This is a genomic window from Paenibacillus rhizosphaerae, assembly GCF_014192015.1.
GTDB classification, from domain to species: domain Bacteria; phylum Bacillota; class Bacilli; order Paenibacillales; family Paenibacillaceae; genus Paenibacillus_AQ; species Paenibacillus_AQ rhizosphaerae.
Window position 1 is genome coordinate 633,322 of sequence record NZ_JACHXJ010000001.1, and the last position, 115,343, is coordinate 748,664.

At 54.2% G+C, this 115,343-nt stretch carries 105 protein-coding genes and 1 other annotated feature (2 of these 106 only partly in view); of the genes, 89 read left to right on the forward strand and 16 right to left on the reverse strand.

Going from position 1 to position 115,343, the window contains the following annotated elements; translation table 11 throughout:
* The 44 genes from infB to FHS19_RS02990 all read left to right on the forward strand — a co-directional run.
* Positions 1–2,012, forward strand: partial view of a translation initiation factor IF-2 gene (infB, locus tag FHS19_RS02775; RefSeq protein ID WP_183578283.1) — the 3' portion only. It extends 592 nt beyond the left edge of the window; only the last 2,012 of its 2,604 coding nucleotides appear in the window; its start codon lies beyond the left edge, outside the window; the stop codon is at positions 2,010–2,012.
* Positions 2,013–2,026: 14 nt separating this feature from the next.
* A complete protein-coding gene (gene rbfA / locus FHS19_RS02780) occupies positions 2,027–2,380 on the forward strand; it encodes a 30S ribosome-binding factor RbfA (protein WP_076168050.1) in 354 nt (117 codons plus the stop codon).
* Between the two features lie 25 nt (positions 2,381–2,405).
* Positions 2,406–3,383: a DHH family phosphoesterase gene (locus tag FHS19_RS02785; RefSeq protein ID WP_183578286.1), complete on the forward strand. Its 978-nt coding sequence runs from the start codon at positions 2,406–2,408 to the stop codon at positions 3,381–3,383.
* Positions 3,380–4,300: a tRNA pseudouridine(55) synthase TruB gene (gene truB, locus FHS19_RS02790; protein WP_183578289.1), complete on the forward strand. Its 921-nt coding sequence runs from the start codon at positions 3,380–3,382 to the stop codon at positions 4,298–4,300. Before FHS19_RS02785 ends, truB begins: the two co-directional genes overlap by 4 nt.
* Positions 4,300–5,280 (forward strand): bifunctional riboflavin kinase/FAD synthetase, encoded by a 981-nt coding sequence (locus FHS19_RS02795; RefSeq protein WP_221223821.1) that lies wholly within the window; start codon positions 4,300–4,302, stop codon positions 5,278–5,280. The genes truB and FHS19_RS02795 overlap by 1 nt, the downstream gene beginning before the upstream one ends.
* A 162-nt stretch (positions 5,281–5,442) precedes the next feature.
* On the forward strand, positions 5,443–5,712 hold the full coding sequence (rpsO, locus tag FHS19_RS02800; protein ID WP_076168040.1) for a 30S ribosomal protein S15: 270 nt from the start codon (positions 5,443–5,445) through the stop codon (positions 5,710–5,712).
* A 149-nt stretch (positions 5,713–5,861) separates the two neighbouring features.
* On the forward strand, positions 5,862–7,958 hold the full coding sequence (gene pnp / locus FHS19_RS02805) for a polyribonucleotide nucleotidyltransferase (RefSeq protein ID WP_183578295.1): 2,097 nt from the start codon (positions 5,862–5,864) through the stop codon (positions 7,956–7,958).
* A 212-nt stretch (positions 7,959–8,170) separates the two neighbouring features.
* Entirely contained in the window at positions 8,171–9,160 is a 990-nt protein-coding gene (locus FHS19_RS02810) for a polysaccharide deacetylase family protein (RefSeq protein WP_183578298.1), read from the forward strand.
* Positions 9,161–9,351: 191 nt separating this feature from the next.
* Positions 9,352–10,581 (forward strand): M16 family metallopeptidase, encoded by a 1,230-nt coding sequence (locus FHS19_RS02815; protein WP_221223857.1) that lies wholly within the window; start codon positions 9,352–9,354, stop codon positions 10,579–10,581.
* Positions 10,556–11,002: a dUTP diphosphatase gene (dut, locus tag FHS19_RS02820; protein WP_183578304.1), complete on the forward strand. Its 447-nt coding sequence runs from the start codon at positions 10,556–10,558 to the stop codon at positions 11,000–11,002. The genes FHS19_RS02815 and dut overlap by 26 nt, the downstream gene beginning before the upstream one ends.
* A 246-nt stretch (positions 11,003–11,248) precedes the next feature.
* The gene (gene dpsA / locus FHS19_RS02825) at positions 11,249–12,148 is read left to right on the forward strand and encodes a dipicolinate synthase subunit DpsA (RefSeq protein ID WP_076168027.1); all 900 of its coding nucleotides are present in this window, start codon (positions 11,249–11,251) and stop codon (positions 12,146–12,148) included.
* Entirely contained in the window at positions 12,145–12,741 is a 597-nt protein-coding gene (locus FHS19_RS02830) for a dipicolinate synthase subunit B (RefSeq protein WP_183578307.1), read from the forward strand. Before dpsA ends, FHS19_RS02830 begins: the two co-directional genes overlap by 4 nt.
* 462 nt (positions 12,742–13,203) lie before the next feature.
* Entirely contained in the window at positions 13,204–14,421 is a 1,218-nt protein-coding gene (gene dapG / locus FHS19_RS02835; RefSeq protein WP_183578310.1) for an aspartate kinase, read from the forward strand.
* A 50-nt stretch (positions 14,422–14,471) separates the two neighbouring features.
* Positions 14,472–15,359: a 4-hydroxy-tetrahydrodipicolinate synthase gene (gene dapA, locus FHS19_RS02840; RefSeq protein WP_183578313.1), complete on the forward strand. Its 888-nt coding sequence runs from the start codon at positions 14,472–14,474 to the stop codon at positions 15,357–15,359.
* Between the two features lie 300 nt (positions 15,360–15,659).
* Positions 15,660–17,339: a ribonuclease J gene (locus FHS19_RS02845; RefSeq protein ID WP_183578316.1), complete on the forward strand. Its 1,680-nt coding sequence runs from the start codon at positions 15,660–15,662 to the stop codon at positions 17,337–17,339.
* 251 nt (positions 17,340–17,590) lie between these two features.
* Positions 17,591–18,349 carry a ClpP family protease gene (locus tag FHS19_RS02850; protein WP_281382297.1) on the forward strand — a complete coding sequence of 253 codons (759 nt, stop codon included), beginning with the start codon at positions 17,591–17,593 and terminating at the stop codon, positions 18,347–18,349.
* On the forward strand, positions 18,346–18,564 hold the full coding sequence (locus tag FHS19_RS02855) for a YlzJ-like family protein (protein ID WP_116231218.1): 219 nt from the start codon (positions 18,346–18,348) through the stop codon (positions 18,562–18,564). Before FHS19_RS02850 ends, FHS19_RS02855 begins: the two co-directional genes overlap by 4 nt.
* Positions 18,565–18,642: 78 nt before the next feature.
* Entirely contained in the window at positions 18,643–21,321 is a 2,679-nt protein-coding gene (locus FHS19_RS02860; RefSeq protein WP_246426403.1) for an FtsK/SpoIIIE family DNA translocase, read from the forward strand.
* 219 nt (positions 21,322–21,540) lie between these two features.
* A complete protein-coding gene (sleB, locus tag FHS19_RS02865; RefSeq protein ID WP_183578319.1) occupies positions 21,541–22,365 on the forward strand; it encodes a spore cortex-lytic enzyme in 825 nt (274 codons plus the stop codon).
* Between the two features lie 181 nt (positions 22,366–22,546).
* Positions 22,547–23,827 (forward strand): EF-P 5-aminopentanol modification-associated protein YfmF, encoded by a 1,281-nt coding sequence (gene yfmF, locus FHS19_RS02870; protein WP_183578322.1) that lies wholly within the window; start codon positions 22,547–22,549, stop codon positions 23,825–23,827.
* Positions 23,828–23,830: 3 nt separating this feature from the next.
* Positions 23,831–25,111, forward strand: coding sequence for an EF-P 5-aminopentanol modification-associated protein YfmH (gene yfmH, locus FHS19_RS02875; protein WP_183578325.1), 1,281 nt, complete (start codon positions 23,831–23,833; stop codon positions 25,109–25,111).
* Complete coding sequence (gene ymfI, locus FHS19_RS02880) at positions 25,111–25,884, forward strand: elongation factor P 5-aminopentanone reductase (RefSeq protein ID WP_183578328.1); 774 nt, start codon at positions 25,111–25,113, stop codon at positions 25,882–25,884. The genes yfmH and ymfI overlap by 1 nt, the downstream gene beginning before the upstream one ends.
* Positions 25,885–25,987: 103 nt before the next feature.
* Positions 25,988–26,242, forward strand: coding sequence for a DUF3243 domain-containing protein (locus tag FHS19_RS02885; RefSeq protein ID WP_183578331.1), 255 nt, complete (start codon positions 25,988–25,990; stop codon positions 26,240–26,242).
* 189 nt (positions 26,243–26,431) lie between these two features.
* A complete protein-coding gene (locus FHS19_RS02890) occupies positions 26,432–27,199 on the forward strand; it encodes a DUF3388 domain-containing protein (protein WP_312887139.1) in 768 nt (255 codons plus the stop codon).
* A 25-nt stretch (positions 27,200–27,224) separates the two neighbouring features.
* Entirely contained in the window at positions 27,225–28,337 is a 1,113-nt protein-coding gene (locus FHS19_RS02895) for a RodZ domain-containing protein (protein ID WP_183578333.1), read from the forward strand.
* 100 nt (positions 28,338–28,437) lie between these two features.
* Positions 28,438–28,608 (forward strand): hypothetical protein, encoded by a 171-nt coding sequence (locus FHS19_RS02900; RefSeq protein ID WP_163872676.1) that lies wholly within the window; start codon positions 28,438–28,440, stop codon positions 28,606–28,608.
* Positions 28,609–28,838: 230 nt separating this feature from the next.
* On the forward strand, positions 28,839–29,330 hold the full coding sequence (locus FHS19_RS02905; RefSeq protein ID WP_076169539.1) for a YajQ family cyclic di-GMP-binding protein: 492 nt from the start codon (positions 28,839–28,841) through the stop codon (positions 29,328–29,330).
* Positions 29,331–29,573: 243 nt separating this feature from the next.
* Positions 29,574–30,161, forward strand: a complete 588-nt coding sequence (gene pgsA / locus FHS19_RS02910) for a CDP-diacylglycerol--glycerol-3-phosphate 3-phosphatidyltransferase (RefSeq protein ID WP_076167990.1) — start codon at positions 29,574–29,576, stop codon at positions 30,159–30,161.
* A 128-nt stretch (positions 30,162–30,289) separates the two neighbouring features.
* The gene (locus FHS19_RS02915) at positions 30,290–31,576 is read left to right on the forward strand and encodes a competence/damage-inducible protein A (protein ID WP_183578336.1); all 1,287 of its coding nucleotides are present in this window, start codon (positions 30,290–30,292) and stop codon (positions 31,574–31,576) included.
* A gap of 333 nt (positions 31,577–31,909) precedes the next feature.
* The gene (recA, locus tag FHS19_RS02920; protein ID WP_183578339.1) at positions 31,910–32,971 is read left to right on the forward strand and encodes a recombinase RecA; all 1,062 of its coding nucleotides are present in this window, start codon (positions 31,910–31,912) and stop codon (positions 32,969–32,971) included.
* 141 nt (positions 32,972–33,112) lie between these two features.
* Positions 33,113–33,871 carry a regulatory protein RecX gene (locus tag FHS19_RS02925; RefSeq protein WP_183578340.1) on the forward strand — a complete coding sequence of 253 codons (759 nt, stop codon included), beginning with the start codon at positions 33,113–33,115 and terminating at the stop codon, positions 33,869–33,871.
* A 325-nt stretch (positions 33,872–34,196) separates the two neighbouring features.
* Positions 34,197–35,738, forward strand: a complete 1,542-nt coding sequence (rny, locus tag FHS19_RS02930) for a ribonuclease Y (protein ID WP_076167981.1) — start codon at positions 34,197–34,199, stop codon at positions 35,736–35,738.
* Positions 35,739–35,808: 70 nt separating this feature from the next.
* Positions 35,809–36,603, forward strand: a complete 795-nt coding sequence (locus FHS19_RS02935; protein ID WP_183581365.1) for a TIGR00282 family metallophosphoesterase — start codon at positions 35,809–35,811, stop codon at positions 36,601–36,603.
* A 131-nt stretch (positions 36,604–36,734) separates the two neighbouring features.
* The gene (locus FHS19_RS02940) at positions 36,735–36,995 is read left to right on the forward strand and encodes a stage V sporulation protein S (protein ID WP_006286829.1); all 261 of its coding nucleotides are present in this window, start codon (positions 36,735–36,737) and stop codon (positions 36,993–36,995) included.
* 162 nt (positions 36,996–37,157) lie between these two features.
* A complete protein-coding gene (locus FHS19_RS02945; RefSeq protein WP_183578343.1) occupies positions 37,158–38,153 on the forward strand; it encodes a dipeptidase in 996 nt (331 codons plus the stop codon).
* 185 nt (positions 38,154–38,338) lie between these two features.
* Positions 38,339–38,911: a phosphate propanoyltransferase gene (gene pduL / locus FHS19_RS02950; protein ID WP_183578346.1), complete on the forward strand. Its 573-nt coding sequence runs from the start codon at positions 38,339–38,341 to the stop codon at positions 38,909–38,911.
* 229 nt (positions 38,912–39,140) lie between these two features.
* On the forward strand, positions 39,141–40,703 hold the full coding sequence (gene miaB, locus FHS19_RS02955; protein WP_183578348.1) for a tRNA (N6-isopentenyl adenosine(37)-C2)-methylthiotransferase MiaB: 1,563 nt from the start codon (positions 39,141–39,143) through the stop codon (positions 40,701–40,703).
* Positions 40,704–40,735: 32 nt separating this feature from the next.
* Positions 40,736–41,179, forward strand: a complete 444-nt coding sequence (locus FHS19_RS02960) for a YlbF/YmcA family competence regulator (protein WP_183578351.1) — start codon at positions 40,736–40,738, stop codon at positions 41,177–41,179.
* A 313-nt stretch (positions 41,180–41,492) separates the two neighbouring features.
* On the forward strand, positions 41,493–41,894 hold the full coding sequence (locus FHS19_RS02965; RefSeq protein WP_183578354.1) for a PaaI family thioesterase: 402 nt from the start codon (positions 41,493–41,495) through the stop codon (positions 41,892–41,894).
* A 193-nt stretch (positions 41,895–42,087) separates the two neighbouring features.
* On the forward strand, positions 42,088–42,840 hold the full coding sequence (locus FHS19_RS02970; RefSeq protein WP_076169533.1) for an NUDIX hydrolase: 753 nt from the start codon (positions 42,088–42,090) through the stop codon (positions 42,838–42,840).
* Between the two features lie 14 nt (positions 42,841–42,854).
* The gene (locus FHS19_RS02975) at positions 42,855–43,403 is read left to right on the forward strand and encodes a cysteine hydrolase family protein (protein WP_183578357.1); all 549 of its coding nucleotides are present in this window, start codon (positions 42,855–42,857) and stop codon (positions 43,401–43,403) included.
* Positions 43,404–43,468: 65 nt separating this feature from the next.
* Entirely contained in the window at positions 43,469–44,920 is a 1,452-nt protein-coding gene (locus FHS19_RS02980) for a nicotinate phosphoribosyltransferase (RefSeq protein ID WP_183578360.1), read from the forward strand.
* Between the two features lie 394 nt (positions 44,921–45,314).
* On the forward strand, positions 45,315–46,325 hold the full coding sequence (locus FHS19_RS02985; RefSeq protein WP_183578363.1) for an acrylyl-CoA reductase family protein: 1,011 nt from the start codon (positions 45,315–45,317) through the stop codon (positions 46,323–46,325).
* A 99-nt stretch (positions 46,326–46,424) separates the two neighbouring features.
* Complete coding sequence (locus FHS19_RS02990; RefSeq protein WP_183578366.1) at positions 46,425–46,934, forward strand: hypothetical protein; 510 nt, start codon at positions 46,425–46,427, stop codon at positions 46,932–46,934.
* A gap of 69 nt (positions 46,935–47,003) precedes the next feature.
* Here the strand turns inward: FHS19_RS02990 and FHS19_RS02995 are convergent, their stop codons facing one another.
* Positions 47,004–47,525 (reverse strand): MogA/MoaB family molybdenum cofactor biosynthesis protein, encoded by a 522-nt coding sequence (locus tag FHS19_RS02995; RefSeq protein ID WP_183578369.1) that lies wholly within the window; start codon positions 47,523–47,525, stop codon positions 47,004–47,006.
* 209 nt (positions 47,526–47,734) lie between these two features.
* Between FHS19_RS02995 and FHS19_RS03000 the strand changes: the two genes are divergently transcribed.
* From FHS19_RS03000 to FHS19_RS03035, 8 genes are all read left to right on the forward strand, one after another.
* Complete coding sequence (locus FHS19_RS03000) at positions 47,735–48,859, forward strand: CobW family GTP-binding protein (RefSeq protein ID WP_183578372.1); 1,125 nt, start codon at positions 47,735–47,737, stop codon at positions 48,857–48,859.
* A 75-nt stretch (positions 48,860–48,934) separates the two neighbouring features.
* Positions 48,935–49,276, forward strand: coding sequence for a four-helix bundle copper-binding protein (locus FHS19_RS03005; protein ID WP_183578375.1), 342 nt, complete (start codon positions 48,935–48,937; stop codon positions 49,274–49,276).
* Positions 49,277–49,443: 167 nt separating this feature from the next.
* A complete protein-coding gene (locus FHS19_RS03010) occupies positions 49,444–51,357 on the forward strand; it encodes an OPT family oligopeptide transporter (protein ID WP_183578378.1) in 1,914 nt (637 codons plus the stop codon).
* 4 nt (positions 51,358–51,361) lie between these two features.
* Complete coding sequence (locus FHS19_RS03015; protein ID WP_183578381.1) at positions 51,362–51,751, forward strand: PqqD family protein; 390 nt, start codon at positions 51,362–51,364, stop codon at positions 51,749–51,751.
* 91 nt (positions 51,752–51,842) lie between these two features.
* Positions 51,843–52,097 (forward strand) — a binding site (T-box leader).
* Between the two features lie 60 nt (positions 52,098–52,157).
* Complete coding sequence (gene argS / locus FHS19_RS03020) at positions 52,158–53,858, forward strand: arginine--tRNA ligase (protein WP_183578383.1); 1,701 nt, start codon at positions 52,158–52,160, stop codon at positions 53,856–53,858.
* Positions 53,859–54,076: 218 nt separating this feature from the next.
* A complete protein-coding gene (locus FHS19_RS03025; RefSeq protein ID WP_183578386.1) occupies positions 54,077–54,559 on the forward strand; it encodes a hypothetical protein in 483 nt (160 codons plus the stop codon).
* Between the two features lie 88 nt (positions 54,560–54,647).
* Positions 54,648–55,604, forward strand: coding sequence for a protease complex subunit PrcB family protein (locus FHS19_RS03030; protein ID WP_183578389.1), 957 nt, complete (start codon positions 54,648–54,650; stop codon positions 55,602–55,604).
* 186 nt (positions 55,605–55,790) lie between these two features.
* Complete coding sequence (locus FHS19_RS03035; RefSeq protein WP_183578392.1) at positions 55,791–56,081, forward strand: hypothetical protein; 291 nt, start codon at positions 55,791–55,793, stop codon at positions 56,079–56,081.
* Here FHS19_RS03035 and FHS19_RS03040 read toward each other — a convergent pair.
* Both FHS19_RS03040 and FHS19_RS03045 read right to left on the reverse strand, forming a co-directional pair.
* A complete protein-coding gene (locus tag FHS19_RS03040) occupies positions 56,060–58,144 on the reverse strand; it encodes an ABC transporter ATP-binding protein (RefSeq protein ID WP_183578395.1) in 2,085 nt (694 codons plus the stop codon). The genes FHS19_RS03035 and FHS19_RS03040 overlap by 22 nt on opposite strands.
* A gap of 17 nt (positions 58,145–58,161) precedes the next feature.
* Positions 58,162–59,907 carry an ABC transporter ATP-binding protein gene (locus FHS19_RS03045; protein WP_183578398.1) on the reverse strand — a complete coding sequence of 582 codons (1,746 nt, stop codon included), beginning with the start codon at positions 59,905–59,907 and terminating at the stop codon, positions 58,162–58,164.
* A 524-nt stretch (positions 59,908–60,431) separates the two neighbouring features.
* Here FHS19_RS03045 and FHS19_RS03050 point away from each other — a divergent pair.
* Positions 60,432–60,752, forward strand: a complete 321-nt coding sequence (locus FHS19_RS03050; RefSeq protein WP_089546594.1) for a HesB/YadR/YfhF family protein — start codon at positions 60,432–60,434, stop codon at positions 60,750–60,752.
* 80 nt (positions 60,753–60,832) lie between these two features.
* Here the strand turns inward: FHS19_RS03050 and FHS19_RS03055 are convergent, their stop codons facing one another.
* Positions 60,833–62,833, reverse strand: coding sequence for a beta-galactosidase YesZ (locus FHS19_RS03055; RefSeq protein WP_183581367.1), 2,001 nt, complete (start codon positions 62,831–62,833; stop codon positions 60,833–60,835).
* A gap of 265 nt (positions 62,834–63,098) precedes the next feature.
* Between FHS19_RS03055 and FHS19_RS03060 the strand changes: the two genes are divergently transcribed.
* The 6 genes from FHS19_RS03060 (at position 63,099) to FHS19_RS03085 (ending at position 73,128) form a co-directional block, all read left to right on the forward strand.
* On the forward strand, positions 63,099–64,061 hold the full coding sequence (locus FHS19_RS03060) for an ABC transporter permease (protein ID WP_183578401.1): 963 nt from the start codon (positions 63,099–63,101) through the stop codon (positions 64,059–64,061).
* A gap of 131 nt (positions 64,062–64,192) precedes the next feature.
* Positions 64,193–65,077: a carbohydrate ABC transporter permease gene (locus FHS19_RS03065; RefSeq protein WP_183578404.1), complete on the forward strand. Its 885-nt coding sequence runs from the start codon at positions 64,193–64,195 to the stop codon at positions 65,075–65,077.
* A gap of 122 nt (positions 65,078–65,199) precedes the next feature.
* Positions 65,200–66,792 carry an extracellular solute-binding protein gene (locus FHS19_RS03070; RefSeq protein ID WP_183578407.1) on the forward strand — a complete coding sequence of 531 codons (1,593 nt, stop codon included), beginning with the start codon at positions 65,200–65,202 and terminating at the stop codon, positions 66,790–66,792.
* Positions 66,793–67,122: 330 nt separating this feature from the next.
* Positions 67,123–69,450, forward strand: coding sequence for an AraC family transcriptional regulator (locus FHS19_RS03075; RefSeq protein ID WP_183578410.1), 2,328 nt, complete (start codon positions 67,123–67,125; stop codon positions 69,448–69,450).
* 288 nt (positions 69,451–69,738) lie between these two features.
* Positions 69,739–72,342: an exo-rhamnogalacturonan lyase family protein gene (locus FHS19_RS03080; RefSeq protein WP_183578412.1), complete on the forward strand. Its 2,604-nt coding sequence runs from the start codon at positions 69,739–69,741 to the stop codon at positions 72,340–72,342.
* A 51-nt stretch (positions 72,343–72,393) separates the two neighbouring features.
* On the forward strand, positions 72,394–73,128 hold the full coding sequence (locus tag FHS19_RS03085) for a DUF1961 family protein (RefSeq protein WP_183578415.1): 735 nt from the start codon (positions 72,394–72,396) through the stop codon (positions 73,126–73,128).
* Positions 73,129–73,272: 144 nt separating this feature from the next.
* Here FHS19_RS03085 and FHS19_RS03090 read toward each other — a convergent pair whose 3' ends face one another.
* Entirely contained in the window at positions 73,273–73,788 is a 516-nt protein-coding gene (locus tag FHS19_RS03090; protein WP_076167894.1) for an ADP-heptose synthase, read from the reverse strand.
* A gap of 381 nt (positions 73,789–74,169) precedes the next feature.
* Here FHS19_RS03090 and FHS19_RS03095 point away from each other — a divergent pair, with 381 nt between their 5' ends.
* Positions 74,170–75,918: an ABC transporter ATP-binding protein gene (locus tag FHS19_RS03095; protein WP_183578418.1), complete on the forward strand. Its 1,749-nt coding sequence runs from the start codon at positions 74,170–74,172 to the stop codon at positions 75,916–75,918.
* A gap of 99 nt (positions 75,919–76,017) precedes the next feature.
* On the opposite strand, the gene FHS19_RS03100 is transcribed toward FHS19_RS03095, so the two are convergent.
* Together FHS19_RS03100 and FHS19_RS03105 are read right to left on the reverse strand one after the other, a co-directional pair.
* On the reverse strand, positions 76,018–76,470 hold the full coding sequence (locus FHS19_RS03100; RefSeq protein ID WP_183578421.1) for a DUF441 domain-containing protein: 453 nt from the start codon (positions 76,468–76,470) through the stop codon (positions 76,018–76,020).
* A 101-nt stretch (positions 76,471–76,571) separates the two neighbouring features.
* A complete protein-coding gene (locus tag FHS19_RS03105) occupies positions 76,572–77,561 on the reverse strand; it encodes a YpdA family putative bacillithiol disulfide reductase (protein ID WP_183578424.1) in 990 nt (329 codons plus the stop codon).
* Between the two features lie 383 nt (positions 77,562–77,944).
* Between FHS19_RS03105 and FHS19_RS03110 the strand changes: the two genes are divergently transcribed.
* The gene (locus FHS19_RS03110; RefSeq protein WP_246426404.1) at positions 77,945–78,280 is read left to right on the forward strand and encodes a DUF2087 domain-containing protein; all 336 of its coding nucleotides are present in this window, start codon (positions 77,945–77,947) and stop codon (positions 78,278–78,280) included.
* Between the two features lie 436 nt (positions 78,281–78,716).
* Positions 78,717–79,805, forward strand: a complete 1,089-nt coding sequence (gene rsgA, locus FHS19_RS03115) for a ribosome small subunit-dependent GTPase A (protein WP_246426405.1) — start codon at positions 78,717–78,719, stop codon at positions 79,803–79,805.
* A 94-nt stretch (positions 79,806–79,899) separates the two neighbouring features.
* Here the strand turns inward: rsgA and FHS19_RS03120 are convergent, their stop codons facing one another.
* Positions 79,900–80,526, reverse strand: a complete 627-nt coding sequence (locus tag FHS19_RS03120; RefSeq protein WP_183578430.1) for an FMN-dependent NADH-azoreductase — start codon at positions 80,524–80,526, stop codon at positions 79,900–79,902.
* A 212-nt stretch (positions 80,527–80,738) separates the two neighbouring features.
* Between FHS19_RS03120 and FHS19_RS03125 the strand changes: the two genes are divergently transcribed.
* From FHS19_RS03125 to FHS19_RS03135, 3 genes are all read left to right on the forward strand, one after another.
* Positions 80,739–81,266, forward strand: a complete 528-nt coding sequence (locus FHS19_RS03125) for a hypothetical protein (RefSeq protein ID WP_183578434.1) — start codon at positions 80,739–80,741, stop codon at positions 81,264–81,266.
* A gap of 97 nt (positions 81,267–81,363) precedes the next feature.
* Positions 81,364–81,501, forward strand: a complete 138-nt coding sequence (locus FHS19_RS03130) for a hypothetical protein (RefSeq protein WP_163872756.1) — start codon at positions 81,364–81,366, stop codon at positions 81,499–81,501.
* A 271-nt stretch (positions 81,502–81,772) separates the two neighbouring features.
* Positions 81,773–81,931 carry a hypothetical protein gene (locus FHS19_RS03135; protein ID WP_183578437.1) on the forward strand — a complete coding sequence of 53 codons (159 nt, stop codon included), beginning with the start codon at positions 81,773–81,775 and terminating at the stop codon, positions 81,929–81,931.
* 80 nt (positions 81,932–82,011) lie between these two features.
* Here FHS19_RS03135 and FHS19_RS03140 read toward each other — a convergent pair whose 3' ends face one another.
* On the reverse strand, positions 82,012–82,251 hold the full coding sequence (locus FHS19_RS03140) for a hypothetical protein (protein ID WP_183578440.1): 240 nt from the start codon (positions 82,249–82,251) through the stop codon (positions 82,012–82,014).
* A 524-nt stretch (positions 82,252–82,775) separates the two neighbouring features.
* On the opposite strand from FHS19_RS03140, the gene FHS19_RS03145 reads away from it, so the two are divergent.
* From FHS19_RS03145 to FHS19_RS03190, 10 genes are all read left to right on the forward strand, one after another.
* The gene (locus FHS19_RS03145) at positions 82,776–83,108 is read left to right on the forward strand and encodes a hypothetical protein (protein WP_183578443.1); all 333 of its coding nucleotides are present in this window, start codon (positions 82,776–82,778) and stop codon (positions 83,106–83,108) included.
* 88 nt (positions 83,109–83,196) lie between these two features.
* Positions 83,197–87,186 carry a type VII secretion protein EssC gene (essC, locus tag FHS19_RS03150; protein ID WP_183578446.1) on the forward strand — a complete coding sequence of 1,330 codons (3,990 nt, stop codon included), beginning with the start codon at positions 83,197–83,199 and terminating at the stop codon, positions 87,184–87,186.
* Between the two features lie 16 nt (positions 87,187–87,202).
* Positions 87,203–88,030 carry a hypothetical protein gene (locus tag FHS19_RS03155; RefSeq protein ID WP_183578449.1) on the forward strand — a complete coding sequence of 276 codons (828 nt, stop codon included), beginning with the start codon at positions 87,203–87,205 and terminating at the stop codon, positions 88,028–88,030.
* A gap of 6 nt (positions 88,031–88,036) precedes the next feature.
* Positions 88,037–89,092, forward strand: coding sequence for a WXG100 family type VII secretion target (locus tag FHS19_RS03160; protein ID WP_183578452.1), 1,056 nt, complete (start codon positions 88,037–88,039; stop codon positions 89,090–89,092).
* 129 nt (positions 89,093–89,221) lie between these two features.
* Positions 89,222–89,506: a DUF4176 domain-containing protein gene (locus tag FHS19_RS03165; RefSeq protein ID WP_183578455.1), complete on the forward strand. Its 285-nt coding sequence runs from the start codon at positions 89,222–89,224 to the stop codon at positions 89,504–89,506.
* 82 nt (positions 89,507–89,588) lie between these two features.
* Positions 89,589–89,864 carry a WXG100 family type VII secretion target gene (locus FHS19_RS03170; protein WP_076167864.1) on the forward strand — a complete coding sequence of 92 codons (276 nt, stop codon included), beginning with the start codon at positions 89,589–89,591 and terminating at the stop codon, positions 89,862–89,864.
* A gap of 120 nt (positions 89,865–89,984) precedes the next feature.
* Positions 89,985–92,114, forward strand: a complete 2,130-nt coding sequence (locus tag FHS19_RS03175; protein WP_183578458.1) for a hypothetical protein — start codon at positions 89,985–89,987, stop codon at positions 92,112–92,114.
* Positions 92,115–92,160: 46 nt separating this feature from the next.
* Positions 92,161–92,916, forward strand: coding sequence for a vWA domain-containing protein (locus FHS19_RS03180; RefSeq protein ID WP_183578463.1), 756 nt, complete (start codon positions 92,161–92,163; stop codon positions 92,914–92,916).
* A gap of 13 nt (positions 92,917–92,929) precedes the next feature.
* Complete coding sequence (locus tag FHS19_RS03185; protein WP_312887140.1) at positions 92,930–93,739, forward strand: hypothetical protein; 810 nt, start codon at positions 92,930–92,932, stop codon at positions 93,737–93,739.
* A gap of 134 nt (positions 93,740–93,873) precedes the next feature.
* On the forward strand, positions 93,874–94,680 hold the full coding sequence (locus FHS19_RS03190) for an SDR family oxidoreductase (RefSeq protein WP_183578466.1): 807 nt from the start codon (positions 93,874–93,876) through the stop codon (positions 94,678–94,680).
* A 147-nt stretch (positions 94,681–94,827) separates the two neighbouring features.
* Here the strand turns inward: FHS19_RS03190 and gluQRS are convergent, their stop codons facing one another.
* The gene (gluQRS, locus tag FHS19_RS03195) at positions 94,828–95,808 is read right to left on the reverse strand and encodes a tRNA glutamyl-Q(34) synthetase GluQRS (protein WP_183578470.1); all 981 of its coding nucleotides are present in this window, start codon (positions 95,806–95,808) and stop codon (positions 94,828–94,830) included.
* Positions 95,809–95,983: 175 nt separating this feature from the next.
* Here gluQRS and hrpB point away from each other — a divergent pair, with 175 nt between their 5' ends.
* Positions 95,984–98,491, forward strand: coding sequence for an ATP-dependent helicase HrpB (gene hrpB / locus FHS19_RS03200; protein WP_183578473.1), 2,508 nt, complete (start codon positions 95,984–95,986; stop codon positions 98,489–98,491).
* Between the two features lie 89 nt (positions 98,492–98,580).
* Positions 98,581–99,150, forward strand: a complete 570-nt coding sequence (locus FHS19_RS03205) for a general stress protein (RefSeq protein WP_376771808.1) — start codon at positions 98,581–98,583, stop codon at positions 99,148–99,150.
* A 44-nt stretch (positions 99,151–99,194) separates the two neighbouring features.
* Here the strand turns inward: FHS19_RS03205 and FHS19_RS03210 are convergent, their stop codons facing one another.
* Both FHS19_RS03210 and FHS19_RS03215 read right to left on the reverse strand, forming a co-directional pair.
* A complete protein-coding gene (locus FHS19_RS03210; RefSeq protein WP_183578476.1) occupies positions 99,195–99,482 on the reverse strand; it encodes a hypothetical protein in 288 nt (95 codons plus the stop codon).
* Positions 99,436–99,708: a hypothetical protein gene (locus FHS19_RS03215; protein ID WP_183578478.1), complete on the reverse strand. Its 273-nt coding sequence runs from the start codon at positions 99,706–99,708 to the stop codon at positions 99,436–99,438. Before FHS19_RS03215 ends, FHS19_RS03210 begins: the two co-directional genes overlap by 47 nt.
* A gap of 351 nt (positions 99,709–100,059) precedes the next feature.
* On the opposite strand from FHS19_RS03215, the gene FHS19_RS03220 reads away from it, so the two are divergent.
* The 5 genes from FHS19_RS03220 to FHS19_RS03240 all read left to right on the forward strand — a co-directional run bounded on the left by FHS19_RS03220 (position 100,060) and on the right by FHS19_RS03240 (position 104,483).
* Entirely contained in the window at positions 100,060–100,449 is a 390-nt protein-coding gene (locus FHS19_RS03220; RefSeq protein WP_152402393.1) for a DoxX family protein, read from the forward strand.
* Between the two features lie 94 nt (positions 100,450–100,543).
* Positions 100,544–101,320: a pirin family protein gene (locus FHS19_RS03225; RefSeq protein WP_183578481.1), complete on the forward strand. Its 777-nt coding sequence runs from the start codon at positions 100,544–100,546 to the stop codon at positions 101,318–101,320.
* 165 nt (positions 101,321–101,485) lie between these two features.
* Positions 101,486–102,649, forward strand: coding sequence for an acyltransferase (locus FHS19_RS03230; protein WP_183578484.1), 1,164 nt, complete (start codon positions 101,486–101,488; stop codon positions 102,647–102,649).
* A 439-nt stretch (positions 102,650–103,088) separates the two neighbouring features.
* Entirely contained in the window at positions 103,089–103,451 is a 363-nt protein-coding gene (locus tag FHS19_RS03235; protein ID WP_183578488.1) for a replication termination protein, read from the forward strand.
* A 27-nt stretch (positions 103,452–103,478) separates the two neighbouring features.
* Complete coding sequence (locus tag FHS19_RS03240) at positions 103,479–104,483, forward strand: Gfo/Idh/MocA family protein (protein ID WP_183578491.1); 1,005 nt, start codon at positions 103,479–103,481, stop codon at positions 104,481–104,483.
* Between the two features lie 111 nt (positions 104,484–104,594).
* On the opposite strand, the gene FHS19_RS03245 is transcribed toward FHS19_RS03240, so the two are convergent.
* Both FHS19_RS03245 and FHS19_RS03250 read right to left on the reverse strand, forming a co-directional pair.
* On the reverse strand, positions 104,595–105,164 hold the full coding sequence (locus tag FHS19_RS03245) for a TraR/DksA C4-type zinc finger protein (protein ID WP_183578494.1): 570 nt from the start codon (positions 105,162–105,164) through the stop codon (positions 104,595–104,597).
* Positions 105,165–105,275: 111 nt separating this feature from the next.
* Positions 105,276–106,244 carry a cation diffusion facilitator family transporter gene (locus FHS19_RS03250; RefSeq protein WP_183578497.1) on the reverse strand — a complete coding sequence of 323 codons (969 nt, stop codon included), beginning with the start codon at positions 106,242–106,244 and terminating at the stop codon, positions 105,276–105,278.
* A 271-nt stretch (positions 106,245–106,515) separates the two neighbouring features.
* Here FHS19_RS03250 and FHS19_RS03255 point away from each other — a divergent pair, with 271 nt between their 5' ends.
* From FHS19_RS03255 to FHS19_RS03285, 7 genes are all read left to right on the forward strand, one after another.
* Entirely contained in the window at positions 106,516–106,893 is a 378-nt protein-coding gene (locus tag FHS19_RS03255; protein WP_183578500.1) for a DivIVA domain-containing protein, read from the forward strand.
* A gap of 171 nt (positions 106,894–107,064) precedes the next feature.
* Entirely contained in the window at positions 107,065–107,625 is a 561-nt protein-coding gene (locus tag FHS19_RS03260) for an ATP-binding protein (RefSeq protein ID WP_183578504.1), read from the forward strand.
* Positions 107,626–107,820: 195 nt separating this feature from the next.
* A complete protein-coding gene (locus tag FHS19_RS03265) occupies positions 107,821–108,222 on the forward strand; it encodes an RDD family protein (RefSeq protein ID WP_183578507.1) in 402 nt (133 codons plus the stop codon).
* 274 nt (positions 108,223–108,496) lie between these two features.
* Entirely contained in the window at positions 108,497–111,676 is a 3,180-nt protein-coding gene (locus FHS19_RS03270) for a bifunctional cytochrome P450/NADPH--P450 reductase (protein ID WP_183578510.1), read from the forward strand.
* Positions 111,677–111,787: 111 nt separating this feature from the next.
* Entirely contained in the window at positions 111,788–112,273 is a 486-nt protein-coding gene (locus tag FHS19_RS03275; protein WP_183578513.1) for a GNAT family N-acetyltransferase, read from the forward strand.
* 55 nt (positions 112,274–112,328) lie between these two features.
* Positions 112,329–112,787: a GNAT family N-acetyltransferase gene (locus FHS19_RS03280; protein WP_376771831.1), complete on the forward strand. Its 459-nt coding sequence runs from the start codon at positions 112,329–112,331 to the stop codon at positions 112,785–112,787.
* Positions 112,788–112,814: 27 nt separating this feature from the next.
* The gene (locus FHS19_RS03285) at positions 112,815–113,588 is read left to right on the forward strand and encodes a class I SAM-dependent methyltransferase (RefSeq protein ID WP_183578519.1); all 774 of its coding nucleotides are present in this window, start codon (positions 112,815–112,817) and stop codon (positions 113,586–113,588) included.
* Positions 113,589–113,604: 16 nt separating this feature from the next.
* On the opposite strand, the gene FHS19_RS03290 is transcribed toward FHS19_RS03285, so the two are convergent.
* Both FHS19_RS03290 and FHS19_RS03295 read right to left on the reverse strand, forming a co-directional pair.
* Entirely contained in the window at positions 113,605–114,690 is a 1,086-nt protein-coding gene (locus tag FHS19_RS03290) for a GerAB/ArcD/ProY family transporter (protein WP_183578522.1), read from the reverse strand.
* Between the two features lie 42 nt (positions 114,691–114,732).
* Positions 114,733–115,343 carry the 3' portion of a Ger(x)C family spore germination protein gene (locus tag FHS19_RS03295; RefSeq protein WP_183578525.1) on the reverse strand. It continues 526 nt past the right edge of the window, so only the last 611 of its 1,137 coding nucleotides appear in the window; the start codon falls outside the window, past its right edge — the gene reads right to left on this strand; its stop codon occupies positions 114,733–114,735.

The window sequence follows — 115,343 nt, forward strand, 5'->3', positions numbered from 1 at the left end:
AGGGTGGCAGCCGTCCGCAAGGTTCCCAGCAAGGCGGAGGACAGCGCACAGGCAACCGGCCTGCGCAAGGCAGTGACAACAGACAGAACGATAATCGCGGCGGAGGCAATAACCGCAACCAGAACCGCGGCAACAATGGTTCGAAGCGCTTTGACGATAACCGCCAGGGCGGAGGATTTAACCGAAACAACCGTGGAGGCAAGAATAATAGAGGCAGACAGCAATCACAGCAGCCACCGCGCGAAAAAATCGACAACACGCCGAAGAAAATCATCGTACGCGGTTCGATGACCGTCGGTGAAACAGCGAAGCTGCTTCATAAGGATGCTTCCGAAGTGATTAAGAAGCTGATCCTTATGGGCGTCATGGCAACGATCAACCAGGAACTCGACATCGATACGATTCTGCTGCTTGCCGGCGAATTCGGCGTCGAAGTTGAAGTGAAGATCGTGGTTGAAGACGACCGCTTCGAGACCGTTGAGGAGAATGACGAACCCGCTGATCTGAAGACGCGTCCGCCGGTTGTTACCATCATGGGTCACGTCGACCACGGTAAAACGACACTGCTGGATGCGATCCGTTCCACGAACGTGACCGGCGGCGAAGCCGGAGGCATTACGCAGCATATCGGTGCTTACCAGGTTGAAATCAACGGTAAAAAAATTACTTTCCTAGATACACCAGGTCACGAAGCGTTTACGGCGATGCGCGCACGTGGTGCCCAAATTACGGACCTTACCATTATCGTCGTTGCAGCTGATGACGGCGTTATGCCGCAGACGGTGGAAGCCATCAACCACGCAAAGGCGGCCGAGCTGCCGATCATCGTGGCTGTGAACAAAATCGACAAGCCGGATGCCAATCCGGATAAAGTGAAGCAGGAGCTGACCGAATACGGTCTCGTTCCGGAAGAGTGGGGCGGAGACACCATTTTCGTCAACGTATCCGCGAAGCAAAGAATGGGACTTGAGGATCTGCTCGAGATGATCCTTCTGGTCGCTGAAGTGAACGAATACAAAGCGAATCCGGACAAACGCGCCCGCGGTGCGGTCATCGAGGCCGAGCTGGATAAAGGCCGCGGACCGGTAGCCCGTGTATTAGTACAGCACGGTACGCTGAAAGTCGGGGATGCGTTCGTGGCAGGCAACTGCTTTGGTCGTGTCCGCGCCATGGTTAATGACAAGGGCCGTCGCCTGAAGGAAGCGGGTCCGTCTACCCCGGTTGAAATCACCGGTTTGACAGAAGTACCTCAAGCAGGCGATCCGTTCATGGTTTTCGAAGACGAGCGCAAAGCCCGTTCGATTGCCGAAAAACGTGCGATTACCCAGCGTCAATCGGATCTGGGCAGTAACGTCCGTGTAACGCTGGATGATTTGTTCCAGCACATTAAAGATGGGGAAATCAAAGATCTGAACGTGATCATTAAAGGTGACGTGCAGGGTTCGGTCGAAGCGCTGAAGGGTTCCCTTTCCAAGATCGAAGTGGAGGGCGTACGCGTCAAAATCATCCACAGCGGCGCAGGTGCAATTACCGAGTCCGATATCATTCTGGCGGCGGCGTCCAATGCGATCGTCATCGGTTTTAACGTCCGTCCAGATCCGCAGGCCGGCGCAACCGCCGAGCAGGAGAAAGTGGATATCCGCCTGCACCGCGTTATTTACAACGTCATTGAAGAGATCGAGCAGGCCATGAAGGGCATGCTGGATCCGGAATATAAAGAAGTGGTTATCGGCCACGCGGAAGTGCGCAACCTCTTCAAAATCAGCAAAGTGGGTACGATTGCCGGATGTATGGTTACGTCAGGCAAGATCGCGCGTAACGCCGAAGTCCGCCTGATCCGCGACGGCATCGTCATCCATGAAGGTAAGATCGATACGCTTAAACGTTTCAAGGACGACGCCAAAGAAGTGGCACAGGGTTATGAATGTGGCATTACTTTGGAAAGCTATAATGACGTCAAGGAAGGCGACGTTATTGAAGCGTTCATCATGGAAACGGTGGAGCGCAAGTAGAGAGGTGAACAGGCATGGCTAAAATTCGGGCTGGACGGGTTGGAGAGCAGATCAAGAAAGAGCTGAGCCAGCTTATCCAAAGCGAACTGAAGGACCCGCGCATCGGTTTCGTTACCGTAACCGGTGTGGATGTGACGAACGATTTGTCGCAGGCGAAAGTTTATTTAAGCGTTCTGGGCGATAACGAGCAGAAGAACAACACGCTGAAGGCTCTGGAGAAGGCGAACGGCTTTCTCCGCTCGGAGCTCGGCAAACGAGTCCGGCTGCGCCATACCCCGGAGCTGATTTTTAAGTTTGACGAATCCATCGCGTATGGCAGTCACATCGAGAAGCTCCTCGGTGAAATCGGAAAAAACGAAGATAACTAAATAAAAGATTTAAAGGAGACGGCCAATGCAGACCTATGAACAATCGCTTGAGCAGGCAAAGGAGTTTTTGCTGACGCATGATGATTATCTTGTAGTGTCTCATATTCAGCCGGACGGAGATGCAGTCAGTTCCACCGTTGCCGTGGGCTGGCTTCTCTCATGTCTGGGCAAAAAATTTACTCTGATCAATGAAGGGCCGATTCCTGAACGGATGAAATTTTTATGCCTGTCAGAGCAGATCGTGAATATGGAGCTTCATCCACCGGAACGTTCATTCAAGCATGTCATATGTGTGGATTGCGCCGATTTTGGAAGAGTGGGATTGACGCAGCAATGCTTCGCTCCGGATGCCTTGATCCTGAACATCGATCACCATCCGACCAACAACGGCTATGGTAGTGCGACGCTGATCAAGCCGGACGCTGCGGCGACGGCCGAAATTTTGTATGATCTGATCCATGCTTTCGGATTTCAATGGACAAAGGAGATTGCGACCGCAATCTACACCGGGCTGCTGACGGACACCGGCGGTTTCCGCTATTCCAATACGTCCCCTAAAGTGATGGCGGCGGCTTCCGAGCTGCTCGGCTATGGAGTCAACGGGCCGGTGCTGTCGGAGAATCTGCTCGAGGCGATGACCCTGCCCCAGATGAAAGTGCTGGTCAAAGCGTTGAACACACTCGAGATGACGCCGGACGGCAAAATCAGCTGGGTATACGTTACTCCCGAGCACATGGTGGAGGCCGGTGCGGCCAACGAAGACCTGGAGGGCATCGTGAACTATCCGCGGAACATCCAGGGCGTCGAGGTCGGTATTTTATTCAAAGTGATCCATGACCAAGCGGTTAAAGTTAGCCTACGGTCTGCCGGCAAGGTTGACGTAGCCGCCCTGGCACAGACGTTCGGAGGAGGCGGGCATGTCCGCGCAGCGGGCTGCCGGATCGAAGGAACGCTGGATACGATTATTCCTCAGGTTATAGAACGGGTGAGACAATTTTTATGAGCAGCTTAGAAGGTGTATTGGCCATCGATAAGCCGGCGGGGATGACCTCGCACGATGTCGTTGCCAAGGCGCGCCGTATATTGAAAATGAAGCGGATTGGGCATACCGGAACACTGGATCCCGAGGTTACCGGTGTTTTGCCGCTCTGCCTCGGCCGGGCGACCCGGGTGGTGGAGTATATGCAGGAGCTTCCGAAGGAATATGCGGCGACCCTGCGGCTGGGCATTGCCACCGACACGGAGGATTTGACCGGTACGGTCACGGAATCTGTGGACGAGGTCCATGTCATGCCGGAAGATGTGGAGAAGGTGCTCCGCTCATTTGAGGGGACGATTTCCCAGGTGCCCCCCATGTACTCTGCGGTCAAGGTCGGAGGCAAACGGCTCTACGAGCTGGCACGGGAAGGCAAGACGGTTGAGCGCAAAAGCCGCGAGGTGACGATTCACGAAATTGAAATGACCGGATCGGCCTGGCAAGAGCCTTATCTGGACATTTCCTTTCGGGTTCTGTGCTCCAAGGGGACATATATTCGGACGTTATGCGTGGATATCGGGCGGGCTCTGCATCTGCCGTCTACGATGGTGAAGCTGGAACGCACGATGTCGGCAGGAATTCCGGCTTCGAAGTGCCTCACGCTCGAAGATATCGAGCGCCTGACTGAGACGGGGGAGCTGGACGAGCATTTGATTCCGATCGATGAAGCGGTCCGGCATCTTCCGGCACATACCGTGTCCGAGGAAAAGGCGGCTGCCGCCATGCAGGGTCAGAGGCTCTCGGGCAGAGCGGTTACGCCGGAGGTTATGCTGCCCGGATGCATACGTCTGTATGATCCACAAGGAACGTTTCTCGGTATTTTCGAAAAACAGGCAGAGACGGGGGCCATCGCTCCGGTCAAGGTATTTCTGCCGGAGTCATAATGATTATCTATGGAATTGCAGGTGAAAGAACAGTGAAAACCGTATATTTATCGTACCCGCTGCCTGCGGAGGTCATCCGGGAGCATACCCGGCCGCAGGTCGCAGCCATCGGACAGTTCGACGGAGTGCACCTTGGCCATGCCAGCGTCATCTCTTCTGCGGTGAATCTGGCAAAGGACAAGCAAATCCCTTCGGCCGTCATGACATTCCATCCGCATCCGAAGGACGTGATGAAGAAGGGGGACTACGAGGGAAGCCTGACGCCCCTGCAGGAGAAGCAGGAGCTGCTGGCCGGCCTGGGGGTCGATATCGTATACGTCGTTGAGTTTAACGATTCCTTTTCCCATGTAAGTCCGCAGGAATTTGTGGAAGGGGTGCTGTTTCCCTTAGGCATCGAGGCCGCCGTGGTCGGCTTCGATTTCCGCTTTGGGCACAAGGGGGAAGGCAATGCCGAAATGCTCCGCCTGTTGGGGAACGGCCGGCTGAACGTTGAAGTCATCCCGCCGTTTGAGTTGGAAGGCGGGAAGGTCAGCAGTTCGGAAATCCGCAAAGCGCTGCAAAGGGGAGACCTGGAGCGGACCGGCCGTCTGCTCGGCCGCAGTTACCGGCTGCGCGGAACCGTAGTCGGCGGAGAAAAACGCGGCCGCACCATCGGTTTTCCGACGGCCAACTTGAAACTGGACGATAATTTCGTCTTTCCGGTTAAGGGCGTTTACGCGGTACGAGCCTTTTTGAATGGAAGGATTTTTCCCGGCGTCATGAATGTGGGGGTCAAACCGACGTTTCATGAGAACGAAACGGTGCCAAGCTTTGAGGTTCACTTGTTTGACTTTGACCGGGAAATTTACGGTGAGCATGTCACGGTGGAGCTGATCCATTTTATCCGGCACGAGCGGAAGTTCCCTTCCGTTCCGGAACTCATCGCCCAGATTCAGGCGGACGCGGATCGTGCCAGAGAACTGTTGAAGTCGGGCCGCTAAAGCTTACATGCTGGCGAACATTTACTTTTGCCGGTGAAGTATGCTATACTGATAAACGTTGCTGGATGCCCATGGGCTGAAGGAAAACCTTAGCTTGGATACACGATCTCACCGACGGTTTCTAGGCTAACGGCGATTATTTATGTTAAGGAGGTGAACAGGATGGCATTGACTCAAGAACGCAAACAACAACTGATCGAAGAGCACAAAACTCACGAGTCCGATACAGGATCTCCTGAAGTGCAAATTGCTATCCTTACGGAGAACATCGTTAATTTGACAGACCACCTGCGTACGCACAAGAAGGATCATCATTCCCGTCGCGGTCTTTTGAAAATGGTCGGTCAACGCCGTAAGCTGTTGGCATACTTGAAAAACAAGGATGTTAAACGCTATAGCGCTCTGATTGAAAAACTTGGATTGCGTCGTTAATAATCCATTTGTTCTACGGAAAGCAGCCTGGTTGTTCACCGTTTGTCCTTCTAGGAGTGACAGCGGGGCAACCGGGTTGCTTTTTATGCAGGACTATATGAATTATCCCCATCTGGGGAATACTGATTGAGTAATAAAGGAGGGATTTCATGGAAAGTCGTGTTGAAATGCAGTTAGGCGGCAGAACCCTGGTCATGGAGACCGGACGCCTCGCGAAGCAGGCTAACGCCGCCGTGATGGTCCGCTACGGGGAAACGGCCGTACTTTGTACAGTGACCGCCTCCAGCGAACCGAAAGATCTGGACTTTTTTCCGCTGACTGTAAACTATGAAGAAAGATTGTATGCCGTAGGTAAAATCCCGGGCGGCTTTATCAAACGGGAAGGCAGACCGAGCGAGAAGGCCATTCTGGCCAGCCGGTTGACCGACCGTCCGATTCGTCCGCTGTTCCCGGAAGGCTTCCGTAACGATGTGCAGGTGCTGAACCTCGTTATGAGCGTGGATCAGGACTGCTCGCCGGATATTGCGGCCATGATCGGTACTTCCGCAGCGCTGAGCATTTCGGACGTGCCGTTTGACGGACCGATCGGCGGTGTCATCGTAGGACGCGTGGACGGACAATTTATTATTAATCCGGACATCGCGCAGCAGGAGAAAAGTGACATTTACCTGGTTGTCGCAGGCACCAGAGACGCCATCATGATGGTCGAAGCTGAGGCGAACGAGATTCCTGAGGAAACGATGCTGGAAGCGATTATGTTCGGTCACGAGGAAATCAAAAAAATCGTGTCTGTCATTGATGAACTAACGCAAAAAGCCGGCAAACCGAAAATGGAAGTGAAGCTCCATGCGGTTGACGCGCAGGTCAATGCCGAAGTACGTGAATTCGCTGCACAGCGCCTCGTAGAAGCGGTACGCATCGCTGAGAAGCATGCCCGTCAGGACGCCATCGATGCGATCAACGAAGAAACGGTGACTTTCTTTGAACAAAAATACATAGAGACGCCAGAGCTCTTGAAAGATGTCAAAGAAGTGCTGCATGATATTGTCAAAGAAGAAGTTAGACGCCTGATTACCCACGATAAAGTCCGTCCCGACGGCCGGGGTCTGGACGAGATCCGTCCGATCGAATGCGATACGAGCATTCTGCCGCGCACACATGGTACAGGCTTGTTTACTCGTGGTCAAACCCAGGCTCTCAGCGTATGTACATTGGGTGCGCTCGGTGACGTGCAAATTCTGGACGGTATCGATTTGCAGGAAACCAAACGCTTTATGCACCACTATAACTTCCCGCCGTTCAGCGTAGGCGAAGCCCGTCCGCTTCGTGCACCGGGACGCCGCGAAATCGGCCACGGCGCGCTGGGTGAACGCGCCCTGTCGAAAGTTATTCCATCGGAAACCGAGTTTCCTTACACAATTCGTCTCGTTTCCGAGGTGCTGGAGTCGAACGGTTCCACATCCCAGGCAAGTATTTGCGCAAGCACGCTGGCCATGATGGATGCAGGCGTACCGATCAAGGCGCCGGTTGCCGGTGTAGCCATGGGTCTTATTAAAGACGGAGAGCATGTATCCATCCTGACGGATATTCAGGGGATGGAAGACCATCTGGGCGATATGGACTTCAAAGTGGCCGGTACAGCTGAAGGGGTAACCGCCATTCAGATGGACATCAAAATTGCCGGCATTGACCGTCAGATTTTGAATGACGCTCTGAAGCAGGCCAAAGAAGGCCGGATGTTTATCCTGAGCAAAATGATGGAAGCGATCCAGAAGCCAAGAGAGACTTTGTCTCCTTATGCTCCGAAGATCATCGTCATGAACATCAATCCGGATAAGATCCGCGACGTGATCGGCGCAGGCGGCAAGATCATCAACAAGATCATCGAGGAAACCGGTGTGAAGATCGACATCGAGCAGGATGGACGCGTCTTCATCGCATCGGCCAATGAGGAAATGAACCAGAAAGCCCGCTCTATTATTGAAGGAATCGTCCGTGAAGTCGAAGTCGGCGAAATTTATGTCGGCACCGTCAAACGGGTCGAGAAATTCGGCGCTTTTGTCGAAGTGCTTCCGAATAAAGAGGGACTTGTGCACATTTCCCAGCTCTCGACCGAGCGTGTCGGCAAAGTTGAGGACGTCGTGAATGTCGGGGATACGATCACCGTCAAAGTGACCGAGATCGACCAGCAGGGACGGATTAACCTGTCGCGCAAAGCGGTATTGGTTGCAGAATCCAAGGCTTAATTCAAGCGGAGCGGCTTCGTCAGAAGCCACGCTTGCTACCATATGCAGTCAAAGAGACAGAAAGTACTCACTTCTGGCTCTTTTTTTATGAGATCCGAAAGTATAAACTTCCAAGCCTAAACCTCTGGATGCTCTCTCGCGGCCTTCATTCATATTCCCGCCCGTCCTTTCATATGATGGGACAAAGTATGTTAAGGGAGATGAGCGGAAAAATGAACGGGAGACGGACAGCCATCGTGCTTGCCTGTTTTGCCACCATCGTCGGGCTCGCGCAGACCGGTGCGGTCGGGGACTATTTTCGGGACGTACGGCATCACCTGACTGCTCAAACCGCATTTGAGCCCCAGGCGGACGAGAAGCAGCTGGACCCGCTGTACAAGCAGATTCAAGAGAAGGCCGAGGCCACGCGGATTCCGCCGGTGGATGCGGTCGTGGACCGCGTCTGGAAGGCCATTCCGGGGTACAACGGTCTGGAGATCGACGTAGACAAGACTTATAAGCGGGCCAAGGCCCAGGGAGCCTCGGCTCCGATTACATATGTGTACCGTCAAATTTCCCCCAAGGTGAACCTGGGCGATTTGGCGGCCGAACCGATTTATAAAGGGAACCCGAAAAAGCCGATGGTTTCCCTGATGATCAACGTCGCGTGGGGGGACGAGTTTATCGTTCCGATGCTCGATACACTCGATGCGGAGAACGTAAAGGCAACCTTCTTTTTTGACGGAAGCTGGTTGAAGAAAAACCCGGAGATGGCCAAGGAGATCCAAAAGCGGGGGCATGAGCTGGAGAACCACGCGTATACGCATCCCAACATGAGCCAGCTGAGCCGCGAACGGGCAACGCTAGAAATCAGTAAAACCCAGCAGCTGTTGAAGGATACGCTGGGCGTGGAGAACAAGTGGTTTGCGCCGCCTTCCGGAGACTTTAATCAGCAGACCGTCCAAATCGCCGCCAGCCTCGGCCTGAAGACGGTGCTGTGGACGCTGGACACGGTCGATTGGCGGAAGCCCTCACCGGATTCCATCGTCAACAAGATCTCGGCCAAGGTGGAGCCGGGCACTTTGATTCTGATGCATCCGACCTCCTCCTCTTCCCAGGCGCTGAAGGGCATGATCCGCGTGATCAAGGCAAAAGGCCTTGTGCTGGGCACGGTCAGCCAGACGCTGTCCCCCGAGAGGGTCATGGCGCCCAAGGTTGAGTGAGACGGTTTTTTTTGATAGGATAGGGATTGCGCTGGCTGTAGTCAGGAAAGTTACGACTCGGCCATCATTTGCATGAAGAACGGGTTACTAGTCAGAACTGAACAGGGGGCAGCCTGGAGGTTCATTGGATTAATTATAGGAGGGCCTCTCGCGTGAAAAAAATAAACTTAAGCAACGGCCTTAGAGTGGTCATGGAGAAAATTCCGACGATGCGGTCGGTTTCCTTTGGCATTTGGGTCAAGACGGGCTCCCGCCACGAAACTTTGGCCAACAACGGCATTTCCCATTTTATCGAGCACATGCTGTTTAAAGGGACCGAACGGTTTGACGCCAAGGCAATTGCCGAGGAATTCGATGCCATTGGCGGCAATGTGAATGCCTTTACTTCCAAGGAATATACCTGTTTTTATGCCAAGGTGCTGGATGAGCATCTGCCGATCGCCGTAGACGTGCTGGCCGACATGTTCTTCCGTTCCAAGCTGGACGGCCAGGAGCTGGCCAAGGAGAAGAACGTCATTCTGGAAGAGATTTCGATGTACGAAGATACGCCTGATGATATGGTGCACGACCTGATGGCCAAGGCGGTCTACGGGGATCATCCGCTCGCCTATCCGATTCTGGGGACGAAGGAACAGCTGGAAAGCATGGGATCTTCGGACCTTCGGGCCTATATGGATGAGCATTATACAATTGAAAATACCGTGATCAGCGTGGCGGGCAACATTGGCGATGACATGGTGGAGCTGCTGGAACGCCATTTTGGCGGTTTCCAAAACAGCGGGCGCGTCAGCGAACTGACCGTGCCTTCATTCCAAAGCGGGCTTTTGTACCACAAAAAGAAGACGGAGCAAAATCATATCTGTCTGTCCTTCCCGGGATGCTCGATCCACGATCCGCTTCAGTATGCCATGATTCTGCTCAATAACAGCATCGGCGGCGGGATGAGCTCGCGGTTGTTCCAGGAAATCCGGGAAAAGCGGGGACTCGCCTATTCGGTATACTCGTACCACAGCTCCAACGAAGACAGCGGATTGTTTACGATCTATGCCGGAACCGCGCCGAAGCAAACCAAAGACGTCATGGACCTGACCAAAGAGGTGCTGTCGGATGTCGCCGTAAACGGGATGACCGAGGACGAAATCCGCAAAGGGAAGGAGCAGCTGAAAGGCAGCCTGATCCTGAGTCTCGAGGGCACCGGCAGCCGCATGAACCGGCTCGGCAAAAACGAGCTGATGCTGGGCAAGCATTTTTCGCTCGATGACATGATCGAAAAGATCGAAAACGTGACGATGAACGATGTGAACGCCGTGCTGGACCGGATGTTCAGCCAGCCTTACGCACTGGCGATGGTCGGTTCGACGGACCGCGCCATTGCAGGGTTAAGGAGGGACGATTTTGTCACACTACGTACAAATTCATAAATTGCCGGGTCACGAGGATGTGCGGCTGCCGGAGAAAATGTCCGGCTCCGCCTCCGGATATGACCTGTACGCCGCCGTTGAAGAAGAAGTCGTCCTTCAGCCGGGGGAGCGCAGGCTCATCCCGACCGGATTTGCCATCGCCATGCCCGACGGGCTGGAGGCACAAATCCGCCCGAGAAGCGGGCTGGCTTTGAAGCATGGCATTACCTGCCTCAATACGCCGGGAACGATCGACGCCGATTACCGCGGGGAAATCAAGGTGCTGCTGATCAACCTAGGCCAGGAGCCGTTTGCGATTACCCGTAACGAGCGCATCGCCCAAATGGTGTTTATGGAAGTGCCTAAGGTGACGTTTGAGCAGGTGGACGTGCTGTCCGAAACCGTTCGCGGTGAGGGCGGATTCGGCCACACCGGCAAATAATTCATAGCTCAGTACAGCCTGGAGTTCGTTCCCGAAAGGGTCCGGTCTCCAGGCTTTTTTAGATTGAAGAAAGTATAATCCTCAGTAACCCGGCTACCTATATCGCAAGAAAATATGCCGTTAATGCGGTCCGGCTTCCTGGAATGTGCGTCGACATTTTTTAATTTGGCGGGCGTCTTTCACCCCTCCTTAGGCAGCGGCATATGATGGATTCATAACAGTGTTTTTGAAAGGAGTGACATCCTTGTGCTGACTGGAGTTCATATAGTGTTCCTAGGCGGGGATGCACGGCAGATCGAGGTGATCCGTAAATGTTCGGAGATGGATGCCACCGTCAGCGTGGTCGGATTCGACAAGCTGAATGAAAGGGTCCTGGGAGTCTCGTGGGAGCGCCTCTCTTCTGAACTGCTTTCTGCGGCAGACGTTCTCGTGCTGCCTGTTGTCGGGTGTGATGATACAGGAGCGATCCAGACGCCGTATTCTGGAGAGTCCTTAAAGCTGCTGGATGAGCATTTGGCCGCTCTTCCGTCGCATTGTACCGTGTATACGGGAATGGCCAAACCCTATTTGCGCAGTCTATGCGCAAGCCACGAGGTACGCCTGTTGGAACTGCTGGACCGGGATGACGTTGCTATTTTTAATTCTATTCCGACGGCGGAAGGCGCGCTGGTGATGGCAATCCAGAATACGCCGTTTACGATCCACGGTTCGGATTGTATTGTGCTGGGATTGGGGAGAACCGGGTTTACGATGGCGAAAAGCCTGCAGGGACTCGGGGCGAAGGTAAGGGCCGGCGTCAGGTCGGAAAAGGATTTTGCCAGAGCGGAGGTCATGGGCTGGGAGCCTTTCCTGACAAGGGATTTGGAGGATCATGTGCGAAGTGTCGACTTGATTTTTAACACGATTCCGACTATGATAGTCACAGCGCAAATCCTGTCAAGAATGCCCCAAAGCGCCGTCATTATTGACCTTGCTTCGGCTCCCGGAGGATGTGATTTCCGGTATGCGGAGAAGCGGGGAATTAAGGCCTTGCTGGCTCCCGGATTACCTGGAATCGTAGCTCCCAAAACAGCTGGAATGATTATTGCCAATGCTTTGGTACAGTTGATTTCGGACGAGATCAAGATTCGGGGGGATGGGGAATGAACTTGCAGGGTAAAACGGTAGGTTATGCGATTACGGGTTCACATTGTACGCTTGCTGAAATTATGCCGCAGATTCAACGGTTTATGGACGCCGGTGCCAAAGTGGTGCCGATTGTCTCCAATTCGGTGCAGGTAACGGACACCCGCTTCGGCACATCCGCGAGCTGGCTGGAGCAGCTGAAGAACATCACAGGGAGCGAGATCATCTCCTCAATCGTGGATGCGGAGCCTCTGGGACCGTCCAAACTGCTCGACGTGCTGGTTATTGCGCCTTGCACGGGCAATACGACAAGCAAGCTGGCCAATGCCATTACGGACAGTCCTGTCTTGATGGCCGCCAAGGCCCAAATGCGGAATTTGCGTCCGCTGGTGCTGGCGATTTCCACCAATGACGGATTGGGATTAAACGCAGCGAATATCGCCAAGCTGCTTGTGACCAAGAACATTTACTTTGTTCCGTTCGGTCAGGATAATCCGGTGCAGAAGCCCAATTCGCTGGTTGCGAACATGGAGCTGATCCCCGAAGCATGCGATGCGGCTCTTGATGGAAGACAACTGCAGCCTATGCTGATTCAACGCATGTTTTCTGCGTAATCCCAATCGGCTGCATTCGTTTCGAGTTCCGGCACCCGAAACTGCATTGTCCAGCCCCTAGCAGATGCTGCGGGCGGTAATTTTGCGCCCCATGCCGTAAGACACGGGGCTGTTTGCATCGTTTATTCCGGGCCGCCGTAATCGGATAAATATCAGTGTACAGAACATAAGTTGAAATGATTCAAATGGTCGTAGAGGCCAAATAGTAAATGTAGGACGACTCGATCGAAGTGATCGCAGCCTGTTTTGCTTATCCCGGTTGGATGCGGCACCACAGATCTGTTAAGGATGCCGATTCGGGCGGGAACAGGAAACTAGGCTGCGATTACGAACTGCCGGCCAAAGCGCGTTTGTTCATGCTTTGGCTCTGAGGAAGGTGTACAGCCTCCATGGCTGTACACGTCACAGGAAATCGACGCAGCTATACGTTCTGCCGTTCTTATCTAGCATGGGGGAATTGAAATGAGCATCTTAGTACAGAAATTCGGCGGTACATCTTTGTCGACTCCGCAAGCAAGGGAACTCGTCATCAAGCACGTCAGACGCGAGCTGGACAACGGCTATCAGCTTGTTGTTGTCGTTTCCGCAATGGGACGCAAGGGGGAGCCTTATGCAACCGACACGCTCCTGGACTGGGTCTCCCAGAACGGGAACGCTCTTCCGTCGCGGGAGCGGGATTTACTGCTGTGCTGCGGTGAAATCATCTCGGCTGCCACGCTGTGCAGCCTGCTGGAGAATGAAGGCATCACCTCCACGGTGCTGACAGGGGCCCAGGCCGGATTTGTCACCGATGATCAATACGGCAACGCGCGGATTAAAGACGTGCGTCCGGAGCGGATTGTGAAGGAGCTCGAAACACATCAAGTGGTCGTCGTTACCGGTTTTCAGGGTCAGACGGAAAACGGGGACTTCACCACTTTGGGGCGTGGCGGAAGCGATACTTCGGCAACGGCGCTGGGTGCGGCGCTCCGTGCCGAAATGGTTGACATCTACACGGACGTCAACGGAATTCTGACGGCGGATCCACGGATCGTCGAAGACGCCAAACCGCTCTCCATCGTAAGCTACGCTGAAATATGCAACATGGCCCAATACGGAGCCAAGGTTATCCATCCGAGAGCCGTTGAAATCGCGATGCAGGCGCATGTGCCGGTGCGGGTGCGGTCCACCTTTTCGGAAGATGAAGGAACACTGGTCACCCAGCCGGAAGGCTTCAGGGACGTTCAGTTGGGCTTCATGGACCGGTATGTGACAGGAATCGCCTACGTGAGCAACGTCACACAAATCACGGTGGAGTGCAAGAACGAAGGAGATAATCTTCAGCTCAGAGTGTTTAAAGCCATGGCTGAAAATTCCATCAGCGTCGATTTTATTAATGTTACCCCGACAGGGGCGGTCTATACCGTTTTTGACCATGATTCGGAGAAAGCGATCCGGGTGCTTCAGGAATTGGGATTCCGGCCTAAGAGCCTTTCTGGCTGCGCCAAGGTTTCCGTCATCGGAGGCGGGATCAACGGGGTGCCGGGAATTATGGCCAAAATCGTCGAATCCCTCAGTGAACAAAATATCCAAATTCTGCAGTCGGCAGATTCGAATACGACCATATGGGTGCTGGTGAAGAAAGAGGACATGGTACAGTCTCTCCGGGCACTGCATGCCAAATTCGAGCTGCACCGGTAGTCATAAATCTGGAAAACGCACTTTTACGTCCTATTAGGAGGTTGTACAAGATGGATTTCGGTAGATTGATTACGGCCATGGTTACTCCCTTTGATGAGCAGGGAAATGTGAACTGGACAGAAACCGCCAAGCTGATCGATTACTTAATTGAGGACCAGCGGTCCGAATCACTGGTTGTCTGCGGGACGACCGGCGAATCCCCGACGCTGACGGAGGAAGAAAAGCTCAAGCTGTTCGCGTTTGCGGTGGACCATGCCAAAGGGCGCTGCAAAATTATTGCCGGTACCGGCAGCAACAGCACCGCGCATTCGATCCATCTGACCCAGGAAGCCGAAAAGCTCGGGGTAGATGGCGTTTTGCTCGTTGTGCCTTATTACAACAAGCCGAACCAGGAGGGGTTATACCGTCATTTCGAAGCCATTGCCCGCAGCACGAAGCTGCCGGTCATGCTGTATAACGTCCCTGGACGGACTGTGGTCGGTCTGACCACCGAGACGACGCTTAGGCTGGCTGAGATTCCGAACGTGGTCGCCACCAAGGAATGCGCTTCGCTCGAGCAGGTGACCCAGATCGCGGCCGGTGCGCCGGCGCATTTCCGGGTATATTCCGGTGACGATGCAGCGGGGCTTCCGGCCTTGGCGGTTGGCGCATACGGCATCGTCAGCGTGGCCGGACATATCGTCGGCGCTTCCATGAAAGATATGATTACGGCATATTTGCAAGGTGAGCAGACGCAGGCCGCGCAGCTCCACCAGAAGCTGTTCCCGGTGTTCAAGGGCTTGTTTGAGTCCCCGACACCGCTGCCGAATCCGGCTGCCGTCAAGCATGCGCTCAATTTGCTGGGTCATTCCGTCGGAGGCGTACGCCTTCCGCTCGTCGGACCGAATGAGAAGGAAGCGGAATTTATCGAACGGTTGGTTCATTCACTCGCGGAATAATTAATCTTCTTAAAAGTTGACAGAAACAGCGTCCATACCAGGGCGCTGTTTTTTGTGTTTAGAATGGGTGCCTTTGGGTTAAGGCCTAAGCAGGGACGCTGCTTCGTACGGCTTTTTGCCCATAAGGATATTTCAAATAAACAGCCTGGATTTGGGGAACTCTAATGCCTACTTTCAGGGTGACTTGTGTTTTGACTTTTTTATCATGTATAATGAGGTCAAGTGACTGGGTGCGGTATATTTTTGAAATATAAATATTAAATGGTACGACGTCCAAAACCATAGGAGGGTTAGATTCATTTGTCTAAAAAAAATAATAACGATAAATTGGCGATTTTCGCGTTGGGCGGCGTCGGTGAAATCGGGAAAAACATGTATGTCATCCAATACGGCAATGACATCGTAGTCGTAGATGCCGGATTGAAATTTCCAGAGGAGGACATGCTCGGGATCGATATCGTCATTCCCGATATTTCCTACCTGACGGAGAATCGTGACAAGGTGAGAGGCATTTTGCTGACGCACGGACACGAGGATCACATCGGTGGATTGCCTTACGTGCTGAAGCATCTGAACGTTCCCGTATACGGAACCAAGCTGACGCTTGGACTGGTGGAGAACAAGCTGAAGGAAGCCAATCTTCTTGGCGAAACGAAGCGGATTCTGATTCATGAAGATTCCGAAGTAGCGCTCGGCTCCACGCTGAAAGCGACATTCTTCAGAACCAACCACAGTATTCCGGATTCGGTGGGGGTTTGCATCTCGACACCGGAAGGCAACGTGGTTCATACAGGCGACTTCAAGTTCGATCATACGCCGGTCAACGGACAATATGCGAACTTGCAGCGGATGGCCGCTATTGGAGAAGAAGGCGTATTGGCGCTTCTGTCGGATAGTACCAACGCCGAGAAACCGGGCTTCACGCCATCGGAGAAAAACGTGGGTGTCGTCCTTGAAGACATTTTCCGGAAATCATCCCAGCGCGTAGTTATTGCTACTTTTGCTTCGAATGTTCACCGGATTCAGCAGGTGGTCAATGCAGCGGAATCCACGGGACGGAAAATTACCGTCATTGGACGCAGCATGGTAAACGTCGTTTCCATCGCAGCCGAGCTTGGATACCTTCACGTGCCGGACGGCATGCTGATCGAGCCTGAAGAAGTTAACAAAATGGCAGCCGACCGCGTCGTCGTATTGTGCACAGGCAGCCAGGGAGAGCCAATGTCCGCATTGACGCGGATGGCCCGCTCAACACACCGCAAGGTTGACATTCTGCCGGGTGATACCGTTATCATTGCCGCGACTCCGGTACCGGGTAATGAGAAATATGTCGGCCGTACGATCGACGAGCTGTTCCGTCTCGGAGCCGATGTCATCTACAGCGGTTCGAATTCCGGGGTGCACGTATCGGGTCACGGAAGCCAGGAAGAATTGAAGCTCATGCTGAATTTAATGAAGCCTAAATTCTTCATCCCGATCCACGGCGAGTACCGCATGCAGCGCCGTCACGCACTGCTGGCCGAGTCCGTCGGCGTAGATCCGGACAATATCTTTATTACGGATATCGGGGAGATCGTCGAAATCCAGAACGGATCCGCCCGTAAAGCCGGTAAAGTAACGGCTGGCAACGTGCTGATTGACGGATTGGGTGTTGGAGACGTTGGCAACATCGTTCTCCGCGACCGTAAACTGCTGTCACAGGACGGAATTCTGGTTGTAGTCGTTACGCTGAGCAAACAAGACGGCACGATCATGTCCGGTCCGGACATTATCTCCAGAGGATTCGTATATGTTCGCGAATCGGAAGGACTGTTGGACGAAGCGAACCGCATTGTTTCCAGTACACTGCAGAAATTGATGAGTGAAAATGTTAATGAATGGGCTTCCTTGAAGACAGGCGTGAAGGATGCGCTGGGCCGGTTCCTCTATGAGCAGACCCGCCGCAGACCGATGATTCTGCCGATCATCATGGAAGTGTAATCAATTGAATAAACCAGCGTCTTGAACAGCACACAGTCGCCCCCTTTCCGCAGGCAATATTGGACGGTTTCCTGCGGAAGGGGGCTTTTTGTCGTTTGAAGAGACTATGTTTGAGGAATTCTGATAAGGCCTGATTAGACGGGTGGGTAAGCGCTTCGTGGATAGAGTTATTTTTTCGGAATAATTCATGTCTTTCCTCCGCCATACTACAATGACAGGAAATTATATGGTTAGGAAAGGACGAGGACATCATGACACAAAATTCACGCCGCGCGCCGATGAGCGAAACGGAGGCGCCGGAACAAGCTCCTGCCATGAACCCGGAACCGACGGCACTGGATACGCTGAAGCAGCTGGGGCAAATGAACGTTCCGCAAGGGACCGAGTCGAACATTTTCTGCCTGACGATCATCGGGCAAATCGAAGGACATCTGGTCCTTCCGCCACAGAACAAAACGACGAAATACGAGCACATCATTCCCCAGCTGGTCGCTGCGGAGCAAAGCAAACAGGTGGATGGAATGTTAATTATTCTCAATACGGTAGGCGGAGACGTGGAAGCCGGACTGGCCATCGCCGAAATGATCACGTCCCTTACCAAGCCTACCGTCACCGTCGTCGTCGGGGGCGGGCACAGCATCGGTGTGCCGATCGCCGTAGCTTCGACGTACTCACTTATCGCGGAGAGCGCCACCATGACCATTCACCCGATCCGCCTGAACGGATTGGTGATCGGTGTGCCGCAGACATTCGAATATATGGAGAAAATGCAGGAGCGCGTCGTCCGCTTCGTCACCTCCCATTCGCGAATAACAGAGGAGCGGTTTAAGGAATTAATGTTCCGTACAGGAGAGCTGAACCGGGATATCGGAACGGCGGTGGGCGGACTGGATGCCGTTAAATACGGCTTGATGGACGAAGTTGGAGGCATCGGGCAGGCGCTGGCCAAGCTGAACAAGCTGATCGATGAGCGTAAACAACCGGTCGAGGCGGAGGGGATTACCCAATGATGCTCCATACGATTATGCCGCTTGATGCCGTGTGGGAAGAGGGTTTCACCCCTGTCCAAACCGCGGAGGTTAGGCTGCAGGGCGTCCTGATGGAAGTCAAACCGCTTGATGCGGGCCGGGCCGAAATTGTCCGGCTGCTCGACTGCCCGCTTGAATCTTACCTCAACCCGGCATTTGCCCCAGGACAAGTGATACGCTACATTCCGACACTGTAAAATGGACCTTTAGCAGCAGAAAACAGAACATAGGTGCCCACGGTATTATATGGTATAATATTGACCGGGGGTGACATTTTGGCTAAGCGAAGAAAAAAGAAGAAGGCAGTACTGACCAATGTGCTGAAATACGAAATATACGGAATTATACTGATCACCCTCTCCGTTATCGCCTTATCCGGTGAAGCGACGGTAGGGTGGTCATTATCCAAAATGTTCGGACTGCTGTTAGGGCGGTTTTATTTTGTGATTCCCCTGGTGGGAGTCTACTTGGGCCTCAGCGTCATGATTCAGCGAAAATGGCCGAAGCGGTGGAATACGCGAAGAAGCGGAATTCTGCTGCTGGTACTGGCCTTGGTACTTATGAGCAGCATTTCTTCATTGGAAAAGAAACTGGGTCCGGTTGGCGCATTAAGCACCGGGAACATTTTATCCCAGGTACATACGGATTTGCAGGGAGCGCTGCTGGCGTCATCGGCCCGCGGCGACCACTCCATGCTGAATAAGGACATCAGCGGTGGCTACATCGGCGCCATCGAGTTTGCGGCGCTGTATTGGCTGTTCGGGACTTTGGGCTCGAAGCTGATGATGATCGTTATGTTTATAATCAGCTTTATGCTGATTACGAATCTGTCGTATGTCGACCTGATGCGAATCTTCCGCAGCAGGCTTGTGAAGGCCGGCGAGAATGTCCAGAAGCGGATGGACAACCGCCGGCAGTCGGCCCAAGTTGCTTCCAAACGTACGACTTCGTCCAGGCAGAAGAAACCGCAGCCGCTTCCGGCTGACGACGATGAGGACGAATTGGACGAGGATTTTGTGCCGCCGAAGCCGAAGCGGAGCGCTCCGGTGTTCTTCCAGCTGTTTGGCAGCAAGTTTGCCAAGAACGAAGCCCAGCCGCCGCTTGATGATGATGAGCTGGACGGCAGCGATATTCTGGAACCGGTCCGGGAGACCCGTTCCGCTGCAGGGGGGCGGTTCAGCGAGGCGCTAGAGCCGGAGGAGAACGATGCATTCGAACTGCACGAGGAGCCGCTTTGGGAGGAACCGAAGCGGAACGAATCTTCGCCGATTATCCGCGACTTTTTCGAGCATGTGAAATCCGAAGGCAGCGCGGATCCGGAGGAACCGGACGCAGCTTACGGGGGAGGTGCCGGGGCCGCTTTTCCGGTTGAGGGCATCAGCGCGGAAATCCATGAGGAGATTGCGGACATGCCGGACGGCGGGGCGCCGATATCCGCTGCGGACCTCCAGGGAGAATCCGCGGGAGGTCCGGCAGAGCCGGCGGAGGCGATGGAGCTTGCGATGACGCCGCCCGCGCCTCCGCCGAAGCCGTACAAGCTCCCGCCCTTCAGGCTGCTCTCCAAGCCCCAGAATGGCGGCAAGGCAGGCGACCAGAACGATTACAAGCAAACCGCCCGCAAGTTGGAGGCAACGATGGAGAGTTTCGGCGTAAGGGCGAAAGTGCTTGAGGTCGTCCGCGGTCCGGCGGTGACGCGCTACGAAATCCAGCCGGATATCGGCGTGAAGGTCAGCCGGATTGTCGGGCTGACAGACGATATCGCGCTGGCTTTGGCTGCGAAGGATATCCGGATGGAAGCACCGATCCCGGGCAAGTCGGCCATCGGTATCGAGGTGCCGAACAATGAAGTTTCGCTCGTGACGATGCGCGAAGTTATGGAAACGCCGGTCTTTCAGGACGCCTCGTCGAAGCTGTCGATCGCCTTCGGCCGGGATATATCGGGACAGACGATCGTCGGCAATTTGGCGAAAATGCCCCATTTGCTCGTAGCCGGCGCCACCGGTTCCGGTAAATCGGTCTGCATTAACGGTATCATTACGAGCATCCTGTATAAGGCTAAGCCGGATGAAGTGAAATTTCTGATGGTCGATCCGAAGATGGTTGAGCTGAACGTTTATAACGGCATCCCGCATCTGATGGCACCTGTCGTGACCGATCCGAAGCGTGCTTCCCTGGCGCTGAAGAAGATCGTGGTCGAGATGGAAAAGCGCTATGAGCTGTTTTCCAAATCCGGCACGCGCAATATTGAAGGCTATAACAACCTGATGAAGGACAATCCGGCGGCGGTACTGCCTTATATCGTGGTCATTGTCGACGAGCTTGCCGATCTGATGATGGTCGCCGCGCATGACGTCGAGGAAGCGATCACCCGTCTTGCCCAAATGGCACGGGCCGCGGGTATTCACCTGATTATCGCCACCCAGCGGCCGTCCGTTGACGTCATTACGGGTGTCATTAAGGCGAATATCCCGTCGCGGATCGCTTTCGGGGTATCGTCCCAGGTTGACTCCCGGACGATTCTCGACATGGCAGGCGCAGAGAAGCTGCTGGGCCGCGGGGATATGCTCTTCATGCCGATGGGAGCCTCTAAGCCGATCCGCGTGCAGGGGGCTTTTATGACCGATCAGGAAGTCGAGATCATCGTTAACTATGTCCGCGAGCAAGGGGAAGCCAAATACGATGAAAGCCTTGTTCCCGAGGTTGAGGAATCGTCGCAGGATGCCGACGACCAGCTGGACGAGCTGTACGATCAGGCTGTTCAGATCGTGCTGGAATCCAAACAGGCATCCGTCTCGCTGCTGCAGCGGCGAATGCGGGTGGGGTATACCCGTGCGGCCCGCTTGATCGACTCGATGGAAGCGCGGGGAATTATCGGACCTTACGAGGGAAGCAAACCGCGTGAAGTGCTTGTTTCCCTGGAGCAGTATCAGCAGCAGAACCGCATCAGTTCATAATCCGGTAATTATTGCCGGATGTGCTATATCTTCCTTGGTGGCCTCTCATGAATATACATGAGAGGCCTTTTTTGGCGGTGATTCGCTAGAACTCGCTTGAAAATAGCTATCGGCGGTACACATTCTTTCTCTTGGGCAGGGCGTATAGGAAATGGGGCCTGTTGTCATAATAACCGTAGCCATCCTGTCAAACCCACAAGAGAAAGGTAGAGCTAACCCATGAAAAACGCAAAATTATGGATCATCATCGGTTTGGTGTTTCTATTGTCTGCTGCGGTCTATGCAGGTGTAAGACCCCATACGGATTCCAAAGCTTCGTCCAAAGCGGCGGTGGAGCCTGCGGAACAGACCATACCTACATTCGGATCAACGGTTTTGAAGTATGGATCCTCAGGCCAGGATGTGTATGAACTGCAGGGGCGCCTGAAATTTTTGGGCTTTTATAACGGAAAGATAGACGGACAATACGGATGGAACACGCTGAAATCCGTCAAATGGTTCCAGTCCGAATTCGGGATGAAGGTCGACGGAACGGTCGGAGCCAAAACCAAGCTGAAGCTGTACAATGCCACCAAAAATTGGCAGCCTTCCGCCGCTGAATCCGGAAATGCCGCCGGAAAGCAAACAGGTACAAGCGGCAACCAGAAAAACACAAGCGAACCGATGGCTTCGGCCAACACGATGGGCTTGTCCGAAAATGATCTGAAAATTATGGCCAATGCGGTGTACGGTGAATCCCGCGGTGAGCCGTTTGAAGGACAGGTTGCCGTGGCGGCGGTCATTCTGAACCGTGTTAAATCGCCAAGCTTTCCGAATACGCCCCATGGCGTTATATTTCAGCCGGGCGCATTCACGGCGGTAGCCGACGGACAAATTTATCTCACGCCGAACGAAACGGCGCGCAAAGCGGTGCAGCAGGCGTTAAACGGCTGGGATCCGACCGGCGGATGCCTGTACTACTTTAACCCGAAAACAGCCACTTCGAAGTGGATCTGGTCCCGGCCGCAAGTCTTGACGATCGGGCAGCATATTTTCTGCATGTAAAAGGATTGAACGTAAGTTTGGCGCCGTAACTTCGTTCTTTCCTTGGAGCAGATTGCGCATGAGGGAAAACAGCAACCGGAGGGTTTGTCTTCGGTTGCTTCTTCACTTTCCAATGGTATAGAATGGAACTTAATCAAAAGCGTGACGCTATATAAATTCATGGCTAAAGGAGTTTTGGACCTTGAATACAACTGCTTTTCAACATGGAAACGCCAAGCGGATCCGGATTCACGTTCTGCCGACGAAACGCTTTAAGACATTTGCAATCTCGCTCTACGCAGGCATCCCGCTTGCGGAGGACACCGTAACGCCAACGGCCTTGACTCCTTTTGTGCTCCGCCGGGGTACCGTTACATATCCGGAGACCCGCCAGTTCCGCGAGCAGCTGGAACAAATGTACGGGGCCGGCTTCGGTTTTGATGTGTATAAAAGAGGCAACTACCAGATGGTGCACTTCCGGATGGACACGATTAACGATTCGTTCGTGAAGAGCCAGGAGAGCCTGCTGGCATCCTCATTCGCTTTTCTCGGGGAAGTCGTGACTCGTCCTGTTTTGGAGGACGGCCGCTTCCGCAGCTCCTACGTTCAGGCGGAGAAGGAGAATGTCCGCAAGAAGCTGGAATCCATCGTCAACGATAAGATCCGCTACGCCTCCGAGCGCTGTATCGAGGAGATGTGCCGCAACGAGCCCTACCGTCTTCACGCCCTGGGACAGCGTCAGGACCTGGAGAAAATCACGCCGGAGAGCCTGCATGACGGTTACCGCAAATGGCTGAGCGAAGCCAGCATGGACCTGTATGTGGTCGGGGATACGACGCTCGAGGAAGTGGAGAAGCTCGTCAACGCGCACTTTGATCTGGGTTCGGAATCGGGAATTACGTATAAGACCGAGACGCCGGTGCGTCAGTCGGGCGAGCCTCGTACCGTCGTGGAGAAAATGGAAGTGAGCCAGGGCAAGCTGAATCTGGGTATGCGCACTTCCATCACGTACGGGGATGATCATTATGCAGCAGCATTAATGTACAACGGCATTTTGGGCGGATATCCGCATTCCAAGCTGTTCATGAACGTAAGGGAAAAAGCAAGCCTCGCCTACTACTGTTCTTCCCGCTATGACGGACACAAGGGGATCGGAACGATCCAGTCCGGTATCGAAGTGCAGAACTACGAAAAAGCGCTCGATATTATCAAGCGCCAGCTCGAGGAAATGCGCTCCGGCCGCATTACCGATCTGGAGATGTCGCAGACGAAGGCGATGATCCGCAATCTGCTTCTTGAAATTGAGGACTCGGCTTTTGAAATGATCGCTTACGACTTCAACCGTCAATTCTCCGGGAAAGACCGGTCAAGAGAAGAGCTGCTGCAGCAGGTGGAAGATATTCAAGCCGCGGATGTTCAGGCGGCCGCGTCGACTTTTGATTTGGATACGATTTATTTTCTGAAGGGTCAGAAGGAGGAATAGCCGGTGGAAAAACTTCAGTACGACAATTTGCAGGAGACTCTCTATTATGAAGTGATGGATAACGGCCTTCACGTCTACGTGCTTCCGAAGCCGGGTTTCCAGAAAACCTATGCGACGTTTGCCACCAAATATGGTTCTGTTGACAACCACTTCCGGGTGGAGGGGCAGGACGAAATTTCGGTTCCGGACGGGATCGCCCATTTCCTGGAGCATAAAATGTTCGAGGAGCCGGAGGGCGACATTTTCGCCACATTCGCCTCCCACGGCGCATCCGCCAACGCATTTACAAGCTTTGACCAGACCGTGTACCTGTTTTCGGCAACCGAGCACATTCACGAGAATCTGGAGACGCTCGTTAACTTCGTGCAAAATCCTTATTTCACCGATCAGAACGTCGATAAGGAAAAGGGGATTATCGGGCAGGAAATCAACATGTACCAGGATAACGCCGATTGGCGCGTGTATTTTGGCCTGATCGAAGCGATGTATAAAATCCATCCGGTGCATATCGATATCGCAGGTACGGTGGAATCCATCAGCACAATAACGAAGGAGACGCTGTACACCTGCTACAACGCCTTTTATCATCCGAGCAACATGCTGTTGTTCGTCGTCGGCGGGGTGAAGCCCGAAGAAGTGTTCGACCTCGTCCGCGCCAACCAGGCAAAGAAAGATTATCCGCCTCAAGGCAAAATCGAGCGTATCTTCGAGTCGGAGACGGTCGGTGTCGCAGAAAAACGCCGGGTTAACAAACTGCAGGTGTCCATGCCGAAATGTCTGTTCGGCTTTAAGGAAAAAGAAGTGGGGCTGACCGGCAAGGAACTTCTGAAGCGCGACCTGACTACAAAGGTCATGCTTGATCTGCTGTTCGGGTCAAGTACGGAGCTGTACCAAAAGCTGTACGACGAGGATCTGATCTCCGACAGCTTCTCTCATGAATACAGCAGTTCTCCGCAGTATGCCTTTTCGGCCGCGGGCGGGGATACCCGTGATCCCGATCAGCTTCTTGCCCGGATCCGCGAAGAGGTCGACGGCATTCTGGCATCCGGCTTCAAGGAAGAAGATTTCGAGCGCGCCCGCAAGAAAAAAATCGGCGGATACCTGCGCATGCTGAACTCTCCGGAAAATATCGCGCATGAATTCACCCGCTACCAGTTCCGCGGCGGCGACTTTTTCAGCGTGATCCAGTTGTATGAGTCCATTACGCTCAGCGATGTGAACAATCGCCTGAAAGAGCATGTGGACTGGGAGCAGCTGGCGGTATCGGTCGTGGTGAATCCTTAATGCAGCGTAGGGGAGAGGAGAGCCTGCACAAGCCGATCGGAGAGACGACCGTGCTCGTCACCGGGGCGAGCCGCGGCATCGGTGCCGCCATCGCCGAGCGTTTTGCTGCGGTAGGGATGAATGTGGTAATCCACTACGGTTCGTCGCACGAAGCCGCCAATGACGTGGCCCGGCGCTGCATGCAGTCCGGAGCAAGGGTCATGACGGTCTCCGCCGATTTGCGGGATAAAGACCAGATTTTGCGCATGCGCGACAAGCTGGACGCCCATGGTTTAATGCCGGACATTTTGGTGAACAATGCGGGCGTCTCTCACTACGGCCTTCTTTCGGACGTGACCGAGGAAGAATGGGACGAAGTGATGTCCGTCAACTTAAAAGGAATGTTTCTGTGCACACAAGCCTTTATGCCCTATATGATTTCCCAGCGGAGCGGCCGGATTATCAACATCTCCTCGGTCTGGGGGATTTCGGGCGCTTCCTGTGAAGTGCTGTATTCGACGACCAAAGGCGGCATTAACGCGTTTACCAAAGCGCTCGCCAAAGAGCTCGGGCCTTCCGGTGTCACGGTGAATGCGGTAGCTCCGGGCGCGGTGGATACCGAGATGCTGGACCATTTGGACGCCGAGGAAAAGCGAATGCTCGAGGATGAAATTCCGGCCGGACGCCTGGCCAGACCCGACGAAATTTCGTCCCTCGTTTATTTTCTCGCGCTGCCCGAATCCGGCTACATCAATGGTCAGGTAATTAGCCCCAATGGTGGATGGATTACCTGAGGCGTAAGAAGGGTCTTCCGTGCATAGGCGCGCTCCAAACAGGTTATATTACAACTGTTGATTTCAAATCTCATGCGCCACAGCAAAGGGAGGACTTATCAATATGTCAACAGTAGTAAAGAACTTTGATGCCTGGAAAAAGTTCCTTGGGGAACGCGTCGCACAAGCCGAAAAAATGGGGATGAGCGAAGATACCATCGCCAAGCTGGCTTATGAGATCGGTGATTTTCTCGATGAGAAAGTCGATCCGTCCAACGCTTCCAACCGTGCGCTGAAGGAGCTGTGGGAAGTGGGCAGCCGCGAAGAGCGCCAGACGATCGCCCGCCTGATGGTTAAATTAGCCAAGAAAAACGCTTAACTTTAGGAAAAAGCCCCCATTTGGGGGCTTTTCTCTAATGTTTACAGAGTTGACCTTGTTTTTCATATGTATTTTATATATCATTAACGTGACCCATGAAATAAAGGCGATTTTTTGGAAGCCTCACCCGAAAGGGCTGCAGGTTTATTTTATTGGAAAACATGGGAAAAGGTCAGATGGGGTGTCGAAGTGGAAGCGAAACAATGGTACATGGAATATAAGATACATAAAAACCGTCCGGGTCTGCTCGGGGATATTGCATCCCTGCTCGGGATGCTGGAGGTTAACATATTGACGATTAACGGGGTTGAAGGCAAGACGCGGGGAATGCTGCTGGAAACCGATGATGACGAGAAGATCCAATTGATGGGCGCCATGCTGAAAAAGGTCGACAGCATAACGGTCTCCGCGCTGCGGACGCCGAAGCTTGTCGATATTTTGGCTGTACGCCATGGCCGGTACATTGACCGCGATTCCGATGACCGGAAAACGTTCCGTTTTACCCGTGATGAACTTGGGTTACTGGTTGACTTTTTGGGTGAAATATTTAAGAAGGAAGGAAATCAGGTGATCGGGCTTCGCGGGATGCCCCGCGTAGGCAAAACCGAGTCCATTATTGCGGGAAGCGTGTGCGCCATGAAGCGCTGGACGTTTGTATCCTCGACGCTGCTGCGCCAGACGGTCCGCAGCCAGCTCTCTGAAGACGAAATGAATCGGAACAACGTATTTATTATCGACGGAATCGTCAGCACGATCCGTTCCAACGAGCGCCACTACAACCTGCTGCAGGATATCATGAACATGCCGAGCACAAAGGTGATCGAGCATCCCGATATTTTCGTGCAGGAGTCCGAGTATACGTATGATCATTTCGATATTATTATCGAGCTGCGCAACAATCCGAATGAAGAAATTATTTATGACACTTTCACAAGCACATACAACGACGATCTGTAAGTAATTTGATGAGGAGGTGATGGTGTTGTCTGAACTGGGTCAACAGTTAAGAGAAGCCAGACTGCAGAAGGGCATGAGCCTGGACGACGTGCAGGAAATGACAAAAATCCGCAAAAGATACTTGGAAGCCATCGAAGCAGGGGATTACAAGGTGCTCCCCGGCAGTTTTTATGTGAGGGCTTTTATTAAAACATATGCCGAAACCGTGGGACTCGATCCGGACGTTCTGCTCGAAGGCCACAAGAAGGAAGCTCCCCCGGAGCCGGAAGCGACCATGGAGCCGGTCATTCAGAAGCGGTCCAGCAGCCGCTCCTCGTCGCCTGAACGAAACGTGAAGTGGCTGTCGACCGTGCTGATGTGGACGTTCCCGATTCTGATTATTGTCGTTATTTATTTGTATGCGAACAACGCAAGTTCGCCAAAGAAAGATAACAGCATCGATCCGGCTAAGGTTACGGAGCAGCAGGATCCGACAACGGCGCAGAATCAGGATCCGCCGGCATCAACCACAACACCTGACAATGCCACCAACTCGGGGGATGACGGCAGCAAGGACAATTCCGGTAATTCGGATACCACATCGACGGATAACACGAATACGGACAGCGGAAATACCGGGGGCCAGGACACAACCACACCGCCGGATCAAAATGGCACGGACCCTTCAGGCACTGGAACTGATCCCTCGGGAACCGATACGGACTCGACGGATACGACGAACCAAGGCAATCAGGGCGTGACCGTAGCCCAGGACGGCAAGAAGGGCAAAAACACCATCTTCAAAGTGTCTGCGGCCCAAGGTACGCCGGTTCAAGTCGAAATCAAGGCGACGGGCAGGAGTTGGCTTGAAGTATACAAAGGCGAAAATACGTCCGGCGAGAAGCTTTCCTACGGTAATACGAAGGAGGGGGATACGCTGACGTTTACGTTGGATTCTTCCGGTATGTACATTAAATCGGGATATTCTCCCGCAACGACGATTACGGTAGCAGGGCAGACGGTGGAAGACGGTAAATCGACTTCGCGCATTCTGCTGAAGCTGGATGACTCCAGCACCGGCGGTACTTCGACCGGTAATGATTCGTCGACAGGGGATTCTTCCGGCAATGCCGACCAATCGGATAGCAGCAACGGGTAAACGACGGACAGGCTCCGCTGAATAATGCCATACACTCCAGGGGACAATAGATTTAGCTTTAAAGTCCTTCTTATTCCGGATAGAAATGAGGTGTATGGTTATGACAGTCAGCTGGATTACCACGATTGTGGGGATTATCGTCAGCCTGCTCGGTTATTACCTCACTCCCAGCGCTTGGGGGTACGGCATTCTTGGTTTTGGATTGGCATGGATCGTATTGGGCATTTTGGATATGTTCCGCCAACCAACCCGTGACCGCAGCCGATCGTAAAATAAGAACGAGACATTCCCGGGGAACCCTGATCCGGCGAATGTCTTTTTTTTGGAGTCACCCGTTCATTGCTTGTTGGCTTCTGCTAATCGCGTCCTGTCTTCTGCCCAAGCCCTGCCGATCACCGGGATGTTGTATCCGTGAACGGAAGGAACGCTGTTTAGGATTAGACTTGTCCCGGTTAATTTCATATAATATGACATGAAAAGGAACTGAAAGGGCGTGTAATGATGAGTTCGGAAAATTCGTTTGACATTGTTTCCAAATTGGATTTTCAGGAAATGATCAACGCGATCAACCAAACCGAGCGGGAGATCGAAACCCGGTTTGATTTTAAAGGAAGCAAGAGCAGCCTGAAGCTGGAGAAGGAAACGCTGGTCATCACCTCCGATGACGAGTATAAGCTCAATGCGGTGATTGACATTTTGCAGTCCAAAATGATCAAGCGCGGACTGTCGCTCAAAAACGTGGATTACGGCAAGGTCGAGCCGGCTTCCATGGGAACCGTCCGCCAGCGGATCACCCTGAAGCAGGGAATTGATCAGGACAACGCCAAGAAAATCAACGTGTTAATCCGGGACTCCAAGCTGAAGGTCAAAAGCCAAATCCAAGGCGATCAGATCCGGGTGACCGGGAAAAGCAAAAACGATCTGCAGGCGGTCATGCAGCTGCTCCGCAAGGCGGATCTGCCGCTGGACCTGCAGTTTACCAATCTGAAGTAATGCGGGCCATCCCGCACGGCATACGGGCAGGCTGAGGAGCTTACTTCTCTTTTGACAGTGTATAAATTGTTATATTATACTGTAACTTGTCCCGTTATCTTGGCGGGGTTTCAAGCTGCGCATGCTGCCCCCAAGTAGAGGATTCATACATAATGGATGGTCTGGGTGCATTTTTATTCAATTACGGCCCACCGTGCATGTGAATGTCGTTTCTTAGTTTGATTTATCCGGGGAGGGTTTACAGTGAATCTGCCCAACCGTATTACCATTTCAAGAATTTGTCTGATTCCGGTCATGATGGTGTTTCTTCTGGTCGACTTCAAGTTCTATCCGGAACCGATTACCTGGAATTCATTCGAGCTGCCGTACAATCAGCTGATCGCTGTAATTATTTTTATTCTGGCAGCAAGCACAGACGGTATAGACGGTTATTTGGCGCGCAAAAACAACTTGGTTACAAATCTCGGAAAACTGCTGGATCCGCTGGCCGACAAGCTGCTCATTACGGCTGTGCTGGTTTCGCTCGTTGAAATGGGGAAATGCGACTCCTGGATCGCCGTGGTTATTATCAGCCGCGAGTTCGCCGTTACCGGCCTGCGCCAGATTGCGCTGCTCGACGGGGCTGTCGTGGCGGCCAGCAAATGGGGCAAAGTGAAGACAGTCATTCAGATTGTCGCCATCGTGGCGATTCTGATCAACAACTTCCCTTTCGAGATGATCGGCCTGCCGTTCGATGATATTGCCATTTGGGCAGCGGCCTTGATCACGATTTACTCGGGGATCGATTATTTTGTCAAAAACAAAAAACTGCTTCAGCTTTCCAATGTGTAGGGCAATAGGGATATCCTATTGCTTTTTCTTTCCACCAAACGCTGTGGTACGGATAGGCTAAAAACGTGTAAAGTGTTCAATATAGGTATATCCACTCTACTTTACGATAACAGGGAGGCCAATCAAGGATGAAAGCAGAAATCATTGCAGTCGGTACGGAGCTGCTGCTTGGACAAATCGTGAATACCAATGCGCAGTATTTGTCGCAGGAGCTCGCGGCGATGGGAATAGACGTCTATTACCAGACGGTCGTCGGCGACAACGCCATGCGGCTTCAGGGCGCGATCGAGCTTGCTTCACAGCGCGCGGATATCCTGATCCTAACCGGGGGGATTGGCCCGACTCAGGACGACCTGACCAAGGATGCCCTGGCTGCGCATGTCGGCCGCTCCCTGCACATTGACCGGCTGGCGATGGATCAGATCGAAAGGTTCTTCGCAGGGCGGGGAATTAACATGACGGAGAACAACCGCCGTCAGGCGCTCGTCATCGACGGCAGCACGCCGCTTCCGAATGAAACGGGATTGGCCGTCGGACTTGCGCTTGCCCAGGAGGATAACTTCTATATCGTTCTGCCGGGTCCTCCGAAAGAGATGAAGCCGATGTTCGACCAGCAGGCGAAGCCGTGGCTTCTTCAGCACGCCCTGACCGACGAAATGCCGATTTACTCCAAGATGTTAAAGTTTGCCGGCATCGGCGAATCGCTGCTGGAGGATCGGCTCCTGGACCTGATCGACGGGCAGACCGATCCAACGATTGCTCCTTATGCGAAGGAGGGCGAAGTGACCGTCCGCATCTCCACCAAAGCGCCCACGGAGCAGGAAGCCATGGAGAAACTGAATGTGATGCAGGGGCAAATTCAAAGCCGGCTCGCAGACCATATGTACGCCAGCATGGACGTGCCGATCGAACGGATCATCGTTGACATGATGGCGGACCGCGGGATTACGCTGAGCGCCGCCGAGAGCTGCACGGGAGGCATGCTGATGGAGAGCATTACGTCCATTCCGGGCAGCGCCACCATGTTCGCGGGAGGGATCGTATGCTACTCCAACGAGATGAAGGAAAAGCTGCTGCATGTCCCGCATGCGCTGCTGGAGGGAGACGACGCACCGGGAGCGGTGAGCGCCGAAGTAGCCGAGGTGCTTGCCGAGAACGTGCGGATGATCACGGACAGCGACTTCGGCTTATCCGTCACGGGTGTCGCGGGCCCGGGATATTCCGAGCGCAAACCGGTCGGCCTCGTGTACGTCGGGATCGCCCAGCGCGGACAGAAGACCGAAGTGTTTGAGCTGAAGCTGAACGGCAACCGCGAAACGATCCGGGTCCGCTCGGTCAAAACGCTGCTGTACCGGTTGTGGCAAAGACTGGTATCTACCGATCCGGCCACCGGGGAGTCCAAGGATCAGGTCTGAAGTTGTGCAGCCGCCCGCCAGGCGGTATAATATAACCATACGGAAGAACCGTGCAAAAATACGTTTGCCGCGGTTCTTTTTCTTATGGTTGGAGGAGGGTGGAAGCCTGTTCCAGTTCGGACTCTTGCATCCGATCATCATTGAAGAACAAGCGCCTGCCGGGGACGCCATATTTGGCAGGCCTTCCTTGCGGCGGTTGGTTTGAGACACGGCGGCATGATGATGAGAGGAGAATGTCCGGCAAAAAAAACGAATGTATGTTCGAAAAAATGCTTGGCAAACGTTCCAAAACAAGGTATCATAATAGTATAAACGGTGAAGGATGTGAGTTTATTGTCAGATCGTCGTGCTGCGCTTGAAATGGCGCTTCGTCAAATAGAGAAACAATTCGGTAAAGGTTCGATCATGAAACTCGGTGAGTCGACACATATGCAGGTGGAAGTTGTTCCCAGCGGCTCCCTGGCTCTAGATATAGCACTTGGTATTGGCGGACTTCCAAGAGGCCGCGTTATTGAAGTATACGGACCGGAATCTTCCGGTAAGACAACGGTGGCCCTCCATGCCATCTCCGAAGTACAGAGAGTCGGTGGACAAGCTGCTTTCATCGATGCGGAGCATGCGCTTGATCCGTCGTATGCCAATAAGCTGGGCGTTAACATTGACGAGCTGCTGCTGTCTCAACCGGACACCGGCGAGCAGGCTTTGGAAATTGCGGAAGCCCTCGTACGCAGCGGGGCCGTTGACATTATCGTCGTGGACTCGGTTGCCGCGCTCGTACCGAAAGCGGAAATCGAAGGCGAGATGGGGGATTCCCACGTGGGTCTGCAGGCTCGTCTGATGTCCCAGGCACTGCGTAAGCTGTCGGGTGCGATTGCGAAGTCGAAGACGATCGCGATCTTTATCAACCAGCTTCGTGAGAAAGTCGGTGTGATGTTCGGGAATCCGGAGACGACTCCCGGCGGCCGTGCCCTGAAGTTCTATTCTTCCGTTCGTCTGGATGTGCGCCGTATTGAGAGCATCAAGATGGGCAATGACGTAGTGGGTAACCGCACGCGGATCAAGGTCGTCAAGAACAAGGTAGCTCCTCCGTTCAAGCAGGCGGAGATCGACATCATGTACGGAGAAGGCATTTCCAAGGAAGGCAGCATTATCGATATCGGTACGGAATTGGATATCGTCAATAAGAGCGGTGCCTGGTACTCCTATGAAGGCGAGCGCCTGGGTCAGGGCCGCGAGAATGCGAAGCAGTTCCTGAAAGAGAATCAGCCTATTTCGGAAGCGATCGAGAATAAGATCCGTGAGGCAAGCAATTTGACCACGACGGTGAACGCGCCGACCGCAGAAGAAGCGGCGGCCGAGGAACGCGAAGAGCAGGAATTGCTCGAGCTGGAATAGGGTTATCGTTTATAAGTCATATTGTGAATAGAGACTATAATGAGGACGCTCCGTGATGACCTGTCACTGGGCGTCTTTACTCATATAGAGAGTAGAGTGCTGTTACAGGATTACATTGAACACGGATGGGACGTGAATAAAATGCGGGAAGGAAATAGCCATGAACATCAGGAAGGGCAGGGGATCCAGGAAGAGCAGGGGATCCTTGAAGAACTGGCCGGGTTCCCGGACAATGAAACCCTCTTGATCACGGAAGTAGAGCGTCTGGCTAAGCCGAGAGGGCGCTATTTGATATCGTTCGGACCCTACACCCTGTCCGTCCACGAAGACGTCCTCGTGAAGTACCGGATGGTCAAGGGGAACGCCTTTACGAAGCAGGAGCTGGAGGAAATCGTCGTAGCGGATGAGCGGCAGCAGGCTTATGTTGAAGGCTTAAAGGCGCTGGAGCGGAAGCCACGGACTCGCAAGGAAATTGAAATGAAACTGCGGCAGAAAGGGATCGAGACAGGATCGATAGAATATGCGCTGAACCGGCTGGTGGAAGAAAGGCTGGTGGACGACGAGAGCTATGCCAGGCAGTGGGCGCAGCAGCGGATCAGGAACCACCGCAAAGGCAAGGCCTGGATCAGGCAGGAACTTCAGCAGAAAGGCGTCGATAAGTCGATTATATCCGAGGCGCTGGCCGAAGTCAGTTCCGATCAGGAATTCGAGGCAGCTCTGGCAGCCGGCCGAAAGAAATGGAACCAGACGAAAGGCGAAGCCGCCGACCGCAAACGCAAAACGGGGGCTTATTTGATGAGACGGGGATACGCCGGAGAGCAGGTTCGCAAGGTCATCAATCAACTGCTCAAGGAGGATGCTTATCCCGAGGAAGAAGAGGAATATTATTCATTCGATTGAGGAAGAAGTTGACACAATATGAAATGCCCTCTCTTGACAATATCTTTTCACAAATACTAAAATGAAGATGAATCTTTTCCTGTAAAAAGCTCTTTTTTCCTTCCAAAAAAAGGTTTTTTGATGAAAGATTCTAATTTCTCTCCAATTCATATGAACTACCCCCGCCTTATCCCGCCTCTAGGGTAGCACGGGTTTTGTACAACCTCCCCATGGAGAGCTGTGCAGATGGAAAATGATTGAAGTACGTATGATGAATTGAAATGAATGGACAACTGTAGAAGATCCCAAGGAATACCTTGGAGGAACCAACGAGGAGGTGAACTGAATGCCTATATGGCTATGGGTCGTTCTCGTTGTTGCCGCATTGTTCTTGGGGTTCGTGATTGGATATTTTATTCGCAAATCTCTTGCAGAGGCTAAAATTTCTAGTGCTGAAGAAGCTGCTGTACAGATCGTGGAAAACGCGCGTAAGGAAGCAGAAGCACTGAAGAAGGAAACGGTACTGGAGGCTAAAGACGAAGTACACAGAATCCGGACCGAAGCTGAAAAAGACACTCGTGAGCGTCGAAATGAAATTCAACGGCAGGAAAGACGATTGTTGCAAAAAGAAGAGTCGCTGGATAAAAAAATTGAATCGCTTGAACGTAAAGAAGAGCAAGTGGCCAACAAGGAGAAACGCATCGAAGAGACTCAACAGCAGATCGATTTGATTTACAAAAGCCAGGTTACGGAGCTGGAGCGCATTTCCAGTTTGACCATGGAAGACGCACGAAGCATTATTTTGAGCAATGTAGAGCAGGAAGTTCGCCATGAAACCGCTCAAATGATTAAAGATATTGAGCAGCAGGCGAAAGAAGAAGCTGACAAGAAATCCCGTGAAATCGTAACGCTCGCCATCCAGCGCTGCGCTGCAGATCATGTGGCGGAGACCACCGTATCTGTGGTGACGCTGCCGAATGAGGAGATGAAGGGACGGATTATCGGGCGTGAAGGCCGGAACATCCGTGCACTGGAAACTCTGACCGGTATTGACCTCATTATTGATGATACGCCTGAAGCTGTAATTTTGTCGGGGTTTGATCCAATCCGCCGGGAAATTGCCCGTACGGCCTTGGAGAAATTGGTAGCAGACGGACGTATTCATCCCGCTCGGATTGAAGAGATGGTGGAGAAATCCCGTAAAGAGGTTGATGAGCGGATTCGCGAGTATGGCGAACAAGCAACATTCGAAGTGGGAGTACATGGTCTGCATCCGGATTTGATCAAAATTTTGGGACGGCTCAAGTTCCGTACCAGTTACGGTCAGAACGTGCTGAAGCATTCCATGGAAGTGGCTTATCTGTCCGGTCTGATGGCCGGAGAGCTCGGCGAAGATATCGTATTGGCCAAGCGTGCAGGCTTGCTGCACGACATCGGTAAAGCGCTGGATCATGAAGTGGAAGGCTCACATGTTGAAATCGGCGTGGAGCTGGCTAAGAAATACAAGGAACATCCGGTGGTTATCAACAGTATCGCATCCCACCATGGCGATGTAGAGGCAACTTCGGTCATCGCGATGCTGGTTGGCGCAGCCGACGCCTTGTCCGCTGCAAGACCGGGAGCGCGCCGCGAAACGCTCGAAACGTATATCAAGCGTTTGGAGAAGCTGGAGGAAATCTCCGAATCGTTCGAAGGCGTCGAGAAATCGTTCGCGATTCAGGCGGGACGCGAGGTCCGCGTCATGGTACAGCCTGAGAAGATCGATGATGCCGAAGCATTCCGGCTGGCTCGGGATATTACGAAGACGATTGAGAACGAACTGGATTATCCGGGACATATCAAAGTGACGGTCATCCGCGAGACTCGTGCGGTTGAATACGCGAAATAATGTAAATGATGAAAAGTGGCCGCTTTGGGGGCCACTTTTCATATTTGTTCATCTTAAGGAGGAGACCAACATTAACGTATTATTTATCGGAGATATCGTAGGCAGTGTAGGCAGAAAGGCGTTAAAAGAGACGCTGCCTTCGTTAAAGACGAAGTACAACCCCCATATCATCATCGCGAACGGCGAAAACGCCGCTTCCGGCAGAGGCATCACCCAGTCGATCGCCAAAGACTTTTTCGATTGGGGCGTTCATGGCATTACGTTGGGCAACCATACGTGGGATAACAAGGAAGTTTTTGACTTTATCGACGACGAGCCGCGCATGGTGAGACCGGCCAATTTTCCACCCGGGACGCCGGGACTGGGACATACGATCATTAAAGCGAACGGCAAAGAGCTGGCCATCGTGAATTTGCAGGGACGTACGTTTCTGCCGCCCATTGACTGTCCGTTTCGGGCCAGCGACGAGATCGTCGACCAGCTCCGCAAGAAGCACAAGCACATTCTTGTAGATTTTCATGCCGAAGCCACATCCGAGAAAATCGCTATGGGCTGGCATTTGGACGGCCGTGCTTCGATCGTCGTAGGCACACATACCCATGTGCAGAGTAATGATGATACTATTTTACCGAACGGAACGGCCTATCTCACGGATGCCGGTATGGTCGGTCCTAGAGAAGGCATTTTAGGCATGGAACGCGAGGCGGTTCTCCGTAAATTTAAAACACAGCTGCCGGTCCGATTCCAGGTCGACAACGGAAAATGGCACTTCCACGGCGTATTTGTCCAACTGGACGATGCAACCGGCAAGGCGCTGAAAATGGTAAAAATTAGGATTCTCGAAGACGATTGGATCATGGATTGACCGACCTTTCCTCTGAGACTATTGGCGGATTTATGGCTGAAAAATTGTCAGAAAGAAGGAATTATTTCCGGACTCCCGAATAACATCTAGTATGTGGAAGCTTATCATCATTCCCAGGGGAGGTACTTACCATGGAAGTATTAAAAGTTTCAGCAAAGTCCAATCCAAATTCTGTTGCCGGTGCACTGGCAGGCGTGCTTCGTGAACGCGGGGCTGCTGAACTGCAAGCCATCGGAGCAGGCGCACTCAATCAAGCGATTAAAGCGGTAGCCATTGCCCGGGGATTTGTAGCACCCAGCGGAGTAGACTTGATTTGTATTCCAGCCTTTACGGATATCGTTATTGACGGGGAAGACCGAACGGCGATCAAGCTGATCGTAGAGCCCAGATAAGGGATATGGCATGATATGCCATCATTTGATGAAACCTGTTTATTGATATAAGCTGAATGAAGCCGGATTAGAGGTGCTCGGCGAGTACCCGGACTTTGATTCAGTTTATATGGGATAGACAGGTTTTTTTGCTTGCGTACCGTGGAAAGGAGAGGCATGCGCATGAAAATTCCGGTAGTGGATTATCATTGTGATGTATTAAGTAAAATGGTGAAGGAAAAGGGCATCTCCTTTGCGGACGATCCGAAGCTGGATGTGACCTACAAGCGGCTCCAGGAAGGAGGGGTGGCGCTGCAGACCTTCGCCATCTTTTTGTCCGAGGAACAGGGGATTCCCCGCTTTGAGCATATATTGGATCAGATCGATGTGTTTACCTCCCGCGTCGTTCCCGTGCAGGAAGGCGTCCGTTGGATGAAATGGAGAGAAGACGCAGCCTCGCTGGAACAAACCGTGAAGGCGGCGGGACAGCAAACGATTCATGGGCACGCCGTTCAGCCGTGGGGACTTTTGTCCGTGGAGGGCGCCGACGGATTCGAGGGAAACTTGTTTTATGTCAAAGTGTGTTATGATCTGGGCGTCCGTTTCCTCGGGATTACGTGGAATCATGCGAACTGGGCCGCCGACGGCGTCATGGAGAAGCGCAAGGGAGGCTTTACTGAAAAAGGAAAACAGCTGATTGAGCTGTGCAATGAAACCGGTTTGCTGCTGGACGTATCCCATTTATCGGAGGCCGGGTTTTGGGAGCTGGCCGAACGATCGAAACGGCCGTTTATCGCTTCCCACTCCAACGCCAAGGCGGTGTGTCCGCATCCACGCAATTTGAACGATGAGCAGATTCGGGCAATTGCAGCGATGGACGGGCGGATCGGGATTACGTTTGTGCCGTATTTTGTAAAAGAAGGTCCAGGGCCGGTCGTTCCTGCAAATGTTCTCCCCCATATTGAGCGGATGTGCGAGCAAGGAGCGGGTAACATGCTCATGTTCGGCTCCGATTTCGACGGCATCGAAACATGGATTCAGAGCCTGGAGCATCCCGGACATTATCCCGCATTTATCGATTTGCTGCTTGCCCGCTATCCGGAGGATCTGGTCAAAGGATGGATGTCGGGTAATGCGCTCTCTTTTCTAAGCAGGCATCTTCCGGCTAAACCGGTTTGATTCGGGTGGAATAAAGCCATGTTTTGGCAATACGGAGCGGACATTTTGACAATCTTGTTGCAGAATGGCAGGAAATGCATGAAAGTTGGAATGAAAGCGGTGACGTCTTTTTCTTTTTTGGGTAAAAGGATGTATAATGAGTCTGGCCTGTACAGAACATAGAGAAAATTTAAGGAGTGATCCACGTGAGTAAAACTGTACCTGTAGGCGTGTCCGCACGACATATCCATCTTACCCAAGAACATATTGAAGCATTGTTTGGTCAAGGCTATCAGCTGACTGAATTTAAACCGCTATCCCAACCCGGACAATTCGCCGCCAATGAAACGGTGGCCGTTATCGGTCCGAAGGGTCAATTTGATAAGGTTAGAATTTTAGGGCCTGCCCGTTCGGCAAGCCAGCTGGAAATTTCCCGTACGGATTCTTTCGCCATCGGCGTGAAAGCTCCGGTCCGCGAGTCCGGAAATATTGAAGGAACCCCGGGCATCAAGGTAAAAGGCCCGCAAGGCGAGATCGAACTGGAGAAGGGCGTAATCGTTGCCGCACGACATATCCATTTTCATACGAGCGACGCGGAAAGCTGGGGCATTGCCGACAAGCAGCAGCTGAAAGTTCGCATCGGCGGCGAGCGCGGCCTGGTGTTTGAAAACGTCATTGCACGCGTATCCGGTTCGTTTGCGCTCGACATGCACATCGATACGGACGAAGCCAACGCAGCCGGCGCCAAAACCGGAGATACGGCCGAAATCATGGACTAACATCGACTGACCAGGCCGGCAGGCCTGTAGAACGGGGGAGCAATCCTCCGTTTTTTTGTTATTTAACGAGTGACATGACGCGCGGAGACGTCTTCCGATTCAACGACTCGGCGATGCTTATACATAGATGGAAGTCCCGGCAATCAGTAGATATGCCATTAGGTTCATGCTATAATTTATTAGAATGTCGTTTAACAGGGGTACCTGGATTAAAGGAGTGGTCAACAGCATGGCGAAGGAAACGAAGGATTACTCCAAATATTTTGATTTCTCCGATGCCAAAGTTCTGTCAGAGGACGAATTCGGAAAGAAGATCCGGATCAAGGGCCGTGAGATTCATATTATTTCGGAGCCTAACCATAGACAAAGCAAGAAACGGCGCAAGGAAGACGTTCAAGTGCTGTATGAGAACGCGGTGCCGGAAGAGCTTCAAGGGATTGGAGCAGGCAAGCATTATATCGTATACACGTTCGGCTGCCAGATGAACGAGCATGACTCCGAGACGATCAAGGGCATGCTGGAGATGATGGGCTACACCGCTACCGAAGATCGCAAGGAAGCCGACATCATTCTGCTGAACACATGCGCCATCCGCGAGAATGCGGAGGACAAAGTATTCGGCGAGCTCGGTCACCTCAAGCACCTGAAGACGGAGAAGCCCGATATGCTGCTGGGTGTATGCGGCTGTATGTCTCAGGAAGAAGGCGTTGTCAACCGGATCATGCAGAAGCACGGTTTCGTCGACATGATCTTCGGTACGCACAATATTCACCGGCTGCCGATGCTCATCAAGGAAGCGCTGTTCAGCAAAGAGATGGTCGTGGAAGTGTGGTCCAAGGAAGGCGACATCATTGAGAATCTCCCGAAGAAGCGCGAAGGACTGCGGGCGTGGGTCAACATTATGTACGGCTGCGACAAGTTCTGTACATACTGCATCGTTCCGTTTACCCGGGGGAAGGAGCGCTCCCGCCGGCCGGAAGACGTGATCGCCGAGGTTCGCGATTTGGCGCGTCAGGGCTTCAAGGAGATTACCCTGCTCGGTCAGAACGTGAACGCTTACGGAAAGGATTTTGACGATATCCGGTACACGTTTGCCGACCTGATGGACGATATCCGCAAAATCGACATCCCGCGCGTCCGGTTTACAACGTCGCATCCGCGCGACTTCGACGATCATCTGGTGAAGGTCCTCGGCAAAGGAGGCAACCTCGTCGAGCATATCCATTTGCCGGTGCAGTCGGGCAACAACGAAATCCTCAAAATCATGGGCCGGAAGTATACCCGCGAAATTTACCTGGAGCTGGTACGCAAGCTGAAGGCAACCGTGCCGGGCCTGGTGCTGACGACCGACATCATCGTCGGCTTCCCGGGAGAAACTGAAGAACAGTTCGAGGATACGCTGAGCCTGGTACGCGAGGTTGGTTTTGACTCGGCATACACCTTTATTTATTCCCCACGGGAAGGTACGCCGGCGGCTGTCATGGAAGACAATGTATCCATGGAAGTGAAGAGCGAGCGCCTGCAGCGCCTGAACCGGACGATTGAGGAATACAGCCGCAAGAGTCACGAAAATCTTCGCGGGCAGGTCGTCGAGGTGCTGGTGGAAGGCGAGAGCAAAAACAACGCCTCCATCCTGGCGGGAAGAACACGCACCAGCAAGCTCGTCCATTTTGAAGGCAGCAAGGAAATGATCGGCAGCTTCGTAAACGTCAAAATTACGGACGCGATGACTTGGTACATCAAAGGCGAAGTCGTGGATGTTCCGCAGGTCGAAGCCGCGATCAATCAGTAAATTCCATAACAGAATAGGGGTATTGAACCGAGATGGAGAAGGGTCATATCAATAAATACGGCATGATGTCTTATGATACGAAGGATCTGGTGATCCGCGACGATATTATGTCCAAGGCCAAGGAACTGGCCGAACTGATTTCAGGAAGTGAAGAAGTACAGCAATTCCAGAAAGCGGAGGAAAAAATCCGCAATCATGAGCGCGTACAGAGCCTCATCGCCACGATCAAGAAGAAGCAGAAAGAGATCGTAGCCTTCGAATCCTTTCAAAATTCAGATATGGTTGCCAAAATCGAGAAGGAAATTGAAGCACTGCAGGACGAAATTGATGGAATTCCACTCGTGAATGAGTTTCAGCAAAGCCAAAGCGATATTAACTACTTGCTGCAGCTGGTCATTTCCGTCATCCATGATACGGTGTCGGAAAAGGTCAACGTGGAAGCGGGAACGGAAGCGCCACCTTCCAGCTGCGGCTAACCATTACAAGGCTGCGGACGAGACGTCCGCGCCTTTTTTTCAAATGCAGATCGCGCGGCTTTCGTGGTTTCGCTGAGTACCAGAATAACATCGGAGCGAAGGCCCCACGCCGCTGTGGGGTTATTTTTCGTCATCAGGGAACACAGGGAGCACGGCGGTAGGCTATTCATCCGACTTATGGGATAGAGCAGACGAATTTGGTTAAACATGAACGTAAACAGTTATCGCTGACAGTATAGAGACACGAAGGCGGCTCCCCGGCATCGTATGCTTGGGGCAGTACGCCAAAAATGACAGCATGGGGGAGACGACAATGAACGCATTGGAACAAATGGTGGCCCGGGGTCAGGATTCGTTCTGGGCTTATCTCGGCTGCGAGCTGGTTTCCGCAGACAAGGAAGAAGTGGTCATTGCGCTGGATGCCAAGCAGCACCACACCAATTCCATGGGCATCATCCACGGGGGCGTGCTGACCTCCCTGATGGACCAGGCGATGGGGATGGTGGCGACGGCGGCTAAAAATATCGACAGCTGCGTTACGACCGACATTAACGTGCACTTTATGAATGCGATGGTCCCCGGGAGATTAACGGTAACGGCCAGGGTGCTGCACGAAGCGGGCCGGTCTCTTGTCACCGAAGCAAAAATTAACGACAGTGAAGGCACCTTGGCTTGTATGGCGACGGCCACGTTTCGGGTGGTGAACCGCAAGTAGCCATTAATGGGGGACTTGCTTTAGGGTACAGGACAAAAAGAAACAGTAACGCGGCTTACACAACATAGACAGAATGACTTGACTTTTTTTATCAATAGTTCATAATGAAAGTATCAAAAAGATGTTATGTGGTGATAAGATGACAGAGAATGAGAAAACAAGCGGCAGACTGAAGGAGAAGACCGCCGAGGAGATGGGGTACTCTCCGAAGAAGTACCGCACGCCTGACGGTGTTCCCGCGGACATTGTGATGTTTACGCTGACCAAGCGCGAGCGCAAGACCGTAACCAAAACGCTGCCGATCCGGGAGCTCAAGGTCATGCTGATCCGCCGGAAGTCATGGCCGTTCGCGGGGATGTGGGCGCTGCCCGGAGGATTCTGCCAGGAAAGCGAATCGATCTATGACGCCGCAAAGCGTGAGCTCAAGGAAGAAACCGGGGTCGACGGCGGGCACCTCGAGTATTTAGGGGTATACAGCAAGCCGGGAAGAGACCCGCGCGGCTGGATTATCAGCAACGCCTTCTTTGCCCTGGTGGAAGAGTGGATGCTGGAGAGCAGACAGGCGGCGGACGATGCCGGCGAGGTCGGCCTGTTCGGAATCGATGAGGTGCTGAACGAGCTGGAGCTGGCCTTTGATCACCGGGAAATCATCCAGGACGCTTACCACCGGATTCAGCAGCAGATGCTGCATTCCACGATCGCTCGCCAGTTTTTGCCCGAGCAGTTTACACTAAGTGAGCTGTACCAGGTCATCCAGACCGTCGTACCGGAATTCAGCGAGCCGAATTTTATTCGTAAAATTACGTCTACACGCAGCCGCCAGGGAATCCTGGAGGAAGTTCGCGACGAGAACGGAAAGCCGCTGAGCTCCAACCAGTATTCCCAGCGACCGGCACAGCTGTACCGGTTCACCGATTACGTACCGCTGCTGTCCATTTATACCTAAGGGAGTGAAGGTAGATGAAAGCACTGATCGTTATCGATTTTACGAATGATTTTGTCGACGGAAGCCTGCCTGTGGGCCAGCCTGCGATCGATATCGCACCGGCGGTAGCCGCCATTACCAAGGATTTCATCGATCGCGGGGATTGGGTCGTCATGGCTGTGGATTTGCATGAGAAGGACGATCCTCATCATCCGGAAACGAAGCTGTTTCCTCCCCATAACCTTCGCGGCACGCGGGGAAGAGAACTGTACGGCCCGCTGGAGAAGGTATACAACGACCATCGCGATGCGGTTTACTGGATGGACAAAACGCGGTACAGCGCTTTTTGCGGAACGGATCTCGAACTCAAATTGAGGGAGCGCGGCATCACCGAAGCGCATCTGATCGGGGTATGCACCGATATTTGCGTGCTGCACACCGCCGTTGAGGCGTACAATAAGGGCTTCGGCATCACGGTATACGAAGACGCTGTAGCCAGCTTCAACCCGGATGGGCATGCGTGGGCGCTGCAGCATTTTCAAAACAGTTTGGGTGCGCAGGTCGTCAAAGGAGCAGAGAAGTAAAGAGGATGGCCCGGGATACCGGGCCTGCCTGATATGACAGGCGTACCAGCAAGGAGGAACTTGGGATGCAGACGATGGGTCTGGCCTTACACACGGATAAATACCAAATCAACATGATGTACGCGCATTGGGTGAACGGCTCGCACCGGCAGAAAGCGGTGTTCGAGGCTTATTTCCGCAAGCTTCCTTTCGGAAACGGGTATGCGGTTTTTGCCGGCCTGGAGCGTATCGTGCATTACATAGCCAATCTCCGGTTTACCGATGAGGATATTAAGTATTTATCCGAGCAGGAAGAGAATTACGATTCGGCGTTTTTGGAGGAATTAAAGCAGTTCCGGTTTTGCGGCACGTTGTATTCGATGAAGGAAGGCGCGCTCGTCTTTCCGAACGAGCCGTTGGTCCGTGTGGAAGGCACCATTATGGAAGCCCAGCTGGTGGAAACGGCGTTGCTCAATTTCATGAATTTCCAGACGCTGATTGCCACCAAGGCGTCGCGAATCAAGCAGGTCGCCGGTGATGATATTTTGCTCGAATTCGGCACGCGCCGGGCGCAGGAAGCCGATGCGGCGGTATGGGGGGCACGGGCCGCTTATGTGGCCGGTTTTCACGCAACCTCCAATATGCTCGCAGGGGAGAAATTCGGCATCCCGACAAAAGGAACGCATGCCCATTCATGGGTACAGACCTTTGAGAGTGAACAGGCGGCGTTCGACGTCTATGCCAAAGTCATGCCGGATCAAGTGACTCTCCTGGTGGACACGTACGACACGCTGAAGAGCGGTGTGCCGCATGCGATTGAGACCTGCAAGAAGCTGGAGGCAATGGGCAAGAAGATGAACGCCATCCGCTTGGACAGCGGTGACCTGGCGTACCTGTCGATCAAAGCGCGCGAGATGCTCGATCAGGCCGGACTGAACTATGTGAAGATCGTGGCGTCGAATGACCTTGACGAAAATACGATTTTTAACCTGAAGGCGCAAGGGGCCCGGATCGATACGTGGGGTGTAGGCACCCAGCTGATCACGGCTGCCGACCAGCCGGCGCTGGGCGGCGTTTATAAGCTGGTGGAACGCGAAATTAAGGGCGAGATGGTTCCGACGATCAAAATATCGGGGAATCCCGAGAAAGTGTCGACGCCGGGCAAAAAGAACGTGTACCGGATCGTTGACCGGGTCAGCGGAAAAGCAACGGCGGATTACATTGCCTTCCCTGGCGAGGAGAAACCGCATGACGGCCTCCGTCTAAAGCTGTTTAATCCACAGCATCCGTATTTGCAGAAATACGTGAAAAACTACGATGCCATCGAATTGCTCACACCGGTTTTCGAGAACGGCCTGCTGGTGTACAAACTGCCGTCGCTTGATGAAATCCGGGAATATCACCAGGAGCAGATGGATTTGTTTTGGCCGGAATACTTGCGCAAGCTGAATCCGGAAATTTACCGTATCAATATCAGCGAGAAGGTATGGGATCTGAAGCAAAAGATGGTGGCCGAATATATGCAGCAGGATGAGTAGCTGCGAACGAGCCGATGTGGGGAGACCAAGGGTCGCCCCTTTTTTATATATAAGACTGTAATAGCTCATGGAGATCGTCAGTCTTACCACTTAACCAGTAAGTAATAATCGGGCGGTCTCTTCCTGTGCGGGTATTTAGGGTGGGAAGCAGGGGCATTATTTCTCGGGAAAGCGCAGAATCAGGCATACTCCGATGCACTTCCCGATGATTCGACAGTTGTCGATCGCACGGTAGGTTGATGACTGGCTTGACCATGTCCTGCATTAAACATTTCATCCCATAAACTATTTGGTACTCCGAGAGCAAGGCATCGGGTTTCGTCCCTAGACCGTATTTTGAACGGAACTCTGTGCAGAGGTATAATATGGACAATCTTAAGGAGGGACGATGCAAATGGAAAAGTTTCAGGCGTTCATGGTTCGAAAAGACGAGAACGGCGGTTTCCGGAGCGGTCTCGAAACGCTGACCGTGGATCAGCTGCTGCCCGGCGATGTGACAGTCCGCATTCACTATTCGGGAGTGAATTACAAGGACGGATTGGCAAGCCTGCCCGGTGGGAAGGTCGTCTCCCGGTATCCGATGGTCCCGGGCATTGACCTGGCTGGCGAGGTCACGCATTCGGAGCACCCGGCGTTTAAGCCCGGGGACCAGGTGCTGTGCACGGGGTACGGCGTAGGGACCGACCACTTTGGAGGATTCAGCGAATACGCCCGCCTTAAAGGTGAATGGCTTGTACATCTCCCGGAGGGACTCAGCATGCGTGAGGTTATGGGAATCGGGACGGCCGGGTTTACCGCTGCCTTGTCGGTGGACGCTTTGATCCGGAGCGGCCTCACGCCCGACAGCGGGGAGGTACTGGTGACCGGAGCGACGGGCGGCGTTGGCAGCTTTGCCGTCAGTATATTGTCCCGGCTCGGATATCAAGTGACTGCCAGTACCGGCAAGCTGGAAGCGCAAAAAGAGTGGCTAACCGGGCTAGGAGCGAGCGCCGTGGTCGGCAGGGAAGAGATCTCCGCTCCGGTTCAAGGCGTGCTGTCCAAGAGCCGCTGGGCCGGCGTGGTCGACCCAGTAGGCGGTCCGCAACTGGGGACGCTGCTGAAAAGCGTTAAATACGGCGGCGGTATCGCCCTTTCCGGGTTGACCGGAGGAACGGCGTTCGACAGTACGGTTCATCCTTTTATCCTGCGCGGCATCAACTTGTTCGGGATCGATTCCGTGTTCTGTCCGATGGAAACCCGGAGCCGGGTCTGGAAGCTGCTGGGATCGGCGTGGAAGCCGGAGACGGCATTGTCACTAGGATTAACCGAATGTGGTTTGAGCGACCTGCCGGAGGTCCTGGAGGCGATTCTCCGCGGAAAAGCTGTGGGGCGGACCCTGCTTCGCTTGGAATCTTTGTCCGAGTGAACCGCGCTGCATAAACCGTTTGCTTTGATGGCATTCTAACCCTATATCAGCTTAGTGCCGCTATAATCGGCAACAGGAATCTGGAAGGGATGAACCATCATGAAGAAACGGGTAGCGGGAGTTCTGGCCGGTATGCTGATTGCAGCCGCCCTGGCCGGATGCGATTCGCATGAAGTCGTCAAAAAAGAAACCAAACTATATAATATGCAATCTTATTCGGAGGGAAACCTTCGGGCGCAATCCCAAGGCAAAGGGCTGAACGGCAAGTTTCTGAAGGAAATGCAGATTCAGTTCGGACATGAAGGGGTCCCTCTAACCCATGAGATGTACGCGGAGGACGGAAGGGGCAATATCAGTTATATGTATATGATTGCCGGCAATCCGCTGCAGTATATTACGCTGCACGTCTTTTCGAATGAAGCGGAGCGGGTCGAGCGGATTCATAACTGGTACGGCGACCAAAAATTGATCGATACGCCGCGGTCCCGGACGGTCATCTATAACTATTCTACCGCTTCCCTGATTTACACATCTTCCGGCAAAGAGAAGGGCAAATACGACCCGGAAGTGAAAAAGGTGTTTAATTCCCTGATCGACCGGATGAAATAATTCGGGGAATAACAAAATGCCGGCTCATCCGTGATGAGTCCGGCATTTTTTGTTTACTGTACCCGCAGACTATTCCTTCTTGTAAATTTCCCGCATGACGTGTCTGAGCTCCGGCACGATGATCTTCTCTAATGCCAGCTTGACGGCCCCTCTTGATCCCGGCATGGAAAAGATGGCGGTCTTGCCGACCGTTCCGGCGATGGCCCGGCTCAGAATGGCTGCTGCCCCGATATCCTCCGTATAGCTCAGGTACCGGAATATCTCTCCAAAACCGGGCATTTCCTTGTCCAGCAGGGAAGAGACCGCCTCGTACGTCGTGTCTCTCGGCGAAATTCCGGTTCCCCCGGTGAGCAGCAGAGCCTCGACATCCGGCCTTACTGACGCTTCGTGCACCAGCTCGCGGATCCCCTCGTAATCGTCCGCCACGATGGTATAATCGGCAATCCGGTAGCCCGCTTCCTCCAGCAGGGAGATCATCAGCTGCCCACCGGTATCGGTTTCTTTGGTCCGGGTATCCGAGACGGTCACGACCATACAGGACACGGTCATGGGTGCCTGGCTGCGATGCTCATCCACTGACTTCATGTTCATACGCTATCAACTCCCTACGATCTTTCCGGCTATTTCACTAGGATAGTCTTTTCTAGAAAGGCTTGCAAGTTTAAGGGATTACCGGGTGCGGTGGCGGCTGAAATCGCCAAAGGGCGGTAGGGGAGGGGGAAGGGATGCCTTGCGGCAGCGACAGGTGCTGTAGTACACTGTGCTAGTCATGCAAGGAAGGATAACGGAGGAGATATTATATGAGCCAAACGACGCCAATTTACATATTGTCAGGATTTCTTGGAAGCGGTAAAACGACATTGCTTCAGCAGCTGATAGACTATTGGCAGAAGCAGGGTCTGCTGCCGGCCGTCATCATGAACGAGGTCGGTGACGTGAACCTCGACGGGCTGCAGGTGCAGGAGCAGGTCCCGATGACCGAAATGCTGAGCGGCTGCATCTGCTGTTCAATCCGCGGGGATTTGAGCGGGGAAATCGCGGGTCTGATCCAGCGCGAGGCACCGGATGTTATCGTGGTGGAGGCGACGGGCATTGCCAATCCGATGGAAATTTTGGAGGGAGTGTCCGAGGCGGCTCTCTATTTGCCGATCGATCTGAGAGGCATCATGACGGTCGTGGACTCGGCTCACTTGATGGAGCTTTACAACGTCCAGAAGGGTAAAACCTACCGGCTCATGCAGGAGCAGATCCGCTGTGCATCGGCATTGATCCTGAACAAATTGGACAAGGTCACAGAAGAAGAGGAGAACCTGCTGCAGAGCATTGTAGCCCGGTGGAACGGATACGCAGGAGTCTGGAAGGCCGTCCGGTGCCGGGTGGACATCCCGTCGCTGCTTGATGCCCTGGGAGGAGTCAAGACAGACTGGAGTCGTGCGGCTGGCATTGAGATCAAGCAGGCTGCGGGAGAACTATTAACGGAAAATGGGAGGGAGTTGTCGCAAAAATCACACGGCGAACCGGATTCGGGCCATGGCCAGGATTCGCACCATTGGCACCACCCGCATCATGTTCATGAATCTCACAATCATGATTCTCATGCCCATGAATCACACGCCCATGAATCGCATGATCATGTCATGGTCTACACCCATTATTTTAAAGGTCCCGTCGAGAGCTTGGCCTTTGAACGGTTGATCGCCAATCTTCCGCGGGATGTGTACCGGGCCAAAGGCGTGCTGACCTTCAGCGATACGGCCAGCCGCTTTCTTTTTCAATATGCCTTCCGGGAGTCCGATTTTATGAAAATCACCCCGCAGGGAAATATTCCGGATGTGGCGGTTTTCATCGGCGAACACTTTTCGCGGAGTGAGCTCGAACAGGCTCTACTCAGTCTCGAACAAGCCGGGATGCAGGAGACAGACTGAATTTTCCTGGTTATAAGGCTTCCCAAACGGTTAATAGATGTGCAGAGCAGTAAATCACGGGAGGTAGAATCGATCATGGTGAATCACGAACAGCAGTACAAGGATTGTATCGAGGCCTGTTTGCAGTGCATGAATGCCTGTAATGTGTGTTATGTGTCCAGTCTGAAGGAGTATGAGCTTGCCATGCTGCGCGAATGCATCCGTCTGGACCGGGAATGCGCGGATATTTGCGATTTGGCGGCGCAGTCGATGCTTCGCCACAGCCCGTTTGTGACGCAGATCTGCGAGCTGTGCATCACGGCCTGCGAAGCGTGCGCCGAGGAATGCGGCAAGCACGATCACGATCACTGCCAAGCATGTGCTGAGGCGTGCCGCCGCTGCGCCGAGGCCTGCCGGCAAATGCTCGTAGCGGCCTGACCGATTGTGTTACAGTATGGAACGACTGCCTGATTGCCGAGGGATACCTCGGCAATCAGGCTTTTTTCGTTTCAGGGTTATGCATCCGTCTATGCGATTGATTTTTCATCGAACCGGGTAACATATGGATGGTTACGACAACCTGTATCGGCAGAAAGGAGAACAACATGGACAAGCAGAATGCCAAGGAATCTTCAAGCTTCATCCCCTACATACCCGCATCCAGAACGCTGCCGGAACTTACGGTGCTGGCCGTCATTTTGGGCATCATCCTGGCGGTTGTATTTGCGGCCGCCAACGCTTACCTGGGGCTTAAAATCGGGCTGACGGTCAGCGCATCCATTCCGGCCGCCGTCATATCGCTCGGTGTCCTGCGAGGCTTGTTTAAACGAAAATCGATCCTGGAAAACAATATTGTGCAGACGATGACGACAGCGGGTGAGGCGGTGGCAGCCGGGGCGATCTTTACCCTGCCCGCCCTATATATGTGGAATCAAGTCCCGGGCATCGGAACCGTCAGCTTCATCGTGCTCGTCGGGGGATTTTTGGGCGTCGCGATGATGATCCCGCTGCGCCGGCTGCTGATCGTCAATGAGCATCAGACGCTGCCTTACCCCGAAGGCACCGCTTGCGCGGAAGTACTGATATCGGGAGAAACCGGGGGCAAGAGCGCGAAAATGGTTCTGTACGGATTTATCGCCGGCGGTCTGGTGAAAGCGCTCGGGGATGGCTTCAAGTGGTTCAAGACCGAGATCGAAACCGGCATTTACCGGTTTAAAAATGCGGTCATCGGCATGGATACATACCCGGCGCTGCTTGGCGTGGGCTACATAATCGGCCCGGCAATTTCGGGGCAGATGATTGCCGGCGGAATCATGGCCTGGCTCGTCATGATCCCGATGATCGGCTTTTTCGGCGGAGGCGCACAGGCTGTGCTGTCACCGGCCGAAGCGCCGATACCGCAGCTGGACGCCTGGGGCATCTGGGAAGGCTACATCCGATACATTGGCGCTGGCGCCGTTGCGGCAGGAGGATTGATCACGTTGGTCAAAACCCTGCCCATGCTGTTCAGCTCGCTAGCGGCGACATTGTCCGGCTTGAGTAAACGAAACGAGCAGAAGGTTGCGCTGGACCGCACCCAATTCGATATCCCTGGCTTTTGGGTGACGATCATGATTGTGCTTCTCGTCATGATCATCGCGTTTGCCCCGTTGACCGATGTGGGGATCATTGGCGCCATCGCCATCGCCATTTTCGGCTTTTTGTTCGTAACGGTCGCCTCCCGGATCGTAGGCCTGGTGGGGAGCTCCTCCTCACCGGTGTCCGGCATGACGATTGCGACGCTGCTAATCGTAACCTTTATTTTTAAAATGACCGGTCTGTCCGGCATGGGCGGAATGATTGCCGCATTGACGGTCGGAGCGATCGTCTGCGTCGCGTTGGCGGTCGCCGGGGACATTTCCCAGGATTTGAAAACAGGCTTCCTGGTGGGCGGGACGCCTTGGAAGCAGCAGGTGGCCATGATGATCGGGGTGCTCGTGTCCGGTCTCGTGATCGGCTTCATTCTGTCGGTGCTGAACGAGAGCTACGGACTCGGATCCCAGCAGCTCCCTGCACCGAAAGCCGTATTGATGCGGCTGATCGTGGAGGGGATCATGTCGAACAATTTACCGTGGGAGCTGATCTTTATCGGTGCGGCTTCGGCGGTCGTGTTCGAGTTTTTAGGTCTCAACTCGCTGACCGTGGCGGTCGGCATCTACCTGCCGATTCATGTCAGCACCCCGATCATGGTCGGCGGCATCGTTCGCTGGTTCGTGGAATGGCGCTCTCGGAAGGATGCCGGATTGCTCAAATCCCGGGTGGAAACGGGGACGCTGCTGGCTTCGGGCCTGATCGCCGGCGAGTCGCTGATCGGGGTGATCATTGCGATCCTGATCTGGCTCGGCGTACCGATTCCGGGAGACGTCCTGGTCTCCAGCAATCTGCTTCCACTGGTTGTTTTCCTGCTTGTGGTCGTGATGCTGGCCTGGATCTCTCTCCGGCAGAAGAAAGAGTCCGTCGTGACGAAACGGGAGGTGTAGCAGAATGTTGGGCTACCGGAAAAAGCGAAAGGACAACGCGGGAATACCGATTAACTTGCTGGATTTGGTCCCGGTGCTGCATGCGAAGGTGAAGGCGGAAAAGAGCGGGGGTATCGTGACATTGTCCGTATCGCGGGAGGGGTGGCTGGCCCGCCAGTCCGTCAAATGGCTGAAACAGCCGGCGGTCGTCCAAATCCGTTTGGATCCGCTGGGCAGTGAAGTGGCCGCCTGCTGCGACGGTTCCCACTCGGTAGCGGATATCGCGGGCAAGCTCCATGCCCGGTTCGGCGAGGAGGCGGAGCCGCTGCTGCCAAGGCTGGCCAAGTTTATCGAGCTGCTGGAAATGAATGATTTGGCAGTATGTCATCCCTTCGTTTTCCGCGAACAGGCATAGGATACATAGCATCGACAAGGCCAGGCAATTCTGTGGCCGGAAATGGGGGTGTTGCATTCTTCGCTGTCCCCCGTGTATACTATTGGAAAATTGAACGTCTAGGAACGGGAGAGTAGTAAAGCGTTAGGGCATCAAGCGAGCCGGGGATGGTGGAAGCCGGTATGCCGCGTTTTATGAAGCGCACCCGGGAGACGGCCTTTTGAACTGAAACCGATGAAATGGTTGGTTGAGGAGTAGAGAGGTCCGGTCAGCCGCCGTTACAGGCTTCAAGGGAAACGGATGCCGTGCAGGCGCAAAGCCCGTTTACTTAGAGTGGTACCGCGGGAATTCAGCTCTCGTCTCTATTATAGAGACGGGGGCTTTTTTGATTTTCGATAGACGTTAAGTAAGGGAAGGGATGATTGTTATGTTACATGAATGGATCGCGTCGGCTCTCGAGCCGCATGTGCCCTGGACGAAGCAGCAAGTGGAGGACCTGCTGGAAACCCCGCCGCAGCCGCAAATGGGGGATGTTGCTTTTCCGTGCTTTTCGCTGGCCAAAACGTTTAAAAAGTCGCCTGCGGACATCGCAAAAGAGCTGGCTTCCCGGTTCGACGGCGGGGACGGAATATTGGCGGAGGCAGCCGGCCCTTATGTCAATTTCAGGCTGGTCCGGAAACGGTACGAGCAGCAAATCATGGAAGAGTTGACGGCGTCGGATCATAGGCCGAACCTGGGAAAAGGTGAAAAAGTGCTCATCGACATGTCCTCGCCGAATATCGCCAAGCCGATGGGTATCGGGCATCTGCGCTCCACCATGATCGGTGCCGCCCTGTACAACATGTACAAACTGGCGGGGTACGACGTGGCCAGCGTCAACCATCTGGGAGACTGGGGCACGCAGTTCGGCAAGCAAATCGCAGCCTACAAGCGCTGGGGGGACGATACAGCCATTGCGGCCAATCCGATCAAGGAATCCCTGAAGCTCTACGTTCAGTTTCATGAGGAAGCTCCTAATGATGAGACGCTGGAGCCGGAGGCCAGGGATTGGTTCCGGAAGCTGGAATCCGGGGATGAGGAAGCATACCGGCTGTGGAAATATTTTGTGGACGTCAGCTTGAAGGAGTTCCAGCGGATGTACGACCGCCTGGGCGTCAGCTTCGACCATACGCTCGGCGAAAGCTTTTACAACGACAAGATGGGAGCTGTCGTGGATCAGCTGCGCGACCAGCATCTGCTCGAAGAGAGTGAAGGCGCGCTGGTCGTACGCCTGGATGAGGAGGGGATGCCGCCTTGCCTGATCATCAAAACGGACGGGACGACCATCTATCCGACGCGTGACCTGGCGACCGCCATTTACCGGCACGAGGTCATGAAAGGCGACAAGCTGCTGTATGTCGTGGGCGGCGAGCAGAGGCTGCATTTTCAGCAGGTGTTTGCCGTGCTGCGCCGCATGGGGGCGGACTGGGTGGATCAATGCGAGCATGTGCCGTTCGGCCTGATGCGGTTTGAAGGAAAGAAAATGTCGACCCGCCGCGGCAAGATCGTCTATCTTGAGGAAGTGCTGGATGAGGCGGTTGCCCGGGCACTGCAAATCATCGAGGAGAAAAACAGCAGCCTCGAACAGAAGGAGGAGGTCGCGGAGGCGGTCGGCATCGGGGCGATTATTTTCGGAGATTTGAAAAACAACCGCCAGAACGAAGTGGATTTTTCCCTGGAGGAAGCGCTGAATTTTGACGGGGAGACCGGACCGTACCTCCAGTACACGTATGCGCGTACCCAGAGCGTGCTCGCCAAAGGGCGAGCGGCAGGAGAGACGGAAGGCGGAACGGCCGGGATTACCGACGGCGGCAGCGGCCTGCTTGGAGATTCCGGTTGGGAGCTGCTGAAGCTGCTGACCCGCTTCCCGGATCAGCTGAAGCGCGGGATCCAGAACAACGAGCCTTCGGTGATGGCGCGGTATGCGCTGGATGTAGCTCAAGCGTTTAACCATTTTTACAACAAGGAACGGATTGTCATCGAGGACAGCAGCTTAAGAGAAGCGAGACTGAAGCTGACGGAACTAACGGGCGCTTCATTAGCGAGAACGATGCATCTGCTCGGATTAAAAACGCCGCAGCGGATGTGACGTCCATTTGTTGAACGGGGAGGAGAGTTGGTTGGCTGTACAGCAACAAGGACCCGGCCGGCGGAGTACGCCGGCGGGGATCATCCTCCGGCTCAAAGGCACCGCTGATTTCGGGTTGTGATTGGACCGTAAGCGCGGTAACATGGAGATAGGTCTGTCCGACCAGGAATTTTTACATAAGTGGTTGAACCTCGGCAGCAGGAGTCAGGAGGAAAAACATGAAATCAGTCGGTCTACAAGGTATCGAGCAGCAATCGAAGGAACTGTTCGCGTATTTCGGCTTGGCCGTATACTATTCGCAGGCATTGGAGCAGCAGCTGACCAATCTGCTGATGCTGATGAAGCTGTCGAAGGGGGAGGTTCCTTCCGAAGAGGAGCTGACCGAGCTGTACCGGCGCAAGCTCAGCAGTTCCCTGGGCCAGCTCGTCAACGAAATCCGGCATCACTTTCCTTTTACGGAAGAAGAGACGCTTCTATTAAAAGAGGTATGGAAGCAGCGGAATTATATCGTTCACGACTATTTCAAGGAACGGATCAAGGAGACGTTCACTCCGGGCGGAAGGGCTCGGATGATCCGCGAGCTGACCGCCTTTCGGGATCAAGCACAGGAGCTTGAGCGGAAGCTGCAGGGTTACACGAATGAATTATACGTCAAGCTGGGGCTGGAAAATGATCAGCCGGGCGGCTCCTATCAGCACTGACTCATCATAAAATAGGCATTCCGGCCTACGGGCAAATTGAAACATTTGCGGTTGGTTCCCCGTCTGAGAGGCTGAGGAGGTGATTTGGATGAAAATCACAAAGAAATGGGCTGCGTTCATGGTGGCGGCAGGCTGCCTGGTATCGGCGTCTTCCGCCTACGCGTTTTCGGATCTGCCGAATAAGCAGCAGGAAGGTATCGCGGAAGCGCTGCAAACGCAAGGAGTCATTCACGGCATTTCCGCAGACCGGTTCGGTCCGGCCGAGCCGCTGACAGCAGCCCAAAGCGTGCAGATGCTGGTCAAAGCCATGAAGCTTCAGCCGGACGTGGGTGCAGCGAGCGCCGGGATGCTGGCGGTTCCATCCTCCGCCTGGTATGCCCAAGCAGCCGAAACGGCGCTGGATCACGGGCTTGTGGCATCAACCATCGGCAGCTGGAACGACAAGGTCACGAAGGAAGAGTTCGCACAGATGCTCTACAAAGCCGTTTCTGCTACCGGCGACTACCCGCTGATCAAAATGTACGTTACGGTCCAGGATGAGAACGACATGGCTTCCGGATCGCGGGAGGCCGTCCAGTTTCTGCTCCTTACCCACATAGCCGAACTTGATTCGCAGCAGAAATTCCATCCCAAGGACAACATCACCCGGATGGAGGCGGCGGAGATGGTCTATCACGCCATGAATTTCGTTGCTTCGCATCAGTCGGTCAATCCGCCGGAGAACGATGACCAAGTCGCTGTCAGTGTGGAGAAGGTGAACGACCAGGTGAACCGGATCGTCCTTACCAAAGAGGACATGCCGAATCCGGGATACGGCCTCAAAATCGACCGGATCGAGTTCGTCTCGGAAGGGAAGGCGGTTGCCTATTACACCGTCACCAAACCCGCCCCGGGTATGATGTACCCGCAGGTGATTTCCACGGCCAAGGTGTCCTTTTACATGGACAGCAAAATTCAGGTCAGCGTCAAGCAAACTGGCGGCGGCCTCGGTACGGGCATCTCCCTGAAGGGATCGCTCGAAGAGACGCCGTCCCTTACCCGATAAATCGTATCGTCCGCCCATCGCGGCGATACTAGATCCCCCGGCTTCCGGAACACCGGAGACAGGGGGATTTTTTTGCGGCAGGATCAAGCATAGGAAGATTCCGGTTAAAAATATCCTTTTTCGTTGACGAGGCAAATAGTATCGCGCCGCCCATCCCGTTTACCATGCTGGCAAGGGGGGAAGAGGATGTCGCAGCTTGCGAACAGCGTGCCCATCACCGAGAGGAGGAAGAAGCGGGGATTGGCTTACCGGATGCTCAGGCAGTGGAATATTCAACTGATGGTCATACTTATGGCATTAAAAAGGGAGCGATCCGATTACGGAATCGCTCCCTTGGGCTGTTTTTTTCGTTTATGCTCTTGTTCTTTTCACGGCAATCAAATGCTGGCACATCACTCCGGAATGACCATGGCCCAGAAGCGCAGAATGCAGTCTGTATGGCGTCGCCCGGCGAATTACACCGGAGAAGGTGTCTGAACCGGCGGCTGTGCCTTGATCCCGCTGTCCAGGGCAGGTGCCGCTGCACCCGAGCCCTGCTGAAGCTGATACATTTGATAATATCTGCCGCCGAGCTGCATCAGCTCGTCATGGCTGCCCTTCTCGACAATTTCGCCCCGGTGGAGCACCAGAATCTGATCGGCGCTGCGGATGGTCGAGAGGCGGTGCGCGATGATGAACGTCGTACGGCCCTTCTTCAGCACCTCGAGCGCGGATTGGATCAGGCTCTCCGTCTCGGTATCGATGTTGGCCGTGGCCTCGTCGAGAATGAGGATCGCCGGATCGAAGGCGAGCGCGCGCGCAAACGAGATCAGCTGACGCTGCCCCGCCGAGAGCGTGCTGCCCTTCTCGACGACAGGCTCATCGAAGCCCTGCGGCAGATGCGCGAGGATCCGTTCGGCACCAACGTCGCGCAGCGCCTTTTCAATTTGCTCGCGCGAAATTTTGGCGTCGCCCAAGCTTACGTTCGAGGCAATCGTACCCGTGAAGAGGTACGGATCCTGCAGCACGATGCCCATATGATGACGCAGCCACTGCTTCGGCAGGGCGGTCACATCCTGGCCGTCAATAGTGATGGTCCCTTTTTGCGGGTCATAGAACCGGAACAGCAGGTTGATGATCGAGCTTTTGCCCGAACCGGTATGGCCGACCAAAGCGACTGTCTGCCCCTGCTGCGCTTCAAAATTGATGTTCTTCAGGACATAATGGTCATCCTTGTAGGCAAAGGAGACGTTTTTAAACTCGACGTTGCCTTTGTACCGCGGCATTGTCCCGTCCGTCACGTCTTCGCCCGGTTCATCCATCAGCGTAAATACGCGGCCGGCTGAGACCATGGAAGAGTCCAGGGCGGCGAGCTGGTTGACCATCCCGGTAATCGGCTGGAACAGGCGCCCCAGCACGTCGACGAAGGCGTACAGTACGCCAAGCGAAACGGCGCTGCCTCCGGTCAGCGTGCCAAAGCCGAAGTACCAGAGGATCACGGCAAAGGAAAAGCTGCGCAGGACGTTGACCAGATTGTGAGTCGTTAACGCGTTCAAATTGAGCATTTTGTTCTGATGCTTCATATAGTCGTCGTTCAAGGCTTCAAACTCTTCGGACGTTTGCTTTTGCCGGCGGAATACGCGGATAATGGACATCCCTTGAATGGACTCATTGATGATGGCGTTAATTTCGCTTAAGCGCGACCGGATGACCGTGTTGTACTTGGTCGCGAATTTTCGGTAAAGTACGATCCATACGATCAGCAGCGGGACGACGAACAAGCAGACGAGGCCGAGCCGGACGTCCAGCAAAAACAAGGCGATATACACCCCGGTAATGTAGATGATCCCCGAGCTGAAGTTCGACAGCACCGCAACGAACAGGTCCTTGACCGCTTCAGTGTCATTGGTGATGCGGGAGACCACCTTGCCGGCAGGCAGCGTATCGAAGAAATAGACCGGAAGCCGCTGCATGTGCGCATAGACGTCGGTCCGCAGCTTCTGGATGACTTTGTTGGCGGAAGACTGCAGCCAGTACGTTTTGCCAAATTCCGTAAAGATGCTGATCACCAGGAAAATGCAGTACAGTCCGACGAGCTTCAAAATACCCGGAATTTCCTGCTTGTAGAAGGAATACAGCTCACTCGCGGACAGCTTGGCGGCCGGATAGGTTTCCACAGCGCCGCCGCGGCTGATCGTCAGCTGTCCGTTCGCGAATTTGCGCTCCCCGTCCGGATTGGCTACCGGCTGGCTGACAAAATAAAAGTCCCGTCCGGTCTGCAGCAGCCGGACCTCCTGGCCTTTGGCCTCTCCTTCCCCGAACCGGTCGCCGCGCTTGTAATAATGGCCGTTATAGGATACGGCGTTTTCAGATGACGTCGTTTCAAAATATGGCCTTTCAATGCCCAGCATATGATCGTCGATCATCGACTTGGCGATGAACGGGCCGGCAAGTTCGGCGCCGACGCCGATCGCCAGGGCGATGATGGCCGCGATAAAGATGCCTTTGGCGCATAGGGCGTACTGGAACAGCCGCTTCCCTACGCTAGCTTTAGAATTCATAGGTTTACACCTCATTTTTATGTGGACAAATTGTTTTCGACCTGCTGCCGTTCAAACTGCTCGCGGTACCAGCCGCCTTTGGAGAGCAGCTGCGCGTGGGTTCCTTCTTCAACGATGGCTCCTTCATCCAGCACCACGATCCAGTCCGCATGTTCGATGGCGGACAGGCGATGCGTGGAGATCAACGTCGTTTTACCGGACCGCTGCTCACGGATATTTTCGATAATCCGAGCCTCGGTTCGGGCGTCGACCGCAGAAAGGGCGTCATCGAGTATGAGGATATCCGGATCGGAAATGAAGGCTCTGGCCAGCGATACGCGCTGCTTCTGGCCGCCGGAGAGGGATACGCCTTTCTCGCCGACGAGGGTGTCAAGTCCCGCTGCGAGCGTGTGCAGGTCGTTGTCAAACGCCGCTGTCGCGATCGCTTCCATAATGATGTCGTCTTCGGCCTGAAATTTGCCGAACTGGATATTTTGCCGGACCGATTTGGAGAACAGGATCTGTTCCTGCGGCACATAGCCGATCCAGCCGTGAAGCTGGTTTTGGGTGATGCGCTCGATCGGAACCTTCGAGATCAGAATTTCACCGGTTCCCGTCGGATACTCGTGCAGCAGCTGCTTGAGGAGCGTCGATTTGCCGCTGCCTGTGCGTCCCACGACACCGAGCGTCTGGCCTTTATGCAAGGTCAGGTTAATGTGCTTCAGATTGTCGACCGATGACGTCGGATACCGGAACGTGACATCCCGCAGCTCAATCGTGTCGGGACGCTCCACCCGAACCGGATCAGGCACATCCTGAACGTCCGGCACGACCGATAACGTCTCATTCACACGGTCGAGCGAGGCGCTGCCCCGCTGCATGACATTGATCAGCTCGCCGATCGCAAACATCGGCCAGATCATCATCCCGAGGTACATGTTGAACGATACGAGATCCCCCAGGGTAATTTGATTTTTAAATACGAGATAAATGCCGAAAGCCAGGCCGATCACGTAACTCGCGCCTACGCATAAACGGATGGTCGGCTCGAACAAGGCGTCCAGCTTGGCGACCCGCATGTTTTTGCGGTACACGTCATCCGTGATTTCCTTGAACCGCCGCTGATCCTCACGCTCCTGAACGTACGCGCGGATGACGCGAACCCCGGCGACCGATTCGAGCACCTGGTCGTTCATGTCGCCGAATGCGTCCTGAGCGGCCGTATACCGTTCGTGGATGACCTTGCCGTAAATTTTCATGGCCAAGGCGATAAACGGCAGCGGCAGGATGGCGGCGAGCGTCAGCTTCCAGCTGATGAGAAAGCCCATCGCCAGCAGCACGACGCTGAGGTACACCGTCGAGTCTGTCATCACAAGCATACCGAAGCCGGCCGTGTTGGCGACGGAACGCAGGTCGTTGGTGGCTCTGGCCATCAAATCGCCCGTGCGGTTCCGTTCGAAAAACGGAGGCACCATGCGCAGCAGCTGGTTCATGTAGCGGGAACGCAGGATGCGTTCTACGAGGTTCGCGCCGCCGAACAGCTTGTGCATCCATATGTAGGTGATGATGTAAATCACGGTCAATGTACCGAGAATCAGCACAATATACCGTGTCAGCGAAGTCCAGGTAATCGAGCCGCGGACGATTTCGTCGATGGCGCTCCCGAGAAAACGCGGGGGAAACAGCTCGCCGATTCCGCAGAGGATCAGCATAATCAGACCGATCAGGTAACGCTTCTTTTCCTGGCGGAAAAACCAGCCCAGGTTTTTAAGTACGGAAAACAAAACTTTCACTTCCTCTCATGTCTAAAATGCCGGCAGTTCTTGCTTGCGGAGTTCATGGAAAATTAAAAAAGGCATACCATCCGTAAACGGACGATATGCCTTGCAATCCTACATTTATCATGCGTACGGTTGAGTGTGAGCAGCCGTACCGCGGAAGGTTAATATTCAATGGCTCCAAGAGGCACGACTTCGTCGAGCTCCTTAAGAAGGCCTCACCAGCAGGGCTGCTCCAGTATTCAATTGATAAAGATCTTGATGATGGTTGCGTGGATGAAAATTTATCATATTGAACACAGAACTCACCCTTTCTTGTTGATGTTGGTCTTGAGCCCGAACAGGGAGCACTTGCGTATCAAGGACGCGACTTGCCGGGTTCATTTGGGAATAAATTGAAAACGGATCTCGTATGCAGAAAATTTTATCATCGCGTCAAGAGAGCTGTCAATTTATATTTTCAGGAATCAGCAAAAAAATGTTATGATGTACGTATGAACATACAGATTAGAGAGAGGGAGTGAAACCAGATGGAACTGCGAATCAGCCCAGACGCTGCACGCTGGTATAAACGAGAATTGAATTTGGCAGAGGGCGCGGCACTTCGCTTTTTTCCCCGCTACAGCTCGGGCGGCGGACTGCATCCCGGATTTTCGCTCGGCATTTCCGTGGAGAACCCGGAGCATCCGGTGCTGAAAGAAGAGCTTGAGGGCGTGGCCTTTTTCATAGAAGAACAGGACACCTGGTATCTGCAAGGATATGATCTGGTCGTCAATTATTTGGCAGCTTACGATGACATTGAATATGTATATGAAGCAGAGCGGGAACATAACACTTCCGCCACTTCTTAATTAGGCTGAACCGGCCGCATCCGCTAAACCAAGCGAATGCGGCTTTTCTTTTGCTGACTGCAAGGCATGGACTATTCATTTCACTTCCGGGAGGAGACGGAGGGGAAACCGATCATGCGGTATTCGTAGCGGCCAACCTCCAACCGGCCGGCGGCGGCGCGTTCACCGCTCAGCTTATCGATTCCTTCGCGAGGCAGCGTCACGCTTCCCCCTTCTCCGTTCATGTTGACAATGACCCACAACTCCTCTGTTTCCGATTCGCGCGGCGCCACGATCGTGCCGATGGTCGTTTCCGCGCGCCGCGTAACATTCGCTACTTTCCCGTAATGGATCAGCATCCGCTCCAGCATCTCGTTGCCCTCGTCTCCTGCCGGCAGCGAGCCGAGCAGCACGATCCTGCCTTGCCCCCGCTTCATTTCCGTCAGGAAGGACAAGCCCGGCGATGGGCCGCCGATGAGCGTGCCTATGCTTTTCGCCTCCACCGGCTCATATACGGAGCTCCAAAGGGACAGCGGGGCTTCCAGCCCGAACGCAGAGCCGACCGTACCCGTCCCGTCCATCGCATAGGTAAACACCGTCTCTGTTCCGGTCAAGGACTCCAGCTCACCGAGCCCCGCGTCCACAGGGACGGTATGCTCTTCCGTCCGGATTCCGGTGAGCGGCCCCACGATCCAGATGCCGCCTCGCTCTACGAATGCAAGTGCCCGGGCGATCAAATCCGATGACAAGTAGGGGATAAACGGGGTCCAGAGCAGCTTGTAGCCTTCCAATGAGGCTCCTTCAGGAATAAGGTCACGGTGCATGCCCGTCCGCAGCACCCGCTCGTAGGCGCCGCTCACCAGTCCGCGGTGGCGAAGCTTGCCGTGCGATTCGGTCGCAAGAAACGCCTTGGCCCGGTCGGAGTAAGAAATCGCGACCTCCGCCTGTGCGGGCCGGCTGCCCGTGATCGCCGGCTCGATCGCCTGCCGCGCTTGCTCCGCCTCGAGCACGTTCGGATAGCCGAGGCCGGGCTTGCCCCAGGCGCTGACGACCGAACCGTGCGGCTGCTCGGAACCCGCCCGCTGCTGCCTCCACAGCCAATAACAGAACCCTTCCGCTCCCAGCGCGTAGGCGGCGACCGCTTCGGCTGCCAAATAGCCGTTCGGATGTGGGGTACCGCTGCTCGCAATTGATCCCGCATGGGAAGGGCTCGTTTCCATGATCCAGAACGGCCGCCCCGGCTTGAAATTCCGGTATAAATCGCAGTTCAGCAAATAGGCGGCGTAATGGGCCGCGCTGGCGTACGTATCAAAGGACGCGAAGTCCAAATGCCGGTACAGCCGCTCGTTGTCGATGTGGAACGCGACGCTGCCGTTGTGAGTCACCGGCGCGGCCGAGTGACGGCGGATGATCGCCGTCTGCTCGACGGCGAACTCGGCGATTTTCTCCATTGAGAACAGACGGTACATTGTCTGCATCGACGAGTTGTGCAGAAACGGAGTTGGCCCCGGCTGCGGCACCTGGTCGAATACGTTGTACGATTCGCTCCAAATCCGCGTTCCCCATAGCTCATTCAGCCGTTCGACATTCCCGTAACGCCGATACAGCCATTCGTGCCAAAGCCGGCGGCATACGGCACACATGCACTCGGAGACATGCGCTTTAAATTCGTTGTCAAGCTGCCAGCCGATGACCCCGGGAAGGCGCCCCAGTTCCTGGGCGAGGCGTTCGGTGATCACTGCAGCCTTTTCCCGGAACGCTGGGTGGTTTGTGCAGGCATGCTGCCGCGAGCCGTGCCCGAGCGGGGTACCTTCCGCGTTGACGAACAGCCGCTCGGGATGCCCGTGTGTATACCAGATCGGCGGTGTGGCGGTTGGGGTGCACAGGATCGTCTCCACGCCGGCCTCATATAACTGCCTGATCACGCCAGCAAGGGGAGAGACATCGATATGCCCCTCTTCGGGCTCAATGGTCGACCATAGAAACTCACCGATCCGAACGACGTTGATGCCGGTTTCCGCCATCCGCCGGATATCTTCCCGGACAACTTCACCGCTCCACAATTCCGGATAAAAAGCCGCTCCATGATAAAGCTTATTCATCATTTGCGTTCCACTCCATTTCGCTGTATGGTTACCAACCCAACCCCACTTTAGAAGGGGGCCGCGGGGAACGCAATCGGACATTTTTGCAGCGGGAATGATGCGGTATATCACTCTTTTGCCGGCTTTGCACTTTTTTAAAACATCCCTTAAACCCGCGCCCCGGGAGTCTTCAAAAATGTCTCATTGCCGGAAAAGAAAGCGCTGACCGATAATAAGGCCACAACGCTCGCGAGGCGATGAACACATATGGAGGTGGAAAGCGATGGAGCAGGCGACGGCCCAAGGGAATCTTCCGCAAACGTCCAAGCCGGGGGTTTACCGCACGAGCATCGCGGCCAGGCTGCGCAGGGACAAATGGCTATACCTGTTAATGCTCCCCGGCTTGCTTTATTTTTTGATATTCAAATATATGCCCATGTGGGGCGTGCTGCTGGCCTTCCAAAACTATCAGCCGTTCACCGGGTTTTGGAAAAGCGAATGGGTGGGCTTCGAGCATTTCCGCCTGTTCTTTGAAAACCCCGAGTTTTTTATGCTGCTGCGCAATACACTGCTACTGTCGTTTTACAATCTGATCTTCTTCTTCCCGGCTCCGATCATCTTGGCGCTTCTGCTGAACGAAGTCAGGCTCGCATTCTTCAAGCGGACCATTCAAACGATGATTTACGTCCCGCATTTTATATCGATGGTCATCGTGGCGAGCTTGACTTACGTGTTTCTGACGACGGAGGGCGGCACCGTCAACGAACTGCTCTTCCAATACACGGGTAACAAAATTCAGTTTCTGTCCGATCCGGCATGGTTTCGGCCGATGATCATCCTGCAAACGATCTGGAAGGAATGCGGCTGGGGTACGATTATTTTCCTGGCGGCGCTGGCGGCCGTCGACGTGGAGCAGTATGAGGCCGCGACGATCGACGGAGCGAACCGCTGGCGGCAAATTTGGCATGTGACACTGCCGGCGATCCGCAGCACGATCGTGATTCTGCTGATTCTGCGGATGGGCAGCGTGCTGGATAACGGCTTTGAGCAAATCTATTTGATGCTGAATCCGCTCAACCGCACGGTGGGCGAAGTGTTCGATACTTACGTGTACGCAATGGGTATTACGCAGGGCGCGTTCAGTTACAGTACGGCCGTCGGGCTGTTCAAATCGATCGTCGGCGTCACGCTGGTGCTCGGCACGAACTGGCTGGCGAAAAAATTCGGCGAATCCGGACTGTACTAACCCACAAGAAAACGTCTGCCGACGAACATGCTAAGAAGCCAGTCGCGTTTTGCGGAAGTTTTTTCGAGATCAGGATGTTTTGTCTCGAAATTTTATACAATCTGATCTCTAAAGAAAGGGGAAATCCATCCATGGCCAAGCAATACAGGACCGCGGCCGGCGTCACGTTCGACGCAGCCAACTACATCGTCCTAACGCTGTTCGGGCTGGCCGCCGTGCTTCCTTTCGTCTACGTTATCGCGGGCTCCTTCGCCTCGGACGCGGAGCTGACGCAGAGAGCGGTGTTTTTTATCCCGAAAACTTTTACCTTAGCGGCCTATGAGTTTATTTTTTCGACGGGGACGATCGTCAAGAGCATCGGCGTTTCCATTTACGTCACCGTCATCGGTACGCTCGTCAATCTGTTTTTTACGGTCACGATGGCCTATTCCTTGGCCAAAAGAGGACTTTACGGACGTAATCTGGTGCTGAATCTCGTCATCTTCTCCATGCTGTTCGGCGGAGGGATGATTCCGACGTACCTGGTCGTCAAAGAGCTGCACCTGCTCGATTCGCTGTGGGCACTCATGCTGCCGGGTGCAATCAGTGCGTTTAACCTGATTATCGTCAAAAACTTTTTTCAGGAGATTCCGAAGGAAATCGAGGAAGCGGGCCGCATCGACGGCTGCTCGGAGCTGGGTCTGTTATGGCGGATCGTGCTGCCGCTCTCAATGCCCGTTCTCGCCACCTTCACCTTGTTTTATGCCGTGGGGCATTGGAACGATTTCTTCGCGGCGCTGCTGTATATTAACGATCCTGAAAAATGGCCGCTGCAGGTCATGCTGCGCCAGATCGTCCTGCTGTCACAGGCGGCCGCAGGCGATTTGAACTCGATGGACCCGAATTTCGTGAAACCGCCGGACCAATCGATCAAAATGGCCGTCATCGTTGTCGGCACGATTCCCATTCTATGCGTGTATCCGTTCCTGCAAAAGCACTTCGCCAAAGGCGTTCTGCTGGGGTCGGTCAAAGGCTAAGGCTTGCTGTTCACTGTGTAGTCCTGCCGAAGCTCCGTCATTTATACACCTCAACACGGATTTTTCGCTTGGAGCCCGGGCGGTTTTACAATATGATCTAACGTTAAAGGGAGGCTTTCTTCGTGAAGAAAAAGAAAAAGCAAGCGAAACGCGTGTCCACATTTCTCATTTTAAGTACGGTTTGCGCCGCAGCGCTGGCAGGCTGCTCATCCGGCAGCGGGGGTGAGGGCGCCTCGGGCGACTCGTCCGCATCTCCTTCTGCAAACGCTTCTGCGGAGGCGGAGAAGCCGCTTAAGCTGAACATTATGCTCCCGATTTTTAAAACAAACTATCCGAAGGATGACAGCCCCGTCGCCGCCGAGCTCGAGAAGCTGACGAACACGGACATCCATTTCGAATGGGTGCCGAACGCTTCATATGGCGATAAATTCAACATCACGCTTGCATCCGGAAATCTGCCGAAAATCATTTACGTGCCCGATTCGAAGGGACCCAGTTTCGTGAGCGCCGTCAAATCAGGTGCTTTTTGGGACCTGACCGATAAGCTGAAAAATTATCCGAACCTCAGTCAGGCCAATGAAGTTATTCTGAACAACTCTTCGATTAACGGCAAAACGTACGGGATTTACCGCGGGCGCGAGCTCGGCCGCAACGGCGTATATTACCGCCAGGATTGGCTGGAAAAGGTGGGCCTGCAGCAGCCGAAAACGATCGACGAATTCTATAACATGCTGAAGGCGTTTAAGGAAAAGGATCCGGATGGCAACGGCAAGGACGACACGTACGGTCTGGTGATGGTCAAGTGGACGGCAGGCTGGGGATCCGGCTTCGACCAGATCAAGCTGTGGTTCGGCGCGCCGAACGTATGGGGCGAAAAGGACGGCAAGCTCGTGCCGGAGTTCGAATACGACGAATATTTCGAAGCGCTCAAGTTTATGAAGAAGCTGTACGACGAGAAGCTCGTCAATCAGGATTTTGCCGTGATGGATTCGGCGAAATGGACCGATCCGCTCGTGAACGGCCAGGCCGGCGCCATTATCGACGTCGTGGACGGAGCGGCCCGGGCCGACGACAAGATTCATGCCGCGCTAAAAGACGCTGGCAAAGAAGATTCCAGGGAGCAGTACGTGGACGTGTTCGGCGCCGTCACCGGTCCGGATGGACAAATTCATACGCTGCCTACATCCGGTTTCGCCGGCTTGCTGGCCATCCCGAAATCGAGCGTGAAGAGCGAAGAGGAGGTTGACCGCATCCTGAAGTTCCTCGACCAGCTGAATGAACCGGACCTGCAGACGCTGACCAGCTTCGGGCTTGAAGGCAAGCATTACAAGAAGATCGACGACAAGACGCTGGAAAGAAGCTCGGATTCAGTGCTGCTCGAGTCGGAAGTCGAAGGGCTGAATCAGATGGTGCCGTACATTCCGGAAGGCAAAGGGCTCCAGGTGGCCCAAACGCCGCTTCGTTTGAAGCAAACGGAGGTTCAATTGAAAAACCGGGACACGATCGTCGCCAATCCGGCGGAGCCGTTCATTTCCGAAGTGTACGCGCAAAAAGGGCAGCAGCTCGGCAACATCATAAACGATGCCCGGATCAAATTTATCGTCGGCCAGATCGACGAGAAGGGCTGGCGTGATGCGATCGAGCTGTGGAAAAAATCGGGCGGCGACGACTATGTGAAAGAAATCAACGAGCTGTACACAGCTTCGAAGTCCTGATCGGCCAAACAGAAGTGTCCGGCGCGGCTGTCCCAAGAGACGGCCGCCTGGGATACGGACTATTTTTATATTCGGGGTACCGTAAAACACCTGATTTCACAGCAAGCCCCACGTTGTGGGGTTATTTCCGTTCCCCCGGTTTTTTGAACGATTTACTCGGATTTTATGCTGGACATATCCGGGGGGCGGAGGGTAATGTTTTCTAAAGGGCGGGGTTTTTTATTACAGTTAATTGTATACGCTTACATATTTGAGTGACATGATTGAATACCATTTGCCTCGCCATAAAGGCGGGTAAGACAAATTCTGGATATGGTTGGTGAGCTGACGATGAATGGATGGAAGTCGGTAATGGCCCGCTTATCTGGCGGCGGATCGGGCAGCTTTTACAGAAAAAGCCTGATTATGTTCTTGTTTGTGGCCGGCATTCCCGGGATCATCACGGGGATGCTTGTGTACTCCATGGCGGGCGGCAGGCTGGAGAAGGAGCTGCTGAAGCTCCATAATGACCAGATTGAGCAGCGGTCGCTGAACATGGACAAGCAGCTGTCCAACCTTGAAATGATGCTGGCGCATTGGGCGTTTGACTCGCGTTTTGACTATTCGCTTAGCGGCCACGACTTCGTGCGCGACTTCGAAAAAACGCGCGACATCACAAACACGCTGCTGGTGATGCAGGGCTCCAATACGATGATCCATAACGTCAGCCTTTATTTGCGCGGAGACCAGAGGATATTGTTTTATCCGGAATACTCGGCCTTGAATGACCGGCAGCTTATCTCCCAGTACGACCGTCTGTTGGATGCGGGAAAGACGACGTATTGGACGCAGCAGGCACTTGACCCAGACCAGCCGGGAAAGCGGGAATTGACGTTTGTGCATCTTATCCCGGGGGGCAGCTCAAATCCGCTCGGGGCTTTGATCGTGAGACTGGACAACGATCAAGTCGCAGAGGTGCTGCGGACGTTGACTCCTTATGCAGACGGGGAGAACTTTCTGATGGAAGCGGGCGGCGGCTTGTACGTGTCGGCCAACGGCAACCGGATGGATTCGCCTTTTGTTAAGGCGGTCCGCGGTGAAGTGGAATCCGAGGGGAAGGCGCGAGGGTCTTTTCTCTTTGAGTGGGACGGCAAAACCTATGCGGTCACGTACGGCTATTTCGCACGTATCATGGACAACTGGCTGTACGTGTCGGCCTCGCCGATTACGAACATTACTGCCCCGGTCGTGCTCATATCCAAAGTCATTCTGGCGGTCAGCCTGAGTGCCCTTCTGCTGGCGGTGGTGCTGGCGTGGCTCGCCTCGAAGCGGATGTATTCACCGGTCAAACGGCTGATGGCGAATTTGCAGCCGCACGCTCCCCTAGCGGGAGAAGGACGCGTCGACGAATTTGCGATGATCGAGCGGCAGTGGCAGCACTTAAGCCGGGAGAGCCGGGAGCTGAACGCCAAGCTGCTGGAGCAGCTGCCCCATGTGAAGGAAAGCTTCCTCCATCAGCTGCTGCAGGGGTATTTGTACGCGTATTCGGAGGAGGATCTCCGATCGCGTATGGAACGGTACAAATGGCAGGTGTGCGGGAAGCAGTTCGTCGTGCTGTACGTTCATTTGACCGGCATCGCCGCCATGGAGGGGAAATTCAAGTTCGGGGACGAGGGGCTGGTCACTTTTGCGTCGGTCAACATGATTGAAGAGCTGGCAGCCGCAAATTTCGAGCAGAGCAGCACGATCAATTTCCACGACCTCGGATCGGGCGTGCTGCTGATCCTGCCGGAAGGAGAGCCGTGCGCAGAGCCGATCAAGGTGTTCAGCGAGGAGCTGACACAAGCGGTCAATCGGCTGCTGAACATGCGCGTTACCATCGCCGTCAGCCGGACCATGAACCGCATCAGCGACATTCCGCTCGCCTTTGAAGGTGTGAAACATGCTGCAAGCTTCCGCAACTTCGAGCATGACAATCAGATCATCGAGATGGAGCAGCTGAACTACGAAGACGGGGCCGAGCCTCCGTATCCGTTTACGCTGGAGCGGGAGTTCCTGCAGGCGCTTCGCACCGGACAGGAAGCGGATGCCCGGGCCCTGCTCGCCGACTTTCAGGATGCGCTGTCCGTACAAGGAGCCAAGGCGATCGATGTCCAGCAGGGAATGCTGCATCTGCTCGGATCCGTACAGCACGCGATCCTTGTATCCGGCATCCAGCCGAACCGCCTGTTCAAAGGCGCCAACTTGTATGAGCAGCTCTCGCAGATGAAAGAGCCGGCCGCCTTCCGGGACTGGTTCGAGGCGAAGGTCATCGCTCCGTTCATGCAGGAGCTGACGAACCGGTCGGACTGCCAGGTCAAACAGCTGATGGAGCAGGCGATGATCTACATGCAGCAGAACTACATGCTCGATATTTCGCTCGATAACTGCGCCGACCATATCGGCACGAATCCTTTTTTTCTGAGCAAGTCGTTTAAGCGGGTTACCGGCAAAAACTTTATCGATTACCTGACCGAGCTTCGCCTGGAAAAAGCGAAGGAGCTGCTGCGGGAATCGGAGCTGAAGATCAACACCGTCGCTGAGCAGGTCGGCTACCAGCACAGCTATTTTAACCGGATCTTTAAAAAGCTTGAGGGAATGACGCCAACCCGCTACCGCGAGCTGAGCCGGGCGGAATAGGCACAGCGATGCTGCGCGGAAGAAGCCGGCAGTGGTTCTACAAGAAACCGCTGCCGGCTTTTTATGCTGCCGCTGCTACTCCAAGGAGCCAGTCCAAGCATGCTCTTCAGGAGGCAGACCTCTGATGCCTACCCTGCCTGCAAGAATGTGCAAGCCGGGTGAAAACGTGCAATGCTTCCGCATCGGGCCCGCCAAGAAAGTGCCATTGCCGGGAAAACGGCCGTTCTCTACACTGAAGGCGTGATCACAAAAGCGGAAGCAAACGAAATGCCAAAAGGAGATGAGTCCATGAACGAAACCCGAGTAAACTTACGTTGGCTGAAGGACGCCCCGACCGTTCCGGCCGGGGTGACATGGGGCATGCCGTGGAAGGAAGGACAGCTGCAGAGAGACGAGCCGTTGGCACTGCACGCGCAGGAAGGCGGCGGGATTCCCGCCCTGCAGAGCTGGCCGGCCGCGTATTGGCCGGACGGCAGCGTCAAATGGACGGCACATGCAGCCGTTTTTCCCGCAGGAGCACCCTCCAGCTACGCCGTTGAGAAAGGGGAAGCCGCACGGACGGCATCGGCGCCTTCATTGTCCGTTACTGAGACGGATGAAGGCATTCAAGTGGACACGGGAGTGTTTTCTTTTCACATTCCGAAGAGCGGCAGCCGGATTATAAGCAGCGTGCACCGGGACGGAGTCCTCGTCTGCTCCGGCGGGGAATTAATCGCCGTCAAGGAAAGCGTAAGTGAGCTGACCGGCGCGCGTACGATCCGGGAGGAGCGGTATCAATCCCGGATTTATTCGGCAAAGGTGGAGCAGGCCGGGCCTGTGAGGGCGGTCGTCAAGCTGACAGGCCGGCACCGCACCGTGAACGGGACCGCGGAGTGGCTGCCGTTTTCGCTGCGGCTATACGCCTACGCGGGGCTGGAGTCCATTCGGATCGTGCACACGTTTTTTTACGACGGCAATCCGAACGAAGATTTCGTGAAGGGACTCGGCATCCGTTTCGTGCTGCCGATGCGGGAGAAGCTGTATAACCGCCACGTCCGTTTCGCCGGTGATACCGGCTATTTGAGCGAATCGCCGAAGACGCTGCATACGCGGCGGACGAAAGGCAAATATATGGACTTGTTCAAGCGTCAGCTGGATGGCGAAACGCTGATCGACGAACAAATGGACGACGATTATTTTATGAACCTGCTGGAGGAATCGGCTTGCTGGGACGGCTTTAAGCTGGCACAGCTCTCGGCCGATCATTACCGGATGGCCAAACGGACACAGCCCGGCTGCAGCTGGGTCAAAGCCGCCGAAGGGCGCAGAGCGCGCGGCGTCGCCTACGTCGGCGGCCCGGGCGGGGGGCTGGCGCTGGCCATGCGCCATTTTTGGCAGAAGCACCCCGCCGGTATTGAGGCGCACGGGATGACTGGAGATGAGGCGCAGCTGACCGCCTGGTTCTGGTCGCCGGAAGCTCCGGCCATGGATATGCGTCATTACGATACGAAAACGCATGTCGAATCGTCGTACGAAGGCGCAGAGGAGATGCGGGCAACCCCTTACGGCGTCGCAAACACGAGCGAGCTGACGATCTGGTGCCGCGAATCGACCCCTTCGCCGGCGGAACTGGAGGCTTACGCAGGGCATAACGAATCGCCTCCTCAGCTCGCGTGCGATCCCGACTATTTGCACCGTCAGGGCGCATTCGGCATCTGGAGCCTGCCGGACCGGGGGACGCCGGCCAAGGCACGCCTTGAAGAGAAGCTGGACGGCATCATCGCTTTCTTCCAAAGGGAGGTGGAACAGCGGCACTGGTACGGGTTCTGGGATTACGGCGATTTCATGCACAGCTATGATCCGGCCCGCCACGTCTGGAACTACGACCTGGGCGGCTGCGCATGGCAGAATACGGAGCTGGTTCCGAACATGTGGCTGTGGCTGATGTTTTTGCGCTCGGGGCGCGAAGACATTTTCCGGATGGCGGAGGCGATGACGCGGCATACGAGCGAGGTCGACGTATACCATTTCGGCGAATACGCCGGGCTCGGCTCCCGGCACAACGTCGTCCATTGGGGCTGCGGCTGCAAGGAGGCCCGGATCGGCATGGCCGGCCTGCACCGGTACTACTTCTATTTGACGGCGGACGAGCGGATCGGAGACATGATGGACGAGGCGAGGGATGCCGATTATACGACCGTCCACATCGACCCGATGCGGGCCTATTTTCCAAAAGACGAGCACAAGACGCATATTCGGGTCGGCCCGGACTGGGCGGCATTCAGCTCGAACTGGATGACCCGCTGGGAGCGGCAGGAGGATACGTTGTACCGCGATAAGCTGCTGACCGGCATTGCATGCATTAAGCAGGCCAATTACGGTCTGATTTCCGGCCCGACCTACGGCTACGATCCGCAAACCGGCGTGCTGACGCCGATGGGCGACGACAACTGGGGCCGCCATCTGGCACTCTGCATGGGAGCGCCGCAGGTGTGGTTCGAGCTGTCCGCCATGCTGAAGGATGATGAGTGGAACGAAATGATGGCCGATTTCGGCATTTTCTACAACCTCTCACAGGAAGAAAAGGACAACATCACAGGCGGGGCCATCAGCACAAAGCGGTTTGAGCATCCGGTGCTGACCCTGGCGCTCGTTGCGTATGGGGCATGGTACCGGAAGGATAAACGGACGGCTGATTTTGCGTGGTCGACGCTGCTGGGTCACCGGTTTGCCCGTACGGACCTTGAGGAAGACGCCGCGGCCGTCACCTATGTTAACGAGCTGCGCGAATTGGAGTGGATGAACACGAACGAGGCGTCGCAGTGGTCGCTGAACACGATCATCAGCCTGGCGCTGATCTCGGACGCCCTGCCGGAGGAGGCGGTGTCGGCTGGGCAGAAAGCGCAGGTATAACACTCGATGAGGAGGCCGGTCCGGCCTCCTGGGAAGGAGGTGCGCATAGCGATGCAAACGGATCCATCGACCGGGAGCGGGAACATGCAAGACACCCGCAGCCTACTTATTCCTATAGGGTGGGAGAGCATTTACGCGAATCCGCTCGCGATGCCGGAGCATGCTGCCGGTTTTCGCATGGAAGGGCAGGCCGCTGTCACGTTTCCTTTGGGCCGGATGCGGCTCGAAAGCGTTCTTGACGAGGCCGAAGGCCAGCGCGCCAATTTCGTGCTGTGGTGCCCGGAGGATTTTCCCGCGGAGGCTGCCGTGTCGTGGGATTTTTGGCCGGTGCGCGAGCCGGGGCTCGCGATCATGTTTTTTAGCGCAAGCGGCAAGAACGGCATGGATTTGTTCGACCCTTCGTTCAAGCCGCGAACGGGAGAATACGATCAATATCATCACGGCAATATGAACGCCTTTCATGTGTCTTACTTCCGGAGGAAATGGGCGGAGGAGCGAAAGTTTCAGACATGCAATTTGCGCAAAAGCTACGGCTTCCATCTGGTCACGCAAGGCGCCGACCCGATTCCAGGCGTGATGGATGCGGCCGGCCCTTACCGGATGCTGATCGTCAAAGAGGGGAGGCGCATTACCTTTGCCGTCAACGATCTCCCCTTGTTCGTATGGGAAGACGACGGAGTGTCCTACGGACCGCCTCTTGGAGGCGGCAGGCTCGGCTTCCGCCAGATGGCGCCGCTGATTGGCGAGTACGCCAATTTAACCGTTTATGCCAAAAGCAAGCCTTAACCACGGAATCCCGGTCAATTAGGCTGCTGGGTTCACCGGATCGACTTTGCGGAGGGCTGTTCATTCATATGGGCAACCCAAATCCAAACAAAAACTCCTTTCCGCTCTCTGGGAAAGGAGTTTTTGCCGCTGACCGAGACTGTATTAAATGTGCTGCGTATAGTTATCGGTTTCCACCGCAAACTGAAAATCCTCGATATCAAAAACATGCACCGGCACCGCAGCCTCGACGATCCGCTGGATCAGCTCGATCTGGTCGGTGAGCACCGGGGCTTCCTCCCGCTGCGAGGACAGCAGCAGCTCTGTCTCTACCGGGTCGAACAGCTCGCCATAGGGAGCGGTGTCCATCGCGTTGATGACCGTTATCCGCGCCGATTCACCAAGGAGGATCGAGGGGCTCTTAGCCCATGGCATATGGAGCGCTTTCTGAATTTTCTTTTTGTTCAGCGGTTCCTCGAAATAGGCGGTCAGCTCCTTGATTCTGGCCTTCACGTACCTGTCGTCCTCCGCAGAGCTCATCAGCGGCTCATCGCTGTCCTGAAGCTCATACAGCTCCAGCAGGCTGGTATAAGGCACGATATATTCAACCGGGACGCTCGTCTGGAGCAATTCTCCATAGATCGCCACCATGACCGCTTCTGTAACGAATTGTCTAGACATCAAGAACCTCCTGAATCTTAAGTATCTAACCCAACCTGACCTTGCTGGGATAATGTATAATGATCGATACAGGAACAAAGTCCGATCTTACATTTAAAGATATCTAATCATTGAAGGGGGGAAATGTCAACTCATGAGCGTTAGGAAAAGGCAATTCAGTCCGGATTTGAACCGATTGTGGCCCCTTATTCCCACCGGACTGGGAGGAGCGCTCCGGTTTGCCTGCTGCCGCAAGCCGGGAGGATTGGATCCTATGCCTAGCAGCGGATGCGGCTGATCCGAACAAGGAATGATATAAGAGGCGTCCGGATTGCCGACGCAGATTCGCCTCTACCCACGCCATTAGCCTGACTGACAGCCAGAAAGGAGAGGGAATGTTTTTTGGAATATTGGAAAGCTTATTACCGGTTTGTTAAACCTTATACGAAATGGATTATTTGTACGCTGATCATCGGCATGATCAAATTCGGCATCCCTTTGACGCTGCCGATGATACTCAAATATGTAGTGGACGACCTGCTGCTTAACCCGAACATGAGGGTTTCGGAGCAGGTTACCCGGTTGTTTCTCATTTTAGGGGGCGCGCTCGTCCTGTTTATTATCGTGCGGGGGCCGGTCGAATATTTACGGCAGTATTTTGCCCAACTGATCACGAGCCGGATTTTGTTCGACATGCGGAACCGCCTGTATGCGCACCTTCAGCGCCTGTCGCTCCGTTATTACCAGAATACGAAGGTAGGCGAGGCCATCTCTCGTTTTATCAACGACGTGGAGCAGACGAAAAATATTGTTGAAGTCGGCATGATGAACATTTGGCTGGACATGTTTACGCTGCTGATTGTGCTGGGGGTGATGCTGTATCTGAACCCGGTGCTGACCCTGGTGTCCATCGCCATTCTTCCTCTTTACGGGATTGCGGTCAACGTGCTGTATAAGCGTCTCAAGAAGCTCACCAAGGACCGTTCCCAGGCGCTCGCCGGCATTCAGGCGTATTTGCATGAACGGATTCAGGGGATTTCCGTGATCCGGAGCTTTACGCTGGAGCGCTTCGATCACAAGCAGTTTACGGGCATCAACCAGAATTTCCTGAACAAAGCGTTGGCGCAGACGAGATGGAACGCACTGACGTTCTCGATCATCAATACACTGACGGACATCGCCCCGCTGCTTGTGATCGGGTACGGCGGCTACCGGGTGATCCATCATGATTTGACCCTTGGCACATTTGTCGCCTTTTTCGGCTATCTGGACAGGCTGTACGCGCCGCTCAAGCGTTTGATCAACTCCTCCTCGGTGCTGACGCAGGCCTCCGCCTCGCTGGAACGTGTGATGGAGCTGCTGAAGGAGCCGTACGATATAGTCGATGCGCCGAATGCGAAGACCCTTCAGGGGCCGGTTCAGCATATTGCGTTTGACGAGGTGTGGTTTAAATACAATGAGGGGAGCGACTGGGTGCTTAAGGATATCAGCCTCGATATCAAGCACGGCCAGACCGTCGCTTTCGTCGGCATGAGCGGGGGCGGCAAATCGAGCCTCATTTCGCTGATCCCGAGGTTTTATGACATTCAGCAGGGCAGCGTGACCATTAATGGGCAGGATATCCGGAAGCTGACCCTTGAAAGCCTGCGGGGTTCTATCGGTATGGTGCTGCAGGATAACTTTCTGTTCAGCGGGTCGGTGAAGGATAATATTCTGATCGGCAACCCCGAGGCGGGTATGGACGAGATTCAAGCAGCAGCCGTTTCGGCCAACGCCCATGACTTTATTATGAATCTGCCGGACGGGTATGATACGGAAGTCGGGGAACGGGGTGTAAAGCTGTCGGGAGGGCAGAAGCAGCGCCTGGCCATCGCCCGCGTTTTTTTGAAGAATCCGGACATTTTGGTGCTTGATGAGGCGACCTCCGCGCTTGACCTGGAGTCCGAGCATCTCATTCAGCAGGCGCTGCAATCGCTGGCTTCAAACCGGACGACGCTGATCGTCGCCCACCGGCTCTCCACGATCACCCACGCGGACCAAATTGTCGTGATGGAACACGGGATGATTACGGAACAGGGAACGCATGCTGAACTGATGGCTTTGGAGGGAAGTTATGCACGGCTGTACAATGTGCAGCACCTGGAAGTGTAAAACAAGCAATTTAGGAATTCGGCCGATTTGGTGCCGTCTCCGATAGACACGGGTCTCTTACCATTCGAAAAAGAGGCGCCCATAGCGGGCGCCTCTTTTTTAGTTTCTGCCGATCAGCAGGGACAGCAGCCCGGCCGCAATCAAAGGCCCTACGGGAACGCCCTTGAACAAAGCGACGCCAAGTACGGTTCCGACGAGCAGTCCGGCGACGACAGTCGGATTGGCCGACATCAGGGAGGCACCGCGGCCGCCGAGATAAGCGACGAGCATCCCGATGGCAATCGCCAGCAGGGACTTCCAGTTCAGAAAGGAGCTTCCGAGCGTTTGCAAGCTCATTTTCCCGCTGGCCACCGGTGTCATGACCCCGATAGTCAAAATAATGATGCCCAGTGTCAGCCCGTACTTCTCCAGCCAGGGAAACGCCTGCTGTAAATGCAGCACCCGCAGCAGCAGCAGAATGGTCATCGCCACGGTAATGGTCGTGTTGCTGCTGATAATGCCGAGGGCGGCGAGAACCAGCAGGATCAGTGAAGTAAAATCCGTACGGAACATCTCCTTTCTTTACTCTCTTTTGTTCGCGGGGGTACCGCCGTCTATTTCATGTGTATGACGGAAGCGGACTGTCTTCCTTGAAATTTCCAACGGTAAAATATTTATTGTTGTGAAGCCCGCACGGCGGCGATATGCTCGGCGATCAGCCCGCCGTGCTTGCGGCCGGTTTCAATAAAGACCTCGTTTGCATTGCGGCCGGACGCGATGACGCCTGCCACGTAGAGTCCCGGCACATTGCTCTCCATCGTTTCCGGGTTAAACAGCGGTTTCTCCATATCTCCGTCCAGCTCGACGCCGCAGGAAGCGAGCAGCTTCCGGTCCGGCCGGAATCCGGTTAAGGCTAGCACAAAATCGTTATCGATTTCGGTTTTATGCCCGTCTTTATCCTGAACGGTAATGGACGATTCCCGAATTTCGGTGACCTTGGATTGCACATGGACCTGTATTTTCCCCTTTTTCACCATTGCTTCAAACACCGGGCGCACCCAAGGCTTGATGTTCTCGGAAACCTCTTCGCCCCGATAGACCATATCGATGTTCGCTCCAACGCGAATCAGTTCCATGGCCGCGTCAACCGCCGAGTTGCTGCCGCCGATGATCGCCACGTTCATCCCCGTATAAGGATGGGCCTCGCGGAAATAATGCGTCACTTTATCCAGATCTTCTCCGGGGATGCCAATATAGTTCGGGTGGTCGAAATAACCGGTGGAAATGACGACGTTTCTGGATTCATATTGGTGTTTTTGTCCGCTGCGGTCAACGGTATGTACCACAAAGGAATGATCCTGCAGCCGCTCCACGGACAGCGCTTCTTCGTACTGGGAGATGGACAAGTCGTAATGATCCGCTACCTTGCGGTAGTAGGACAGGGCTTCGTAACGAAAAGGCTTATCGTTTGGGGAAGGGAACGGCACATCGCCGATCTCCAGCAGTTCCGCCGTACTAAAAAACTGCATGTGGGTCGGATACAGGTAAATGGAGTGGACCAAGCAGTGCTTTTCAATGATATGTGTTGATAGTCCGCGGCGTCCGCATTCGATGGCGGCCGATAGTCCGCATGGACCGGCTCCGATAATAATGACGTCTTGCATGAATTTCTCCTCCTCTGTCTATAACCACTCACGTTTTATCGTATCGCAAATTTCCGGTAAAAACCACCATGGACAGCCAATAGAGATCCGCAAAAGTCAGCACGCGTCTGATCTTTTTAGTTGAACATGCTGCTGATACGGCGGTAATACAAGTACCGTTGACAAATTCATTTGATCAACGTATTATTAGATACATATTAAATTAGATGTTTATTAAAATATTTCAGTCATTTTGATGGGCGGTTCAGCTTGATAGGAGGCGGTCATTCACTGCCTTATACCTTCCGGAAAGCGCTCGGTATATTTTACCCAACCTTTCACGGGATTTATCAAAGGAGGTCCGGCCGATCATCGAATGAACAATGAAGGGAGCTCACATGATTATGAGTCAGGCAAACGAAATGCGGGAAGAAGCCGACGATACGGCGAACGAGGCGATGAAGGCGGCGGTGCTGCGGAACTTTTTTACAGCGGACGGGAGACTGGCGCAAATTCCTGCCCAGTACAAGAAAAAATTGATCGCCATGCAGTATCTGGTGGAGAAGCTGGAGTCCGGGCGCCGTTACACAGAGAAGGAAATCAACGCGTTTATACAGCAGTTTCATGATGATTACGCGACCATCCGTCGCGAGTTTATCATACACGGATATATGTCGCGGGACCATGAGATATATGAAATGAATTCCCGGGATCAGTGGACGAAATGGGAGAAAGTATAATTCCTTCCCGAGAATAAGGGCTTGACATGAAACAGGCTTTCCGTATATGATGGCAGCAAATGACAGGAAAGGAGACGATATAAAATGATGAAGAGCATTGTATGTAACTTGAACCCTTTTACATTTTATATACGGTCTCCTTTGACGGCTGGATAATCGATCAGACTTGACGAGTCACGCCTGATCATACGGCATATCTTCAACAGGCATGGTTTCATGCTTGCCGTATAAGCCGCGGAGACCTACATGGGTTGCCGCGGCTTTTTTTGCGCTGTGTAACGATTCGCTAGGCATCACAGGTTTGTTGTGCCTTTTTCCGAACGTTTCTTTATGCGCATAAAAGGTAAATGCTCTCTGATCATTCAGAAGTCATCCCCCGGAGCCAAAGCTTCGGGGGCTTTTTGTCATTCATTCACTGATTTGGAGGGATTCACACTTGAATTTGGAGCAATATGGTTGGAATTCGGATTGGCAGCAGAAATGGCTGCAGCTAGATCGTAAACAGCATGTTCCCGGCCGCATCGTCAGCGACTTCGGACAAATGTACCGGGTCTGGACCTCAGCCGGGGAAGTATGGGGAGAAATATCGGGTAAGCTGAAGCATGAGCATCAGGACCGGAGCGAGCTGCCGGCTGTGGGTGACTGGGTTGAAGTTCAGGTGCTGGAGCAGGAGGAGCGGGTGATCATTCACGGCGTCTTGGAACGTAAAACCTGTATCTCTCGGCAGGCCGCAGGAGTCGCTACCATTCATGAGCAGATCATCGCCTCCAACGTCGATACGCTGTTCCTGGTCAGCTCGCTCAATGACGATTTTAATGTCAGGCGCATGGAGAGGTATTTAATCATGGCTTGGAACAGCGGCGTGACCCCCGTTATTCTGCTCAGCAAAGCCGATCTATGCCTAGACGCGGAGCTGAAGGTCGCTGAGATGGAAGGAGCTGCTCCGGGAGTGCCGGTTCACGCTATCAGTGCGCTGGAAGATATCGGACGGGACATCGTGTCCGCTTACCTGGGCGAAGGGATCACGGTGGCGCTGACCGGCTCATCGGGCTGCGGCAAATCGACCATCGTCAACTGGTTGTCCGAAGCAGGCGTGCAGAAGACTCAAGGGATCCGCGAAGATGACAGCCGCGGGCGCCATACGACGACGCATCGACAGCTGTTCCTGCTGCCCCAAGGGGGCATCATGGCCGATACGCCCGGAATGCGGGAACTGCGGCTGTTCGAAGACGAAGGAGGCCTGGCCCAAGCGTTTTCCGACATCGAGGAGATCGGCGCACGGTGCCGCTTTGCGGATTGCAGGCATGAAGGCGAGGCGGGATGTGCCGTCCGGGAAGCGGTGGAATCTGGCGTACTGGAGGAACGGCGGTTGTCCAATTACCACAAGACGCAGCGGGAGCTGAAGTTTCAAGCGGTAAAAGAAGCACGAAGCCGGCGCAAGGCTGATCCGAAGGGGCGGAGTTCGAAAAGCGAGGCCCCGCGCAAGTCCTCATCCTACTGGACGAAGCAGCTGATGGATGAATAAAAAACACAACAAACCACGATGGATGCCATCGTGGTTTGTTTGGCTGGAGATCGATATCGTCCAGCTTCAGTGTAAATAAATCTTGTAAGCAGAATTAGAAGTTTTTGGCGGCTTCTGCGGCTTTGGCTACACCGGCCTCAACCAATGCGGCGGCTTGATCCGGAAGCTGATTATGGCCTTCAACGATAATGGTTGTTACATCTTGGATCCCGAACAGACCCAGGCTGCGCGTTACGAAGTTTACGGCCATTTCGCTGGCAGCGGCAGGGCCTTCGGAATAGATGCCGCCTCTTGCATTCAGGATAGCGACCTTCTTGTCACCAGCCAGACCCACAGGGCCCTCCGGTGTATATTTAAAGGTTTTGCCTGCACGGTTCAGGTAGTCCAGGTACGAATGGAGCACGGCCGGAACGGTCATGTTCCAGAGCGGGAATCCGAAGACGATTTTGTCGGCGGCAAGGAATTGATCGAGGTAGCGGTCGGCGATTGCTGCCGCTTCCCGTTCTTCAGGTGTCGTCTCGATGCCGTTAGCGGTTTTATACAGACCGGTAATGGTCGTATGGTCATAATAACGGGGTTGTTCGGCGAACAGGTCCAGTTCCACGATTTCGTCCTCCGGATGAGCTGCCGTATAGGAATCCTTGAAAGCATGATACAGCTTCACGCTGATCGCTTGGTCAATGGGACGGTTGTTTGCTTTGATAAAAAGTACAGTAGACATGAGGTAAACTCCTTTAAGTATATAATAGTGACTAACTATTTTAAATATAGTAGATGAAGATGTTTAAAAAGTCAAAAAAAATTTATTTTTTAGCAGGAACGCTTGTCGAATGATGGCGAAAATTTTTTTTGTAAAAGCGCTTTCTTTGCTGGTCATAATGGGACTAGTCATTCCAATATATAAATAGTAAGGAATAGGGAGGTGGGGGATGGATGGGCTTTTATCATCTGTTTTGGGGATTTTTGTTTTTGTTTGATTTCCAAATCAACGGTTTTGACATTTTACCCGACGTGATCGGCTATCTGCTGTTTTATATTGGGCTGGCCAAGCTGAACCGGCGCTCCGAGCATTTTCGCAAAGCGGGGAACACGGCGGCTGTCCTGCTCGGCGTGTCCGCTCTTGCCCTGATTCTGTCGCTCTTGCCCCGGTTTTCCGCGGCGATCGGAATTCCGCTGGGCCTGGTCATCCTCCTTCTGAATTTGTACATGGTGTTTCATGTTTGTCAGGGAATCGGCGCTCTGGCCGCAAGGAAAGGTCTATATCAGTTTCAAAGTATGGCTCTCCAGCGCTGGCGGTGGTACTTGCTGCTTGTCCCCGCGATGTTCGTCGTCCTGCTTATCGCTGCCCTGCTGCCCGCTGCGGCGCTCATCCTCGGGCTCATACTGATTGTGGCGTCTTTTGTCATAAATGTTCTAATGATGCTGCTGATGAGGGAAGCCGAGCATCACCTGCGCCGCTAGGCGCTGATTAAATGCGGAAACGGCTGGGTATATATTCAAAACAGGAAGAAACTCCCTGGTTATATAAGGAAAATTCAATGACAAGGAGAGGATGGGCATGTCCATTGACCGCTTTATTTTAAAAAAGTTGGACTCCTGCCAAGAAGAACATACGCGCGCCAATCTAGTGCAGCTGTTCAAAATCCGCATCCAGAAAGCAGAAAGAGCAACCGGTTTCCATATGGGCAGACACTAGTTCATGACGATCAGGGGAGCCTATACGGAATGCTGGTTTACGATATCGAACTTTATCCTTTTGCAGGTTCCCCCGAAAATGCCAAAATAGCTTTCATGAAAGAGCCCCACTTTGTGGGGTTATTTTGTGCCCTTTTTCCCGTCTATGCAACCTTTCTTTCCACCAAGCCGTCCAACAGATCAGATTGGAAAATATTATGCATGGAGTGGATGCATCGTGTGACCCGCGAAGAGTCTGGTTTCAGGGTATCGAGCGCACCGGAGTCTATCCTTTGCCGAAAATATATATCCAAATCATTTACGAGGCGCGCATTACCGGAGCGTATCAGGGGACGATCGAGCGGGCTCTGGTGTATAAGGTTGCGGCATTAGATCCCGAGGGCAACATCCATCCGAAGAAACCGATACCCGTGCCGAGGCGGCAGCCATGATCTATGAGGCGGTTGCTTTTGTGGAATCCCATCAGCAAGCAAAGTCCCTGCCTTAACATAACAAAAAAACACCATCCCTCTTAATAGAGGGACAGTGCGAGGGTGTCGTTTTCGCTCTTGCTGTGAAGGATGGCTTCGGAACCTTCGATTTCAATGCTGATCAGCGAATTCAAGCATTTCTGGAGTGCTCTTTTTCCGGTTTGAATTTTATTTTCCAAGGTGCCGCTCAGCAGCTTCAATATTTTCGAAACAGGTTGTTTGCAGTCGGTTGTAAAATATACGGGTACTACTTTGTTTTGGAAGTTAATCAGTATTCTCATAGAAATCACCTCATTCGTGTTATTCCATACCTGTATTCTACCTGCCAAATATTAAAAAAACCTTAAAGAAAACTTATAAATAGTTAAATTGCACACAATTTTTCGGAAGTGAATATAATTAGAGGCTTCCGTTTTTTTGTGAATTTTCAAAACCTGCAGCCTTAAAAATACGCCAAAAGCTATAAATCTTTTAAGAGGGAACATGCCTTTCTTGTGACTGCCTATGAAACTGGGTATCTGGTATTAATTCCAGAGTGATAAAATAGGACCAGTATCTCCTTAAAAATGGATATAAAATCAGTTACATACAGATAATCCCATCTTAAAATGATTCTTAAGAACTACAAAATCCTGAAGGAGCGGGAATCAAACTAGTTAAAATGTCACAAATTGACAGGATTATGCACTGATGTTACATTATCATAAGGTTACAAAGTTTTCATATTTTCGCTTGGGTCTGCTGAATATTTCTTCTATTACAATAAATAAGCTAATTCTACTATGGCAAGAAGGAGTGAACACCTTTGATTCTAACCGTGATGATCAGCGGCCAGGAAAGAGACTGGTTCGATGTCGAAGTGCCGGATGACTGTGCGGCGGCCCACCTAAAGGATATGCTGGGCGTTCGAATCTATGGGGAGGCTCCGCCTGAAGGCTCGCAATATATATTAGAAGGGAAATTTCCCGAGGGGCTCTGGTTCCCGGTAAAGGATGCCCAGGATGTAGCTGAAGCAGGACTAAGGGAAGGCTGTATGGTCCGAATCCAGCGGGCCTTTTCGACCACGACGGAAGAGGCGCCGAGCTTCGGCAGAAGAAATTTGTTTCAATATGAATGGAATCGGGTAATGGAAAGTTAAAAATGTTTTTTTTGGATTCCTGAACACTAGTACTTATTGCATGGGTAACCTGAAGGATTTTGGATGCCAAAAGAGGGGTTGACGCATTATGAATGTGTTATATCAACGTTCGCCCAGAATCAAACCGACGATCAAGGAACAGCGGCTGGACATACTCAGGCCGCCGGGCGAGCCGAGTAAACCATCATTTTCTTTGGTTTCAATCATCCTCCCGGCAGTGATGACCATCTTCAGCATCGGGTTGTTTATCTACATGAACCTTACAGGGAATATAGCGAACAACACGTATGTTATGTTTCAGATGGTTTCTGTTGTCATGATGCTTACATCATATACGATCCCTTTCATCGCTTATCTGGGAAACAAAAGGAAATATAAAGAACAGCTGAACGAACGCATCAGCATGTATTATGCGGAGCTGGACAAGCTCAGGGAGGAGCTTGCCGCAGGGCAGAAGGAACAAGTGGACGTGCTGTACGATATCCATGGAGACCCCGATGTCTGCTTTCATATCGTTAAAAACCGCAATAGTTCTTTGTGGGAACGGTCACCGGAAGACGATGACTTTCTGCATACGCGGATCGGAACCGGCAGCCTGCCGTTTCATACGAAGGTAAAGGCGCCGAAGCCCGAAGGCTATGTTAAGGATCCGCTCCTCGAAGCCGCGCAGTCACTCGAAGAAGAGTTCCAGACTGTGCCCGGATCCTCTATCGTATTGCCGCTGTTTCAGGCTAAAGTCGTCGGTATTGTCGGCGACCGGGAGTCCGTCATGAACGCGCTTCGGGTGGTCGCCGTCCAGCTGGCCGTCCGGCATTCACCGGATGAGGTGAAGCTGGCGGCGTTTTATGAGGAGAAGGATGCCTACGATTGGGATTGGATGAGATGGCTGCCCCATGTCTGGGACGAGGACAGATCATCGCGTTATATGGCGGACCGCCGCAGCAGCGCCCACCAGCTGGCGGATGAATTGTTTCAGCGGCTGGTAAGGCGCAAGACGTCCCGTACTTTTTCCGGCCGGAAGATCACAGCCCAGCTGCCGGCCTATGTTGTTGTTCTGGCGGGGAGCGGGCTTGTGGAAGAAGAACCGCTCCTGCCGCTGCTGCTGGAGGACGCTGCCGACGTCGATGCCTGCACGATCATTATATCGGACCGCAAGGAGAAGCTGCCGATGCAGTGCCAGCTGATCGTGGATATGTCCCAGGGCATCGGCCAGTATTCGCTGAAACGGGAAGACGGGTCATTTGAATTGCAAAGCTTTGAAGCCGATACGATTACGCTGGACAAGGCGGATGCGCTCGCCCGTTATATGGCGCCGATCCGGCTTAAGCGTTCATCGGCCTCGGAGATTCCATCCCTGCTGTCCTTGTTCGAAATGCTGGGCCTGGAGGACATCCGGGCATGGGATGTACGCAGCAGGTGGAGGCACAACCGCTACCCGGACAGCTTTCCCGTTCCGATCGGCGTCCGGGCCGGGGGCAAAAAAGTCATGCTCAACATTCACGATAAGATTGAGCGGAATGGGCACGGCCCCCACGGCCTGATCGCAGGCACGACGGGATCCGGCAAAAGCGAAGTGATTCAATCGATCGTCGCTTCGCTGGCTGCGGAATACCATCCGCATGACCTGGCTTTCATGCTGATCGATTATAAGGGCGGCGGCATGTCCAACACGTTCAATCATCTTCCGCATGTCGTCGGAACCATTACGAATTTGAACAGCAGCCTGATCGAAAGAGCTAAAATTTCGCTGAAGGCCGAGCTGGTCAGACGCCAGAAAATACTTAACGAATCGGGCAATCTGCAGCATATCGACGAATATTACAAGCTGCTCAAACAGCGGCAGGGACAGTCCCTCCCGCATCTGGTCATTATTATAGATGAATTCGCCGAGCTGAAGCGGGACCAGCCTGAGTTTATGGATGAATTGATCAGCATAGCGGCGATCGGCCGCACGCTGGGAGTTCACTTGATTCTGGCCACCCAGAAGCCCGCTGGAGTCGTTGACGAGAAAATATGGAGTAATGCGAGGTTCCGCATCTGTCTCCGCGTTCAGGATGAAAGTGACAGCCGGGATATGCTAAAAATTCCCAATGCCGCCTGGATCACCAAACCGGGCAGGGGTTACCTTCAGGTTGGCAGTGACGAAGTATTCGAGGAAATGCAGTTTGCATGGAGCGGGGCACCTTATATAGACCCCGAGGCTTACCGCGAGAAACGGTTAGTAAGCGAAGTGGGGTTGAACGGCAAACGTGAACGCTTGTTGTCCGTAGGCATGACCGCGGCCGAAATGCTTCCGCAGCAGCCGCAGCGCCAGCTGCAGGTATTTATAGATCAGCTTGCCCGGACCGCGGAAGAAGAGGGAATTATCCGCCTGCAGGGTCCGTGGCTTCCCCCGCTTCCGGAGTATTTGGAGCTGGACGCCGTCATGCAAGGAACGGACGCAGACAAATTTGATGATATCGTCGGCATGGCCGGACTGATGGACGATCTGCCGAACCAAAGCCAGAGGCTTCTGACCATCCCGATGCAGCAGGGACATTGGGCCGTTTACGGGATGCCGGGGCTTGGCAAGTCGACCTTTGTCCAGTCCCTTCTGATGTCGCTGGCAAGTTTGTATTCGCCGGCGGACTGGAACGGTTATATCGTGGACATGGGCCGGGTCATGCGCGATTTTGCGGGGCTACCCCACATCGGGGCGGTGATGACGGCCGAAGAGGAGGACCGGATCAAAAGGCTATTCCGATTTCTTATGAAGACGGCAGCCCATCGGAAAGAGCTGTTCGCCGAAGCAGGCGTAAAGACGGCAGCCGCATACAGACCGTTCCGTCCTGGCTTGCTGCCTCAACTGGTCATCGTCATTGACGGATATTTGAACTTCCGCAACCTCTACCCTGAGGAGAACGAAACGCTGGAGTTCCTCCTCCGTGAAGGGTCCGCTTTGGGAATGACATTCGTCGTTACGGCCAACCGGATTTCTGATATATTCGAGAAAGTGCGGAGCAGTCTGACAAACGCCTTGACCTTCGAACTGGCCGACTCCGCCGATTATTATTATGCTGTCGGCAGACCGGGACGGATACCGGGCAGTCTGCCGCCGGGGAGAGGTTTGGTGAAGGGGGGCCAGCCGCCGCTGGAATTCCAGACGGCCTTACCAGCCGTTGGAAAAGAAGAGGCGCAGCGTACGGAAGCGCTCCGAAACCGGATCCAGTTGATCCGCTCCCAGTATCCGGAGCAGCAGGCTCCGGAGATCAGGAAGCTGCCTGACCGTGTCACGCTAAGGGAGCTGCTTCCGCCGGCAGCCGGTTACGCCGGGGATATTTTGAACAGCGGCAGCCTGAAAGTGCCGCTCGGGCTGGCAACCGATGATCTGGACCATTTCGGCGTCGACCTGCGGGAAGGTCCGCATTTTATCGTAGCAAGTCCAATGGAAGGGGGGAAAACCTCCTTCCTGCTAAGCTGGATGCTGTCCCTCGCGTACCGCTATCCTCCGGAAATGCTTCAGATTTATACCATTGACACCCGTTATGGGAACCGCGGGCTTAGCCAATTGGCGGAGCTTCCTCATATTCAGGCGAGCGCCTGCCGCGAAGAAGAGCTCGGACCGTTGGTTCAGCGGCTGTATGAACAGGTCCAAACACGCAGTCCAGGCCAAGAGGACCCGGCTGCCGTGCTTGTGATCGATGACGCGGACCTGTTGGCGAAACAGCTCCAGGATTTTACAGTGAAAGAACAGTTGACGGCGATCGTCCGCCAGGGCCGCGACCGAAACGTGCACGTGATCGTTTCAGGCGTGCCCGCTGATTTACCGACGTTCGGCGCAGACTGGTTTAACGATATTAAATCCTGCCAGAGCGGATTTTTGCTCGGGACTTTAGACCCTAACGATTTATCGTTCTTTCGTATTCCGTATTCGGAAGCGAATCATGCCCAGGGGAGCTTGAAAATCCTTCCACCGGGACAGGGGTACTATATTAAACGGAAATATTTCAGGGTTAAGGCCGCAATTCCGTTTGATGACTATTGGAACAGCCATCGCTGGATTGCCGAAATTCGCGACCGATGGCATGTTGTCGTTTGAGGGGAGGTGGCTCATAATGTTGACGATTCATGCTTCCAGACAGGACACAATTACACTTGATAATAAAGAATTCTTTTTTCTTGCCGGGATTCTCGGTTCGGATCGGCTTCTCGGCGTGGAAGACCCTTTTCAAGGTTATCTGGCCGAAGAGATCTCGGAAGAATGGGATATCGTGAAAGCTTCTTTGCTGGAAAAAGGTTACCTCATCGAGGAAGAGAACGGCATAGAATTGTCTATGCCGCCCAAAATTTTTTCGCGAGTGGCGATTGCCGGCTTAGCGCAGCGGTCCTGCTGGCTTAAATACGTTCAAAACGACGAAACGTTCGAAGGCTATCTTCATGTGACCAACGAGCGTGTCGTTCAAGTATGCAAATCCGCAGAGGACTGCCAGTACAAACTGGATGAGCTCGGGACTGTTGAGGAGGCCTGCCGCACGCTGGTGGAAGAGATGGATTTGAAAAACTTTGCACCGATGGAGGCGCCGGCTTTGCTTCTCTCAAAAAAGAAGTTCTCCCATCTATTCAGCCATACCTCGGAAATTCCGTTCGAGGAGCTCGGCGACCAACTGGTAAAAGCAACGAACGATGTGGAAGGTTCTATCGCGCTTGCCAAATGCATGAAATACCGCACGGGTGAAGGTGAGCTGCAATTGTCGACTTGGACCGGCAGCGGCTGGGAGTCGCAAAATGCGGCTTTTATGGTCAATGACACGATGAACTGGCTCGTACGTATGAGCATCAAAGGGGATCAGGACTGGCTGACGGCCATTCCGGCAAGCAGGGAGCAATTTGAGGAAATGCTGCTTCAGTGGTTGAAGCAGCCTGCAGAATTAAATGGAAGGTGAGAGTCCGTGCGAATTTCTGTTGAACCGGAGTCACTCCGGTCTTTAAGCCGTCAGTTAGATAGAAGCAGTGAACAAATCCGGGAAATGACGCTCGCCTTGAATCAGGCGCTTGGAAACCTTAGGGGAGAGGCGGCTTTCCCGCAATCGGTAATGGAAGAATGGCAGTCCGCACACCGGCAGGGGGAACAGATCTATTCCCTGCTGAAGGATATCGGCAAATGGATCGAATCCAAGGCATCCGAATTTCAAACGGCAGACGAGCAGCATCATTCCATCCTGAAAGATACCTTGCTGTACTCAAGTCCCGCACTTATGTTCCAGTCGGCGGCCGTCTCCGGGGGAGAGCCGATTCTGCCTGGCTATGGGCTGACAGACGGAACGATCTCCAATCCGTTATCCGCTGTTCAAGCCGTCCATGCTGAAGCGGGAGGCAGTTACTCGGGTTGGAACAGCCACGGCACGGCAGCCGCCGGAGCGGCTGCAGGGTTAGCGACTTTGGTGGCTGGAGCTGTACTTCCTGCTGCTAAAGACGTTCGCTCGGGTTTAAATAAAAACGAGCATGCCGGAAGTGCCAGGTTTTTGCTGGATCGGGCCGCAAACAATCCTGTATCCTGGAGGTTCATCGACCCCAAGGCAGCGGGCAAAATCCGAACCTTGGGACAAGGACCGGGCGGTCATTCGGGAAATGAAGGGCCTGCCGGAACCGGGACCAAGCCGGAGCTGCAGCAGGAGAGCGGGGAAGAGGACAGGGCCCCCGGCCACTTCATGACCAATAACGGCAAAGGGCTGGGTGCTATAGCCGGAAGTACGGCCCTCGGGCTTGCAGTCGGATCCGTCGTTCCGGCAGCGGGAACCGCTGTGGGGGCATTTGTCGGTCTGGCCTCCGGTCTCGTCATTTCAGCGGTAACCGATATCGAAGTCGCTGGTAAAACGCTGAGAACGCATGCCGCAGGCGGGATGGACTTGGTGTCCGACTCCGTCAAAGCGGTCACGCATGGGGCGAGCGTGCTGGCAGACCAGGTGAAAGACAAGCTGAATTCGCTGGGCATGCGTTTTGCCTGAAACCGGCTTTAGCATTAGATTAGGAAGTACCCTGTTATTTCTATTCGCATCTGATTCCTAACATCAGATCGTGATTACCAGCTGCTTACCCATGAAGAATACATACCTAAATGAGAGGACGGACAAGCGATGGATAATGGGACTCCTTCAATAGCTTTGCTTCCGCTCGGATCTGTGGTTCTTCTCAGAGGAGCACAGAAGAAGCTGATGATTTATGGACGTAAGCAGATTCATCAGGAAAATAATCAGATGTATGATTATTTGGGGGTCGTATACCCGGAAGGGTATATTGATCCGAATTATACATTTTTGTTTAATCATGAGGATATCGACAGTATTGAATTCAAAGGCTTTTTTAACAGCGAAGAGGAACAGTTTCAAAAAATCCTGTCGGAGGTATCCGCGACAAGCTGACCAAACGGCATTTTTTATTTGCAGCCTGCGTTAAAGATACCCCAGGTAAGCATACGAAACCGATAAAAGAGGAGGGAACATCATGTCAGGACGTATTTTGATTTCACCGGAACAGGTGGAAGCGGTCGCCAATCAATTTAAGCAGAGCGGGGAGCAGAGCCAGCAGCTCGTAGCGAGCTTGTCCCAAGCGATCCAGGGGATGGAGGGCCAATGGGAAGGCCTGACGAAGCAGCGGTTTTTCCAGGAGTTTCAAGAGGCCGGCAGACAGATGCAGTCTTTTGTCCAGATTTTGAACAGCATCAGCCATGAGCTCGGGGCCATTGCCCAGAAATTCCGCTCCATCGATGAAACGAGATAATTTTCGCCATTCAAGTTACGGATCGTTTACAGTAGAATGAGATAGAAGGAATCATCAACCGGGTGTTCTTACTCCCGGTTTTCTTGCAGTCCACAAAGTTTAAGTGAGAGGGGGGTGTCCATGTCTTTTCAACCGAATGCGGGAGATGAGATGGTTATTAACGGGGTGCTGTACCGGGTTGGCCAGCATCCTGCCGCTCCCGGATTAGCTTATGCGCAGGCAGGAAGGCAGGGAATCGTCTATCAGCTGATTCCTGCCAGCGGGAAGCTTCATGAAGCGAAAGCATTAAAAGTGTTTTTTCCGAAATATCGTATTCCTGCGATGGTGTACCAATCCGAAATGATGGAAATGTACAGTGAAAGTCCGGGTTTGCAGGTCTGCAGACGAGACGTGCTCACTCCCGAAAGAAACGAAAGTCTGATTGCCGAGCATCCGGACCTGCTGTATGGCGTGCTCATGCCCTGGATCTACGGGCATACCTGGTTCGATATTGTGACCGACCAGCGGCGGCTGCTTCGTGGGGAGAGCCTCGCGCTGGCCAAAGGGCTGTCGGCCATCGGGTCGGGGATGGAGCAGCGCGGCTTGGCGCACTGCGATTTATCGGCGCCCAATGTCATGCTTCCGTTTTTTTCTGAAGTGGAATTGCCGGAACCGCGAAGCGTAATCGAACTGGTGGACATTGAGCAGATGTACAGCCCTAAGCTGGACAGGCCCGATGTGCTGCTAGCGGGTTCACCAGGGTATGCCGCGCACCGGACGGTGCAAAGCGGGTTGTGGAGCGGATATGCCGACCGGTTCGCCGGTGCGGTCATCATTGCGGAAATGCTGGGTTGGTGCGATCCCCTGGTCGTGGAGAAAGCGTGGGGGGAAAGTTATTTTGATCAGCCTGAACTGCAAAATCCGTGCGAGCGGTACTTTATTCTGAAAAATTCCCTGGAACGGAACTGGGGGGCGAAAACGGCGGAACTGTTTGCGCGTGCCTGGGAAAGCCAGGATTTGAGCAGCTGTCCGACGTTCGGCGAGTGGCTGGTGCTGCTGTCGACGATGACGGAGCGCAGCGAAAACGCGGATGAGAGCGTTACGGAGAAGCAGGATGCGGATACGGTTCTGCCGGCGGAGTCTGCGGAACCTTTGGTTTCCGCTCCCTCCCCTGCTTTGCAGCGGCCGGCTGTGCCTACTTCACGAAGATACGCGGCAGCGGCCGCCGAGCAGGCGGCTGCCCTGACGAAAGGGGAAGAAGCTGCGTCCGGGGATCAGGAAGTCGTCAACAGGCTGTTTCACCAGGCAAGAGAGCTCGAATCGAGTGGAAATCTAAGCGGGGCTCTGGAGGTATACAAGTCCGCCCATCATTTTGTCAGCAAAGGCTCGCCGATGGAGATCGAGCTGGAAGCGGCGATTCGCGGACTGGAGTCTGAGCTGAATCCGCCAGGCCCGGATCGGAAGCTGGCCAAGGTCCCTTTTTACCAGTCGCGAAAATGGCTGACATCGGCCGTGGTTGTCATCCTGCTTCTGGCCGGGACGGCGTTTGCCGTCAACCAAATCGTTGCCGACCATTCGCCTGGGAAGCAAATGGAGGCGGGAGCCGGCACGAAGGCGGGCGGCGAGAAAGCTCAGACGGGCCCGGATGCCGACCAAACGGTTCAAAAGCAGGAAGAAGCGGATCGGCAGGCGGAGCTCCAGAGGCAGGAAGCTGAGCAAAGAGAGGAAGAAGCAAGAAAACAGGCGGAAGCTCAGCGGCTGAAGGCCGAAGCCGAGCGGAAAAGGCTCGAGGAAGCGCGCAAAGCTGAGGAGCGCAAGAAACAGCAGGAGCAGTATGCGGTCCAAGCCAAGTATGACGCTTATTTGCAGCAGCTGAAGGAGAAAGAAAAGAAAAAAGAAGCCGTGCGGAAGCAGCTGCAGGAAATGTATAAGAAGCAGGCGCAGTACGAAGCCTATCTCGCTTTTCAAAAAGAAAAGGAAGCAGAGGCCCGGGCCGAAGCGGAGGCAGCCCGCAAAGCAGCCGAGGCCAAGGCGCAGCAGCTCAAGCAGAAGCGCTCCGGTCAGGTCGTCCAGCTGATCGCTTATTACAATCAGGCCTTTAACGCCCAGCGGGGCGGCAACATTGAACGAGCGCGCTCCTATGCCAAGGACTTCGCCCGCCTGTATGAGCAGGATGCGACATATTTCAAAGCCGTCGGCAAGGTAGGAACGCGGGCATCAGCCATCTACAAATTCCTATCCAACGGCTCTTACTCACTGCCTGACGTCTAGATATAGATATGACCAAGGAATATATACAAAGGGGAGTTGTTTACTGATGAACTATACGATCCAGGCTTCCCAGCGGACTCCGGCGCTGATCATCTATCTGATCGACATCAGCGCATCCATGAATATGCTCATGGACGGCAAACGGCGTATTGATGTGGTGTACGAAGCACTGTCGCTTGCGATCCGCCAAATGGTGTACCGGTCCACGAAAGGAAACCGGCTGACGCCCCGGTACCGGATCGCCATCCTGGCATACAGCGACGACGTGTACGATCTGCTGAACGGGATCAAAGGGATCGACGAAATTGCAGCGGTCGGTTCCCTGCCTGACTTGACCCCGAGGCGGTTTTCGGATTCGGCCAAAGCCTTTCAGCAGGCAGAGAAAATACTGCAGGCCGAGCTGCCGCGCATGCAGGACTGTCCGGCTCCCCTCGTCTGCCATATGACGGACGGGGTGACGACAGGAGAGGATCCCGAGCCAATTGCAAGGCGCATTATGAGCATGAGCGTGCCTGACGGGAACGTGCTTGTGGAGAACATCTTCATTTCCGATCACATGCTCGACCAGCCGATTGCCCAGCCGCGCCGCTGGAGAGGCATCCTGCCGGATACCCTCCTTCTCGATGAGCATGCGGTGAAGCTGAGAAACATGTCTTCCCCGTTACCGGAGAGCTATCGGGACATGCTGGTCGAAGCCGATTATCTGCTCGCCCCGGGGGCGCTGATGATGCTTCCGGGAAGCTGTGCAGAGCTGGTATCGATCGGTTTTCAAATGTCGGCGGCCACGCCGGTAAGAGCTTAGGAGGGATCCGCCTGTGAAAATAAATTCGGCAGCAACCGGTGACATGTTTACGTTTATCAGCTCCCAGGCCCAGGAACAGCCGCTCGCTTCCCATTCGGGACGCGTGCTGTGCAGGTACGCTTACGGACGGGCGATAGAGACGCTGCTGCAGGGAGAGAACGGACAGGATTTTGTCGGTGTGCAGACGTACGGTGACGTGTGCAACTTTGTGCTGTGTGACGGCGTCAGCATGAGCTATCAAGGTGATTTTGCCGCCCGTTTTCTCGGCAACACGCTGCTGGATTGGCTGGACCATACGCGGGACTGGTCTTCGGCGGGATTTGCGGATTTCATGACGTCCATTACCGAATCGGCTTCGGCGCAGCTTCTGCGATTAGCCCCCCCTGGCGGGGTCCCCTCCTTACTTCGGGAGGTGCTGGAGGATAAGCAGCGTACAGGCAGCCAATCCATGTATATTTGCGGACGGATTGAGCTGCCCATAAGCAGAAAAAAGCAGGGGAGACTGTGGATGGCGTGGCAGGGAGACTCGCGGCTGCGCTTCTGGAAGGACGGTTTGGAAATCAGCGAGCACTTTGATGACACCTTTCGGACCCATGAGCGGTGGTCCACGTTAACCGGACCCGTCGGCGGCAAACCGCATGTGTACCAAACCCGGCTGGATTACGGCATGCCGATGCGCCTGCAGCTGTATACCGACGGACTCGCCGATCTGGACCCGATCCACCAGGTGCTGCCGGACGAGCTGATCCAGATTTTACTCGATGCTCCCCATACCGAAGGGCTTCAGGATGACGCCGCTTTTCTTGAATTGCAGTGGTCGTAATGAGCGGCTTGCTGCCGGATGACTTTTCGCTGTTATAAAATTTGTTTGCTCCGCAATGATTAAGCTGACCTCCTTTATGGGTAATCTTGAGACAGATAACGATATTTGATGAGGATGAAAAAGGAGAGATAGCGATGAGTCAGCAGCAATACAACAGACAGCGATTCGAAGGGAAAACGGCAATTGTTACCGGCGCAGGCTCCGGCATCGGGAAAGCGGCGGCGATCAAACTGGCGCAGGAAGGCGCTAACGTGGCCTTATTTGATCTGATCAATGAACGGACTTCAAAGACGGAAGCCGAAATCAACGCGATCCGCGACGGAGCCGCCCGCGCGTTTGACGTGGACACTTCGGATGCAGCGCGCGTGGAGAAGGCGGTGCTGGAAACCGCCGAGCTGTTCGGCTCCGTGGATGTCGTGTTCGCGAACGCAGGTATCAACGGCGTGCTGGCCCCGATTGAGGAAATGCAGCTGGAGGACTGGCAGCAGACGCTGAGCGTGAATCTGAACGGTACATTTTTGACGGTGAAGTACGCGATTCCGCATCTGAAAAAAAATGGCGGTAGCGTCATTATCACCAGCTCGATTAACGGCAACCGCACCTTCTCCAACTTCGGCATGTCGGCTTACAGCACATCCAAAGCAGGGCAGGTGGCTTTCGCCAAAATGGCGGCGCTGGAGCTGGCCAAGTTCAAAATCCGTGTCAACGTCATCTGTCCGGGCGCGATCTCGACCAACATCGATCAAAGCACGGAGAAGACGGATGAGCTGAAGGAAATCGTCATCCCGGTCAAGTTTCCGGAAGGAAGCCAGCCGCTCGCCGACGGGCCGGGTCAGCCGGAAGACGTGGCGGATCTGGTGGCCTTCCTGGCATCGGACGAGTCCAATCATATTACGGGTGCGCAAATCATCATCGACGGTGCGGAATCGCTGTTGGTATAACTGCTTTTAGGTATATAAAAAACGGCAGCTCAAGCGGTGGATACCCTTGAGGCTGCCGTTTTTGCTGCGGCCGTATCGTACGATCTGTACGAAAGCGAAAGCAATGGGCGCTGCAGCCGCCGTTAGCATTGCATAACAGGCACCCCTTTATTTGTCGTACAACCGGGCAAGGAGCTCTTCTGTAATGACGATCGGCTCGGCAGGAACGCGGCTCAAATCGAAACGGCCGATCAGTTCCCGGGGAGCCGCCGGGCCCGGCTCGGGCACGAGCCCGCCGATCCAGGCCAGCCAGCCGGTGAGCTTGGCCGGGGATACCCCTTGCTCCCGTAGTGCCGCCAGGCTCGTGTTCCCGTGCCGCTTCGCCAGCCGTTTGCCGTCCGTTCCCATAAAGAGCGGGACGTGGGCGAAAGAAGGAATTTCCCAGCCAAGCGCCTGGTAGAGCTGGATCTGCCGCGGCGTTGAATCCAGCAGGTCGGCTCCACGGAGCACATGCGTGACCTGCATCATGGCGTCGTCCACAACGACGGCCAGCTGGTAGGAAAACATGCCATCCGCCCGCTTGACGATAAAGTCGCCGGTGGCTGCCGGGTCAAAGGCATGCCGTCCGCTGACGCCGTCGATGAACGACACCGGCTCCTCCCCGACCCGGTACCGAATGGACGGCTGCTTCAGCTTGGCCTTGGCCGCTCTCTCTTCCGGGCTGAGATTCCGGCAGGTGCCGGGATAGGCCGGCCCTTCCGCGGCCAGTCCGTGTGGGGCGCTGGCCGCGGACAGGAGATCGGCCCGGCTGCAGAAGCAGGTGTACAAGGCGCCTTGCTTCTGCAGCTTGCTCAAGGCGTCTTCGTAATGATGAAGCCGCTCGCTTTGCGTATAGGGAGCATAGGGACCGCCGGCGTCGGGGCCCTCGTCCCAGTCGATGCCAAGCCAGCTCAGATCGTTCAGGATCTGCCGGGCCAAATGCGGTTTGGACCGGGGCTTGTCGATGTCTTCCATACGAAGGATGAAGCTTCCGTGCCCGGAGCGGATTTGCAGCCAGGCCAGCAGAGCTGTCCAGGCGTTGCCGATATGCATTTCCCCGGATGGGGTTGGGGCAAACCGTCCGCGGAGCTTCGGGTTGGTTGGGTTCATGATGTTGTCTCCTTTCCCCAGTAATCAGTCAGGTCGGTCATCCGAATGGATACATTTTATAGCAAACCCGAATAGATATCCAGCGCATGCAGGCTTTATAATAGAGTGATGCACGTCGTCGGGCGATCGTCTGGGCCCGAGCCTTACTATACATAAAGAGAAAACGGGTGGAATCATGACAGAATTGGAGCTGCCGGTACTTCAGGTCATGCCGGAGCTGAAAGAAATATTGAACCGCCGTACGTCGGCGCTGCTTATTGCCGAGCCGGGGGCAGGCAAAACGACCCAAACCCCGCTCGCCTTCCTCCAAGAAAGCTGGCTGGACGGTAAAAAAATCGTCATGCTGGAGCCGCGCAGGCTTGCGGCCCGGTCGGCCGCCGCTTATATGGCCTCGCAGTTGGGCGAGAAGGTCGGCCAAACCGTCGGTTACCGGGTCCGGATGGACAGCAGGACCAGCGCGTCCACGCGGATCGAAGTTGTGACGGAAGGGATTTTGACGCGCATGCTGCAGCACGATCCCGAGCTTGGCGGGATCGGCATGATCATCTTTGACGAGTTCCATGAGCGCAACATTCATGGCGACCTGGGGCTGGCGCTTGCATTGGAATCCCAGTCGGTCCTGCGGGAGGATCTGCGCCTGCTGATCATGTCGGCCACGCTGGAAGCGGAGCCTGTAGCCGCCCTGCTGGGCGGAGCGCCGGTCGTTCACTGCGCGGGCAGGCAGTATCCCGTCGAGACGGTCTATGCTCCGCTGGCGGCGGGAACCCCGCTTCATCAGGCCGTGGCTGCGGCCGTTACGAGGGCAATGTCCGCCCACGACGGGGATATGCTTGTGTTTCTCCCCGGAGCAAGAGAAATTGGCCAGGTTCGCCGGGAACTCGAGCAGAGGGGGCTGCCAGCGGACTGTGTGATCCGTCCGCTGCACGGCCAGCTCCCGCAGCAGGAGCAGGATGATGCCGTGGCTCCGGATAGGCAGGGACGCCGGAAAATCATCCTCAGCACCTCGATCGCGGAAACGAGTTTGACGATCCTAGGGGTCACGATCGTGGTCGATGCCGGGCTGATGCGGACGCAGATGTTTTCTCCGCGGACTGGCATGTCCGGACTCACGACGGTCAAAGTATCCAAGGCGTCGGCGGATCAGCGCAGGGGCCGTGCCGGGCGGACGATGCGGGGGACCGCCTACCGGCTGTGGAGCCGGGAAGAGCAGGACTTTCTGCCGGAGCGGAGCACGCCGGAGATTGTGCAAACCGATCTGGCCCCGCTGGCGCTTGAGCTCGCAGCCTGGGGGGTGAAAGACCCGCTCAGCCTGCAGTGGCTGGATCCGCCGCCTGCGGCGGCGTACGGGCAGGCCGTAGAGCTGTTGAAGCGGCTTGGAGCGCTTGATAGCGGAGGAGGGATCTCCGGGTTGGGCAAAAAGATGTCAGCAGCCGGGATGCATCCTCGACTGTCCCGGATGGTGCTGCTGGGAGCCGGGCGGGGGCATGGAATGCTGGCGGCGGTCTTGGCTGCCCTTTTGCAGGAGCGGGATCTGTTTCAGGGACAGAGTGCGGACCGGGATGTCGATATCCGGAAGCGGGTCGAGGCCGTAGCTGCGTGGATGCGCGGCAGCAGGGGGGCGCTGTCCGGCCTTGCGGACGAAGGGCGAATTCGCCGCATTGAGCAGGAAGTCCGCGGTATTCGCGTTTCCATGGATCTGGATGCCGATGCGGCGATTAACGAAGAATTTGCGGGTCCGATACTCTCCTTGGCCTATCCCGACCGGATCGGTCAGAACCGGGGGAACGGCAGGTTTCTGCTGACGTCCGGCAGGGGCGTAGAGATCGGGCAGGTTCAGCTGCTGAGCCGTGCGCCATATATCGTGGCGGCCAGCGTGGATGACGCTAAAGGGGCGGAGGGCCGGGTGCTTCTGGCCGCCCCTCTCCCAGAGGAGGAGCTGTTCGCTCTCCATCAGGACGGCATCGTCCGGGAAGGAGCGATCGTTTGGGACCGGCAAATCCAGGGGGTCAAAGCAAGACAGGTGACGAGACTGGGAGCGGTCATCCTTCGTGAATCGCCGGATCCCGCGCCGCCGTCAGAGGCCGTAGCCGAAGCGCTGCTGGACGGGATTGCCGCCGAGGGGCTGGATATCCTGCCCTGGAGCAAGTCGTCAACACAGCTTCGGCAGCGGCTGCAATTCATGCATCTGATGCATGACGGCTGGCCGGATTTTTCCGGAGAGACCCTGTCCGAAACCCTTCGTGAGTGGCTGCAGCCATATCTTCACGGCATGAAGAAAAGGAGCGATCTGCAGCGGCTGCAAATGTCCGCCGTCCTTGAGCAGAGTCTAACGTGGGAGCAGCGGAAGCAACTGGATGAGGAAGCGCCGACGCACATTACCGTTCCGAGCGGTTCGCGGATCCCGGTGGACTACAGCGACCCGGCCAAGCCGGTGCTTGCCGTGAAGCTTCAGGAAATGTTCGGGCTGCATGAAACGCCGCGTATCGGCCGAGGGATGATGCCGCTAACCCTGCATCTGCTGTCTCCGGCTCAGCGGCCGGTGCAGGTGACTTCGGACCTGGCCAGCTTTTGGAAGCAGGGGTATTTTGACGTCAAAAAGGATCTCAAGGGCCGCTATCCCAAGCATTATTGGCCGGACGACCCGCTGGAGGCCGTTCCGACAAGGAGAACAAGACCCCAATAATTTTATGGCCTCACAATCGGTTTATTATTGTTTGCAAACCTCTTGGTGGGGGTAATAGAAGGCATAACAACAATGAATGGAGGGTGAACATGATGGATCATGGCAAAAAAATCGTAGGCGTTTTTGAGAGTGAGCAGGAAGCGTCCCGGGCGATCACCGAGCTGCAGGATTTCGGTTTCCCACCTGAGGATATTTCGGTGGTAACGAGGGACCGGGAAGATTTGCAGACGATTACGGAAGATACCGGTACGAAGGCGCCGGAAGGCGTGGCCGCCGGCGCAGCCACGGGTGGTATGCTCGGCGGTGTGGCCGGACTGCTGGCAGGAATCGGCGCACTCGCCATCCCGGGAATCGGGCCGATTCTCGCGGCTGGTCCGATTGCCGCAACGCTTGCCGGTGCTGCGGTAGGTGCCGGTGCCGGCGGACTCGTTGGCGGCTTGATCGGCCTGGGTATTCCGGAGGATGAGGCCAAAGAGTACGAAACTTATGTGGATAAGGGTAAAATTTTGGTCATCGTCGATGCGAGAGGCCGGGATCGGGACATTTACGACGTGTTCAACCGAAACCGTTCGCTGAATGCCGAACGCTATAACAGGGACCTCGGACTGGTGACGGACGATACCGTTTCCTTGACCGACAACGATCACGTTCGCCGATAATAACATAAAAAAAACGGCTCCTGCAGGGGGCCGTTTTTTTGCGTTTAGACCATTTTAACGGCCTTATAAGCCCATTTCAGGTCCTGCTCCCACTGTGCCAAAGCGTCAGGCAAAATCCAGGCTTTACGGACGCAGTACTCGGTAAGCTGCTGTAAAAATTCTAATGCGGTTCGCAGCTCTCTGGCTATGCTATCCTGAATATGCGGCGGATCTTCCAGCAGGCACTGGGCGAGGATAGAAATCCGGACTTGCGTATCCTGCATCAGATCTGCTGCAATATACTGGTCATTGAGCGCCTTTAGGCCGGTCAGGCTCTCCAGGAGGGGATTCATGGTCGTCACCTGCTTGGAATGAGGATGAAATCGCTTGGGTTTGCCGGTAAAAAACGTCGTGGAGCTGCTCGAGCAGCGATTTGCGCATTTGGACGCTGATCTTCAGCAGATCGATGAGAGCGGGGTCGGAAACGAGCTGTGCCAAGGTCTCGGACTTGATGATGCCCAGCGTCTCATGCCTGATCAGTTTTTGCCAGGAGGCGTTCGGAGCAGGACTTCCGGTCATCCTAAGGCTGCCGTCCATCATAGCACCCCCTGTCTTTTTTGGAATATTGTTGTCTGGATTGTAAAAAGCTATGCACGGGATGTTACTTTGCCTAAACATATAATGTGCAAAAGAAACTTTAAAATCAGGTGTTGACAAAAAACGAATTATGAATTATCTTAAATTTAAGATATTTACCAAAAAGAAATGAGGCTGATCTGATGAAGCGGTTATGCCAATATTAGCGGGCTGGATGAGGGGGTTTTGTTAAAAGTTGCAGCATGTAGTTAGCAGTTTGAATGATATGCTTTTTTTTAAGTCATTATCTCAATATTAAGAAAATTAAATTTAAAAAAATGGAGGATGTTGAAGATGGTTGCATGGGGATTGTTGATTATTCGTTTGGTGATTGGACTTACGTTTGCCGGGCATGGTGCGCAGAAGCTGTTCGGCTGGTTTGGTGGAGGCGGCTTAAAAGGGACGGCCGGGTGGCTCGCATCGATGAACTTGAAGCCGGCCTTCCTGCTGGCGCTCGTTACGGGGATATTTGAATTTGCCGGTGGACTGCTGTTCGCCGCGGGTATCTGGACTCCGCTTGCGGCGATCATGATCGCTGTCACGATGATCGGCGCCATCGTCACTGTTCATGGCAAAAACGGCTTTTGGGCGACCTCGAACGGGTTTGAGTATAATCTGATCCTGATCGCTGCAGTCGTCGGCGTGGCATTGACCGGTCCGGGAGCATACAGCCTGTTTCAGTAAGGACGTTTTGTAATTACTGATACGCAAGGGAAATCATTCAGATGACTTGATATTGTGCAGCAAGTTTAGCAAGACGTGAAAGGATGGGATGAGCATGCATGTACGGCGCTATTTACCTTCGATGCAGGGACGCGGAGAATTTGATGGAGGAAAGATCACAGAGCAGAAGCCGATCGGTTTCCCCGGAGAGGGATCGGTCATTAACCGGATTGGTCCGCTGTTTTATTGGGCATGGGCCCACACTCCGGAGGAAGGCCATATTCCTCTTCACCCCCATTTTGGATTTGAAATTATGACGTACGTCATCCAGGGGAAGGCTGAGCACGGGGATTCCCTCGGTACCCGCAGCACGGTTGGTTCCGGCGGGGCTCAGCTGATTCAGGCGGGATCGGGAGTCAGCCATGAGGAGCGCCTGATCGGTCCGGACATGGAGAGCTTTCAAATTTGGTTTGAGCCGGATCTAAAAATATCGAACAAGCGGGAGCCGGCTTACGAGCAATGGGAGCACGAACAGTTTCCGGTAACGGCAACCGCCGGGGGCACCGTCAAGCAGATCGTGGGGGGAGACGCCCCGCTTAAGCTCAGCGTGGATGCCGGAATGTGGGACGTTCAGCTGGAAGCCGGCGGCACCTACAGCCACCTCCTTCGCAAGGGCCGGGCGCTGGCTGCGCTCGCGCTTCGGGGCGGCGGCCGCTGGAGCGGTGAGCTTCCGGGCGACCATGACGAAACGTTTGATCCGCGCGACTTTATGCTGCTGAGCACAGATCATGACGAAGAGATCACAGTCCAGGCCCAGGACGGCCAGCTTCGGATGCTGCTGATTGAAGTTCCGGAACGCGTGGATTACACGCTGCTCCCTAAACGCTATTAACGATGCGGCTTCCGGTACGTATTCTCAGCCGGGCCGTAAGATCAGAGAACGCTTTGCCAATTCTTTCTGGCAGGCGTTCTTTTTTTCGTTTAGGATGGAAAAGGGTAAAGTAAAGAAAATGAACTGAGGCCAGGAAAGTCATCTTTTTTGCACCAGGAGGAAGGTATGTCAAAGAAAGCGAGAATACAGGAAATAGAGATGCTGCGGGGGATGGCCTTTTTGGCTGTGGCCATGCAGCATGCGATCGCCCACTACTCCATCGTCGGCGGCGTGACCATAGAGGACGGCGTCATCATGACGCTGCTGCTGATGGCGGCCAAATTTGCGGTGCCCGTTTTCATTTTCATCACCGGGATGGTGCTGTTCTACAATTACGACGGCCCGCTGCGGTACGGCGTTTTTATTCGAAAAAGGTTCAGCGATATTCTGGTTCCCTATATCTTGTGGTCGGCTGTTTATTTTGGCATCAGTCAGCAATGGAACTTCGGGTCACCCGAACAATGGGGAAAATGGGGGATGATGCTGTTCACGGGTAAGAACAGTTATCATTTATGGTACGTGGTCATGATCGTGCAGTTTTATTTGCTGTTCCCTGTCTTTCGTATGCTGATCCGCCGGATCATGAATGCTGCTCCGCATCGATTGTGGACGGCCCTGCTGGTACTCAGCGGTTTGGCTTATCTGGTGCTGCTGTACTTTCGGCCGGATATTAGCGCTCTGCTGACTAAAGCGGATATCCCGTTTCTGACGCCGTTTTTTACCGCCTATGCCGATCGCAACTTCGTCTATTTTACGTTTTATTTCATCCTTGGGGCGGCAGCGGGCATGTACCCTGAGCGGTGGAGATGGGCGGTTGAGAAAGGCGGAGTCATTTACACGGCTGTCTTTTTGATCTTGTTTGGATATTTTACCTACAAGCTGGTTGGCAGCTTTCAAACGGCGGACGGACTGAACATCAACTTTAATGCGGTTTCGCTGCTGCGTCCGATGATCGCCGTGTTTTTGGTGGGCTCGGTTTTTGTCATTTACAGGTACGCGCTCCAATGGACTCGTCAGGCTGGTCCGCGTGCGCAGCGGGCGATGTCCTTGCTCGGAAAATATTCGTATGGTACTTATCTGGCTCATGCCCTCATGCTGCGTTATACTTATTCCTTTGATGCCTGGTGGTTTGCCGGGTGGAACGTCGCGCTGCGGATGCTGATGTCTTTCATCATTTGCGTTGTGCTCTCCTATCTCCTGATCGTGGTCTTGTCTTACCTGCCTTTCGGCAAGTGGACGGCAGGAGTCTCTTCCTTGAGAAAAAGAACAAGCCCGCCAAAAGCGGCTTGATATTCGATGATGTTGATCCCGCGATCAACCAAACGACTTAAATTTATCAAAAAGCCTTGTGTTCTGCCCGCAGGCGGATCCGGGGCTTATTCTCTTGCCAACCTCTAAATGTCATGATTTCAACATATGAAAAATTCACAATAGGTATTGCAAATACGTACTGTATCTTGCACCTTTGGAGCCATTCTGCCATGCCCAGGCGTACTTAAGTCTGTTAGGCGAAGGTGAAAAGGGAGGAGCCAAACCGACTTAGTCTGCTCCGACCGATCTACCCTGGTCCAATCCGTTCCCCGGTCTCCTCAATAGGCTCGCTGAATGCAAAATTGCCGCTGATTCTCCCAAAGTGAAACCTTCATGCTATGCGATTTGGAAAATAGTCGTTTATAATGGAGGTAAATGGGTTAATGAAGGAAATAGGGAAGAAAGAGAGGAAGCTGGCATGGCCTTTATGATTGCCCAGCGGGCATTTATTAAAGCTTACCTGATTACGATGGTGGAGCAGCACCGCGGATACGGTTATCAGATGCTGGAGGAACTGAGACAGCAGTTTAAAAGTTACGGCTATTCTCCCCCGCAGAGCGAAATTTACCGTGCCCTGCACGAACTGGTGCAGGAGGGCATTTTCTACCGTACCAAGCAGTTGAAGGGAAGCGATCCGCGGGTAGATTTTCAGGAAATCGTATTGTACCACTTTACAGACGATGGAGCCGAGAAGGCCAAGCTGTATAAAAAACAGGTCAAAACCGATCTGGACCGCTGTCTTGGCATTCTGCACAAGGCGGTTAACGACAATTACCAATAAGACCCGGAAGGGAAGGAGGCGTAAGGGATGCAGGAAAAGCTGCGTTTTGGGGTTTTAAGCACGGCCAGTATCGCGAGAACCGCTTTTATTCCCGGCGTTCAGGGCGCCAGACGCGCCGAAATTGCGGCGGTGGCCAGCCGGGATTACGCCAAAGCCAAGGATACGGCGGAACAGTTTGATATACCGAAAGCGTATGGAACCTACGAAGACCTGCTGAAGGATCCCGACATTGATGCGGTCTATATTCCGCTTCCCAACCATTTGCATAAAGAATGGACGATCAAGGCCGCGAAAGCCGGCAAGCACGTGCTGTGCGAGAAGCCGTCCGCACTCAGCCCGGAAGAAGCTTCCGAAATGGTCGAAGTGTGCAGGGAAGCGGGGGTGATTTTCTCCGAAGCGTTTATGTACCGGTATCATCCGAAGCACCGCAGAGTCCGGGAGATCATCGAGGAAGGCGAAATCGGCCAGATCCGGGCCATTCACGGGTGCTTCACGTACAACCATATCGAAAATAAGGAGAACGTGCGGTACAAAAAAACGATGGGCGGCGGAGCCATCTATGATGTTGCCGGCTACCCGATTTCGGCGGCTCGCATGGTACTAGGTGAGGAGCCGCTGGCCGTGTCGGTTCAGGCGCTGTTTTCGGAGGAACACGATCATGTGGACGTCATGGCAACCGGTCTGGTGGAGTTTCCGAACGACGTGGGGCTCACCTTTGATTGCGGCATGTGGGCCGCGCCACGGTGCACGCTGGAGATTGTGGGTTCGCATGGGCGGATCGAGCTGCCGGTCGCCTTTGGATGGGAGCAGAGCGAGGAGCCGGCCCAGATTATCGTCCATATCGGGGATCAGCGGCGGGAGGAACGCTTCGGTGTGCTGAGCCATTTTATGCTGGAGGCCGACGCTTTTGCCGCAGCGGTATTGGACGGAACGCCGCTCCCTTATCCTCCGGAAGATGCGGTACGGAACATGAAGGTCGTGGAAGCGTGCCTGAAGTCAGCTGAGACGAAACAGAAAGTCTTCCTGCAGTAAACGTTCATCTTCAAGTGCTGTGGGAGGCGAGACACAAGTTCCTAAACAAGGAAAGCCCCGGGTTCTCTGGCGGAGATCCCCGGGGCTTCGATTCGTGTGTACTGTACCGGCTTACATGCCTTCATCATAATCGGTGACGTCACGCTTGGCTGCCATGGCCGGCGTATTGGACGTGCCGTACTCCTCGACGGACTCCCATGCGTCCGCGTCGTCAAAACGGCCGTCATAGCGCTGACGGTTCTCCCCCGCGCCGGACGGCGGCGGGGTGATTACCTCTTCTTCGACCGGCCGGTCGCTGCTGACGTCCCGATGGGGCGTATGCTCCACGCAATAAGCAGTGTACGGGATCGCCTGCAGACGCTCGAACGGAATGTCCCGGCCGCATTCGGCGCATTGGCCGTACTCGCCGCGGTCCATACGCGCAAGTGCGCTGTCAACCTGGTCCAACTCATCCTGCAGCGTGTCGTTAACGGCCAGGTCCCGGCCGCGTTCGAACACCTCCGTGCCCACATCGGCGGGGTGATTATCGTAAGAGGACAGCTCACCCGTGGAATCGGCGAGCGAGTCGCCCAGCAGGGCATTGTCCTCGCCATTCGCTTGAAAGTGGTGTTCCAGCTCCTTTTTGCGTTCCAGCAGTGCGGATTTGAGCTCCTGCTGCTGATCACGGGTTAAATGACTCATGGATAAGACTCCCTTCTCACAGTAGAATAAGGTATCTGTACTCTTTCCTTACCCTAAAGGCGCCGGGAGCAATCATGCCGAGTCCGAGTCCGTTAGCTCCGGCTGAGCAAGCTAGACGGTATCCGTTCCTTCCAGGGCGCAGGGCAGATCACCGATCTCGAGCTGTAAGGTGACATGGCCGATGCCGAATTGCTCGCGCAGCTCGGCTGCTGCCTGCTGAAGAAGATTGTCGCCATTGCAGGGCTCCGTCACCACGAGATGGGCCGTCAACGCCGTTTCCGTGGTGCTCATGCCCCAAATGTGCAGATCATGCATGCTTTTGACCCAAGGCAGGGAAGTCAGGTAATTCCGGATGGCCGCAATGTCTGTGCCCGGAGGCACGCTGTCGAGAGCCATGTTGAGCGAATCCTTCAGCAGCCCCCAGGTGCTGATGCCGATTGCAAGCACGATCAGCAGACTGACGACCGGGTCGACCCACAGCCAGCCGGTTGCGGAAATGACGACTCCCGCGATGACCACGCCCAGCGATACGCCGGCGTCCGCAGCCATATGCAGAAACGCCCCCCGGACGTTCAGATCGCCCCGGCGGCCGGAAACGAACAGCAGCGCCGTCAAGGCGTTGATGAGGATGCCGACAGCCGCTACCCAGATGACGTCCACTCCGTCGACAGGCTGCGGATGGATGAGGCGGCTGATGGCGCCCCAAGCGATGAGCGCGATCGCCGCGAGCAGGAACAGGGCATTGAAGAGGGCGGCCAGGATGGAGGAGCGGCGGTAGCCGTACGTACGCAGCTGCGTCGGTTTCTTCCGGCCGAGGAGGCTGGCGGCCCAGGCCAGAATGAGAGCGAGTACGTCGCTTAAATTATGTCCGGCATCGGCTACGAGCGAAAGGGAATGGCTGATCAGGCCATAAGCCGCTTCCAAAATGACGAAGGCCGTGTTGAGCACGATGCCGATCAGAAAGGCGCGGCTATAATCGGCCGGTCCGTGTGCATGCGAATGTGAGTGTGAGTGTGAATGTGAATGTGAATGCTGGTGAGTGGATGAGTGGGAATGATGGTGATGATGACCGTGTGCCATAAGCGGCTCCTCCTTTAGAATACAAAGCGAAATTGCATCCATGTCTATATTTAATATTAACATATGAGCATCTATTCATATAATAACATATTTCACGCTTGTGTCAATTTGTGCCATCCCTTAGGATGGCCATTTTTCTTTGGAACATTCTCCAAAAAAGCGGTGAACGGTTTTCATCCCCGGCAAGGATGTGATATAAAAAATATAGGGTGTGGGAGTAATACAGGACATCCTCCCTTTGCGGGGCTAGAGATTTGGAGGTATTCGTCAAATGGATGAACATATGCAGCGCCGATTGGATAAACAGAAGAAGCTGTTCAAGCAGCTGGGCATTCATCTGGATGCACTTTCCATCCATGAAAAGGTGTTCAGCAACAAGCTTCGGGGTTACGATCCGGAAGAGGTGGATGCCTACCTGGATGAAGTCATAAGCGATTACGAGCGGTTTTATGCGATCATTTCCGATCTGATGGATAAATGGCAGGAGCAGCAAAACACGCTGCGTGACTTGAAGGCAGGCTCACGGCCGGAACCGGACCGTTTTGCCATCGATCCCAAGGTGATAGAGGAAATCGTATTGAAAATGGAGTACAACCTCAGACAGCTCAAGAGCAAGATCAGGCCGGATCCTGACTTATTCATCGATTAATCCATTACATACAGACATACTGCGAAGGCTCCTCCGAATATCATGGACAGACATCCTGGTTCGGGGGGCTTTTTATTTTTGTGCTCTCAGCGGGAAAATGATATTCAAGGAAAGTGAGCCGTCCCTGTTGAATTCATCAAACCACAGGAATGGTAAAAGGAGGGAGACCGGATGAAATTCATTCTTATTTTTGGCCCGCAGGCCGTAGGCAAAATGACCGTCGGACAGGAGCTCGAAAAAATAACGGGGCTGAAGCTTTTTCACAACCATATGACGATTGAGCTGGTATCCCCGTTTTTCAGCTACGGATCGGAAGCCGGGAAACGGCTGGTCGGATTGTTCCGGAGGGAAATCTTTGAAGAGGTTGCCAAAAGCGACCTCGCCGGCTTGATATTTACGTTTGTATGGGCGCTGGACATGAAGGCGGATTGGGATTATGTGGAGGAAGTATGCGGGATTTTCGAATCCAGGGGTGCCGAAGTTTATTTCGTAGAGCTGGAGGCTGATCTAGACGAACGTCTCTCCCGCAATCGTAGTCCAAATCGGCTGCAGCACAAGCCCACGAAGCGGAACACGGAGTGGTCCGAAAAGGAGCTGAAGACATCGATGGAAAGGTACCGTCTAAATTCATACGACGGCGAGATTCAGCGGGAGAACTATTTGCGAATCAACAATACGGATTTGAGCGCAGAAGAAGTGGCGCAACAGATTAAGCATGAATTCGGGCTATAGTTTTTCACTACGGCCGCAAGCTGCTGCAATCCAGTAACTTTTTCTTCTCCCTGACGTTCTTTAAATATAAGCAGCATATTGCTGGAAGGGCGCATGGAAGAAACAATGGTCATGCCGTCGCATAAGTAAAGAATGTACCGCCAAAGCGCCAGAGTACTATGGATAAAACTTGGGGTACAAAAAGGAGGAGGCGGAATGAATCGGAATGCGGGTTTTTGGATCAGGCTTGGGGCATCGCTGGCGGATGGGCTGCTCGTCGGCTTGCCGATCATGATTGTGGTGTGGCTGATTACAGGGAAATGGGGGAACGAGGAGTGGATTTCCGATACGATTAGCGGTTTGTACACGCTGCTCGTGCCTGTATTCTGGAACGGTTATACAGTTGGCAAGAGGATATGCAACATCCGGATTCGCAAGGTGAGCGATCATCAGCCTCCCGGAATTGGAACCATGCTGCTGCGGAACGTCGTGGCCGGCCTCGTGTATGGTCTAAGCTTCGGCATCTGCGCGATCATCAGTGCTTTTATGGTGGGGCTGCGTGAAGACAAGCGGGCGATTCATGACTTTATTGCCGGGACGGAAGTCGTATATGACTGAATAATGTCCTGGCTGAAAAGTATCAGGAAGCACGCCGCCCGGCCTTTGAATTCCGACCTCTGGCTGATGTGCGGGGCAATCATATCATGATAGGGTAAAAGGTAGGATAGGACAGCGTTGTCAGGCGTACACAGCCAAGCAGCCGTCAAATCCTCCTTTTTTCTTATAAAATGACCGGATTACTATTTTGGTCAGTCGGTACCTTTCAAGCGTTTTTCGGTCCTCTGCAAGGGCTGGATTAAAGAGAAGAAACAGGATGATGGAGGAAATAACCATGACGCAAACCATTCAGGTGCCTCAACCTAAAACCTACGGACCTTTAGGCAATCTGCCTTTGCTGGATTCCGCCGCACCAGTGCAATCGTTGGTAAAGGTCGCCGCGGAGCTCGGGCCGATCTTTCAGTTCCAATATCCCGGCGGCCGCAGGGAGCTGTACGTGTCCGGCCATGAATATGTGAAGGATGCTTGCGACGAAAAGCGTTTCGACAAAAGGATCTGGGCTCCGCTGCAGAACGTGCGCGCTTTTGCCGGTGACGGACTCTTTACGAGCGCAACCCAGGAACCCAATTGGAAAAAAGCCCATAACATTCTGCTGTCCAGCTTCAGCCAGCGGGCCATGCAGGGTTATCATACGAAAATGCTGGATATCGCCATGCAGCTGATTCAAAAATGGGGAAGGCTGAATCCGGATGAGACGGTCGACGTTCCTGCCGATATGACCCGGCTGACGCTTGACACGATCGGGCTGTGCGGGTTCAGTTACCGGTTTAACAGCTTTTACCGGGAAAATAACCATCCCTTTATCGATGCCATGGTACGGGCGCTTGACGAAGGGATGAACCAGCTGCACCGTCTGGGCATCCAGGATATGTTTATGATCCGGAAGAAGCGGCAATTTCGAGAGGATATCCAGACGATGTTCTCACTCGTTGACGAGCTGATCCGGGAGCGTAAGGCGCATGGCGGGGATGAGGATGATCTGCTTGCGCATATGCTGAACGGCGTCGATGCAAATACAGGGGAGCGGCTGGATCATGAAAATATCCGTTATCAGATGATCACGTTCCTGATCGCGGGGCATGAAACGACCAGCGGTTTGCTCTCTTTTGCGATTTATTATCTGATGAAAAACCCCGATAAGCTGCGCAAGGCCGTGGAAGAAGTGGACCGCGTGTTGAAAGATCCAGTGCCGACGTATCATCAGGTAAGGGAACTGAAATATGTCCGGATGGTGCTTAGCGAGTCCCTGCGGTTATGGCCGACCGCACCGGCTTTCTCGCTGTACGCTAAAGAAGATACGATGATCGGGGGAACTTATCCGATTCAACAGGGAAACAGCGTGACGGTTCTCATTCCGGGACTTCACCGGGACGTGCGCGTCTGGGGCGATGACGTGGAGGTGTTCAGACCCGAGCGGTTCGAGGATCCCAGCAAGGTGCCCCATGATGCGTATAAGCCGTTCGGTAACGGCCAGCGGGCGTGCATCGGCCAGCAGTTCGCCCTGCAGGAAGCCACGATGGTGCTGGGGCTGGTGCTGAAGTATTTTGACCTCGAGGATTCCGGCCGCTACGAACTCAAGGTTAAAGAGACGCTTACGCTAAAACCGGAAGGATTCCGGATCCGTGTCCGCAGCCGGAAGGGCGCATTGATTCCGGTGGGTTACGGCAGAGCCGAGACGGTGGAAGCCGCAGTCAGCGAATCCGCCAAGCCGGCATCCCTGGCTGCAAATGATCATCATACGCCGCTGCTTGTCCTGTACGGCTCCAATTTGGGCACCGCGGAAGGCATCGCCAGGGAGGTGGCTGACCGTGCGAGGTACCAGGGATTCGACAGCCAGGTCGGTCCCCTGGACGACTATGCCGGTGCGCTTCCGAAGGAAGGGGCGGTGATTATCGTGACGGCGTCTTATAACGGCCAGCCCCCTTCCAACGCAAAGGTGTTTATGGAATGGCTGGAGTCCGCCGATCCCGCTGCCATCCGGGATGTCCGCTACGCGGTATTCGGCTGCGGGGATCACAATTGGGCCAGCACGTACCAGCGGATCCCGCGCCTGATTGATGAGCAGCTGGCGGCCAAAGGGGCGAAGCGGTTACTTCCGCGCGGGGAGAGCGATGCCAGCGGCGATTTTGAACGGGAGGTGGACGACTGGACGGAGCGTTTATGGCCGGATTTAATGCCCGCGCTGGGACTCCCGGTCGCGTCCGGCCGCGACACCAAGCGGAGCACGCTGTCGCTGCGCTTTGTCCAGGGCGTGGCTGCCGTGCCGCTTGCGGAAACCTACAGCGCCGTATCCGGGCGGATCGTGAGCAGCTGCAATCTTCAGCACACGGCCAGCGGACGGGTCACACAGCACATCGAAATTGCCCTGCCGGAGGGTACATCATATCGCGAAGGGGATCATCTTGGCGTGCTTCCGGTCAATCCTGAGCCATTGGTGCAGCGGGTGCTCCGCCGGTTCCAGCTGGACGGCTCGGCGCACCTGATCCTGACGGCGGACGGGAATCGCAGCGCACACCTGAAGACAGGAGTGCCGATCCGGCTGGACGAACTGCTGTCCCGAAGCGTCGAGCTGCAGGAGCCAGCCACCCGCGCCCAAATTCGGGAGCTGGCATCGTGCACGGTATGTCCGCCGCATGCCCGGGAACTGGAGGCCATGCTTGAGGAAGACGATTACCAAACCAACATTCGGGCAAAGCGGCTGACGATGCTTGACCTGCTTGAGCAATATGATGCCTGCGAGCTGCCGTTTGCGCGCTTTCTGGAGCTGCTGCCGGCCCTCAAGCCGAGATATTACTCCATCTCCAGCTCGCCGAAAGTCAGTCCAGGCGCCGCCAGTATCACGGTCGGTGTGGTTCGGGGAGTAGCATGGAGCGGTAAGGGAGAGTACCACGGCATCGCCTCCAACTACCTGGCCGCGCAGGAGCCTGGGGCCGAGGTGCTGATGTTCGTCCGATCTCCCGAATCCGGATTTGTGCTGCCGGAGGATCCCGCCATACCGATGATCATGGTAGGGCCGGGCACGGGCGTGGCACCGTTCAGAGGTTTTATCCAGGCGAGACGGGTCCTGCAAGCGGAAGGAAAGGCGCTGGGCAAGGCTCATCTGTACTTTGGCTGCAGAAACCCGGAGCATGATTACTTATACCGTGAGGAGTTTGAACGGGCGGAAAAGGACGGAGCAGTGACGCTTCATACGGCTTTCTCCAGAGTGGAGGGTACGGATAAATGCTATGTCCAGCATCTGATGAAGCAGGACGGTGAGCTGCTGCTGCAACTGCTCGAGGTCGGGGCTAAGCTGTACATTTGCGGCGACGGCTCCCGGATGGCTCCCCAAGTGGAAGAGACGCTGATGGGCTCCTATCGGGACAAATACGGGGTAAGCCCGGAAGAAGCAGCCCAATGGCTTGCCGGCCTCGAATCGGCAGGGAACTATGTGAAGGACGTATGGGCCGGCTGATCTCCAGGTAGTCCGATTCGGGGCAGGCCGCATTTTACTGATTGCTTCCTTGGCATCCGCAACTATATGATGGAATTCGGGGGGAAGCACATCTGAAAGGAGGCGGACCAGGTGAATTATGAAATCAGAACTGCGGACATGGATGAGCTGGGGCTCGTACACGACACGATGATGCTGGCTTTTGAAGAATATCGGGGCCGGCTCCATCCGCCTTCAGGAGCCTTGTCGGAGGACACCGAGACGATCCGTCAGAAAATCAGCGAGCATGGAGGCGGAGCCCTTTTGGCTTGGTCCGGTGATAAGCCCGTGGGGTCGGCGCAGTATTCCTTCCGTGCCCCCTTTTTGTACGTCGGACGGCTATCCGTCATACCCGAGGCCCGGGGTGAAGGTTTGGGCAAGGCGATCATGAAGCATTTCGAGAAACTCGCTGTGCAGCATCGTTATCCCGAGATCCGGTTGGGAGTCAGGTTATCGCTTCAAGATAACATCCGGTTTTACCTCAAGCTGGGTTATGAAGTTGTTGAGGAGCATGCGTATCCTGAACGGACGGATGGCTGGTACATCCTGAGGAAACGGGTGGGAGCTGGAACGGCATGATCCGTAGACATAACTTGCTATGATAGGGAGGAAACCTAACGTGTCTAAAGAAGGCATTACGGTCCGGGAGGCGGGACTGGGGGATTTGCAAGAGCTTGCCGCCATTTTTGACTTGTACCGGATATTTTATGGTCAGGAGCCAGACGTTGAAGGGGCGGCCGCCTTCTTGTTCGAGCGAATGGAGCACCGGCAATCGGTCATCCTGATAGCCGAAGACGTGGAGCAGGGCCGGATCGCCGGGTTTACCCAGCTGTATCCGGTGTTTTCCTCCATCTCCATGAAACGGGCCTATATTTTGAATGACTTGTATGTACGGGAGGAATACCGCAGGCAGGGAACCGCCCGGCTGCTGCTTGAAGCGGCCAAACGGTTCGCTAAGCTGGCCCGGGCGAAGGGGCTGTCTTTGTCCACGGCGGTAACTAATGTACGCGCCCAGCAGCTGTATGAGCAAAGCGGTTATGTTCGTGACGAGCAGTTTATCCATTATGATTTCACATCTCTGGATATGGATTAATCACGGGAGAACAGGGAGGGGACATGAATGGGGCCGTCTACACAGGATTTCTATGACGATATGTCTGAATCATATCATTTGATTTACGAGGATTGGAAACATACGGTGTCCAGTCAGGGAGAATTTTGGGACCGGTGGATACGCTCCCGGTTTCAGCTTCCCGGGAGTGGACGAATTCGAATACTGGACGCCTCATGCGGTATCGGAACGCAGAGCCTGGGCCTTGCCCTTCAAGGATTTGAAGTGACGGCAACCGACCTAAGTCCGAACTCCGTAGAGCGAGCGAGAAGGGAAGCTGAGGCCATGGGCCTGTCGATCCGATTTGGAACAGCGGACTTCAGAACGCTCGAGCAGGATGTTGCCGGCACCTTTGACGTCGTCTTCTCCGCCGACAATGCGGTGCCGCATTTGCTAACGGATGAGGACCTGATGATCGCCTGCCGGCAATTTTACAATAAATGCCTGCCCGGCGGCATGGTCATCATCACGATCCGCGACTATGACAGCCTGATCCGGGAACGGCCCCGCGCTACACAGCCCAGAATTTTGAATCATGGCAAAAGAATTGTGTTCCAAGTGTGGGATTGGTCGGAAGACGGGTCGACATATACGACCCGGCAGTTTATACTGCAGGATCAGTTAGGGACTTGGAAGACGGAGAGCTATGCAGCTATGTACCGGGCAGTTCAGCGAAGCGAGCTGAGCTACTTTTTGCAGCAGGCTGGATTCCAGCGTGTGGAGTGGGTCATGCCCGAGCAGTCCGGTTTTTACCAGCCGATCGTAACGGCAGCCAAGTTCTAGATGGAGCGAGCTGGTTTCAGTGTTTCGTGATTTTTCTCCTCATGACCGTCATCATCCACAGAAAGAGCGGAATGGCGATCGCACAGACCGGAATGACAATCCGCTCCCACAGCTTCTGAAGCATCATAATGCTGGCTTCATTCGGAATCAACAGCGCAATGATGAAGATGGCCGGTGCACAAAACCACATGAGTTTTTTCCAATTTTTCACGTGAAGCCACTGGGCCATCTCATAGCTCGTGATAAACAAGTAAAGGGAGATCTTGGCGAAGACGCCAAAAATCCAAATGAAAATCACGAGTACATCGACATTTTGAATAAAGTTCAGGATGTTTATGCTGCGTACCAGCATAAAGTAAGAGAACCTCAGCTCCATTCCAACGTAGGGGCCGAACACGAGCAGCACCATGACCGTGGCTAACATGACCATGATGGAGGTGAACACGATGCTCGACAGTGCTTTGACGATTATTTTTTTTTTGCTGGATATAAACGCGAGAAGGACCAACAGCATAAACGATTCCCCAAAAAAAGAAGCGGGCGGCAGCGACGCCTTGAAAACCTCTTGCCAGCTTGAGTCGCCCACGATCGGCAGGATGTGGAGAAGCTTCGTGTTCATGGCGTTCAGCAAAAAAGTGAGGATCAGCGTAATGAACGTCACGGGTCCGGCCAGTTCGCAAAATCGGCCGATGCCGGTAATCCCGCTGATGCCGGTCAGATAAACGGCCAAAGCCAGTATCATGACCATGAGAATCCAGATGGGAGTCCGGTCCAGGATCGTCAGATGGATGAAATCCGCGAAGGAGCGGAGCACATCCCCGGATAACAGGAACCAGGCCACGAAATAGGGAAGGATCACGATTCTTCCGATCCAGCCGCCAAGCAGCTTACGGCTGAACTGCGTTAAGGTTTCTCCGGGATGGAGTAAGCTGACATGCGTGACCAGATACGTGATGGCCAGCCCGATCGCACCGGCAATGATCATGGACATCCACGCGTCCTGCTTGGCTGTTTCAATGGCAGGTGACACTCTTAACCAGACAGCCATGATGATTTCTACGGTGCTTAAGGTCCAAAAAATTTGCGATCCGGTCAGCTTCATAGCTTTCCTCCTTTCCGATGGGATTCCCTTATTACTCATGATCTACAGCGAAGAATTGGTTTGACCCGGATCCCTGTACCGGAGATGCACCGATACAGTGATCGGCAGTTCGGGGAACGTTTCGCGCCAATGCGGTTTGAGCGTTTTCCATATCTCCGGGTGCTGCCTGTGAACATGTTCCCCAATTCCAAATATGTCGATCTTATATTGGTGCTGCGCCTTATCGACCAGTTTGCGAACCTTCTTCTCCGCTTCCTGGCTCAGCTTGGTTTGAATGGTTTTGAGATCATCTTCCCTGGAAGGATCAAGTGACGAATTGTTTTCAACAATGCTGCCGATGCCGTGCAGCGATATGTAAATCTGCGGCCGGTGCTTCACCATTTTTATCCTTGTGCGGTGCTTTAGGGATTGGACTGCTATACTGATCGTCTCGTTCCTCTTTCCGATAGAGGTGGTGAACGTGAGGTTTTTTTGCTTTCCCATTATCCAGTTATCGTACATCGATTCCTCCGGATTCAGGTAACCGACGAGTTTAATTCCATGGTCTTTGTCCAGGATGGCAGAGCCGGCATATACATAACCTCGGGAAGGATCGGCTGTGATGGCAGGTACGATCGGCTGGGTTCCTTCGCTGAAGGCATCGCATAATAACA

Bases quoted from the DNA above. Each gene is read 5' to 3' on its own strand.
- FHS19_RS03100 (WP_183578421.1), bottom strand. From the start codon at position 76,470: ATGTTCCGTACGGATTTTACTTCACTGATCCTGCTGGTTCTCGCCGCC.
- FHS19_RS02810 (WP_183578298.1), top strand. From the start codon at position 8,171: ATGAACGGGAGACGGACAGCCATCGTGCTTGCCTGTTTTGCCACCATC.
- FHS19_RS03170 (WP_076167864.1), top strand. From the start codon at position 89,589: ATGTCAGGACGTATTTTGATTTCACCGGAACAGGTGGAAGCGGTCGCC.
- FHS19_RS02785 (WP_183578286.1), top strand. From the start codon at position 2,406: ATGCAGACCTATGAACAATCGCTTGAGCAGGCAAAGGAGTTTTTGCTG.
- FHS19_RS03180 (WP_183578463.1), top strand. From the start codon at position 92,161: ATGAACTATACGATCCAGGCTTCCCAGCGGACTCCGGCGCTGATCATC.
- dapA (WP_183578313.1), top strand. From the start codon at position 14,472: ATGGATTTCGGTAGATTGATTACGGCCATGGTTACTCCCTTTGATGAG.
- FHS19_RS03130 (WP_163872756.1), top strand. From the start codon at position 81,364: ATGTCCATTGACCGCTTTATTTTAAAAAAGTTGGACTCCTGCCAAGAA.
- FHS19_RS03025 (WP_183578386.1), top strand. From the start codon at position 54,077: ATGAAATCAGTCGGTCTACAAGGTATCGAGCAGCAATCGAAGGAACTG.
- essC (WP_183578446.1), top strand. From the start codon at position 83,197: ATGAATGTGTTATATCAACGTTCGCCCAGAATCAAACCGACGATCAAG.
- FHS19_RS03225 (WP_183578481.1), top strand. From the start codon at position 100,544: ATGCATGTACGGCGCTATTTACCTTCGATGCAGGGACGCGGAGAATTT.
- FHS19_RS03175 (WP_183578458.1), top strand. From the start codon at position 89,985: ATGTCTTTTCAACCGAATGCGGGAGATGAGATGGTTATTAACGGGGTG.
- FHS19_RS03205 (WP_376771808.1), top strand. From the start codon at position 98,581: ATGATGGATCATGGCAAAAAAATCGTAGGCGTTTTTGAGAGTGAGCAG.
- FHS19_RS03090 (WP_076167894.1), bottom strand. From the start codon at position 73,788: ATGTCTAGACAATTCGTTACAGAAGCGGTCATGGTGGCGATCTATGGA.
- FHS19_RS03055 (WP_183581367.1), bottom strand. From the start codon at position 62,833: ATGAATAAGCTTTATCATGGAGCGGCTTTTTATCCGGAATTGTGGAGC.
- FHS19_RS03060 (WP_183578401.1), top strand. From the start codon at position 63,099: ATGGAGCAGGCGACGGCCCAAGGGAATCTTCCGCAAACGTCCAAGCCG.
- FHS19_RS03290 (WP_183578522.1), bottom strand. From the start codon at position 114,690: ATGAAGCTGACCGGATCGCAAATTTTTTGGACCTTAAGCACCGTAGAA.
- FHS19_RS02855 (WP_116231218.1), top strand. From the start codon at position 18,346: ATGATGCTCCATACGATTATGCCGCTTGATGCCGTGTGGGAAGAGGGT.
- FHS19_RS02975 (WP_183578357.1), top strand. From the start codon at position 42,855: ATGAAAGCACTGATCGTTATCGATTTTACGAATGATTTTGTCGACGGA.
- FHS19_RS03240 (WP_183578491.1), top strand. From the start codon at position 103,479: ATGCAGGAAAAGCTGCGTTTTGGGGTTTTAAGCACGGCCAGTATCGCG.
- FHS19_RS02945 (WP_183578343.1), top strand. From the start codon at position 37,158: ATGAAAATTCCGGTAGTGGATTATCATTGTGATGTATTAAGTAAAATG.
- FHS19_RS02900 (WP_163872676.1), top strand. From the start codon at position 28,438: ATGACAGTCAGCTGGATTACCACGATTGTGGGGATTATCGTCAGCCTG.
- sleB (WP_183578319.1), top strand. From the start codon at position 21,541: ATGAAAAACGCAAAATTATGGATCATCATCGGTTTGGTGTTTCTATTG.
- FHS19_RS02915 (WP_183578336.1), top strand. From the start codon at position 30,290: ATGAAAGCAGAAATCATTGCAGTCGGTACGGAGCTGCTGCTTGGACAA.
- FHS19_RS03085 (WP_183578415.1), top strand. From the start codon at position 72,394: ATGCAAACGGATCCATCGACCGGGAGCGGGAACATGCAAGACACCCGC.
- FHS19_RS02995 (WP_183578369.1), bottom strand. From the start codon at position 47,525: ATGAACATGAAGTCAGTGGATGAGCATCGCAGCCAGGCACCCATGACC.
- FHS19_RS03120 (WP_183578430.1), bottom strand. From the start codon at position 80,526: ATGTCTACTGTACTTTTTATCAAAGCAAACAACCGTCCCATTGACCAA.
- FHS19_RS03215 (WP_183578478.1), bottom strand. From the start codon at position 99,708: ATGACCGGAAGTCCTGCTCCGAACGCCTCCTGGCAAAAACTGATCAGG.
- truB (WP_183578289.1), top strand. From the start codon at position 3,380: ATGAGCAGCTTAGAAGGTGTATTGGCCATCGATAAGCCGGCGGGGATG.
- FHS19_RS03010 (WP_183578378.1), top strand. From the start codon at position 49,444: ATGGACAAGCAGAATGCCAAGGAATCTTCAAGCTTCATCCCCTACATA.
- FHS19_RS03050 (WP_089546594.1), top strand. From the start codon at position 60,432: ATGGAACTGCGAATCAGCCCAGACGCTGCACGCTGGTATAAACGAGAA.
- FHS19_RS03250 (WP_183578497.1), bottom strand. From the start codon at position 106,244: ATGGCACACGGTCATCATCACCATCATTCCCACTCATCCACTCACCAG.
- rpsO (WP_076168040.1), top strand. From the start codon at position 5,443: ATGGCATTGACTCAAGAACGCAAACAACAACTGATCGAAGAGCACAAA.
- FHS19_RS03000 (WP_183578372.1), top strand. From the start codon at position 47,735: ATGAGCCAAACGACGCCAATTTACATATTGTCAGGATTTCTTGGAAGC.
- rny (WP_076167981.1), top strand. From the start codon at position 34,197: ATGCCTATATGGCTATGGGTCGTTCTCGTTGTTGCCGCATTGTTCTTG.
- FHS19_RS03015 (WP_183578381.1), top strand. From the start codon at position 51,362: ATGTTGGGCTACCGGAAAAAGCGAAAGGACAACGCGGGAATACCGATT.
- FHS19_RS02885 (WP_183578331.1), top strand. From the start codon at position 25,988: ATGTCAACAGTAGTAAAGAACTTTGATGCCTGGAAAAAGTTCCTTGGG.
- pnp (WP_183578295.1), top strand. From the start codon at position 5,862: ATGGAAAGTCGTGTTGAAATGCAGTTAGGCGGCAGAACCCTGGTCATG.
- FHS19_RS03040 (WP_183578395.1), bottom strand. From the start codon at position 58,144: ATGAATTCTAAAGCTAGCGTAGGGAAGCGGCTGTTCCAGTACGCCCTA.
- FHS19_RS02985 (WP_183578363.1), top strand. From the start codon at position 45,315: ATGGAAAAGTTTCAGGCGTTCATGGTTCGAAAAGACGAGAACGGCGGT.
- FHS19_RS03270 (WP_183578510.1), top strand. From the start codon at position 108,497: ATGACGCAAACCATTCAGGTGCCTCAACCTAAAACCTACGGACCTTTA.
- FHS19_RS02795 (WP_221223821.1), top strand. From the start codon at position 4,300: ATGATTATCTATGGAATTGCAGGTGAAAGAACAGTGAAAACCGTATAT.
- FHS19_RS02905 (WP_076169539.1), top strand. From the start codon at position 28,839: ATGAGTTCGGAAAATTCGTTTGACATTGTTTCCAAATTGGATTTTCAG.
- dapG (WP_183578310.1), top strand. From the start codon at position 13,204: ATGAGCATCTTAGTACAGAAATTCGGCGGTACATCTTTGTCGACTCCG.
- FHS19_RS03075 (WP_183578410.1), top strand. From the start codon at position 67,123: ATGAATGGATGGAAGTCGGTAATGGCCCGCTTATCTGGCGGCGGATCG.
- FHS19_RS02965 (WP_183578354.1), top strand. From the start codon at position 41,493: ATGAACGCATTGGAACAAATGGTGGCCCGGGGTCAGGATTCGTTCTGG.
- hrpB (WP_183578473.1), top strand. From the start codon at position 95,984: ATGACAGAATTGGAGCTGCCGGTACTTCAGGTCATGCCGGAGCTGAAA.
- FHS19_RS03235 (WP_183578488.1), top strand. From the start codon at position 103,089: ATGGCCTTTATGATTGCCCAGCGGGCATTTATTAAAGCTTACCTGATT.
- FHS19_RS02815 (WP_221223857.1), top strand. From the start codon at position 9,352: ATGGAGAAAATTCCGACGATGCGGTCGGTTTCCTTTGGCATTTGGGTC.
- FHS19_RS02980 (WP_183578360.1), top strand. From the start codon at position 43,469: ATGCAGACGATGGGTCTGGCCTTACACACGGATAAATACCAAATCAAC.
- FHS19_RS02925 (WP_183578340.1), top strand. From the start codon at position 33,113: ATGCGGGAAGGAAATAGCCATGAACATCAGGAAGGGCAGGGGATCCAG.
- FHS19_RS03245 (WP_183578494.1), bottom strand. From the start codon at position 105,164: ATGAGTCATTTAACCCGTGATCAGCAGCAGGAGCTCAAATCCGCACTG.
- FHS19_RS03210 (WP_183578476.1), bottom strand. From the start codon at position 99,482: ATGAATCCCCTCCTGGAGAGCCTGACCGGCCTAAAGGCGCTCAATGAC.
- FHS19_RS03265 (WP_183578507.1), top strand. From the start codon at position 107,821: ATGAATCGGAATGCGGGTTTTTGGATCAGGCTTGGGGCATCGCTGGCG.
- FHS19_RS03255 (WP_183578500.1), top strand. From the start codon at position 106,516: ATGGATGAACATATGCAGCGCCGATTGGATAAACAGAAGAAGCTGTTC.
- FHS19_RS03230 (WP_183578484.1), top strand. From the start codon at position 101,486: ATGTCAAAGAAAGCGAGAATACAGGAAATAGAGATGCTGCGGGGGATG.
- FHS19_RS03005 (WP_183578375.1), top strand. From the start codon at position 48,935: ATGGTGAATCACGAACAGCAGTACAAGGATTGTATCGAGGCCTGTTTG.
- FHS19_RS02990 (WP_183578366.1), top strand. From the start codon at position 46,425: ATGAAGAAACGGGTAGCGGGAGTTCTGGCCGGTATGCTGATTGCAGCC.
- FHS19_RS02850 (WP_281382297.1), top strand. From the start codon at position 17,591: ATGACACAAAATTCACGCCGCGCGCCGATGAGCGAAACGGAGGCGCCG.
- FHS19_RS02960 (WP_183578351.1), top strand. From the start codon at position 40,736: ATGGAGAAGGGTCATATCAATAAATACGGCATGATGTCTTATGATACG.
- FHS19_RS03105 (WP_183578424.1), bottom strand. From the start codon at position 77,561: ATGCAAGACGTCATTATTATCGGAGCCGGTCCATGCGGACTATCGGCC.
- FHS19_RS03110 (WP_246426404.1), top strand. From the start codon at position 77,945: ATGAGTCAGGCAAACGAAATGCGGGAAGAAGCCGACGATACGGCGAAC.
- FHS19_RS03165 (WP_183578455.1), top strand. From the start codon at position 89,222: ATGGATAATGGGACTCCTTCAATAGCTTTGCTTCCGCTCGGATCTGTG.
- ymfI (WP_183578328.1), top strand. From the start codon at position 25,111: ATGCAGCGTAGGGGAGAGGAGAGCCTGCACAAGCCGATCGGAGAGACG.
- FHS19_RS02830 (WP_183578307.1), top strand. From the start codon at position 12,145: ATGAACTTGCAGGGTAAAACGGTAGGTTATGCGATTACGGGTTCACAT.
- FHS19_RS02940 (WP_006286829.1), top strand. From the start codon at position 36,735: ATGGAAGTATTAAAAGTTTCAGCAAAGTCCAATCCAAATTCTGTTGCC.
- FHS19_RS03260 (WP_183578504.1), top strand. From the start codon at position 107,065: ATGAAATTCATTCTTATTTTTGGCCCGCAGGCCGTAGGCAAAATGACC.
- rbfA (WP_076168050.1), top strand. From the start codon at position 2,027: ATGGCTAAAATTCGGGCTGGACGGGTTGGAGAGCAGATCAAGAAAGAG.
- FHS19_RS03190 (WP_183578466.1), top strand. From the start codon at position 93,874: ATGAGTCAGCAGCAATACAACAGACAGCGATTCGAAGGGAAAACGGCA.
- FHS19_RS03140 (WP_183578440.1), bottom strand. From the start codon at position 82,251: ATGAGAATACTGATTAACTTCCAAAACAAAGTAGTACCCGTATATTTT.
- miaB (WP_183578348.1), top strand. From the start codon at position 39,141: ATGGCGAAGGAAACGAAGGATTACTCCAAATATTTTGATTTCTCCGAT.
- FHS19_RS03035 (WP_183578392.1), top strand. From the start codon at position 55,791: ATGTCGCAGCTTGCGAACAGCGTGCCCATCACCGAGAGGAGGAAGAAG.
- FHS19_RS03220 (WP_152402393.1), top strand. From the start codon at position 100,060: ATGGTTGCATGGGGATTGTTGATTATTCGTTTGGTGATTGGACTTACG.
- FHS19_RS03030 (WP_183578389.1), top strand. From the start codon at position 54,648: ATGAAAATCACAAAGAAATGGGCTGCGTTCATGGTGGCGGCAGGCTGC.
- FHS19_RS02970 (WP_076169533.1), top strand. From the start codon at position 42,088: ATGGGGTACTCTCCGAAGAAGTACCGCACGCCTGACGGTGTTCCCGCG.
- argS (WP_183578383.1), top strand. From the start codon at position 52,158: ATGTTACATGAATGGATCGCGTCGGCTCTCGAGCCGCATGTGCCCTGG.
- FHS19_RS03080 (WP_183578412.1), top strand. From the start codon at position 69,739: ATGAACGAAACCCGAGTAAACTTACGTTGGCTGAAGGACGCCCCGACC.
- gluQRS (WP_183578470.1), bottom strand. From the start codon at position 95,808: ATGAACCCAACCAACCCGAAGCTCCGCGGACGGTTTGCCCCAACCCCA.
- FHS19_RS03065 (WP_183578404.1), top strand. From the start codon at position 64,193: ATGGCCAAGCAATACAGGACCGCGGCCGGCGTCACGTTCGACGCAGCC.
- FHS19_RS03125 (WP_183578434.1), top strand. From the start codon at position 80,739: ATGGGCTTTTATCATCTGTTTTGGGGATTTTTGTTTTTGTTTGATTTC.
- FHS19_RS03155 (WP_183578449.1), top strand. From the start codon at position 87,203: ATGTTGACGATTCATGCTTCCAGACAGGACACAATTACACTTGATAAT.
- FHS19_RS03285 (WP_183578519.1), top strand. From the start codon at position 112,815: ATGGGGCCGTCTACACAGGATTTCTATGACGATATGTCTGAATCATAT.